We start from the raw sequence: 91,750 nt of genomic DNA on the forward strand, positions 1-91,750 counted from the left end.
GGCTCCACACCTACAATCACCACCGCGGACACACCGCGCTCGCAGGCAAACCACCCGCCAGCCGCGTCACCAACCTCACTGGGCAATACACCTAGAGCTCGACGACCTTGCCGGCCGAGACCTCCAGGCGGCGCGTCACCCGTACGGCGTCCAGCATGCGGCGGTCGTGCGTGACCAGCAGGAGCGTGCCTTCGTAGGACTCCAGGGCGGATTCCAACTGCTCGATCGCAGGGAGGTCGAGGTGGTTGGTGGGCTCGTCCAGGACCAGCAGGTTCACCCCGCGGCCCTGCAGCAGGGCCAGCGCCGCGCGGGTGCGCTCGCCGGGGGAGAGGGTGGCCGCCGGGCGCAGGACGTGGGCCGCCTTGAGCCCGAACTTGGCCAGCAGCGTACGGACTTCGGCGGGCTCGGTGTCCGGGACCGCCGCGCAGAAGGCCTCCAGCAGGGGCTCGTCGCCGAGGAACAGGCCGCGGGCCTGGTCAACTTCGCCGACGAGGACGCCGGAGCCCAGGACGGCGGAGCCGGAGTCCGGCGTCAGCCTGCCCAGGAGCAGGGCCAGGAGGGTGGACTTGCCGGCGCCGTTCGCGCCCGTGATCGCCACCCGGTCCGCCCAGTCGATCTGCAGGCTCGCCGGGCCGAACGCGAAGTCACCGCGCTTGACGGCCGCCTCGCGCAGGGTGGCCACCACCGAGCCGGAGCGCGGGGCCGCCGCGATCTCCATGCGCAGCTCCCACTCCTTGCGCGGCTCGTCCACGACCTCCAGCCGCTCGATCGCCCGCTGCGTCTGGCGGGCCTTCGCGGCCTGCTTCTCGCTGGACTCGCCGCGCAGGTTCTTGCCGATCTTGTCGTTGTCGCCCGCCTTGCGGCGGGCGTTGCGCACGCCCTTGTCCATCCAGTTGCGCTGCATCTGCGCGCGACCTTCGAGGGCGGCCTTCTTGTCCGCGTACTCCTCGTACTCCTCGCGGGCGTGGCTGCGGGCCCGGGCCCGCTCCTCCAGGTAGGAGTCGTACCCGCCGCCGTAGAGGTTGATCTGCTGCTGGGCCAGGTCCAGTTCGAGGACCTTGGTGACCGTCCGCGTCAGGAACTCGCGATCGTGGCTGATCACGACCGTGCCCGCGCGCAGCCCCTTGACGAACCGCTCCAGCCGCTCCAGACCGTCCAGGTCCAGGTCGTTGGTGGGCTCGTCCAGCAGGAAGACGTCGTAGCGCGAGAGCAGCAGCGAGGCGAGGCCCGCGCGGGCCGCCTGACCACCGGAGAGCGCCGTCATCGGCAGGTCCAGGCCCACCGTGAGGCCGAGGTCGTCAGCGACCTCCTCGGCCCGCTCGTCGAGGTCCGCGCCGCCCAGGTCCAGCCACCGGTCCAGCGCCGTCGCGTACGCGTCGTCCGCGCCCGGGGCCCCGTCCACCAGGCCCTGCGTCGCCGCGTCCAGCTCCGCCTGCGCGGCGGCCACGCCGGTGCGGCGGGCCAGGAACTCCCGTACGGACTCCTCCGGCCGGCGTTCCGGCTCCTGCGGGAGGTGGCCGACGGCGGCGGTGGGCGGGGAGAGCCGCAGCTCACCGGTCTCGGGGGTGTCCAGCCGGGCCAGCAGGCGCAGCAGCGTGGACTTCCCGGCGCCGTTGACGCCGACGAGACCGATGACGTCGCCGGGCGCGACGACGAGGTCGAGATCGGCGAAGAGGGTGCGCTCACCGTGCGCGGCGGTGAGCTTCTTGGCGACGAGGGTTGCAGTCATGATGCGCCGATCCTATCGGGCCGGACCCCGCGGCCCCGGCGGCCGATCAGCCGCGGGCCGGCCGGCGGTCACGTACCGATCACCCGCAGACCGGCCCACAGCGCGGTCACCGCGGCGGCCAGGCCGAGCGGAGTGGTCAGCAGGCCGAGGCGGGTGAATTCGGACACGGAGACGCGTACGGCGTGCGCCTGGAGCACGCGCCGCCACAGCAGGGTGGCCAGGGAGCCGGCGTAGGTCAGGTTCGGGCCGATGTTCACGCCGATCAGCACGGCCAGCACCTGTCCCGGCCCGCCGGGCACGGCCAGCGGGAGCAGGGCGAGCACCGCGGGCAGGTTGTTGATCAGGTTGGCCAGTACGGCGGCCACCGCGGCCGTCGCCAGCAGCGCGGGCAGCGAGTCCCCGGCCGGCAGCACCCGGGCCAGCCCGTCACCGAGCCCGTGGTCCACCACCGCGCCCACGACCACCCCGAGGGCCAGGACGAACAGGCAGAACGCGGGCGCCGTCGAGGCGGCGATCCGGCGCGGGGTGGTCTCCCGGCGCCGCAGGGCCCGAACGGCCAGCACGGCCGTGCCGGCCAGGGCCGCCCACGCGGGACTCGCCCCGGCGAAGGAGGCCAGGGCGAAGCCGGCCAGCGTCAGGAGGAGGACGGCGAGCGCGAAACGGGGCAGCGGCGGGTGCTCCCCGGCTACCGGCACGTGCTCGGGCGGGGCCGCCAGATCGGACCGGAACCAGCGGCGGAACACCGCGTACTCCACCCCGATCGCCACCAGCCACGGCAGGGCCATCAGCGCCGCGAACCGGGTGAAGGACAGGCCGCTCGCGGTGAAGGCGAGCAGATTGGTGAGGTTCGAGACGGGCAGGAGCAGCGAGGCCGAGTTCGCGAGGTGCGCGGTGGCGAGGACGTGCGGCCGGGGCCGGGCCCCGAGCCGGGCCGTCGTCGCCAGCACCACAGGGGTCAGCAGCACCACCGTCGCGTCCAGGCTCAGCGTGGCGGTGACCACCGAGGCCACCGCGAACACCCCGCCGAGCAGGGCCGTCGGGCCGCGGTCGGCGGCGCGCCGGGCGACCGCGGCGCCCGCGGCGCGGAACAGGCCCTCGTCGGCGCAGAGCCGGGCCAGGGCCAGGACGACCGCCAGGAACCCGACCACGGGCAGCAGGTCGCGCACCCGGTCCCAGGCGTCGGCGGGGGACACCACCCCGCAGGCGACGAGCAGCCCGGCAGCCGGGACGGCGGCCGCTGCCTCGGGCAGACCGCGCGGGCGGAACACGGCGAAGGCCAGCACCCCGAGGAGGAGGACGGCCGACAGGGATTCGGCGGCGACGGTGTTCAGGGGGGTACTCCGGAAGGGCGGCGCGGGGACCCCGACAGGATGACACCGGGGCGTCCGGGTCCCCGAGGCGGGTCCGGAGTGGGGTCCGGCATGGCGGGATAGGTGGGAAGCACGTCATTGCGGCCATCGCCGGCGTCGGCCCACCATGACGGCATGACGTTGTCGCCGCGAAACGACGTGCTCGTCGTCCTCTACGACGGGGTGCAGAGCCTGGACGTGACCGGGCCGGTGGAGGTGTTCGCCGCCGTCGCCCGCTTCCCGGGGCGGTCGGGGTACGCCATCCGGACGGTGTCGCCGGGAGGCGCGCCCGTGCGGACGAGCAGCGGCCTGACGCTGGTGCCCGACGGGGACCTGGAGAGCGCCCGGCCGGGCACCGGGACCACGCTGCTCGTGCCCGGGGGCCGCTACCGGGCCGACTTCGAGCCGCGGCTCACCGACTGGCTCCGCGCCCACGGGGGTGCCGCGGAGCGGCTCGTGTCGGTGTGCACCGGAGGGCTGCTGCTGGCGGAGGCGGGGCTGCTGGACGGGCGGCGGGCGACGACGCACTGGTACGTGTGCGAGCAGATGGCGCGGGACTACCCGGCCGTCGTGGTGGAGCCGGACCCCATCTACGTACGGGACGGACCGGTGGCCACCTCGGCCGGAGTCACGGCGGGGATCGACCTGGCGCTCGCGCTGGTCGAGGAGGACCACGGGCGGGACGTCGCGCTGGAGATCGCCCGGCACCTGGTGGTGTTCCTGCGCAGGCCCGGCAACCAGGCGCAGTTCAGCGCGCAGCTGGCGGCCCAGACCGCGCGGCGCGATCCCCTGCGGGACGTACAGCAGTGGATCACGGAGCACCCGGACGGCGACCTGAGCGTCGACGCGCTCGCCGCGCGGGCCCGCCTCTCGCCACGGCACTTCGCGCGCGCCTTCCAGGCGGAGACGGGGGTCACTCCGGGCCGGTTCGTGGAACGGGTCCGCGTGGAACACGCCCGCCGGCTGCTGGAGGAGGGGACGGAGGGGATCGCCGGGATCTCCCGCGCCTGCGGCTACGGCACGCCGGAGGCGCTGCGGCGCGCCTTCGTGAAAACCCTGGGCCAACCCCCGGCCGAATACCGCCGCCGCTTCGGCCCCACCGCCGGCCCCTGAGCCCCGCCACGCCCCGCCCCGACCACCCGGGCCCGCGCCCCGCACCCCGGGCCTGCGCCCGGACGAGGGATGGGATGGCCCGACCGGGGTGACCTGCCCGGCCCCGAATGCAGAGGTGCTGCCCCGGCTTGGGGCAGTGTCGTGATTCGTCTACCGCTCCGGAGGAGAAATGCAGATCGCCGTACTGCTCTACGACCGCTTCACCGCTCTCGACGCCATCGGGCCCTTCGACACCCTCGGGCGGCTTCCCGACGCCGAGGTCGTGTTCGTGTCCGAGCGGCCCGGACCCGTCCGGACCGACAACGGGGCACTCGCGCTCGTCGCGGACAAGGGGCTCGACGAGGTGACCCGGCCCGACGTCGTCATCGTGCCCGGGGGGCCGCACCCCGAGCTGGAGATGGAGAACCCCGCCGTGATGCAGTGGCTGCGCGCGGTCGACGCCACCACCACCTGGACCACCTCCGTGTGCACCGGGTCCCTGCTGCTGGCGGCCGCCGGACTGCTCGACGGGCGCCGGGCCACCAGCCACTGGCTGTACCTGGACCGGCTGTCGAAGTTCGGTGCCGAGGCCACCGGTGAGCGCGTGGTCACCGACGGGAAGTACGTCACCGCCGCCGGGGTGTCCTCCGGGATCGACATGGGGCTCACCCTGCTCGGCCGGATCGCCGGGGACGAGTACGCCCAGGCCGTCCAGCTGATGACGGAGTACGACCCACAGCCGCCCTACGACGCCGGCTCGCCGGACAAGGCCCCGGCCGAGCTCGTCGCACATCTGCGCGCGACCAATCCGCCGGCCTAGTGCTGTGACCGGAAAGGTTCACCGGGTCCCGGGTGGAAGCCCTCGTACCGGACGTACTCGGGTGCTCCGCCGGCGCGGGTGGGCCGGCGGGCCGGTCCGGGAGGGTTCGGCAGGGCACGGCGCCCGGTCGGGCCGCCGCGTACCGGCGCCTCGCGGCGCACCGCGCCGAACGGCGAACCCCCGGCCCAGGCCTCCGGCCGGGGTTCCCGCTCACGGCGCCCACGTGAACACCGGCGGCCGGCGTTCCAGGAAGGCGGCGACACCCTCCGCGGTGTCGTCGCTTCCGGCGGCCTGCTCCTCCCAGTGGTCCTCCCGGTCCGTCCGGCCGTCCGCGAACTCCTTCGCCGCCGCCTGCGTCAGCTGCGAGCGCGAGGCCAGGATCCGGGCGAACTCGGCGACCCGCTTGTTCAGTTGGCCGGCCGGCAGCAGCTCGTTCAGGAAACCGGCGCGCAGGGCCGCCTCCGCGCCGATCAACTCGGCGGAGAAGAGCAGGTACTTGGCCCAGGCCGGGCCGACCAGAGCCGCCAGCCGCCGGGTGGAGGAAGCCGGGTAGACGATGCCCAGCTTCGCCGGGGTCACCCCGAACGACGCGCCCTCCTCCGCGAAGCGCAGGTCGCAGGCCGCCGCCAGCTGGCTGCCGCCACCCACGCAGAACCCGCGGATCGCCGCCAGCGTCGGCTTGGGGAAGGCGGCCAGTGCCTCCTCCGCGGCCACGGCGAGGGCGCGCGGATCCTCGTCCCCGGTCAGCGAGGAGATGTCCGCGCCCGCGCAGAAGGTCGGTCCGGCCCCGGTCAGCACGAGCACCCGTACGGCGGGATCGTCCGCCAGGCCCGCCAGCAGCTCCGGGAGCGTCCGCCACATCGCCGCCGTCATGGCGTTGCGCTTGGCGGGATGCGAGATGACCACGCTTGCCACCCCGTCGGCACGCGTGTGGAGGAGTGCCGGCTCCCCGGCTGCTGCGTTCATGCGCCGGATGCTATCCCGGGGCAACGATCCCCGTGATCAGGGGAGTCCGTGATCCGGAGGTCCGGCCGGATCACGGCCGGATCCCATCTGTCCGGCCCGGCGGGAGATCAGGAACAGTCGAAATCCGACTCCGCCATGCGCCAGTGGTCAGAAAGTGTCCGATTGGCGCCGACTTCTGGTCAGCGGTTCGGTCCGGACCAGCCCGTTCCCCACTCTTGACGCGTGGAGACGATCGAGCGCGAAGACGGGGGACGGAAGATGGATGTCAGCGGGAGCGTCCCGCCAGCCAGGGAAGCGGAGCCGACTGCTCCAGCCGACCCCCTCGCGTACGAGGGGGTGTGGAGGTTCACCGCGCCCGCGGTAGAAGAATCCGTTCCGCAGGCCCGCCGCGCGGTCCGTGACCTGCTCGGGCGTCAGGGGGTGCCCGCCGATCAGGACGTCGTCCACTCCCTGCTGCTGATCGTCTCCGAACTGGTGACGAACTCGGTCCGGCACGCCGCCCTGCTCTCGCCGGAGGTCGCGGTCGAGGTGGCGATCGGCCGCTCGTGGGTACGGGTGGCCGTCGAGGACAACCACCCGTACCGCCCCAAGGCGCTGGAGGCCGATTTCGGCCAGACCGGCGGCCGGGGTCTGCTCCTGGTGCGCGAGGTCACGCTGGAGGCCGGCGGGGTCTGCGACGTCGAGCACACGTCGACCGGCGGCAAGGTCATCTGGGCGGCCCTGCCGCTCACCGCACCCGCCGCACCCGCCGCGCCGACCCCGGCCGGCTAGGGGAGCGTGGAGAGGGCTACCAGCCCGCCGCGTCACCCGTCAGCTCGCGGATCGCGGGCCGTGCCGCGTCCAGCACGGTCATGAACCAGGCAGAGAACGGCACTTCGGCGTGCCGCTTGGTCAACTCCTCGGCGGTGACGAACGCGGTGTCCGCGATCTCCTCCGGATCGGGGTGCACGGAGGCCTGCGCGAGTCCCACGAAAAGGTGGTTGAACTCCTGCTCCACCAGACCCGATGCGGGGTCCGGGTGGTTGTAGCGCACCGTGCCCGCCTCCGCGAGCAGCGAGGGCGAGAGCCCCAGCTCCTCGTGGGTCCGCCGGGCGGCCGCGGCGAACGGCGACTCCCCCGGATAGGGGTGACCGCAGCATGTGTTCGACCAGACGCCGGGGGAGTGGTACTTCCCGAGCGCCCGCTGCTGGAGCAGCAGCCGGCCCTGCTCGTCGAAGAGGAACACGGAGAAGGCCCGGTGCAACTGACCCGGCGCCTGGTGGGCGGAGAGCTTCTCCGCCGTGCCGATCGTGTTGCCGGACTCGTCGACCAGTTCGAGCATGATCGGTTCTTGGGTCACGGTGCCGTCGGTCGCGCTGTTGGCGGCGGTGGCTGGTGTGGTCGGCATACCCATCCTTCGCTTCGGACTTCGGCCTTCAGTCTGCCGTACAAAAGGGTCTTGTCCCCACTTCGAAGATCTGTCCGCGTCCGCTCCCCGCCGCGTGCTACGCGGCGGGGAGCGGAACATCAGACTCCGAACGGGGCCGGATAGCCGATCGTGCCCGCCGGAACCGGGACGGAATCGTCCAGTACGAGCGCCATCATGGCCTCGTCCGGAACCTCGAACGGCGCCCGGATCCCGAAGCGCGACGCCGGTAGGAAACCGAAGCGCGGGTAGTACTCCGCGTGCCCGAGCACGAGCACCAGCGACTCCCCGCGCTCCTTGGCGGCCGTGAGCAGCGCCCGGACGACCGAGCTGCCCGCGCCCGAGCGCTGGAGCGCGGGATCGACCGCGACCGGGGCGAGCGCGAGCGCCCGTGCCCCGTCCACCTCGCAGGCGGTGAGCAGGGCGTGCGCCACCACCGACCCGTCCGGGCCCTCGGCCACGTACGACAGCCCGGGCAGCCATGCCCGGTCCGTGCGCAGCGCGTCCACGAGGTCCGCCTCCAGCGGGGTCTCGAAGGCCGCCAGGTTGACGGCCCGTACGGCGGCCACGTCGGCCGCCGTCTCCGGGCGGGCCGGCCAGGCCCCGCCGTCGCCGGCGGACACCGGGCGCAGCACGTAGCCGGTGTACCCGTACTCGTCCCCGTGGCGGGCCCGAACGCCGAGCTCCTCGCGGGTGGCGGCCAGCGCGGCCTCCGTCGCGGCGGAGCCGTCGCCCGGGTGGGTGCGCACCCGCTCGGCGAGCGGGCCGTAGTACTCGTCCCAGTCGGAGTCGGGCAGGTGGTGCACGCCGAGCACCCGGTAGCCGGCGCTCTGGGCGGCGGCGAGGTTCCCGGCGGTGGAGCGCAGCGGGCACTGCGCGTCCCAGAAGGCGCGCGCCCCGGCGGACGGCTCGGCCACGGTCCACTGGCACTCGGTCAGCACGATCGCACCGCCCGGGGCGAGCAGCTGTCGCCAGCGCGCGAGCGCGGTGTCGAAGCCGATGGTGTGGGCGGAGCCCTCCGCCCACACGAGGTCGAAGGAGCCGTCGGGGACCTCCTCGGCGGGCAGCGCGCCCATGTCCGCCCGGACGGTACGGACCCGGTCGCCGAGCCCGCGGGCGTCGGCGGCGGTGCGCAGCTCTTCGAGGAAGGGGGCGTGCAGGTCGACGGCGGTCACCTCGGCGCCGTCCGCGCCCGCCTCGGCGGCCAGCAGCAGGGCGCTGCGGCCGGGGCCGCAGCCCAGGTCGAGGACGCGCGGCCGCTTCGGCAGCGGTCCGCACAGGGACAGCAGGTGACGGGTGCTCGCGTCGGAGCCGGGAGCCTGCCGGGGCAGGCCGTGGTGCAGGGCGAAGAAGGCCTCGGTGAAGGCGGACGTGCCAGTGGTGTTGTCGGTCAACGTGAACCCTTGGAACGGGGGCTCCGGCCGACCAGGGGGCCTGTCGGTGGTGTGATCAGGCCCGGCGGCCGGGTGCCCGGAAGCGGAATGTGTCGAAGACGTGGGGGACGCACCGGAGTTCGCTGCGCATGGCCGCGACCACTGCGACGGTCATCAACCCACCTCTTCCTCGCTCGTTCACCTACAGGGCGTGTCCACCGTAACATCCACGCCGTTTGTGGTAGGGCGCCATGATCGTCAATGATGGCCCGGGCCCGGCTCCGCCAGGGCTCGGCGGGGCCGGTTGCCCGGGAATATTCCGCTTATCGGGGCGTAAACGGGTGATGAACCCCTGCTTCCATTCATCCGATAGCCTCAGCCGACGTGCCGCGCCCCCGCGGGGGCGCCCGTCCGCAATCCGTCACAAGGAGTGAGTTCGTCTGCCGACCGTCATCCTCACCGGCCTGCCGGTCCCCGGATCACCGCTCGCCGGCGAGCTGCGCTCCCTCGGCTTCGACGTCCGCCCCGCCGCCGGTCCCAAGGAATCCGCCGCCGCACTCGCGGGCGTCCCCGCCGACCAGCGCGTGGCCGTCGTCGACAGTGCCTTCGTCGGGCACGTGCACGCCCTGCGCCTCGCGCTGACCGATCCGCGCTTCGACGCCTGCGCCGTCACCGGCGCGCTCTCCGTGCAGCCCGGTGCCCGCGCGGCCCTCGACGAGGCCGCCGCCAAGGCCGCCGCGCTCGGCCCCGACGGCTCCGGCCCCTACGCGGACCGGCTCGCCGACACCGTCGAGGCCGCCGGGACCACCGTGCAGCGCCCCGAGCTCGGCACCCTCGTCGCGTCCGTCCCCGCCACCGCGGCGGAGCGGGAGGCGGCGAGCGCCGCCGTCGCCGCCGTGGACGACGAGGCCGTCCGCCTGCGGACCGCCGTGAAGTCCCGCGACGGGTTCTTCACCACCTTCTTCATCAGCCCGTACTCGCGCTACATCGCCCGCTGGTGCGCGCGCCGCGGGCTGACCCCGAACCAGGTCACCACCGCCTCCCTGATCACCGCGCTGATCGCGGCGGGCTGCGCCGCCACCGGCGAGCGCTGGGGATACGTGGCGGCCGGCGTGCTGCTCCTCGTCTCCTTCGTGCTGGACTGCACCGACGGGCAGCTCGCCCGCTACTCGCTCCAGTACTCGACGATGGGCGCCTGGCTCGACGCCACCTTCGACCGCGCGAAGGAGTACTCCTTCTACGCGGGCCTGGCCCTCGGCGCCGCCCGGAACGGCGACGACGTGTGGGGCCTCGCCGTCGGCGCCATGGTCCTCATGACCTGCCGGCACGTCGTGGACTTCTCGTTCAACGAGGCCAACCACGACGCCACCGCGAACACGAGCCCCACGGCCGCCCTCTCCGACCGGCTCGACAGCGTCGGCTGGACGGTCTGGGTCCGCCGGATGATCATCCTCCCCATCGGTGAGCGCTGGGCCATGATCGCGGTGCTGACCGCCTTCACGACCCCCCGGATCGTCTTCTACGCCCTGATCGTCGGCTGCGCCTTCGGCGCGCTCTACACCACCGCGGGCCGGGTGCTGCGCTCCCTGACCCGCAAGGCGAAGCGCACGGACCGGGCCGCCCAGGCCCTCGTCGACCTCACCGACTCCGGTCCGCTCGCCGAGCTCCAGGCCCGGCTGCTGCGCGGCCGCGCCGGGACCTTCGGGTCGGTGTACGTCGCGGCCCTCGGCGCGCTGCTGATCATCGCGGCCGCCCTGTACCTGCCGTTCGGCGACCCGCGGCTGATCGCCGCGGCGGTGATCTACGCCATGACCGCCGGCCTCGCCGTCTCGGCCCCCCTCAAGGGCGCCCTGGACTGGCTGATCCCGCCCCTGTTCCGCGCCGGGGAGTACGTGACGGTCCTCGTGCTCGCCGCCAAGGCGGACGTCCCCGGGGCCCTGCCGGCGGCATTCGGCCTGATCGCGGCGGTCGCCTACCATCACTACGACACGGTGTACCGCATTCGCGGTGGCACCGGAGCGCCCCCGCACTGGCTGGTGCGGACGATCGGCGGCCACGAGGGCCGGGTCCTGCTGACCACGGTCCTCGCCGCCGTCCTCGCGGCGCGCGTATCGGACTTCCCCGTCGCGCTCACGGCCCTGGCCGTGTTCGTGGCAATCGTGGTGCTCGCGGAGAGCATCCGCTTCTGGGTCTCCTCCGGGGCACCCGCCGTACATGACGAAGGAGAACCAGCATGATCGGCCTTGTACTCGCTGCCGGTGCCGGGCGCCGCCTGCGTCCCTACACCGACACCCTGCCCAAGGCCCTCGTGCCCGTCGGCCCCGAGGGCGACGAGGAGAGCCTGACGGTTCTCGACCTGACCCTCGGCAACTTCGCCGCGGTCGGCCTCACCGAGGTCGCCATCGTCGTCGGCTACCGCAAGGAAGCCGTCTACGAGCGCCGGGAGGCCCTGGAGTCCAAGTACGGCGTCAAGATCACGCTGATCGACAACGACAAGGCCGAGGAGTGGAACAACGCCTACTCCCTGTGGTGCGCGCGTGACGTCCTGAAGCAGGGCGTGATCCTCGCCAACGGCGACACCGTCCACCCCGTCTCCGTCGAGCAGACCCTGCTCGCGGCCCGCGGCAACGGCCAGAAGATCATCCTCGCCCTCGACACGGTCAAGAACCTGGCCGACGAGGAGATGAAGGTCGTCGTCGCCGGCGACGGTGCTTCCCGGACCGGCGTGCAGAAGATCACCAAGCTGATGGAGCCGTCGGACGCCACCGGCGAGTACATCGGCGTCACGCTCATCGAGCCGGAGGCCGCCGAGGCCCTCGCCGAGGCCCTGAAGACCACCTTCGAGCGCGACCCCGACCTCTACTACGAGGACGGCTACCAGCAGCTCGTCAACGACGGCTTCACGATCGACGTGGCCCCCATCGGCGACGTCAAGTGGGTCGAGATCGACAACCACGACGACCTCGCCAAGGGCCGGACGATCGCATGCCAGTACTGACGAGGCTCATCCCCTCGCCCGTCGTCGTCGACATCAGCGGCGGCGCGATGGACAAGCTGGACGGCATCCTCGCCGACCAGCGGATCTCCGCCTCCGGCAAGCTGGCCATCGCGATCAGCGGGGGCTCCGGCGTGGCGCTGCGCGCCAGGCTGGAGCCCGTACTGCCGCACGCCGACTGGTACCCGGTCGTCGACGGCACCATCGACTCCGCCGTCAAGCTGGCCGACGACATAAAGGGCCGCCGCTACGACGCCGTCGTGGGCCTGGGCGGCGGCAAGATCATCGACGTGGCGAAGTACGCCGCGGCGCGGGTCGGCCTGCCCATGGTGGCCGTCGCCACCAACCTCTCGCACGACGGCATCTGCTCGCCGGTGTCCATCCTGGACAACGACAACGGCCGCGGTTCCTACGGCGTGCCCACCCCGATCGCCATGGTGATCGACCTCGACGTGATCAAGGAGGCGCCGGTCCGGTTCATCCGCGCCGGCATCGGCGACGCGATCTCCAACATCTCGTCCATCGCCGACTGGGAGCTCTCCCGGGAGATCACCGGCGAGCCCGTCGACGGTCTGGCCGCCGCCATGGCCCGTACCGCCGGCGAGGCCGTGCTGCGCCACCCCGGCGGCTGCGGCGACGACGAGTTCCTCACCGTGCTCTCCGAGTCGCTCGTCCTCACCGGCATCGCCATGTCGATCAGCGGGGACACCCGCCCCGCCTCGGGCGCCTGCCACGAGATCAGCCACGCCTTCGACCTGCTCTACCCCGGGCGCTCCGCGCTCCACGGCGAGCAGGTGGGCCTCGGCGCCGCCTTCGCGATGCACCTGCGGGGGGCCGCCGAGCAGTCCGGGCTCTTCGCGGAGGTGCTGCGCCGGCACGGTCTGCCGGTCGCCCCCGAGGAGATCGGCTTCAACGTCGACGAGTTCGTCGCGGCCGTCGAGTACGCCCCCCAGACCCGCCCGGGACGCTTCACGATCCTGGAACACCTCAACCTGTCCGCCGCCGAGATCAGGGACGCTTACGCCGACTATGCCAAGACCATCCGTAGCTGAACTCCGCCCCGTCGTTCACCCGGCGGGCGTCAAGGACCGGGTCAGTGGCGAGCACTGGGGCGGCCGCCTCTACATGCGTGAGATCTCCCTGCGCATCACCCGGATCCTGGTCACCACCAAGGTCACGCCGAACCAGCTGACCTACGTGATGACCCTCGCTGGCGTCCTCGCCCTCCCGGCCCTGCTGGTGCCGGGCATCTGGGGCGCCGTCCTCGGCGTCGTGGCCGTACAGCTCTACCTGCTGCTCGACTGCGTCGACGGCGAGGTCGCCCGCTGGAAGAAGCAGTTCTCGCTCTCCGGCGTGTACCTGGACCGGGTCGGCGCCTACCTGTGCGACGCGGCGGTCCTGGTCGGCTTCGGCCTGCGCGCCGCCGACCTGTGGGGCGGCGGCCGGATCGACTGGCTGTGGGCTTTCCTCGGCACCCTCGCGGCGCTCGGCGCGATCCTGATCAAGGCCGAGACGGACCTGGTCGGCGTCGCCCGCCACCAGGCCGGCAAGCCCGTGGTCAAGGACGCGGCGGCCGAGCCGCGCTCCTCCGGCATGGCGCTCGCCCGCCGGGCGGCCGCGGCGCTGAAGTTCCACCGCCTCGTCCTGGGCATCGAGGCCTCCCTGCTCATCCTGGTGCTGGCCGTCGCGGACCAGATCCGCGGCGACCTGTTCTGGTCCCGGGTCGGCGTCGCCGTCCTCGCCGCCATCGCGCTGCTCCAGACCGTGCTGCACCTGGTGTCGATCCTGGCCTCCAGCAGGCTCAAGTGAGTACGCCGATGCGGCTGGGCGCCGTGATCATCACCATGGGCAACCGCCCCGACGACCTGAAGGCCCTGCTCGACTCCGTGGCCCGCCAGGAGGGCGACCCGATCGAGGTCGTCGTCGTGGGCCAGGGCGTGAAGGTCACCGGCGTCACGGGTTTTCCGATGGTCGTCCGTACCGTCGACCTGCCCGAGAACCTGGGCATCCCCGGCGGACGCAACGTCGGCATCGAGGCCTTCGGTCCCGGCGGCTCCGACGTGGACGCCCTGCTCTTCCTGGACGACGACGGTCTGCTGGAGCGCACCGACACCGCGGAGCTGTGCCGGCAGGCATTCGCCGAGGACCCGGGCCTCGGCATCGTCAGCTTCCGGATCGCCGACCCTGAGACGGGCATCACTCAGCGCCGTCACGTGCCCCGGCTGCGCGCCTCGGACCCGATGCGCTCCTCCCGCGTGACCACCTTCCTCGGCGGTGCCAATGCCGTGCGCACGAAGGTGTTCGAGCAGGTCGGGGCCCTTCCGGCGGAGTTCTTCTACGCGCACGAGGAGACCGACCTCGCCTGGCGGGCCCTTGACGCCGGGTGGTCGATCGACTACCGAGCGGACATGGTGCTGCTGCACCCGACCACGGCCCCCTCCCGGCACGCCGTTTACCACCGTATGGTGGCCCGTAATCGGGTGTGGCTCGCCCGCCGCAACCTGCCCGCTCCACTGGTCCCGGTCTACCTGGGCGTCTGGCTCCTGCTGACGCTCCTGCGCAAGCCCTCCGGACCGGCGTTGAAGGCCTGGTTCGGCGGTTTCCGCGAGGGGTGGACGACTCCCTGCGGTCCTCGCCGCCCGATGAGATGGCGTACGGTCTGGCGGTTGACCCGTCTGGGCAGACCACCTGTCATCTGACCAGCACGCGTCTGCGAACATGACGCGATCATGGGCCTCGTGCCACCTGCCTGATGCCCGAGACCTGGCCGCATCTTGAAGACGAAAGTTTCAACTTGTGAGTGACACAACCCACGACGGCGCCCTCGCCACGAGCAAGCCGCCGTCCGCCGACGCGGGACTGAGCCCCGCGGAGCTCGCCAGGAAGTACGGCCTTTCGGTGAGCGGCGCCCGGCCCGGCCTGGGCGACTACATGCGCCAGATCTGGGGCCGGCGCCACTTCATCATGGAGTTCTCGCGGGCCAAGCTGGCCGCGCAGTACAGCCAGGCGAAGCTCGGTCAGGTCTGGCAGGTGGCGACCCCGCTGCTGAACGCGCTGGTCTACTACCTGATCTTCGCGCTGATCCTCAATGCGGACCGCGGCATGGCGAAGGGGGTCTACATCCCCTTCCTGGTGATCGGGATCTTCGTCTTCACCTTCACCCAGAGCTCGCTGATGGCGGGTGTCCGGGCGATCCCCGGGAACCTCGGACTGGTCCGCGCGCTGCACTTCCCGCGCGCCTCCCTGCCGATCTCGTTCTCGATGCAGCAGCTCGGGCAGCTGCTCTACTCGATGATCGTCGTGTTCATCACGGTCATGGCCTTCGGGAACTTCCCGCGGCTGTCCTGGCTGCTGGTCATCCCCACGCTGGTGCTGCAGTTCGCGTTCAACACCGGCCTCGCCATGATCTTCGCGCGGATGGGCTCCAAGACGCCGGACCTCGCGCAGCTGATGCCGTTCGTGACCCGTACGTGGATGTACGCCTCCGGTGTCATGTTCTCGATCAGCACGATGCTCCAGGGCAAGCCGGCGTGGATCAGCGACGTGCTCCAGTGGAACCCCGCCGCGATCTACATGGACCTGATCCGGTTCGCGCTGATCGACAACTACGGGGCGGAGAACCTGCCGCCCCACGTCTGGCTCTTCGCGGTCGGCTGGGCCGTCGTGATCGGCCTCGGCGGTTTCGTGTACTTCTGGAAGGCTGAGGAGCGTTACGGCCGTGGCTGAGAACAACCAGGGGCGCGTCCCCACCGTCATCGCCGACGACGTGCACATCGTCTACCGCGTGAACACCGGCAGCTCCGGCAAGGGCAGCGCCACCGCGGCGCTCAGCAAGATCATGCGCCGGGGCAAGGGCGACGCGCCGGGCGTCCGGCGGGTCCACGCCGTGCGCGGTGTCTCCTTCACGGCGTACCGCGGCGAGGCCATCGGCCTCATCGGGTCGAACGGCTCCGGAAAGTCGACCCTGCTGCGCGCCATCGCGGGTCTGCTGCCCTGCGAGGCCGGCAAGGTCTACACCGACGGCCAGCCCTCGCTGCTGGGTGTGAACGCGGCGCTGATGAACGACCTCACCGGTGAGCGCAACGTCGTCCTCGGCGGTCTCGCGATGGGAATGAGCCGCGAGCAGATCAAGGAGCGCTACCAGGACATCGTCGACTTCTCGGGCATCAACGAGAAGGGCGATTTCATCTCCCTGCCGATGCGCACCTACTCCTCCGGTATGGCGGCGCGTCTGCGTTTCTCCATCGCGGCGGCCAAGGACCACGACGTCCTGATGATCGACGAGGCGCTCGCCACCGGTGACCGCAGCTTCCAGGTGCGTTCCGAGAACCGTATCCGGGAACTGCGGGAGAAGGCCGGCACGGTCTTCCTGGTGAGCCACAACAACAAGTCCATCCGCGACACCTGCGACCGGGTGCTGTGGCTGGAGAAGGGCGAACTCCTGATGGACGGGCCCACGGAGGAAGTCGTCTCGGCCTACGAGAAGGCGTCCAACGGCTGACCGCGAGTCGGTTTCGCCCGGGCCCCCGCCGCTTCACGCGGTGGGGGCCTCGGCATGTTTCCGTATTCCGGGGCGACATTAAGCGGCGCGACGAATACCCGGGAGGCCGTCGCGGCGTTGTACAGCGTAAGCTGATGCGGTCCTGAATCAAGCCAAGAGGGGACGATTCCCCACAGGTGAGCGGCCTGTGGAGAGTTCCGGGCACAGCCCCCGGGATACCCCGGCGGCGTGTCCGAAATAGGATGTATTGGGTCGGCAGTGTAGAACGGGAGATGTGACGGCAATGGCTACGGGAATTCTCCGGCCCCCAGGCTCTACGGCCGTCCCCGCCCCGGGCGGCGGGCGGTGACCCCCGGGCTCGGCATCCGCTCCTCGTCCGACACCGTCCACGTGCGCGCCACCCTCGACAAAGCGGCCGCGGAGAACTTCCCCGTGGCCCCCGTCTTCCTTCCCCGCGCCTGGCGCGAGGGCCTGACGGCGGTCTACGGCTACGCCCGCCTCGTCGACGACATCGGGGACGGCGACCTCGCCCCCGGCGGACTCGACGCCGTGCTCCTCGGCCTCGACCCGGCCGCCGTCGACGACCGGCTCGCCATGCTCGACGCCTTCGAGGCCGACCTGCTGCGCGTCTTCGGCGGCACGGACGGCCCGCCCCGGCACCCGCTGCTGCTGAACCTCCAGCCCGTCGTCCGCGCCCACGGCCTGACCCCCGAGCCGTTCCTCGGGCTCATCGAGGCCAACCGCCAGGACCAGCACGTCGCGCGCTACGAGACGTACGCCGACCTGCTCGGCTACTGCGAGCTCTCCGCGAACCCGGTGGGCCGCCTCGTGCTCTCGATCACCGGCACCAGCACCCCCGAGCGGATCCGCCGCTCCGACGCCGTGTGCACCGCCCTGCAGATCGTCGAGCACGTCCAGGACGTCGCCGAGGACCTCGGCCGCGACCGGATCTACCTCCCCGCCGAGGACATGCGGCAGTTCCACGTCACCGAATCCGACCTGGCCGCCCCGTCCGCCGGCGCGGCCGTACGCTCCCTGATCGCCTACGAGGCCGAGCGCGCGCACGAGCTGCTGGACGAAGGCGTCCCGCTCGTGGGCAGCGTGCACGGCAGACTCCGCCTGCTCCTCGCGGGATTCGTGGGAGGGGGGCGCGCCGCACTGCGAGCCGTCACCGCCGCCGGCTTCGACGTACTCCCCGGACCGCCGGGGCCCACCAAGAGCGGCCTGCTCCGCGAGGTGGCCGCCGTCCTGCGCACCGCGCCGAGAAAGGGGTGAGCCCGACCGTGGAGGGAACCGCACACGTGTCCGCACCCGTCCAGGCGGCCTACGGCTACTGCGAGGCCGTCACCGGATCGCAGGCGCGCAACTTCGCGTACGGCATCCGGCTGCTGCCCACCGACAAGCGGCAGGCGATGTCCGCGCTGTACGCCTTCTCCCGGCGGGTCGACGACATCGGCGACGGCACGCTGACGCCGGAGGCGAAGCTGGTCCGGCTGGAGGAGACCCGTGCGCTGCTCGGGCGGATCCGGGCCGAGGAGGTCGAGGAGGACGACACCGACCCGGTCGCCGTCGCCCTCGCGCACGCCTCGCGCCGCTTCCCGATCCCGCTCGGCGGCCTCGACGAACTCATCGACGGGGTCCTGATGGACGTCCGCGGCGAGACCTACGAAACCTGGGACGACCTCAAGGTCTACTGCCGCTGCGTGGCCGGGGCCATCGGGCGGCTCTCGCTCGGCGTGTTCGGCACGACCCCGGGCGCGCCCGAGGCCGCCCGCGCCGGCGAGTACGCCGACACGCTCGGCCTCGCCCTGCAACTGACCAACATCCTGCGGGACGTCCGCGAGGACGCGTCCAACGGGCGCACCTACCTGCCCGCCGAGGACCTCGCCAAGTTCGGCTGCTCGGAAGGCTTCCACGGCGACCGGGCACCCGCCGGCTCCGACTTCGCCGGGCTCGTCCACCACGAAGTCCGGCGCGCCCGCGCCCTGTTCGTGGAGGGCTACCGGCTGCTGCCCATGCTCGACCGGCGCAGCGGCGCCTGCGTGGCCGCCATGGCCGGCATCTACCGGCGCCTCCTCGACCGCATCGAGCGCGAGCCGGAGGCGGTGCTGCGGGGCCGCGTCTCGCTCCCGCCGCACGAGAAGGCGTACGTGGCCGTGCGCGGCCTCTCGGGCCTGGACGCCCGCACCATCTCCCGCCGGTCCTCCCGGAGGCGGGTGTGATGCCCCTGCTGACGCGGTCCGCCGCGCCGCGGCCGCCCGCGGTTTCCGGTGCAGGCCGGGCAAACTCGGCCTCGCCGGCGTTTGAGGCGCGGGGTCTGGGGCGGAGCCCCAGGTCTTTCCAGCCCGTCCGGCGCTTGAGGACCGGGGCCCGGGGCGGAGCCCCGGTTTCGGGAAGGGGCGGGGTGGGGGACTGCTCCGCGCAGCGGCACCCCGGGGCGGCCCGCACGCGAGGGGCCGGGCGCGCGGCGGGGCGCCTCCTCGGGCGTCGAACGTTTCCAGGCGCCGGGAAGCGCAGCGGGGTTGCGTTCGACGCCCTGCGGGGGTGCCCCGCCGCACACCCGACCCCGGCGGCGCGGGGTGCCGCCCGGGCAACCGCCGTGACGGCGGACGCGTCTCTTCCGGTGGGCTCCGGCCGCGCCCGGCGGGACATGCGCGAGCAGCGCCGTACGACCGGCCCGGAGGGCCACCGGACCACCTTGGAGGGCGCATGAGCGGCAGCGACCAGCGTGCCGTCGTCGTCGGCGGCGGCCTCGCCGGCGTCACCGCCGCGCTCGAACTCGCCGACGCCGGGCTGAAGGTGACCCTCCTCGAAGGCCGCCCCCGGCTCGGCGGGCTCGCCTTCTCCTTCAAGCGCGGCGAACTCACCGTCGACAACGGCCAGCACGTCTACCTGCGCTGCTGCACCGCCTACCGCTGGTTCCTCGACCGCGTCGACGGCGCCGCCCTCGCGCCCCTGCAGGAGCGCCTCGACGTACCCGTCCTCGACGTGGCCCACCCGCGTGGCCCGCGCCTCGGCCGGCTGCGCCGCAGCGCCCTGCCCGTGCCCCTGCACCTGGCCGGGTCGCTGGCCCGCTACCCGCACCTCTCCCTCGCCGAGCGCGCGAGCGTCGGCCGCGCCGCCCTCGCGCTGCGCCGCCTCGACCCCGCCGACCCGGCCCTGGACGGAGTGGACTTCGCGACCTGGCTCGGCCGCTACGGCCAGTCCGCCCGTACCATCGAGGCCCTCTGGGACCTCGTCGGCATCGCCACGCTCAACGCCACCGCCCAGCACTCCTCACTCGGCCTGGCCGCCATGGTCTTCAAGACCGGCCTGCTCTCCGAGAACGGCGCCGCCGACATCGGCTGGGCCCGCGTACCCCTCGGGGACCTGCACGACACCCTCGCCCGCAAGCAGCTCGACGCGGCCGGCGTACGGACCGGGCTGCGCACCCGGGTCACGGGCATCTCCGCCACGCCGGGAGGGACCTGGCGGGTCGACACCGAGGGCGAATCCCTGGAGGCAGCGACGGTCGTACTCGCCGTCCCGCAGCGCGAGGCGCACGGGCTCCTGCCGGCCGGGGCGCTGCCCGACCCCGACAAGCTCCTCGACATCGGCACCGCGCCGATCCTCAACGTCCACGTGGTCTACGACCGCAAGGTCCTCAGGCAGCCCTTCTTCGCCGCGCTCGGCTCGCCGGTGCAGTGGGTCTTCGACCGCACCGACTCCTCCGGACTGCCCGACGGCGGCCAGTACCTGGCGCTGTCCCAGTCCGCCGCCCAGGACGACATCGACGAACCCGTCTCCGTCCTGCGCGCCAAGTACCTTCCGGAGCTGGAGCGGCTGCTGCCCGCCGCGCGGGGCGCCAAGGTACGGGACTTCTTCGTCACCCGGGAGCGGACGGCCACGTTCGCCCCCACCCCCGGCGTCGGCCGGCTGCGCCCCGGGGCGCGGACCGACACGCCGGGGCTCTACTTGGCCGGTGCGTGGACTGCCACCGGTTGGCCCGCGACCATGGAGAGCGCCGTCAGGAGCGGACTGGGCGCGGCACACGCCGCACTCGCCGCCCTCGGCCGCCACCGCGAAAACCCTCTGCAGGAGGCGGCATGACGACCATCAGCACGACCGCAGCACGTACAGGAACCAGAGGAGAGCCAGTGAACCCGGGGAATCCGGCTGTCGAGAACACGGGTGCCAGTGTGGGCACGGCCGGAGGGGGCGTCGAGACGGCCGACACGCTCGCCCTGCTGGAGCGCGGCCGCACCCTGTCGACCCCCGTGCTCCGTGCCGCCGTCGACCGGCTCGCGGCGCCCATGGACACCGTCGCCGCCTACCACTTCGGCTGGATCGACGCCCAGGGCAACCCGGCGGACGGCGACGGCGGCAAGGCCGTGCGGCCCGCGCTCGCACTGCTCTCCGCCGAGGCCGCCGGAGTGCCCGCCGAGGTCGGCATCCCGGGCGCCGTCGCGGTCGAGCTCGTGCACAACTTCTCGCTGCTGCACGACGACCTCATGGACGGCGACGAGCAGCGCCGCCACCGCGACACGGTGTGGAAGGTCCACGGACCGGCCCAGGCCATCCTCGTCGGCGACGCGCTGTTCGCCCTCGCCAACGAGGTCCTGCTGGAACTCGGCACGGTCGAGGCCGGGCGCGCGACGCGCCGGCTGACCACGGCCAGCCGCAAGCTCATCGACGGCCAGGCCCAGGACATCTCGTACGAGCACCGCGAGAGCGTCACCGTCGAGGAGTGCCTGGAGATGGAGGGCAACAAGACCGGCGCCCTCCTCGCCTGCGCGGTGTCCATCGGCGCGGTGCTCGGCGGCGCGGACGACCGCACGGCCGACAAGCTGGAGGAGTACGGCTACCACCTGGGCCTCGCCTTCCAGGCGGTGGACGACCTGCTCGGCATCTGGGGCGACCCGGACGCCACCGGCAAGCAGACGTGGAGCGACCTGCGCCAGCGCAAGAAGTCCCTGCCGGTCGTCGCCGCGCTGGCGGCGGGCGGCCCGGCCTCGGCCGAACTGGCCGAGCTGCTCGCGGCGGACGCGAAGAGCAGCGACTTCGAGAACTTCTCGGAGGAGGAGTTCGCGGCCCGCGCGGCGCTCATCGAGGCGGCGGGCGGCCGCCAGTGGACGGCGGACGAGGCACGCCGCCAGCACGCGATCGCGATCCGCGCGCTGGACGACGTGGACATGCCGCAGCGGGTGCGCGAGCAGCTGGTCGCACTCGCCGACTTCGTCGTCGTGCGCAAGAGGTGATCGCCACCCGACGGCGGATATGACTCGCGAGTCGCCGGCCGGCGCGGACGCGCCGGCCGACGGCAGACCCCAGCACAGCAGAGGACCGACTGCACGAAGGGGAAGCCATGACAGCGACGACCGACGGCAGCGCGGACAGCGCCGGCGCCGGCAGCGGATACGAACCCGGCCCGGCGGCGGCTGAAGGCGCCGGCGCGCCGGACACCGGCCGCCCGGCCCCCGCCGGGCAGGCCGAGCCCGGCCCCCCGGAGCCCGCCCCCGCCCGACCAGGTACCCCGCGCGCCGGCGCGGACGCCCTGCCCGGCCCGACACCGGACCGGGCGCGGCCGACGGCCCGGACATCCACGGACCCGACCGGGGCCGGTCCTCGGGCCGCGGAACCGCGCGAGCCGCAGGACGCGGGCACCATCGCCGCGCAGGAGGCCGCCGCCCGGGCGACGCGGCACCTGCTGGAGCGTCAGGACCCCGCCGGATGGTGGAAGGGCGACCTGGAGACCAACGTCACCATGGACGCCGAGGACCTCCTGCTGCGGCAGTTCCTCGGGATCCGCGACGAGGCCACCACGCACGCCGCCGCCCTCTTCATCCGGGGCGAGCAGAACGCGGACGGAACCTGGGCCACCTTCCACGGCGGGCCGCCCGAACTCTCCGCCACCATCGAGGCGTACGTCGCGCTGCGCCTGGCCGGGGACGCCCCCGACGCCCCGCACATGGTCCGGGCCTCCGCCTGGATCCGCGCCCGCGGCGGGATCGCCGCCGCCCGGGTCTTCACCCGGATCTGGCTCGCCCTCTTCGGCTGGTGGAGCTGGGACCACCTGCCCGAACTCCCGCCCGAGCTGGTGTTCCTGCCGTCCTGGGTGCCGCTGAACATCTACGACTTCGGCTGCTGGGCCCGCCAGACCATCGTCCCGCTCACCGTGGTCTCCGCGCTGCGCCCGGTCCGCCCGGCCCCCTTCGCGCTGGACGAACTGCACACCGACGCCCGCGCGCCCTACCCGGCCCGGCGGCTCGCGCCGGCCACGACCTGGGACGGCGCCTTCCAGCGGATGGACAAGGCCCTCCACGTCTACCGGCGCTTCGCCCCCCGCCGGCTGCGCAAGGCGGCCATGGCCGCCGCCGGCCGGTGGATCGTCGAACGCCAGGAGAACGACGGCTGCTGGGGCGGCATCCAGCCCCCCGCCGTGTACTCGGTCATCGCCCTGCACCTGCTCGGCTACGACCTCGGCCACCCCGTGATGCGCGCCGGGCTGGAATCCCTGGACCGCTTCGCGGTCTGGCGCGAGGACGGCGCCCGGATGATCGAGGCCTGCCAGTCCCCGGTCTGGGACACCTGCCTCGCCGCCATCGCGCTGGCCGACGCCGGGCTGCCCCCCGACCACCCCGCGCTGGTGAAGGCCGCCGACTGGATGCTCGGCGAGGAGATCGTCCGCACCGGCGACTGGGCGGTGCGCAGGCCCGGACTCGCCCCGGGAGGCTGGGCGTTCGAGTTCCACAACGACACCTACCCCGACATCGACGACACGGCCGAGGTGATCCTCGCGCTGCGCCGGATCGACCACCCGGACCCGGCCCGCGTCGAGGCCGCCATCGCCCGCGGTGTTTCCTGGACCCTCGGCATGCAGTCCGGGAACGGCGCCTGGGCCGCCTTCGACGCCGACAACACCAGCGTCCTCCCCAACCGGCTGCCCTTCTGCGACTTCGGCGAGGTCGTCGACCCGCCCTCCGCCGACGTCACCGCGCACGTCGTGGAGATGCTCGCCTTCGAGGGCAAGGCGGGCCTCGCCCGCACCCGGCGCGGCATCGCCTGGCTGCTCGCCGAACAGGAGCCGGAGGGCTGCTGGTTCGGCCGCTGGGGCACCAACTACGTCTACGGGACGGGATCGGTGGTCCCGGCCCTGACCGCCGCCGGCATCGCCCCGTCGCACACCGCGATCCGGCGGGCCGTGCGCTGGCTGGAATCCGTACAGAACGAGGACGGCGGTTGGGGCGAGGACCAGCGCTCCTACAAGGACCGGGCCTGGGCCGGGAAGGGCGACTCCACCGCCTCGCAGACCGCATGGGCGCTGATGGCCCTGATGGCGGCCGGCGAGCGGGAGGGCAAGGCCGTGGAGAGGGGCGTCGCCCACCTCGTACGGACGCAAGGCCAGGACGGCTCCTGGGACGAACCGCACTTCACCGGCACCGGCTTCCCCTGGGACTTCTCCATCAACTACCACCTGTACCGGCAGGTCTTCCCGCTGACCGCGCTCGGCCGCTACCTGCACGGCGAACCGTTCACCGCGGCCGGGGAGTCCTGATGCCCACCGCCGGAGCGGACCGGGCCGAGAACCCGGACCCGCTGCTCGTCGCCTGCGCCCTGCGCATCGAGCAGGCCGCACTGCGCAGCGCGGGCCGGGGCGCCCCGCAGGCGTACGAGCTCCTGCGCACCGGCATGGGCCCGCGCGCCGCCGAGCGGGCCGTCGGCCGGGCACTGGAGAGACCGGGGATGGACCGGGCGGCCGTCCTCGCGACCGGGTTCTGCGCCGGGCTCGTCCCCGGCATGCACCCCGGCGACCTGGTCGTGGCCGAGGAGACCCGGGACCCGCAGGGGACCGTCACCTGCACCGGCAGCGCCCTGCTCGCCGAGGCACTGGCCCGGGCCGCCCCCGGCCGGACCGTGCACACCGGCGCACTGACCGGATCGGACCACGTCGTCCGCGGCCAGGAGCGCGCGCAGCTGCGCGCGACCGGCGCGATCGCGGTCGACATGGAGTCGGCGTCCACCCTGTGGACCGCGACCCGCGGCCACCGCCCTCCGTCGGGTGGGGGACGTCCGGTTGCGGCCGTCCGGGTGATCGTGGACGCTCCGGAACATGAGCTCGTCCGTATCGGCACGGTTCGCGGTGGAATATCGGCCTTCCGTGTTCTCCGTGCCGTGCTGCCCGCGTTCTACGACTGGCACCGTTCTTTGCTGCTCCCCAGGAGGTGAGCCAGATGGCCATGCCGCTGCGACAGTCCATCAGGGTCGGGACCTATCTTCTCGAACAGAAGCTCCGCAGGCGTGAGAAGTTCCCGCTGATCGTCGAACTCGAACCGCTCTACGCCTGCAACCTCGCCTGCGAGGGCTGCGGGAAGATCCAGCACCCCGCGGGAGTGCTCAAGCAGCGCATGCCGGTCGCCCAGGCGGTCGGCGCCGTGCTGGAGTCCGGAGCGCCCATGGTGTCCATCGCGGGCGGCGAACCCTTGATGCACCCGCAGATCCACGAGATCGTCCGACAGTTGGTGGCGAAGCGGAAGTACGTCTTCCTCTGCACGAACGCGCTGCTGCTGCGCAAGAAGATCGAGAAGTTCACGCCTTCGCCCTATTTCGCCTTCGCCGTGCACATCGACGGCCTGCGCGAACGGCACGACGAGTCCGTGGCCAAGGAAGGCGTCTTCGACGAGGCGGTCGCGGCCATCAAGGAGGCGAAGAAGCGCGGGTTCCGGGTGACCACCAACTCCACCTTCTTCAACACCGACACCCCGCAGACGATCATCGAGGTCCTCAACTACCTCAATGACGACCTCCAGGTCGACGAAATGATGATCTCGCCCGCCTATGCCTACGAAAAGGCCCCCGACCAGGAGCACTTCCTGGGCGTCGAACAGACCCGCGAACTCTTCAAGAAGGCCTTCGCGGGCGGCAACCGCCGGCGGTGGCGGCTCAACCACTCTCCGCTCTTCCTCGACTTCCTCGAAGGAAAGGCCGATTTCCCCTGCACGGCCTGGGCCATTCCGAATTACTCCCTCTTCGGCTGGCAGCGCCCCTGCTATCTGATGAGCGACGGCTACGTTCCCACCTACCGGGAACTGATCGACGAGACGGACTGGAGCAAGTACGGCCGCGGCAAGGACCCGCGCTGCGCCAACTGCATGGCGCACTGCGGCTACGAACCCACCGCCGTCCTCGCCACCATGGGCTCGCTCAAGGAATCCCTCCGCGCGGCCCGCGAGACGATCGGCGGCAACCGGGACCAGTCGGCATGACAGCGGAGTCACGAGGGGGGAAGGGCTTCGACCTCGGCGCCCTGCTGGCGGCGCGCGGGGCGGAGCGGTACGAGTTGCACGCCAGGCACCTCAACCACCAACTGCCCCGGATGCTGCACACCATCGGCTTCGACAAGGTCTACGAGCGGGCCGAGGGCGCCCACTTCTGGGACGCCGAGGGCAACGACTACCTGGACATGCTGGCCGGCTTCGGGGTGATGGGCCTGGGCCGCCACCACCCCGTCGTACGGCAGGCCCTGCACGACGTCCTGGACGCCCAGCTCGCCGACCTCACCCGCTTCGACTGCCAGCCGCTGCCCGGGCTGCTGGCCGAGAAGCTGCTCTCCCACAGCCCGCACCTGGACCGGGTCTTCTTCGGCAACAGCGGGACCGAGGCCGTGGAGACGGCCCTGAAGTTCGCCCGGTACGCCACCGGGCGAACGAGGATCCTGTACTGCGACCACGCCTTCCACGGACTGACCACGGGCTCGCTCTCGGTCAACGGGGAGAGCGGCTTCCGCGACGGTTTCGCCCCGCTGCTCCCCGATACGAGGATCGCGCTCGGGGACCTGGCAGCCCTGGAGCGAGAGCTCCGCAAGGGAGACGTGGCCGGCCTCGTCGTCGAGCCGATCCAGGGCAAGGGGGTCCTCGCGGCCCCGCCCGGATTCCTGTCGGCCGCGCAGGAACTGCTGCACCGGCACAAGGCACTGCTGATCGCGGACGAGGTGCAGACCGGCCTGGGACGTACCGGCGATTTCTACGCCTACCAGCACGAGCCGGGCGTGGAGCCGGACCTGGTGTGCGTGGCCAAGGCGCTGTCGGGCGGCTACGTGCCGGTCGGCGCGACCCTCGGCAAGGACTGGATCTTCAAGAAGGTCTACTCCTCCATGGACCGGGTGCTCGTGCACTCCGCGAGCTTCGGCTCCAACGCGCAGGCGATGGCCGCCGGGCTCGCGGTGCTCTCGGTCATGGAGGACGAGGAGATCGTGGCGGGCGCCCGGGCGATGGGCGACCTGCTGCACGGGCGGCTGGCCGCGCTCGTGGACGAGTACGAACTGCTCCACGAGGTCCGCGGGCGCGGGCTGATGATCGGCATCGAGTTCGGCCGGCCGACCTCACTGGGGCTGCGCAGCCGCTGGACGATGCTCCAGGCGGCCCGCAAGGGGCTCTTCGCGCAGATGGTCGTGGTGCCCCTGCTCCAGAAGCACCGGATCCTCACCCAGGTCTCCGGGGACCATCTGGAGGTGATCAAGCTCATCCCGCCGCTGATCGTGGACGAGCGCGACGTCGACCGGTTCGTCGTGGCCTTCCGCGCGGTCATGGACGATGCGCACGGCGGCTCGGGGCTCATGTGGGACTTCGGCAGGACCCTGGTCAAGCAGGCGGTCGGCAACCGCTGAGCGGGGCGGAGGGGGCGGCGCCCGGTGTGCGCTCCCCCTCCGACCGGCACGTCAGTCGAGCAGCCGCTCGCGCAGCCGGCTCCGGGTCCCGGGCGTGAGCCCGAGGCCCTCCTCCAGGTAGCGGTCCACCCCGCCCCAGGTCTCCTCGATGGTGTCGAAGGCCGCGACCAGGTATTCGGCGCGGGCGTCGAAGAGCGGGGAGAGCAGCTCCATCACCTCGGGGGAGCGGGCCTCGGCGGACTCGTCGCTCCGGCGGACCCGGTAGCGGCGGTGCGGGGCGTTCGACTCCAGGTAGTCCGCGACGATCGCCTCGCGCTCGACGTCCAGCGCCAGCAGGGTGACGGCGATCGACAGGCCGGCCCGGTCCTTGCCGGCGGCGCAGTGCATGAGCGCCGGCACGCTGTCCTCGGCGAGGGCGTGCAGGACCCGGCTGTGCTCGGCGGTGCGGCTCTTGATCATCGCCCGGTACGAGTTCGTCATCCGGGCGGCGGCCTTCCCGTCGCCCAGGATCGTGCGGAGCTGTTCGAGATCGCCGTCGCGGACCATCTTCCAGAACTCGCGACCGTCGGCCGGGTCCGAGAGCGGGATGTTGACGTTCCGCACGCCGGGCAGTTCCACGTCCGGGCCCTCCAGCGCGTGGTCGGCGCCGTTGCGGAAGTCGAAGACGGTGTGGAGGCCGAGCGAACCGAGGAATTCTGTATCGGTTTCAGTGGCATGCGCCAGATGTCCGCTTCGGAACAGTCGTCCCGTCCTGACCCTTCGTCCATCAGAAGTCGGCAATCCGCCCACATCGCGGAAATTGCGCACTCCGGACAGTTCCGGCTCCTGTATCTGCTGGGTCAAGGGAACTCCTCCGCTTCGTGATGCTGCTTCTGGGTGCTCTGTCCGAATTACACTACTTGGCGACAACTTGCCATAAGCGGAGGCGAGATCGGGCGCGTCCCCGTGAGCCAGATCATACGGTGACCGTGAGTGCCTGATCGCGAAAGCCGAATGCCCGCGCCGGAGCGGTTGTTGGCGGACGGGAATGGACGGAGGGTGACCGGCATTCCCCCGGTTTCCCGTCCCTGTGATTCCGTCAGGAAATTCGCGGCTTGTTCGGCACGGCCTTTTGGGATTACGTTCGCGACCGATCCGGGTGGATCGCCGAATCCTGCCGCCGCCCGGAAACCGCACTCGACCATTCACGCGCGGCAGGAGCGGGGGAACCAGGTAAGCCGCTGTCCCGGAACTCAAGCCCGGGACGGCTAGGGGTGAAGCCGTACATGTTCCGTTCATGTGCGGCCGGACATCTCCAGTCCGAACCCGACAGCTCACCTCGCAGGCACCGGAGAGGAATGCGACATGCCTGCAAAGGGTAAGCACCGCCGCCCCAAGTCCCTTTCGATATCGCGCGGCTTCGCCGTCGCCGGTACCGGTGGCGCGGCCCTCGCGCTGCCGCTGATGGGCGCCGCCGGCGCCCACGCGGCCGGTGCCCCGGCGGCCGCCACGACGGCCCGGGCCGTCGAGGCACCCGTGGCGGCCCCGCAGGTCTCCGCCCCGCTCCGGGCAGAGGCCGCGCCGACGGCCTACACGGTCGTCCCGGGTGACTACCTCTCCAAGATCGCCGCCGAGCGCCACCTGTCCGGCGGCTGGCAGCAGCTCTACGCCGACAACCGCGAGGCGGTCGGCGCCAACCCCGATCTGATCCACCCCGGCCTGAAGCTGAACCTCGGCGGTGCGGCCGAGGCGGCCCCGGCTCAGGCTCCGGCTCCGGCGGAATCCGCCCCGAAGGCCGCTCCCAGGACCGCGCACAAGGCGGCCCCGAAGTCCGCTCCTCAGGCGGCCGAGCAGGCGCCCGAGCAGGCGGCCCCGGCGCAGCAGGAGTCCGCGGTCGAGGCCCCCGCGGCCAAGACGTCGGCCTCCGGCTTCGTGGCCCCGCTCGCCAGTACCGGCATCTCCACCCAGTACAAGGTCGCGGGCAGCATGTGGTCCTCCGGCTACCACACCGGTGTCGACTTCATCGCGAGCTCCGGCACCACGGTCCGGGCCGTCGGCGCGGGTACCGTCGTCTCGGCCGGCTGGGGCGGCGCGTACGGCAACGAGGTCGTCATCCGGCACGCGGACGGCAACTACTCGCAGTACGGCCACCTCTCCTCGCTGTCCGTCTCCGTCGGCCAGAGCGTCACCGCGGGCCAGACCATCGGCCTGTCCGGTTCCACCGGCAACTCCACCGGCCCCCACCTGCACTTCGAGATCCGCACGGGCCCGTCCTACGGCTCCGACATCGACCCGCTGAGCTACCTCCGCGCCAAGGGCGTCAGCATCTGACGGCGGCCGCCGCAGGAGCGCAGGCACACGTGAGGCCGGGACCCGAGGGGGGTCCCGGCCTCACGTGTACGTATTCCTTATCCCCCGGGTGGTAAAGATCACGGCCCGTCAACCCCTCATTACGTTGGCGTAGGTTGGTTACGAGAGTGAAGGATGTCGTCTCGTGGCAGCGACGACGACGAAACCCAAGACCATCGGCTCGTACGCGGCGATCGGGGACAGCTTCACCGAGGGCGTGGGGGACCCGGGACCCGGGGACACTTATCTCGGCTGGGCGGACCGGCTCGCCGTGCTCCTGGCCGACCGGCATCCAGAAGGCGAATTCCGGTACGCGAACCTGGCCGTGCGCGGCAAACTCCTCGACCAGATCGTGGCCGACCAGGTCCCGCGGGCCAAGGCGCTCGCGCCGGACCTCGTGACCTTCTGCGCGGGCGGCAACGACATCATCCGGCCCGGCACCGACCCCGACGACGTGGCGGAGCGCTTCGAGGCGGCCGTGGCCGACCTCGCCGGAGCCGTCGGCCGGGTCGTGATCACCACCGGCTTCGACACCCGGGGCGTACCGGTCCTCAAGCACCTGCGGGGCAAGGTGGCGACGTACAGCGTCCACGTCCGCGCCATCGCCGACCGGTACGACTGCCCGGTCCTCGACCTCTGGTCCCTGAAATCAGTACAGGACCGAAGGGCGTGGGACACCGACCGGCTGCACCTGTCGCCCGAGGGGCACACCCGGGTCGCGCTGCGCGCCGCCCAGGTGCTCGGACTGGACGTGCCGGCCGACCCCGACCAGCCGTGGCCGCCGGAGCGCCCGCGCGGATCGGTCGACGTGACCCGGGACAACATCCACTGGGCGCGAGAGCACCTGGTTCCCTGGATCGGCCGGCGGCTGCGCGGGGAGTCCTCCGGTGACCACGTCGAGGCGAAGCGGCCGGACCTGCTGCCGCTGTAGACGGGGGGAGCGGGGGAGGGGGAGACGACACGCGAGGGGAAGGCGGAATCCTCGGGGGCCGGTGTGCGTTGGGATGCTCGTAGACCGACGGACATCCCGACCGCGCCGTCATCCGACCGCACCGTCACTGGAGGCGCCTTGACCGGCTCTCGTCCCCTGCGTCCGCAGCTGCGTGCCCTGCGGCCCGAAGCCTTCGGCGCGGACCCCTCGGGCAAGCGGCTGGAGCGGATCCAGCGCTCGCCGAACTTCGCCGACGGCGTCTTCCAGAACCCCGTCGGTGCCCGGAGCAGGCCCTCCGGGTCGATGGCGGAGTTCGCCAAGATCTACTTCCACCGCGAGCAGCGGATCGGGCGGGCTCCCGCCGCACCGATCCCGGTCTACCCGACCACCCTCGCCGAGCTGGCGAAACCGCCGGTGAGCGGGGTGCGCCTGACCTGGATGGGGCACTCCAGCGTGCTCGCCGAGATCGACGGCCGCCGGGTGCTCTTCGACCCCGTGTGGGGCACGCGGTGCTCGCCCTTCCCCTTCGCCGGTCCCAAGCGGCTGCACCCCGTACCGGTCCCACTGGCCTCGCTGGGCGCGGTCGACGTCGTGGTCATCTCGCACGACCACTACGACCACCTGGACCTGCCGACGATCAAGGCGCTGGCCGGTACGGACACGGTCTTCGCGGTCCCGCTGGGCGTCGGTGCGCACCTGGAGCACTGGGGCGTCCCGGCCGACCGGCTGCGCGAGCTGGACTGGAACGAGAGCACCAAGATCGCGGGCCTCACTCTCACCGCGACCCCCGCCCGGCACTTCTGCGGCCGCGGCCTGCGCAACCAGCAGCACACCCTGTGGGCCTCCTGGGTCGTCGCGGGCGACGAGCACCGGATCTACCACAGCGGGGACACCGGCTACTTCCCCGGCTTCCGGGAGATCGGTGCCGAGCACGGCCCCTTCGACGCCACGATGATCCAGATCGGCGCGTACTCGGAGTACTGGCCCGACATCCACATGACCCCCGAGGAGGGTGTGCGCGCCCACCTCGACCTGCAGGGCGGTGCCCCGCACGGCGTGTTCCTCCCGATCCACTGGGGCACCTTCAACCTGGCCCTGCACCCGTGGGCCGAGCCGGGCGAGTGGACGGTCGACGCGGCTGAGGAGGCCGGCCAGCCGGTAGCCCTCCCGCGCCCCGGCGAGCCCTTCGAACCTGCCGGAACGCTGCCCGTGGATCCCTGGTGGCGTCCGATCGCGCACCCGATCGCCCACCCGTGGCGTCGCCCGAAGGCGATGGATCCGGTGTCGAGCGAGCCTCCGGTCGACGATCTGGACCTGGCGGGCGAGCGGTGACCCCGGAGGTGGACCTGACACGGGCCGCACGGCACCCGGTGTAGTCGTGCGCACACGGATCGTGCGGATTCCGGCGGTGGCGGGGAGCCGCCGAGGTGAGGGGCGAACCGCGTCGTGGCCCGTACGTGCGTCGGGCTGTTCGTCGAGGCCCGCGCGGACCCGGGAGACCTCGCTCTTGGATCTGCCGGTGTCCGACTGAGCCGAGCGAGTGCACCGGCAGTCGATGCACGCCAGGGCCCAGGGCCTGAATCCGTGACTTCTCGTCCACGCGGAACACCAATGCCCGCCCGGGCGGGTCCGGGTGGAGGCCGACACCATCGTGGACCCTGTCGACGAAGCGACCCCTGTGGCCATCTGTTGGTCGGTCACCGAGCTGGGGCTGCCGGAACGCGGCACGTCCCCAGGCCGGTGATCGGGTACTGCGTGAAGCGGCCCGCCGACGGCCGGCCGCCTGCGGCGTCGGACTAGTCGGCCACGGAGATACGGGTCTTGTGGTGCTTCGGGGTCTCGGCCTCGTCCAGGAGGGCGATCGCGAGGTCCGCGTAGGAGAGGTGGCTGGTGCCGTCCTCCTTGGTCAGGAGCTGGTCGCCGCCGACACGGTAGGTGCCGGTGCGCTCGGCCTCGTCGAGGAGCATCGGCGGGGTGACGACCAGCCAGTCCAGGTCCGTCGTGGCGGAGCGGAAGACCTCGAGCCCGGCCGCGTGGCCCTTCGAGAACTCCAGGAAGGCCTCCGGGAAGTCCGGGCCGTCCATGATGCGCTGGCCCGGGGCGAACTCCAGGTTGGAGACGAGGCCGATGATCAGGGCCCGGCGGACGCCGGCCTGCGGCAGGCCCTCCAGGAGCGCGTGGGCGGCGCCGACGAAGAACGGCTCCGGGGCGGAGGAGGCGTCGTAGACGGCGCTGATGGCAATGTCGTGGCCCTCGGCCGCGGCGGCGATGCTGTGGACGTTGGTCACGTCACCGGCGACGACCTGGACGCGGGCGGAGGCCAGGTCCTCGTACTTGGCGGGGTCGCGGACGACGGCGGTCACATCGTGGCCGCGGGACAGGGCCTCCGTCACCACGGCACGACCGGCCTTGCCACCGGCTCCGAAGACAACAACCTTGCTCATATTGGATGCCTTTCTCGCTTCTCAGGGCCACGGGGGAAGTTCACCGGCCCGAAAATGACGGTAGTCAAGGAGATCTGGGCGAGCAACGGGAGTTGACCCCAGAGTTCCTTAGGGGGTCGCGGGCGTCGTGGTGGTGCCTCCCGGAATTCCGTCAGGGGTGCCGTGGAGCATCCCGTCCTCCTCGCTCTCGACGAGCGGGACCAGGCCGTTGTGACGGATGAGGTATCCGGCCTGGAGGCGGGTGCGGGCTCCGATGCGCTGCATCACGTCCGAGATGCGGCGCTGGCAGGTCCGGGGGGAGATGCCCAGTTGGCGCGCGATCGACTTGTCGTCATGGCCGCTGACTAGCATCCGCAGCACCGCATCGTTCAGTGAATCCGAAATGGATCGGATCTCGCGAGGGTCGAATTCGGGATTGAACGGCTCGGAGATCGCCCAGGCGTATTCGAAGGACTGGACCACGAACTGGACGACGTTGGGGTCGCGGATGAGTGCGGCGCCCTTCGGATTGTCCGGGAGGGTGATGACGGCGATGGCCCGGTCGTACACGATGGCCCGTGTGAAGGCGCTTCCGCTGGTGCGCACTTCGGCGCCGTTGTCGATGATCCTGGTGACGTAGTCCCTGGTGGGTTGGTCGAACCGGGCGGTGTGCTGGTACAGGGTGCGCATGCGCACTCCGCGCTGCAGGATGAGGCTGTCCCGCCGGGCCGTCTCCTCCAGGATCTCGGGGCTCCGTGCACCGCCCGGCTGCGAGGTGATGAGCTCGGACTGGCATTCGTCCGCCAGTCGGCCCAGGACCCCGCGTACCGCGTCGAGGTCGTCGATGCGCTCGATGCCCGAGCTGCGGGAGCCGTCCGAGGTGCCGGCGCGGTAGAGCGGCAGCAGGCTGTGGATCTGCTGGCGCACTTGTTCCACCGCCAGCTGCCGGGCGCGCAGCTCCTCGTCGTAGGGGGAGAGGAGTTGGAGGGAGGCGGAGGCGGGGTCGACGACGACGAACTGTCCGCGCTCGCCCCCAGTGACCTGAAGAAGCCTCAATTTGACCAAATCGCCGATGGCTGAGTGGACTTGAAGCAGAGTGAGGTCGAGGTCGTCGGCGCAGGTGGACACGTCGATGGTCACGCGCTGGACCGCGTAGGAGTAGACCCGATGGGTGGCCGTGTCCGGCTGAGGGACGCTGGAGACGTCCGGTAGGTCCAGATTTGTCAAGGTTTGCAGCCTCTCCGATTTCCGCCAGTCGTCAACTGGATCCTACGCAGTCACGAGTCCGCCGCCTCTGACCTGGGATGATTGTCAACAGCGGGGGAAACGCCGCGGACCAGAGAGCGGTTTGCTGCTCCTGGATGTTTAGGCTCATTGCTCGGGGGAACTGATGACGCTCATACATGCAAATATTCGCACTTTTGTCACCCTTGTCCTTTTAAGCGCAGCTCTCGCTGGGCTCTTCGTCGCGAGTGTGGGCTCGGGACGTGCTGCGGACCGGATCGTCACCACCGTCGGCGTAGCGGCAGCCGTGCAGGTCGGCACGCACGCGGACGATCAGGGTTGGGGCTGAACCGACCATCCGTACGCGGGTTCCGCGACGGTGTGAAGGTCACTGGGGCGCAGCCCTGTGAAGCAGGCTAGGGGGATAAGGCTGATGGCTTCCATCCACAACGCATTCGGATGGAAAGTACTCCGCGACACGCTCGCCGACGCGATCGCGGGATACGGAAGAACGGCTCTGGTGACCGGTCCGGTCGCCTCGGGCAAGACGACGCTTTTGAGTTCATTCGCCGAATACGCCGCGCGGCGCGGTGTGCTCGTGCTCCGGGCCGACTGTTCGCGCTTCATGCCGAACGGCCCGCTGAGTTTGGCCCGTCGACTGACGGGTGCGCAGTCCGAGTCTCCGCATGACTCCGGTCTGCCCTCCGAAGAGGAGGAGTTGGAGGCTGACGAGGCCATCGCGCACATCGTCGAACTGTCGTACAGGAGCACCGTGCTCGTGTGCGTCGACGACCTGCGCCATGCGCACCCCGCCTCCGCCGCGTTCCTCGCACGGCTGGCCTCGGCCATCGGTGACCGTCCGGTTCTCGTCGTGGCCACCGACCGGATGGGGGCGCCGAACGGCTACCACTGGCTCGCCCAGGAGCTGACCGGCCGTTCGACGTTCCGGAAGATCTCGCTCACCTCGATCCCGCCCGAGCAGCTCGTCGCTCTGGCGGAGGCCGAGTTCAACCTCGTCCTCGATGCGGACACCGCGTCCAGGCTGCTGAGGCTCTCCAACGGCAACATGCTCGTCACCAGGGCCCTGCTCCGCGACCTCGTGGCGGACCGGGACCTGCGCCCGGCCCTCGGGGAGACCACCCAGGTCCCCATCGGGCCCGGGTACGCGCCGGCCGTCCTGGAGACACTGCACCGCCTCGACCCCGAGATACGGGAGATCGCGGAGGTGATCGCCGCCGCGGGGGAGCACGAGTCGGCACGCCTGATCGCCGAGATCTCGGGCAACGAGATCGCCGTCGTCGAGGAGGCCATGCGAGAACTCGTCGCGGCGGGCCTCCTCGCGGCCGGCGGCTTCCGCCACGAGGTGGCACGCGGCGCCATCCTCGGCGACATGCCCCGCCGCCGCCGGGTGGCCCTGGGCAAGCAGACCGCCATCGCGCTCAAGGACGCCGGGGCGTCGACGGAGGACGCCGCACAGTGGCTGGAGTCCTTCCAGAACGGCCCCGTGTCGCCGCGGCCGCCGCAGCGCAGCACCGGGGACGACTTCCGGATCTCCGGCCGCAGGCTCGAAACCCTCTGGGACGCCCGGGACATCCTGGGCACCATCGACCAGGGCATCCACGACCTCACGGCCCGTGAGGACCTGCGCCTGATGGACCTGGAGGGCGGGAAGCTCCTCGTCGCCGCCGAGTTCCCCGGGCTGCTGCGCCAGGCCGTCGAGGAGCGGTCGCTGCGCCGGCGGATCGACACCACCTCGGTCCAGGGGGCTCGGTATGCCGCCGCATGGTCCTTCGCCGGGACGCTGACCGGCCGTACCGACCCGGTGCGCGCCGGCCTGCTGGCGGACCAGGCGCTCGAACGCAGCATCTTCACGGACGAGATGGCGCCCGCCACGCTAGCCGCCCTCTGGGCGCACGTGTACGGGGGCCGGTCCGAGCGGGCCCGCTCCTGGTGCGACCGGTTCCTGGCGGACACCACGGACCACCAGGCCGTGGCATGGAGGGCCTCGCTCACCGCGCTGCGGGCCGAAGCGGCCCTGCGGACGGGCGACCACGCCGGGGCGGTCGCGGACGCGGCACGCGCCCTGCGGCTGCTGCCCGCGTCCCGGTGGGGCGTGCGGATCGGTGGACCGCTGGGCACGCTCCTGCACGCGCACACCCTCGCCGGCACGTCGGCGAAGGGAGCCGCCCTGCTGCGGCGCCGGCTGCCGGAGTCCATGTTCGAGACCCGGTACGGGCTCGGCTACCTGTACGCGCGCGGCCACCACTACCTGGCGACGGGGGAGCATCTCCTCGGCCTCGCGGACTTCCTTCGCTGCGGGCGGATCCTGGCCAACTGGAACCTCGATCAGGATTGGCGCGTTCCCTGGCGGCTGTCGGTGGCCGCGACCTACATGGCCATGGGGGACTACAGCAAGTCCGTCGAGTACATCGAGCAGGCACCGGACCAGCCCGGACCGCCCTCCCTCGGCCTGGGCGCGGAAGAGAGCCACTTCAACGCCCGCGAAGCGATCTTCGAGCAGCTGCGGGAGGCCATCGGCACCCCGGGGCTGGCTACGGTCGCCGCCGGACTGCAGAGCGGCGGACTGCTCGCCGGGATGGAGGCCGACGTACCGCGGTACAAGATCTTCGACCGCAACACGGTGTGCCTCCAGCAGCTCAGCCCTTCCGAACGGCGGGTGGCCGTGCTGGCCGCCAAGGGAGTGTCCAACCAGAAGATCGCACATGAGCTGTCGGTGACGGTGAGCACGGTCGAGCAGCACCTGACCCGCACCTACCGCAAACTCCAGCTCGCCGACCGCCAGGAGCTCCGCTCCCGGCTGGGCTGAACCCGGGCGTGAGCCGCCGCGACGTTCGCGGCGGCTCACGCATGCCCCGATTCAAGGAACAAACAGAGGAAAAATCATGGATTTCGGACTCAAGAACAAGGTCGTCGTCGTCACCGGAGCCAGCGGTGGGATCGGCCGGGCCGCGGCCGTTGCCTTCGCCGCCGAGGGTGCCCGTGTCGTCGCGACCTACCACAGCAACCCCGGCGGGGCCCGGGAGACCGTACGCCGTGCCGAGTCCGCGGGCGGCGAGGTCGTCGCCGAGCAGCTCGACCAGGGCGACCAGGCTTCCATCACGCGGTTCCTGACCACCGTCGGCAACCGGTGGGGCGGCGTCGACGTGCTCGTCAACAACGCCGTGGCCATGCCCGGGTTCCCCGGACACGGCGAACTCTTCGAAACCGAGCCCGCCGAGCGTTTCGCCGCCTCCCTCCAGGCCAACCTGCTCGGCCCGTACCTCCTGAGCCGGGCCGTGGTGGGTGGCATGCGGCGCAACAAGTGGGGGCGCATCGTGCACATCTCCTCCACCTTCGCCGAAGACGGCTACCCGGGCCGTGCCTCCTACGCCGCCGCCAAGGCCGGACTGCACGGCCTGACGCGGGTCATGTCCCGCGAGCTCGGGCGCGCGGGAATCCTCACCAACGCCGTCCTGCCGGGCTTCACCCCGGGTGACAAGCCCATGTCGCCGGGCCTGCTCAACTTCGCGGCCGAAGCCGCCGCCACCAAGCGGGTCACCTCTCCCGAGGACGTCGCCAACACCGTCGTCTTCCTCGGCTCGGCGGCCAACAGCAACGTCACTGGCGAACTCGTGCGCGTCGACGGCCACTTCCTGACCCCGGCTCCCTGAGCGGCGAGCCCCGACCCGACCCGACACGCCAGACTGGAGACACTCCCCGATGACCGAGACGCTCGCGTCCGAGGTGGCGGAAGCGCTGCCCGAGCTGCCGATGACCCGCAAGTGCCCGTACCACCCGCCGGCCGAGTACGAGGATCTGCGGGCCATCGGGCCGGTGACCCGTGTGCGCCAGTGGGACGGCCGCCCCCTGTGGGCCGTGACCGGACACGCCGAGACCCGCGAACTCATGTCGCACCCGGCCATGTCGGTCAACCGGTTCCACCCCAACTTCCCCATGCCGATCCCGGCGCTCACCCAGCTCCAGACCCCGCGCTCGGCGGCCATCGGCGCCCTCATCAGGACGGACCCGCCCGAGCACACCAAGCAGCGGCGCGACGTCCTGCCCAGCTTCACCCTCAAGAAGATCGCCGGCATCAAGCCCGAGATCGAGCGGACCGCGGCCTTCCTCGCCGACGAGATGGTCGCCTCCGGCAATTCGGCAGACCTCCTCGAGGTCTACGTCAAGCCGCTCATCGCCACGGTGCTCTCGCAGCTCCTCGGCATCCCGTACGAGGACCGCAACTACTTCGAAGACCTCACCTACCGCCGATTCGACCCCGAGCAGGTCGTCGACGCGATGAGCGACCTCGCCGACTACCTCGGCAAGCTCCTGATCGCCAAGGAGACCACCCCCGGCGTGGGCCTCCTCGACGACCTCGTGACCCAGGTCGTCGAAGGCACCCTGGAGCGCGACGAACTCGTCCGCTACGCCCTGGTGCTGGTCATCGCCGGCCAGGAGACCACCGCCAACACCGTCGCCCTCGGCGTCCTCACCCTCCTCGAACACCCCGAGCAGCTCGCCGAGCTCAAGGCCGACGGCGACCTGTGGCGCAACGCCGTCGAGGAACTGCTGCGCTTCCTGTCCCTCACCGGCGGACTGTCCCGCGTCTCCACCGCCGACATCGAGATCGCCGGAGTCACCATCCGAGAGGGCGACGGCATCCTCTTCCTCAACCCGGCCGCCAACCGCGACGAGGCACAGTTCGAGCGCCCCAATGAGCTCGACATCCACCGAAACGTCCGCAACCACCTCAGCTTCGGCTTCGGCATCCACCAGTGCATCGGCCAGAACCTGGCCCGCGTCGAGCTCGAGGTGGCCCTGCGCGTGCTGTTCGACCGCGTCCCCACCCTGCGTCTCGCCTCGCCCGTGGAGGAGATCGAGGTCAAGCAGGGCCTGGTCTTCGGCCTGGCCGAGCTGCCGGTGGCCTGGTAGCGGAGCAACGGAGTAACGGAGTAACGGAGCCCGTCATGACCCTTCGCATCACTGCCAACACTTCCGTGTGCATCGGCGCCGGCCAGTGCGTCACGACCGCGCCCGACCTCTTCGACCAGGAGGAGCACGGCACCGTCATCGTCCTGGAGGACGAGGTCCCCACGGACCAGCGCGCACTCGTCCGCGAGGCGTCCTACCTGTGCCCCTCGCGGGCCATCACCTACACCGAGACGAGCGAGACGTGACCGACACCCTGGCCGGCACCCCGGATGCCAAGACAGGCGCGCGCGACACCCGCTGGTGGGGCCTGGTGATCATCTCGCTCGCCCAGCTCATGGTCTGGCTGGACGCCACGATCGTCGCCGTCGCGCTGCCCTCCGCCCAGGAGGCCGTCGGCCTCACCGACGCGTCCCGCCAGTGGACGGTGACGGCCTACGCCCTCACCTTCGGCGGTCTGCTGCTCCTCGGCGGCCGCGTCGGCGACGTCCTCGGCCTCAAGCGCTCCCTCATGATCGGCGTCATCGGCTTCTCGCTGGCCTCGGCCGTCGGCGGCGCCGCGACCACGCCGGAGATGCTCGTCGGCGCGCGTGCCGCGCAGGGCGTGTTCGCCGCCCTGATCGCGCCGTCCACCCTCTCCCTGATCAGCAGCACCTTCACCGTCCCCGCCGAACGCGCGAAGGCCTTCGGCATCTTCACCGCCATCTCGATGTCCGGCGGCGCCACCGGCCTCATCCTGGGCGGAGCGCTGACCGACTACCTCGACTGGCGCTGGTGCTTCTACATCAACATCTTCTTCGCCGCCGCCATCCTGATCGGCGGCTACCTCGCCCTGGTGAACCCCGAGCGCAACCCGGACACCAAGCTCGATGTCCCGGGTGCGATCCTCGCCACGGCGGGCATGCTGGCGCTCATCTACGGCCTCGGCGAGGGCGGTTCGGAGGGCTGGGGCTCTCCCGTCATCCTCGGGGCGCTCGGCGCCGCCGTCGTGCTGCTGGGCGCCTTCGTCCTCGTCCAGCACAAGTCCGAACGGCCGCTGCTGCCCCTGCGGGTGCTCACCAACCGCAACAGCGGTGGTGCGTTCCTCGCCATGAGCATCTCGGCCTTCTGCATGCTGGGCATGTTCCTGGGGATGACGTACCAGCTCCAGTCCGTCATGGGGTATTCACCGTTCAAGACCGGTCTGGCCTTCCTGGCCTACATCGTCACCGCGGCCGTCTACTCCACCAAGGTGGCCAGCAAGCTGCTGATGCACCTGCGGCCGAAGGTCATGATCGCGGCCGGACTGGTCATCTCGGCCGCCGGGCTGCTCGTCCTGACCCGGCTCACCCCGGACAGCGGGTACCTCACAGGTGTCTTTCCCGCCCTGATCCTCTTCGGCCTGGGCGTCGGAAACCTCGCCGTGCCCGTCTTCCAGACGGCGATGGCCGCGGCCGAACCGCGGGACGCGGGCATCGTCTCGGCGGTCGTCAACACCTCCCAGCAGGTGGGCGGTTCGATCGGCGCGGCCCTGCTCAACACCGTCTCGACGAGCGCCGCCGCGGCGTACCTCGCCTCCCACACGGGGGCGGGCGCGGAGCAGGCGGCGGCGGTCCACGGTCTCGCCCTGGCCTGTGCGGTCGCCGCGGGCGTCGCCCTCGTCGGCGCCGTGGTCGCGGGCACGCTCATCAACGTGCGGCCGCCGCGGCCCGAGGCGGCCGCACGGAAGTAGACGGAAGCAGTACGACGCCTTTGTCGGCGACCGTGACCGGGTGAAAGTCCGCGGTGGTCTGCCGGCGGCGGTTGGGGTTTCTTAGGGGAGTTCTTTTCGGGTGATGGCCGATAACCTCCCCTAGGAAATCACTCCAACCTTCCCGCATTCCATGCATCAAGGGGACTTTGCTGTGTCCGTTTACGCCAGACGAAGTGTGATAGTGGGGGCCGGAGCCGTGGCCGCCGGCCTCGCCGTGCCGCAGGTGGCCCAGGCCGTCGACCCGGGTTCTCCGCCGCCTTCGGGAAAGGTCGAGAACAGCCCTTCGGTTGTGGTCCCGTCGTCGGATCCGCGCTATGCGGAACTTCAGCTTCGTAACTGGAACAAGCTGTACAAGGCCAATCCCGAATACTTTCGGATCGTCCGTACGCCGTACCAGGTGAACCGAGCCGTCGCCGACGCCTACGCCGCCGGAAAGCGGATCGCGGTCCGCTCCGGCGGCCACGGTCTCGCCGGTCTCGTCGAGGACCCGGCCAACCAGGTCGTCATCGACTTCTCCGAGATGCGCTCGGTGACGTACGACGACACCATGGAGGCCTTCTGCATAGAGCCCGGTGCCACCCTCGGCCAGATCTACCGCAACCTCGACTACGGCTGGGGCGTCACCCTCCCCGCCGGAACCTGCCCCGCCGTCGGCGCGGGCGGCCACATCATCGGCGGCGGCGTGGGTGCCCTCTCCCGCCAGCACGGCCTGGTCTCCGACCACCTCTACGCCGTCGAGGTCAACCACGTGAACGCGGCCGGGGAGGTCAAGACGGTCGTCGCCACCCGCGACGCCGCCGACGCGAACCGCGACCTGTGGTGGGCCTTCGCCGGCGGTGGCGGCGGCAACTTCGGCGTCGTCAGCCGCTTCTGGCTGCGCTCGCCCAACGTCACCTCCGTCAAGCCGCAGGACCAGCTGCCCAAGCGGCCCCAGGCCATCATGACCGGGCGCGCCATCTGGAACTGGGCCGACATGGACCAGGTGTCCTTCATCCAGTTGCTGAAGAACTTCGGCACCTGGCACGAGCAGTACAGCGCCCCCGGCCAGCGAGGCAACCAGCTGTACGCCTCGCTGATCGCCCCCCGCAAGGAAGCGGGCAAGATCTTCGTCTCCGCCCAGGTCGACCCGGCCGACCCGGCCAACGAGACCCTGCTCAACGACTTCATGACGGCGCTCACGGCCAACGTCACGCCGCGCGCCACCCTGATCAACACCGGCCGCCAGCCGTGGCAGTACACCACCGTGAACGCCGCCGACACGGCCGTCGCCATGGGCGTCACGGGCCCGCCGCGCTCCCGCACCAAGGGCGCGCTGCTGCGCAAGCGGTACACCGACGAGCAGGCGGCGCTCATCTACTCGAAGCTGACATCGACCACGTACTCCCACACGGCGTCCAGCTTCAGCCTCGGCTCCTTCGGCGGGCAGATCAACGCCACCGCCGAGAACGCCAGCGCCTCCGTGCACCGCACGGCGATCATGCTCGCCTCGGTCTTCAGCTGCTGGGACGTGCCCGCGGACGACGCCAAGCACCAGACCTGGAACCGCGAGTTCTACCGCGACCTGTACGCCGACACGGGCGGCGTCCCCGTCCCGAGCGACCGCTACGACGGCTGCTTCGTCAACTGGCCCGACCCGGACCTGGCCGACCCGGCCTGGAACACCTCCGGCGTCCCGTGGACGACCCTGTACTACAAGGGCAACTACGCCAAGCTCCAGCAGGTCAAGGCCAAGTACGACCCGAAGGACATCTTCCGCCACAAGCTGTCCGTGCAGCTCCCGGCCTGATGGTGGAGCAGCCAATGGCGCAGTCATCGAACACCGCCGAGAAGCCCGTCGTACTCGTCACCGGCGGGGCCGGCGGCATCGGTGCCGCGGCCGTCCGCCGATTCACCCGGAACGGCAGTTCCGTGGTGATCGCGGACCTGGACGCCGGGCGGGGCGCGGCGCTCGCCGCCGAGACCGGCGCGCACTTCGTCCGTACCGACGTCCGTGAGCTCGCGGACAACGAGGCCGCGGTGGCCGCCGCCGTCGAGCGGTTCGGCCGGCTGGACATCGTCCACCTCAACGCCGGCACCATCAGCAGCACCTCCATCGGCGAGGGCTTCGACCCCGAGGGGTACCGGCGGCTGATGGGAATCAACCTCGACTCCGTCGTCTATGGGATCCAGGCGGCGCACGCCCCCCTCAGGGCAAGCGGCGGCAGGATCGTCGTCACCGCCAGCGCCACCGGGATGCGGCCCTCCTACGAGGTCTTCTACTCGGCCAGCAAGCATGCCGTCGTCGGCCTCGTCCGCTCCCTCGGCCCGGTCCTCGCGGCCGAAGGGATCTCCATCAACGCCCTGTGTCCCGGCCTCGTCGACACCCCGATGATCTCGGATCGCATGGCCGAACTGACCCGAGCGGGGATGGCGGTCTCCAGCGTCGAAAGCGTCGTGGACGCCCTGGACACGGTCCTCGCGGACCCGCGCACCGGACTGGCGTGGCTGGTCATGGCGGACCGCGCGCTCGCACCGTTCGAGTTCGCGGACCTGCCCGTCCCGCAGGAGCGGAATCTCGCCTTCGAGAACGGTGGCGTGCGGGCCCTGCGTACGGGCTGACCGGCACTGCCCCGCTCCATCCACCTCGGAGACACGCCTCCCGCCCGGGGCCCGCAGTCATGGGCCCCGGGCGGACTCCGTGGGCGCACCGACGCACCACACACACCCATCCAGCGAGAACGAAGAAGGGAACCACCGCATGACCGTTACCAAGGCGGCGATAGTCAGGGAGAAGGGCGGGCCGTTCCGGATCGAGGAGATCCACGTGGAGGAACCCCGCCTCGACGAGGTCGCCGTACGCATCGCCGGCACCGGCGTCTGCCACACCGACCTGCTCGCCCGCGACCAGAGGCTGCCGCCCGGGGCCCCCGCCGTCCTGGGCCACGAGGGCAGCGGCGTGGTGACGGCCGTCGGCGCCGCCGTCACCTCCGTGGCGGTCGGCGACCGCGTCATCCTCGCCCCCATGAGCTGCGGCCACTGCCGCGGCTGCCGCACCGGGCATCCGATGCACTGCTCCTCCTTCCTCGGCGTCAACCTGATGGGCGGACGCCGGGACGGCAGCACCGCCTACCGGGACGCCACCGGAGGGGAACTGCGCGGGCACTTCTTCGGCCAGTCCTCCTTCAGTACCGAGGCCGTCGTCCACGAGCGGAGCGTCGTACGGATCCCCGAGGACTGCGCCGACGTACCGCTGGAACTCCTGGGGCCGATGGGGTGCGGCCTGCAGACCGGAGCGGGGACCGTACTCAACTCCCTCAAGCCCTCCGCCGGCAGCAGCATCGTCGTCATCGGCGCGGGTGCGGTCGGCATGGCCGCCATCATGGCCGCCGGAGTCGTCAGTGCCGGCCTGATCGTCGCCGTCGACCTGAACGACAACCGGCTCGAACTGGCCCGGGAACTCGGCGCCACCCACGCCTTCCGCGCCGACTCCGCTTCCCTGGTCGAGGACGTGATCGCACTCACGGGCCGCGGAGTCGACTTCTCCGTCGACGCCGTCGGCCGCCCGGAGACCGTCCGCACGGCTGTCGCGGTCCTCGGCATCGGCGGCACGGCGGCCCTCGTCGGCTCCGCGGGCGCCGGTCAGGAGACCTCACTCGGGATCTCGCAGCTCTTCGGGCGCACGGTCAAGGGAGTCGTCGAAGGCGACTGCGTGCCGGCCCTGCTCATCCCGGAGCTCATAAGGCTCCACCGCGCGGGCCGGTTCCCCTTCGACAAGCTCATCCGGACCTACGGCTTCGAGGACATCGAGCAGGCCGTCGAGGACGCCGAACAGGGCCGCACGGTGAAGCCGGTACTTGTGGTCTGAATGTTTCCACGGCATTTCCCCCGGGGAGCGGGACCGTAACACCGGTTCCGCTCCCCCTCCTTTTGACGTCTCCCGAGCCCGACCGATGAACGGTTAGGGGAGACTTAGGGGCTCTCAAGTCGGATGTTGATCGTTAGGGTCAAACCTGAGAGCAGGCAATCTGGCCGATCTCGATAATGCCGTCGATTTGGCTAGTGGTGAGGTTGAGGGATGATGGACACTGCATCCGTCGTAAATGGCGACTCGGTCGATCAGAATGACGAGATCGCAGTGGTCGGCATTGCCTGCAGATTCCCGCAGGCGCCGACTCCGGGGTCTTTCTGGGAACTGCTGAACTCGGGCAGGCACGCCGTCACCGGAATCCCGGCGGACCGCTGGGTCGGCGAAGGCCACGGAGCGTTCCTGGACCGGATCGACGAGTTCGACCCCGCGTTCTTCGGCATCTCGCCCCGCGAGGCGGTCTACATGGACCCCCAGCAGCGCCTGATGCTCGAACTGGCCTGGGAGGTCCTGGAAGACGCGGGCGTCATCCCCGCGGACGTCAAGGGCAGCCGGCTCGGCGTCTTCGTCGGCACCATCTGGGACGACTACGCCAAGCTCATCTACCGCGACGGCATCGACAGCGCCACCCAGCACACCACCACGGGCATCCACCGCAGCATCATCGCCAACCGGATCTCGTACTTCCTCGGCACCAGCGGTCCCAGCCTGATCGTGGACTCGGGCCAGTCCTCCTCGCTGGTCGCCGTCCACCTCGCCTGCGAGAGCCTGCGCAACGGCGAGTCCGAGACCGCCATCGTGGGCGGCGTCAACCTCAGCATCCTGGCCGAGACCACCGAACTCTCCGCGCGCTGGGGCGGCCTGTCCCCGGACGGGCGCTGCCACACCTTCGACAGCCGAGCGAACGGTTACGTGCGGGGCGAGGGCGGCGGAGCCGTCCTGCTGAAGCCGCTGGCCCGTGCACTGGCCGACGGTGATGACATCTACTGCGTCATCAAGGGCAGCGCCGTCAACAACGGCAGCGACGACTCCCTCACCACCCCGAGCCGCACGGCGCAGGAAGACGTGCTGCGGCGCGCCTACGACCACGCGGGCATCGAGCCCGGGCAGGTCCAGTACGTCGAACTGCACGGCACCGGTACCCCGGTCGGCGACCCGATCGAGGCCGCGGCCCTCGGAGCCGTCCTCGGCGGCGCCCGTGACGCGGACCAGCCGCTGCACGTCGGTTCCGTGAAGACCAACCTGGGCCACCTCGAAGGCGCCGCCGGCATCGCGGGCCTGATCAAGACCGCCCTCGCCGTGAAGCACCGCGCAATCCCGGCCAGCCTCAACCACGAGACCCCGAACCCCGAGATCCCGCTCGCCGAGCTGAACCTGCACGTCCAGACCGAGGCCGGCGCATGGCCGCGGGCGGACCGGCCGCTCGTGGCGGGCGTCAGCTCCTTCGGCATGGGCGGGACGAACGCGCACGTGGTGCTGGAGCAGGCTCCGGTCGTCGTGCCTGCGCCCGTTGCCGAGGGTGTCGCTCCGGCTGTGGTCCCGTTCGTGGTGAGCGGCCGTACGGCTGGTGCGCTGGGCGCGCAGGTGGAGCGGCTGCGGGAGTTCGTGGCGGGTTCGGATGCCCGTCCGGTGGACATCGGCTCCTCGCTGGTCGCCTCGCGTTCGCTGTTCGAGCACCGGGCCGTGATCGTCGGTGACGAGGTCGTCGAGGGTGTGGCGGCTTCGGGCCGTGTGGGTGTGTTGTTCACGGGTCAGGGTGCTCAGCGGGCCGGGATGGGCCGTGAGCTGTACGAGGCGTTCCCCGCGTTCGCGGCCGCGTTCGACGAGGTCCTCGCGCACCTGGATGGCTCGCTCCGTGAGGTGGTCTTCTCGGGTGAGGGTCTGGACGAGACGGGCAACACGCAGCCGGCTCTGTTCGCCCTTGAGGTTGCTCTTTACCGTCTGGTCGAGTCGTGGGGTGTGAAGCCGGAGGTTCTGGCCGGTCACTCCGTCGGTGAGATCGCCGCCGCGCACGTCTCCGGTGTGCTGTCGCTGGAGGACGCTGCGGCTCTGGTGTCGGCGCGTGGTCGTCTGATGCAGGCGCTGCCCGCCGGTGGAGCGATGGTCGCTGTCCAGGCGTCGGAGGCACAGGCCCTTCCCCTCCTCGCCGGCCGTGAGGAGACCGTCGGTATCGCCGCGGTCAACGGTCCGACATCCGTGGTGTTGGCGGGTGTTGAGGCCGACGTTCTGGAGATCGCCGGTTCGCTGGGCGTGAAGTTCAAGCAGCTGGCCGTCAGTCACGCGTTCCACTCGCCGCTGATGGACCCGATGCTGGACGACTTCCGCCAGGTCGTTGCCGGGCTCACGTTCAACGCCCCGCGCATTCCCATCGTTTCCACGGTCACCGGTCAGGCGGCCACGGCGGAGGAACTGACCTCCGTGGACTACTGGGTCAACCACGTCCGCCGCCCCGTCCGCTTCGCCGACGCCGTCAGCGCCATCGAGGCCCAGGGCGTCGAGTCCCTCCTCGAACTCGGCCCCGACGCGGTCCTGTCCGCCCTGGCGCCCGCTGTCCCCGCCCTGCGCAAGGGTCGTCCCGAGCCGGAGCAGCTCGTCACCGCCCTCGGCCGGCTGTTCGTCGCCGGTGTCCCGGTCGACTGGGCCTCGTACTACGAAGGCTCCGGCGCCCGGCGCGTCGACCTGCCCACCTACGCCTTCCAGCGCGAGCGCTACTGGCCCGACACCGTCCTGTCCGACGCGCAGGCGCCCGCTGTGATCGCCGGCCGGCTCGCGCAGCAGCTCCAGGGCCTCGACGCCGACGGGCGCACCAAGGCCGTCACCGAACTCGTGGTCGCCCATGTCGGCGCCGTCCTGGGTGACGTGGCCGCCGTGGAGATGGGCCGCGCGTTCAAGGAGCTGGGCTTCGACTCGTACATGACGGTCGAGCTCCGCAACAGCCTCGCCGTGGCGACCGGCCTGCGGCTGACGTCCAGCCTGCTGTTCGATCACCCGACCCCGAGGGCCCTCACCGAGTACATCCTCGCGGAGACGGCGGAGATCGACGCCGACGCCACGGGCGCCGAGGCACTGCCCTCCACGTTCGCCGCCGACGAGCCGATCGCGATCGTCGGCATCGGTGTCCGCCTCCCGGGTGGAGTCGGATCGCCGGAGGACCTGTGGCGGCTCGTCGCGGACGGCACCGACGTCATCTCCGGCTTCCCGACCGACCGCGGCTGGGACATCGACGGCCTGTACGACGCAGACCCGGAGCGCTCCGGTACGACGTACTCCGTCGAAGGCGGCTTCCTCCACGACGCCGGGCAGTTCGACGCCGGGTTCTTCGGCATCTCCCCGCGCGAGGCCCTGGCCATGGACCCCCAGCAGCGCCTGCTGCTGGAGACCGCCTGGGAGACCTTCGAGCGGGCGGGCATCGACCCCGAGTCGGTGCGCGGCACCCAGACCGGCGTGTTCGTCGGCGCCACGGTCCAGGACTACGGGCCGCGGATGCACGAGGCTCCCGAGAGCGTCGAGGGCCACCTGCTCACCGGCAGCACGCCGAGCATCATGTCCGGCCGTCTGGCCTACTCCTTCGGCTTCCTCGGCCCGGCGATGACGATCGACACCGCGTGCTCGTCCTCGCTGGTCGCCCTGCACCTCGCCGCGCAGGCCCTGCGTTCCGGCGAGTGCTCCATGGCGCTCGCCGGCGGTGCGGCCGTGATGTCGACCCCCGGCATGTTCATGGAGTTCAGCCGTCAGCGCGGTCTCGCCGCCGACGGCCGTTGCAAGTCCTTCTCGGCCGACGCCGACGGCACCGGCTGGGCAGAGGGCGTCGGGCTCCTGCTCGTCGAGCGCCTCTCGGACGCGCAGCGCAAGGGCCACAAGGTGCTGGCCGTGCTCCGGGGCACCGCTGTCAACCAGGACGGCGCGTCCAACGGCCTGACCGCCCCCAACGGGCTCTCCCAGCAGCGGGTCATCCGTCAGGCGCTGCTCAACAGCCGTCTGACGGCGGCGGACGTCGATGTGGTGGAGGCGCACGGTACGGGCACCCGCCTGGGCGACCCCATCGAGGCCGAGGCGCTGCTCGCGACCTACGGCCAGGAGCACTCGGCCGAGCAGCCGCTGTGGCTGGGCTCGCTGAAGTCCAACATCGGCCACGCGCAGGCCGCCGCCGGTGTGGCGGGCGTGATCAAGATGATCATGGCCATGCGCGAGGGCGTCGTACCGAAGACGCTGCACCTGGGCGAGCCGACGCCGATGGTCGACTGGTCGGCCGGCGCGGTCGAGCCGGCGCGTGAGCAGCGGGAGTGGCCGGAGACCGGCCGTCCGCGTCGCTCGGCGGTGTCCTCGTTCGGCGTCAGCGGGACGAACGCGCACGTGGTGCTGGAACAGGCTCCGGAGGTCGAGGAGGCTGTTGCCGAGGGCGTCGCCCCGGCTGTTGCTCCCTTCGTCGTCAGCGCTCGGTCCGCCGAAGCACTGAAGGGGCAGGTGGAGCGGCTGCGGGAGTTCGCGGCGGGCTCCGACGCCCGTCCGGTGGACATCGGCTCCTCGCTGGTCGCCTCGCGTTCGCTGTTCGAGCACCGGGCCGTGATCGTCGGTGACGAGGTCGTCGAGGGTGTGGCGGGTTCTGGCCGTGTGGGTGTGTTGTTCACGGGTCAGGGTGCTCAGCGGGCCGGTATGGGCCGTGAGCTGTACGAGGCGTTCCCGGCTTTCGCGGTCGCGTTCGACGAGGTCCTGTCTCACCTGGATGGCTCGCTCCGTGAGGTGGTCTTCTCGGGTGAGGGTCTGGACGAGACGGGCAACACGCAGCCCGCGCTGTTCGCCCTTGAGGTCGCTCTCTACCGTCTGGTCGAGTCGTGGGGTGTGAAGCCGGAGGTCCTGGCCGGTCACTCCATCGGTGAGATCGCGGCCGCGCACATCTCCGGGATCCTGTCCCTGGAGGATGCTGCGGCTCTGGTGTCGGCGCGTGGTCGTCTGATGCAGGCGCTGCCCGCGGGCGGTGCGATGGTCGCGGTCCAGGCGTCGGAGGCACAGGTTCTCCCGCTCCTCGCCGGCCGTCAGGCTTCTGTCGGTATTGCCGCGGTCAATGGTCTGATGTCCGTGGTGTTGGCTGGTGTTGAGGCCGACGTTCTGGAGATCGCCGGTTCGCTGGGTGTGAAGTTCAAGCAGCTGAGCGTGAGTCATGCCTTCCATTCGCCGCTGATGGACCCGATGCTGGAGGACTTCCGCGAGGTCGTTGCCGGGCTCACGTTCAACGCTCCGCGCATTCCCATCGTTTCCACTGTGACCGGCGAGCCGGCGACGGTGGATGAGCTGACCTCCGTGGACTATTGGGTCAACCACGTCCGCCGCCCCGTCCGCTTCGCCGACGCGGTCACCGCCATCGAGGCGCAGGGCGTCGAGTCGCTCCTCGAACTCGGCCCGGACGGTGTCCTGTCCGCCATGGCCGCCGAACTCACCGAGACGGCCGTCACGGTTCCCGCACTGCGCAAGGGTCGTCCCGAGCCGGAGCAGTTGGTCACCGCCCTCGGCCGGCTGTTCGTCGCCGGTGTCCCCGTCGACTGGACCTCGTACTACGAAGGCTCCGGCGCGCAGCGCGTCGACCTGCCCACCTACGCCTTCCAGCGCGAGCACTTCTGGCTCCCGACCGGCTCCGCCTCCGGCGATGTGTCCTCGGCGGGTCTGTCGTCCACCGGGCACCCGCTGCTCGGTGCCGCCGTCGAACTCGCCGACGGCGAGGGCCTGATCCTCACCGGACGCCTCTCCCTCCAGACGCACGGCTGGCTCGCCGACCACACGGTCTTCGACACGGTCCTGCTGCCCGGTACGGCCTTCGTCGAGCTGGCCACCCAGGCCGGCGACCGCGTCGGCTGCGACACCATCGAGGAACTCACCCTCGCCGCCCCGCTGATCCTCCCCGAGCGCGGTGCGGTCCAGGTGCAGCTGACCGTCGGCGAGCCCGACGCCTCCGGCCGCCGCGAGCTGGGCATCTACTCCCGCCCCGACGGTGACGGCGACAGCCGGCCGTGGACCCGCCACGCCGGTGCCGTCCTCGCCGCCGCCGACGGCGCCGCCCCGCAGGCCGAGCTGCTCGTGTGGCCGCCGGCCGGCGCGACCGAGATCGCCGTCGACGGTGCCTACGAGGGCCTGGAGGCCGAGGGGTACGCCTACGGTCCCGCCTTCCAGGGCCTGCGCCGCGCCTGGCAGTCGCCGGACGGCGCCCTCTTCGCCGAGATCGCGCTGCCCGAGGAGCAGCGCACCGAGGCCGGGAAGTTCGCCCTGCACCCCGCGCTCCTCGACGCCACCCTCCACCCGCTCCTGCGCGGGGTCGTCGACGCGGACCGGCCGAGCGCCCTCCCGTTCGCCTGGTCCGGTGTCACCGTGCACACCGCCGGGGCCGCCGACCTGCGCGTCCGCCTGACCTGGACCGGTCCGGAGACCGTGGCCATCGCGGTCGCCGACGGCACGGGCACCCCCGTCGCCACCGTGCGCGAGCTGCTGTGGCGCCAGGCGTCCGCCGCCTCGCTGCGCGGCGCCCGCGCCGATCAGGGGGCCGCGCTGTACCGCCTCGCCTGGACCCCGGTCGCCGCCCCCGCGGCCGTCGAACAGGCCTCCGGCTGGGCCCTGATCGGCACCGGGACCGGTACGGTCCCCGGTCTGCCCGAGGGCATCCCCGCCCACGCCGATCCGGCCGCCCTCGCCGAGGCCGGCACCGTGCCGTCCGTCGTCCTCCTGCCGGTGGACGCCCTCGCCGCCGGTACGGCCGACCTGCCCGCCGCCGCCGGGGCCGTGACCCTGAGCGTGCTGGAACTCGTACAGCAGTGGCTGGCGGACGAGCGGTTCGCGGAGACGACGCTCGCCGTCCTCACCCGGGACGCGGTGGCCGCCGCCGGCGAGGCCGGGAACCTGACACAGGCCGCCGTGTGGGGCCTGCTCCGCTCGGCGCAGACCGAGGCACCCGGGCGGTTCGTACTCGTCGACCTCGACGGGACCGAGGAGTCCGGCCGGGCCCTGCCCACCCTGCTCGCGAGCGGGGAGCCGCAGCTGGCCGTACGGGCAGGCGCCGCCTTCGCCCCACGTCTGGCGCGGACCGAGGCCGACGAACCGGTCCGGGCGGCCGACGGGCAGCGGCCCGTCTTCACCACCGACGGCACCGTGCTCATCACCGGCGGTACGGGTGGCCTCGGCGCGCTCCTCGCCCGCCACCTGGTCACCGAGCACGGCGTACGAGACCTCCTGCTGGTCAGCCGGCGCGGCACCGCCGCCCCGGGGGCCGAGGACGTGGCCGCCGAGCTGACCGGGCTCGGCGCCCGGGTCACCGTGGCCGCGGCCGACGTCGCCGACCGCGGGGCGCTGGCCGGCGTGCTGGCCGCGGTCCCGGCGGACCGCCCGCTGACCGCCGTGGTGCACACGGCCGGTGTCCTGGACGACGGTGTCGTCCAGGGGCTGACCGCCGACCGGCTGGAGCGCGTCCTGCGGCCCAAGGTCGACGCGGCCTGGCACCTGCACGAGTTGACCGCCGGCCTGGAGCTGGACGCCTTCGTCCTCTTCTCCTCGATCTCCGGCCTGATCGGTGCGGCGGGCCAGGGCAACTACGCCGCCGCCAACACCTTCCAGGACGCCCTCGCCCACCACCGCCGGGCCGCCGGACTGCCCGCGACCGCCCTCGCCTGGGGTCTGTGGGAGCAGGGCGGCGGCATGGCCGACAGCCTCGACGGCACCGGCATCGCCCGCATGGCGCGGGCCGGGGTCGCCCCGCTCGCGCAGAGCGACGGACTGGCGCTGTTCGACGACGCCGTCCGCCCCGGCCGCGAGCAGGCGCTGCTCGTCCCGATGCACCTGGACGCCGCCCAGCTGCGCGCCCAGGCCGAGCGCGGCGACGTCCACACGCTGCTGAAGGACCTCGCCCCGCGGCCGGCCCGCCGCGCGCGGGCCGCCGCCCGCGACGCGGCAGCCGCGCCCCTGCGGCAGCGCCTCGCCCCGCTGACCCCCGCCGAGCGGCTGCGGGTGCTCACCGACCTGGTCGGCGCCCAGGTGGCCGCCGTACTCGGCCACGGTGACGCGGCCGCCGTCGGACAGGAGCGGGCCTTCAAGGAGCTGGGCTTCGACTCGCTCACCTCCGTCGAGCTCCGCAACCGTCTCAACTCGGCCACCGGACTGCGCCTTTCGAGCGCTCTGGTCTTCGACTACCCGACGCCCAAGGCGCTCGTCGAGCACCTGGTCGCCGAACTGTCCGACGACGCGGGCGCCACGGCCGGCACGGTGCGCGCCGTCACGGCCGCGACCGGCGACGAGCCGATCGCCATCGTCGGCATGGCCTGCCGCTACCCCGGCGGTGTCGCCTCGCCCGAGGACCTGTGGCGGCTCGTCGCCTCCGGCACGGACGCCATCTCCGGCCTGCCGGAGAACCGCGGCTGGGACGAGGACGTGTACGACCCGGACCCGGAGCGGGCCGGCAAGACGTACGTGCGCCACGGCGGCTTCCTGCACGACGCCGGCGAGTTCGACCCCGGCTTCTTCGGGATCTCGCCGCGCGAGGCCCTCGGCATGGACCCGCAGCAGCGCCTGCTGCTGGAGACGGCCTGGGAGACCTTCGAGCGGTCCGGGATCGACCCGGCCGACCTCAAGGGCAGCCAGACCGGTGTCTTCACGGGTGTCATGTACCACGACTACGCGCCCAAGGTCGGGCAGATGCCGGAGGAGCTGGAGGGCATCCTGCTCACCGGCAACACCGGAAGCGTCATCTCCGGCCGCCTCTCCTACACCTTCGGGCTGACCGGTCCGTCCATCACCGTGGACACCGCCTGCTCCTCCTCGCTGGTGGCCCTGCACCTCGCCGCGCAGGCCCTGCGGGCGGGCGAGTGCGACATGGCGCTCGCCGGCGGTGTGACCGTCATGTCCACCCCGGGCACCTTCGTCGAATTCAGCCGCCAGCGGGGCCTCGCCCCGGACGGCCGCTCGAAGTCCTTCTCGGCGGGCGCCGACGGCACCGGCTGGGCCGAGGGCGTCGGTCTGCTCCTGGTGGAGCGGCTCTCCGACGCGCAGCGCAACGGCCACAACATCCTCGCCGTCGTCCGCGGTACGGCCGTCAACCAGGACGGCGCCTCCAACGGCCTGACCGCCCCCAACGGCCCGTCCCAGCAGCGCGTCATCCGCCAGGCCCTGGCCAACGCCCGCCTCACCCCCGCCGACGTGGACGCGGTCGAGGCCCACGGCACCGGCACCCCGCTCGGCGACCCCATCGAGGCCGAAGCGCTGCTCGCCACCTACGGTCAGGAGCGGGCCGGCGACGAGCCGCTGTGGCTCGGCTCCCTCAAGTCCAACATCGGCCACACCCAGGCGGCCGCCGGTGTCGGCGGTGTCATCAAGATGGTGATGGCGATGCGCGAGGGCGTCCTGCCCAGGACGCTGCACGTCAGCGAGCCCTCCCCGGTGATCGACTGGGAGTCGGGCGAGGTCGCGCTGCTCACCGAGGAGCGCGCGTGGCCCGACACGGAGCGGGCCCGCCGGGCCGCCGTCTCCTCCTTCGGCATCAGCGGCACCAACGCCCACGTCATCCTCGAACACGCCCCGCGGGAGGCGCCGGAGACCACCGGCACGGCGCCCGCCGTCACCCCGTGGATCCTGTCCGGCCGCGGAGCCGACGCCCTGCGCGGCCAGGCCGAGGCCCTGCGCGCCTTCGCCGCGGCCGACGAGGCCCCGCGCACCCGGGACATCGGCCTCTCGCTGGCCGGCACCCGCGCCCTGCACGAGAACCGCGCCGTCGTCCTGGGCACCGACCGCGACAGCCTGCTGGCCGCCCTCGACGCCCTCGCGGCCGGCGGAGGCGACAGCGCGGTCGTCACCGGCAGCGCGACCGCCACCCGCGACAAGACGGTGTTCGTCTTCCCGGGCCAGGGATCCCAGTGGATCGGCATGGCCACCGAACTCCTCGACGCCTCCCCGGTGTTCGCGGAGTCCATCCAGGCCTCCGCCGCCGCCCTCGCCCCGTACACCGACTGGTCCCTGCTCGACGTCCTGCGCGAGGACCCGACCGACCCGGGCTCCTCCTCCTTCGAGCGCGTGGACGTCGTCCAGCCCACGCTGTTCGCCGTCATGGTGGCCCTGGCCGCCGTCTGGCGCTCGTACGGGGTCGAACCGGCGGCCGTCGTCGGCCACTCGCAGGGCGAGATCGCCGCGGCCTGCGTCGCCGGGGCCCTCTCCCTCGACGACGCGGCCCGGATCGTGGCCCTGCGCAGCCGGGCCCTCAAGGCCCTCGCGGGCCTCGGCGGGATGATGTCCGTACCGCTGCCGCGGGAGCGGACCGTCGCCGAGCTGGCCCCGTGGGGCGAGCGGATCTCCGTGGCGGCCGTCAACGGGCCCTCCTCGACCGTCGTCTCCGGCGACTCGGCCGCCCTCGACGAGCTCCACGAGACCCTCGTGGCCGCCCAGGTGGACGCCCGCCGGATCCCCGTGGACTACGCCTCCCACTCGGCGCACGTCGAGCGGATCGAGGAGGAGCTCGCCGAGCTCCTCGCCCCGGTCCGCCCCCGCCGCGCCGAGGTGCCCTTCTTCTCCACCGTCACCGCCGACTGGGCCGACGGCACGGAGATGGACGGCGGCTACTGGTACCGCAACCTGCGCCAGACCGTACTGTTCGAGGACGTCACCCAGGCCCTCCTCGCCCAGCGGCACGACGTATTCCTCGAGATGAGCCCGCACCCGGTGCTCGCCGTCGGTCTCGCCGAGACCATCGAGGCGGCCGGCGCGGACGGCCTCGTCATCGGATCGCTGCGGCGCCAGCGCGGCGGCCTCGACCAGCTCCTCACCTCGGTCGCCACCGCCTTCACGAACGGCGTCCCGGTCGACTGGTCCGCGTACTACGAGGGCTCCGGCGCCCGGCGCGTCGACCTGCCCACCTACGCCTTCCAGCACGAGCACTTCTGGCTGACGGCGGAGGCCGCCACCGGGGACGTCACCTCGGCCGGTCTCGACGCGGCGGGCCACCCGCTGCTCGGCGCCGCCCTGGCGCTCGCCGACGGCGAGGGCCTCATCCTCACCGGACGGCTGTCCCTCCGGACGCACGGCTGGCTGAAGGACCACACCGTCTTCGACACGGTCCTGCTGCCCGGCACGGCCTTCGTGGAGCTCGCCACCCAGGCAGGCGACCGCGTCGGCTGCGACACCATCGAGGAACTCACGCTCTCCGCCCCGCTGATCCTGCCCGAGCGCGGCGGCGTCCAGCTCCAGCTGACCGTCGGCGAACCCGACGCCGCGGGCCGCCGAGAGCTGGGCATCCACTCCCGCCCCGACGGCGAGGAGCAGCCCTGGACCCGCAACGCCACCGCCACCCTCGGCACGGCCGCCCGGACCGCGGCGGCCGGACTCACCGCCTGGCCGCCGGCCGGGGCCACCGAGGTCGACCTCGACGGCGTCTACGACCGCCTCGCCGGCCAGGGCTTCGGCTACGGGCCGCTCTTCCAGGGCCTGCGCCGCCTGTGGCAGCAGGGCGACGACGTCTTCGCCGAGGTCACCCTCGCCGAGGAACTCGCCGCCGACGCAGGGCAGTTCGCCCTCCACCCGGCCCTCCTCGACACCGCGTTGCACCTGCTGCTCCCCGGAGTCGCCGGCAGCGAGCGCCAGGCCGGACTGCCGTTCGCCTGGTCCGGAGTGACCGTCCACGCCACCGGAGCCTCCGTCCTGCGCGTGCAAGCCACCTTCTCCGGAACCGACTCGGCGTCCTTCCTCATCGCCGACGGCGCGGGCGCCCCCGTGGCCACCGTCGAGGAACTCTCCCTGCGGCCCATCTCCCGCGAAGCCCTCCAGGGCGCGGGCGCCGCACAGAACGACGCGCTCTTCCGTCTCGACTGGGCGGCCCTCGCCCCCCAGGAGACCGGAGCGCCGGCGTACGACACCACCGGCTGGGCCCTCATCGGCTCCGCCGGCCACAAGCTCACCGGCGCGGCCGGTGCCACAGTCCACCAGGACCTGGCGGCACTGACCGGCTCGGTGACCAAGGGCGCCCCGGCTCCCGCGGTCGTCCTGCTGCCCATCCCCCGAGGCAGCAGCGTCGATGCCCACACCGCGGGAGCCGCGGCGCACCGGATCCTGGAGACCGTGCGCACCTGGCTCGCCGACGACCGGTTCGCCCAGACCCGGCTCGTCCTCCTGGCCCACGACGCCCAGTCCGTCCTCTCCGGCGAACCGGTGAACGACCTGGCCGCAGCCACCGTATGGGGCCTGCTGCGCTCCGCGCAGACCGAGAACCCGGACCGCTTCGTCCTGCTCGACACGGACAGCCTCCGCATCCCGGCCGCGGCGCTCGACGCGGCCATCGAGGCGGGCGAGGTCCAGCTGGCGCTGCGTGCCGGCGAACTGTTCGCCGCCCGCGTCGCCCGGCCCTCCGGCAGCCTGAGCACGCCGGACGTACCCGAATGGCGTGTGGTCGCCCCCGTCAAGGGCACCCTGGCCAACCTGTCGATCGCCCCGTGCCCCGAGGTCGCCGCCCCGCTGCGCGACGGTGAGGTCAGGGTCGCGCTGCGCGCGGCCGGCCTGAACTTCCGCGACGTCCTCGTCGCGCTCGGCCTCGTACCCGAGAACGGCGCCCAGATGGGCCGCGAGGGCGCCGGCGTGATCACCGAGGTCGGGCCCGGCGTCACGGACCTGCGCGTCGGTGACCGGGTGATGGGCCTCTTCGACGGCGCGTTCGCCTCCGTCGCCATCGGGGACCGCCGCCTGATCGCGCGGATGCCCGACGGCTGGAGCTTCGCCCAGGCCGCGTCCGTCCCCGTGGTCTTCCTGACCGCCTACTACGGCCTCGTCGACCTCGGCCAGGTCCGCGAGGGCGAATCGGTCCTGGTCCACGCGGCCGCCGGCGGCGTCGGCATCGCCGCCGTCCAGCTCGCCCAGTACCTCGGGGCGGAGGTCTACGGCACCGCCAGCCCGGGCAAGTGGGACACCCTGCGCGCCCTGGGCCTGGACGACGACCACATCGCCAACTCCCGCACGCTGGACTTCGAGGAGCAGTTCCGCAAGATGAGCGACGGGCGGGGCGTGGACGTCGTCCTCAACTCCCTCGCCGCCGAGTTCATCGACGCGTCGCTGCGGCTCATGCCGGGCGGCGGCCGGTTCCTGGAGATGGGCAAGACCGACATCCGCGACGCGGACCGGCTCGCCGCCGACCACCCGGGCGTCGACTACCAGGTCTACGACCTCACGGTCCTCGCCCGCACCGAGCCCGACGCCGTCGGCGGGGTCCCGGACCGGGTCCAGGAGATGCTCGTCGAGATCCTGGCGCTGTTCGAGAAGGGCGTGTTCAAGCCCCTCCCCGTCACCGCCTGGGACGTCCGCCGCGCACCGGAGGCCTTCCGGTTCCTCCAGCAGGGCCGCAACGTCGGCAAGGTCGTCCTGACCGTCCCCGCCGCGCCGCACCCCGAGGGCACCGTGCTCATCACGGGCGCCACCGGCGGACTCGGCACCCTCGCCGCCCGCCACCTCGTCACCGAGTACGGCGTACGCAACCTGCTGCTCACCAGCCGGCGCGGACTGGCGGCACCGGGAGCGGAGGACCTCAAGGCCGAGCTCACCGCGCTCGGCGCGCAGGTCACCTACGCGGCGTGCGACGTGGCCGACCGCGAGGCACTGGCCGCACTGCTGGCCGACGTACCGGCCGAGCACCCGCTCACCGGCGTCGTCCACACCGCCGGTGTCCTGGACGACGGCGTCATCGCGGACATGACCCCCGAGCAGTTCGACCGCGTCATGCTGCCCAAGGCAGACGCGGCCTGGCACCTGCACGAGCTCACCGAGAACCTGGACCTGTCCTTCTTCCTCCTGTACTCGTCCGTCGGCGGGCTCATGGGCGCCGGCGGCCAGGGCAACTACGCCGCCGCCAACGCCTACCTCGACGCCCTCGCCCAGCACCGGAGCCACCGCGGCCTGCCCGCCGTCTCCCTGGCGTGGGGCCTGTGGACCGAAGCCAGCGGCATGACCGGCCACCTCGACGAGACCGACCTGAAGCGCATGGCCCGTGGCGGACTGATCGCCCTGTCCTCCACCGTGGGCATGGAGCTCTTCGACGCGGCCCAGCTCCTCGGCGACCCCGTCGTCGCGGCCACCAAGCTCGACACGGCAGCCCTGGCCCGCCAGGGCGACGGACTCCTGCCGCTCTTCCGCGGCCTGGTCCGCAGCGCCCCGCGCCGAGCCGTGGCGGGCGGCGCCGTCGAGAGCGGCGTCTCCCTCGAACAGCGCCTGGCGGCGCTCCCGGAGGCCGAGCGCGGCACCCTGCTCATCGACCTCGTGCGCACACAGGTCGCGACCGTACTCGGTCACGCCAACCCCGACAGCGTCGACCAGGACCGGGCGTTCAAGGCCCTCGGCTTCGACTCGCTCACCTCCGTGGAGCTCCGCAACCGGCTCAACGCCGCGACCGGACTGCGCCTGCCCACCGCCCTCGTCTTCGACTACCCGACGCCCGTGGAGGTCGCCGGCTTCCTCAGGGAGCAGTTCGACCTCGGGGACGCGGCACCTGCCGACGGGACGGCCGCGACGGCAGCCCCCGTACTCGCCGAACTCGACCGGATCAAGGCCGGGCTCGTGCAGCTCCTCGCCGACGAGGCCGCCCGCGACGAGATCGGCGACCGCCTCGCCGAACTGCTCGCCCTGTGCGGGCGCGAGGCCGCCGCCAAGCCCGACGGCACGGACGGCCTCGACGACGCGACGGACGACGAGCTGTTCGCCCTCGTCGACGGAGGCCTGGAATGAAGCCGTCCGCACACCACCGAACCCCCGGCACGACCCTGCGACTTCCCGAGAGGCTGAACCCGCGTGGCTGAGGAACAGAAACTCCGCGATTACCTCAAGCGAGCCATCAACGACGCCCAGACCGCGCACCGCAAGCTCCGCGAGGCCGAGGACAAGGAGCACGAGCCGATCGCGATCGTCGGCATGGGCTGCCGCTTCCCCGGCGGAGTCGGCTCGTCCGAAGACCTGTGGCGCCTCGTGGCGGCGGAGACCGACGCGGTCGGCCCCTTCCCCGAAGGCCGCGGCTGGCCCGAGGACCTCTACGACGCCGACCCGGAGGCCTCCGGCCACAGCTACACCAGGGAAGGCGGGTTCCTCCACGACGCCGGGCTGTTCGACGCCGGCTTCTTCGAGATCTCGCCGCGTGAGGCCCTCGCCATGGACCCCCAGCAGCGCCTGCTGCTGGAGGTCGCCTGGGAGACCGTCGAGCAGGCCGGGATCGCACCGGCCTCCCTGCGCGGCAGCAGCACCGGCGTCTACGTCGGCGCCACCGGCCAGGACTACGGCCCGCGCATGCAGGACGCCCCGCCCAGCGTGGAGGGGCTGGTCCTCACCGGGAGCACCTCCAGCATCATGTCCGGCCGCGTCGCCTACCACCTCGGCCTGACGGGCCCGGCGGTCACCCTCGACACGGCCTGCTCCTCCTCGCTCGTCGCCCTGCACCTCGCGGCGCGGGCGCTGCGTGCGGGGGAGTGCGACATGGCACTGGCCGGCGGCATCATGATCATGGCGACGCCCGGCACCTTCGTGGAGTTCAGCCGCCAACGGGGCCTCTCGGCCGACGGCCGCTGCAAGTCCTTCTCGGCCGATGCGGACGGCACCGGCTGGGGCGAGGGCGTCGGCATGCTGCTCGTCGAGCGTCTGTCGGACGCGCAGCGCAAGGGCCACAAGGTGCTGGCCGTCATCCGCGGTACGGCGGTCAACCAGGACGGCGCGTCCAACGGCCTGACCGCCCCCAACGGCCGAGCCCAGCAGCGCGTCATCCGCGACGCCCTGGCAAACGCCCGCCTGACCCCGGCCGACGTGGACGTGGTCGAGGCGCACGGCACGGGCACCCGCCTGGGCGACCCCATCGAGGCGGAGGCACTGCTCACCGCCTACGGCAAGACGCGCCCGGAGGGCCGGCCGCTGCTGCTGGGCTCCGTGAAGTCGAACATCGGTCACACGCAGCACGCGGCGGGCGCGGCCGGAATCATCAAGATGGTCCTGGCCATGCGGCACGGTGTGGTGCCCAAGACCCTCCACGCCGACGAGCCGACGCCCATGGTCGACTGGTCGGCCGGAGCGGTCGAGCTGGCGAGCGAGACGCGGGACTGGCCCGAGACGGGCCGCCCGCGGCGCGCCGCGGTGTCCTCCTTCGGCGTGAGCGGCACCAACGCCCACGTGGTGCTGGAACAGGCTCCGGCGGATGAGGAGGCTGTTGCCGAGGGGGTTGCCCCGGCTGTGGTCCCGTTCGTGGTGAGCGGCCGTACGGCCGGTGCGCTGGGCGCGCAGGTGGAGCGGCTGCGGGAGTTCGTGACGGGTTCGGATGCCCGTCCGGTGGACATCGGCTCCTCGCTGGTGGCCTCGCGGTCCCTGTTCGATCACCGGGCTGTCGTCGTCGGTGACGATGTTGTCGAGGGTGTGGCCGGGTCGGGCCGTGTGGGTGTGTTGTTCACGGGTCAGGGTGCTCAGCGGGCCGGTATGGGCCGTGAGCTGTACGAGGCCTTCCCTTCGTTCGCGGCCGCGTTCGACGAGGTTCTGTCCCACCTGGATGGCTCGCTCCGTGAGGTGGTCTTCTCGGGTGAGGGTCTGGATGAGACGGGCAACACGCAGCCGGCTCTGTTCGCCCTTGAGGTCGCCCTCTACCGCTTGGTCGAGTCGTGGGGTGTGAAGCCGGAGGTCCTGGCCGGTCACTCCATCGGTGAGATCGCCGCCGCGCACATCTCCGGTGTGCTGTCGCTGGAGGACGCTGCGGCTCTGGTGTCGGCGCGTGGTCGTCTGATGCAGGCGCTGCCCGCCGGTGGAGCGATGGTCGCGGTCCAGGCGTCGGAGGAGCAGGTCCTTCCGCTGCTTGCCAGCCGCGAGGCTTCCGTCGGTATCGCCGCGGTCAATGGTCCGACGTCCGTGGTGTTGGCTGGTGTTGAGGCCGAGGTCCTGGAGATCGCCGGTTCGCTGGGCGTGAAGTTCAAGCAGCTGGCCGTCAGCCACGCGTTCCACTCGCCGCTGATGGACCCGATGCTGGACGACTTCCGCCAGGTCGTTGCCGGGCTGACCTTCAACGCCCCGCAGATCCCGATCGTCTCCACGGTCACCGGCCAGTCGGCGACGGCGGATGAGCTGACCTCGGTCGACTACTGGGTCGACCACGTCCGCCGCCCGGTCCGCTTCGCCGCCGCGATCGCCGCCATCGAGGCCCAGGGCGTTGAGTCCCTGCTCGAACTCGGCCCGGACGGTGTCCTGTCCGCCCTGGCCGCCGAAGTCGTCGAGATCCCGGCGGTCCCGGCCCTGCGCAAGGGCCGTCCCGAGGCCGAGCAGCTCGTCACCGCCCTCGGCCGGCTGTTCACCCAGGGCGTCCCGGTCGACTGGACCTCGTACTACGAAGGCTCGGGCGGCCGGCGCGTCGACCTGCCCACCTACGCCTTCCAGCACGAGCACTACTGGCTGGTGCCCGCCGCCGGTGACGCGACCCAGTACTCCGCCCCCGTCGTGGTCGAGCACCGGACCCCCCGCCTGGGCGGCGGAGCGGCCGAGCTGATCGAGGAGCTCACCGCCCTCGGCGACGCCGAACAGAACGAGCTCCTGCTACAGCTCGTGCGCGAGCAGCTCGCCGTGGTCCTCGGCTACGCCGATCCCGGCTCCGTGGGCGCACAGCAGAACTTCACCGAGCTCGGCTTGACCTCCATGACCGCCGTGGATCTGCGCGACCGGCTGAACGCGGTGACCGGCCTGCGGATTCCGGCCACGGTCAGCTTCGACCACCCCACCCCGCAGGCGGTCGTCACCTACCTCCGGGACGAATTGCTCGGCTCCGACGGCACCGTACGGACCTTCACCGCCGGCCGCGCGAGCGACGAGCCGATCGCCATCGTCGGCATGGCCTGCCGCTACCCGGGCGGCGTGAGCTCGCCCGAGGAGCTGTGGCGGCTGGTGTCCGACGGCGTCGACGCCATCGGCCCGCTGCCCGCCGGACGTGGTTGGGACGAGGACCTGTACGACCCGGACCCCGACCGCTCGGGCAAGAGCTACACCCGTGAAGGCGGCTTCCTCTACAACGCCGACCAGTTCGACGCCGGCTTCTTCGGGATCTCCCCGCGCGAGGCCCTGGGCATGGACCCCCAGCAGCGGCTGCTGTTGGAGACCGCCTGGGAGGCGTTCGAGCGGGCGGGCATCGACCCCGACTCGGTGCGCGGCAGCCAGACGGGCGTCTTCGCCGGAGGCAACGGCGCGGACTACGCCACGATGATGACCCGAGCCCCCGAAGGGGTCGACGGCTACCTGATGACCGGCAACGCGGCCAGTGTCGTCGCGGGCCGCATCTCGTACGCCTTCGGCCTCGAAGGCCCGGCCATGACGATCGACACGGCCTGTTCCTCCTCGCTGGTCGCCCTGCACCTCGCGGCGCAGGCCCTGCGCGCGGGCGAGTGCGAGATGGCCCTCGTCGGCGGCGTGACCGTCATGTCCACCCCGGGCACGTTCATCGAATTCAGCCGCCAGCGTGGCCTGGCCGCCGACGGCCGTTGCAAGGCCTTCTCGGCCGGTGCGGACGGTACCGGCTGGGCCGAGGGCGTCGGCATGCTGCTCGTCGAGCGGCTGTCGGACGCGCAGCGCAAGGGCCACAACGTGCTCGCCGTCGTCCGCGGTACGGCCGTCAACCAGGACGGCGCGTCCAACGGCCTGACCGCCCCCAACGGCCCCTCCCAGCAGCGGGTCATCCGCCAGGCCCTCGCCAACGCCCGCCTGACGGCGGCGGACGTGGACGTGGTGGAGGCGCACGGTACGGGTACCCGTCTGGGCGACCCGATCGAGGCCGAGGCGCTGCTCGCGACCTACGGCCAGGAGCACTCGGCCGAGCAGCCGCTGTGGCTGGGCTCCCTGAAGTCCAACATCGGCCACGCCCAGGCCGCGGCGGGTGTCGGCGGTGTCATCAAGATGGTCGAGGCGATGCGGCACGGTGTCCTGCCGAAGACGCTCCATGCCGACCAGCCCTCCCCGCTCATCGACTGGGCTTCCGGCGGCGTCGAGTTGCTCACCGAGGCCGGGGATTGGCCGGAGACCGGTCGCCCGCGCCGCGCAGCCGTGTCCTCCTTCGGCGCCAGTGGCACGAACGCGCACGTTGTTCTCGAACAAGCCGCCGACGCGGAGAAGCCGGCAGAGGCCGCGGGCACGGCTCCGGCGGTGTCGCCGTGGCCGGTGTCCGGCCGCACGGCCGGCGCGCTGCGCGAGCAGACCGAGCGGCTGCGGGAGTTCGCCGCCGCCTCGGGCGCCCGGCCGAGCGACATCGGCTGGTCGCTGGCCACGCACCGTTCGGTGTTCGATCACCGGGCCGTGGTGGTCGGTGACGAGGTCGTCGAGGGTATCGCCGGGTCGGGTCGGCTCGGTGTGTTGTTCACGGGTCAGGGTGCTCAGCGGGCCGGTATGGGCCGTGAGCTGTACGAGGCCTTCCCGGCGTTCGCGGTCGCGTTCGACGAGGTTCTCGCGCACCTGGATGGTGGGCTGCGGGATGTGGTCTTCTCGGGTGAGGGTCTGGATGAGACGGGCAACACGCAGCCGGCTCTGTTCGCCCTTGAGGTTGCTCTTTACCGTCTGGTCGAGTCGTGGGGTGTGAAGCCGGAGGTTCTGGCCGGTCACTCCATCGGTGAGGTCGCCGCCGCGCACGTCTCTGGTGTGCTGTCGCTGGAGGATGCTGCGGCTTTGGTGTCGGCGCGTGGTCAGCTGATGCAGGCGCTGCCCGCGGGCGGTGCGATGGTGGCGGTCCAGGCGTCGGAGGAGCAGGTTCTCCCGCTGCTCGCCGGCCGCGAGGCTTCCGTCGGCATCGCAGCCGTCAACGGTCCGATGTCCGTGGTGTTGGCGGGTGTTGAGGCCGAGGTTCTGGAGATCGCCGGTTCGCTGGGTGTGAAGTTCAAGCAGCTCACGGTCAGTCATGCGTTCCATTCGCCGCTGATGGACCCGATGCTGGACGACTTCCGCGAGGTCGTTGCCGGGCTGACGTTCAACGCCCCGCAGATCCCGATCGTTTCCACGGTCACCGGCCGGCCGGCGACGGCGGAGGAACTGACCTCCGTCGACTACTGGGTCGACCACGTCCGCCGCCCCGTCCGCTTCGCCGACGCGGTCACCGCCATCGAGGCGCAAGGCGTCGAGTCGCTCCTCGAACTCGGCCCGGACGGTGTTCTGTCCGCCATGGCCGCCGAAGGCACCGAGACGGCCGTCACGGTTCCCGCACTGCGCAAGGGTCGTCCCGAGCCGGAGCAGCTGGTCACCGCCCTCGGCGCGCTGTTCACCAGGGGCGTTCCGGTCGACTGGACCTCGTACTACGCGGGCTCCGGCGGCCGGCGCGTCGACCTGCCGACGTACGCCTTCCAGCGCGAGTCGTACTGGCTCGTGCCCGTGGCCGACACCGTCGACGTGAACTCGGCCGGCCTCACCTCCGCCGACCACCCGCTGCTCGGTGCCGCCGTCGAACTCGCCGACGGCGAGGGCCTGATCCTCACCGGACGCCTCTCCCTCCAGACGCACGGCTGGCTCGCCGACCACGCGGTCGCGGAAACGGTCCTGCTGCCCGGTACCGCCTTCGTGGAGATGGCCACCCAGGCCGGCGACCGCGTCGGCTGCGGCACCATCGAGGAACTCACCCTCGCCGCACCGCTGATCCTGCCCGAGCGCGGCGGCATCCAGGTGCAGCTCACGGTCGGTGCGCCCGACGACTCCGGTCGCCGGGTCCTGGCCGTGCACGCCCGGCCCGAAGGACAGGACGGGGACGCCGAGGCGTGGATCCAGCACGCCTCCGGTGTGCTCGCGCCGACCGCCGCGCGGATCCCCGGCGACCTGGTGGAGTGGCCGCCGGCCGGGGCCGCCGAGGTCGATGTCGAGGGCGCGTACGAGCGGCTCGCCGACCAGGGCTACGGCTACGGCCCCGCCTTCCAGGGGCTGCGCCGCGCCTGGCGGCGTGACGACGAGGTCTACGCCGAGGTCGAACTGCCCGACACGCAGCGGACCGACGCCGGGCTGTTCACCCTGCACCCGGCGCTGCTCGACGCCACGCTCCACGCCATGATGCTCAAGGCGCTGGAAGACGCGTCGGAGCCCGCGCTGCCGTTCTCGTGGGGTGGTGTCACCGTGCACGCCGCCGGGGCCGCCGACCTGCGCGTGCGCTTCGTGTCCACCGGCACCGACACCGTTTCCCTGCTCATCGCGGACGGCGCCGGCAAGCCCGTCGCCGAAGCGGACTCGCTGCTGTGGCGGACCGTCTCCGTGGACGCACTGGGCAGTGCTCGGACCACCTACCACGAGGCCCTCTTCCAGGTGGAGCGGACCAAGGTGGCCGGAGCGCCGACCGCGCCCGCCGAGGGCTGGGCCCTGCTCGGCGGCGGCGAACTCGGCCTGGTCCAGGGCCCGTTCCCGGGCCTGCGCAAGTACGAGGACATCTCCGCCCTGCTGGGCGCGATGGACGCGGGCGATCCGGTCCCGCCGGTGACCCTGCTGCCGCTCGCGGCCGCCACCGGGGCCGGCACGGTGCCGGACGCGGTGCGCGAGGTCACCTACCGCGCCCTGCGCCTGGCCCAGGAATGGCTCTCGGACGAGCGCCTGGAACAGTCCACGCTGCTGGTTGTGGCGAGCGGAGCAGAAGGCGGGGACCTCGCCGTGACCTCCGCGTGGAGCCTCCTGCGCTCGGCGCAGACGGAGAACCCCGGCCGGATCGTCCTCCTCGACCTGGCCGAGCGGTCCGAGCCCGGCCCGGCGACCTGGCAGGCGCTGATCGCCGCCCCCGCCACCGGTGAGCCGCAGCTCGCGATCCGGGGCGGCGAGCTGTACGCGCCGCGGCTGGCGCGCATGGCCGTCGAACCCGAGGCCGCGGAGCAGCGGTCGCCGTTCGACCCGGAGGGCACGGTGCTCGTGACCGGCGCCACCGGTGTGCTCGGCGCCATGCTGGCCCGCCGGCTGGTCACCGCGTACGGAGCACGCCGCCTGCTGCTCACCAGCAGGCGGGGCCCGGCCGCCGACGGAGCCGACGCCCTGCGCGACGAACTGTCCGCGCTCGGCGCCGAAGTGCGGATCGCCGCGTGCGACGCCGCCGACAGGGAAGCGCTCGCGCAGCTGCTCGCCTCGATCCCGGCGGAGCACCCGCTGACCGCGGTGGTCCACACGGCCGGTGTCGCCGACGACGGCGTCATCGCCTCGCTCACCCCCGAGCGGGTGGACGGCGTACTGCGCCCCAAGGTCGACGGCGCGTGGCACCTGCACGAGCTGACCGAGGACCTGCCGCTGTCGGCGTTCGTGCTCTTCTCCTCGGCCGCCGCGGTCTTCGGCGCCCCGGGCCAGGGCAACTACGCGGCCGCGAACGGGTTCCTGGACGCACTCGCCGAGTACCGGCGCGCCGCGGGCCTGCCCGCGACCTCACTGTCCTGGGGCCTGTGGGCCGAGGCCAGCGGGATCACCGGCCACCTCGGTGAGGCCGACCTCCAGCGCATGATCCGCGCCGGTCTGCTGCCGCTGACCGCCGACGACGGCCTGGAGCTCTTCGGGACCGCTCTCGGCCGAGACCGTGCCTGGGTCCTCCCGATGCGCCTGGACACCAAGGCGCTGCGCGCCCAGGGCGACGCGCTCCCCGCGATCCTGCGCGGCCTGGTCCGCCAGGCCCCGCGGCGGGCCGCCGCCGGTGCCGCCTCGGGTACCGGGGCCGGCGGATCGGGCCTCACCCAGCGCCTGGCGGCGCTGCCGCAGTCCGAACAGGACGCGGTGCTGCGCGAGTTGGTGTGCGCGCAGGTCGCGACCGTACTGGGCCACGCGGGACAGGACACGGTCGACCCGGAGCGGGCGTTCAAGGAGCTCGGCTTCGACTCCCTCACCGCCGTCGACCTGCGCAACCGCCTCAACGGAGAGACCGGACTGCGCCTGCCCGCCACCCTCATCTTCGACTACCCGACCCCGCAGGCGCTCGCCACGCACCTGCGCGAGGAGCTCGTCGATGCCGGGGTGTCGCCCGAACGGCTGGTGCTGGAGCGCATCGAGGCGCTGGAAGCAGCCCTGACGAGCCTGGAACTGGACGAGATGGCGGCGGCCCAGACCCGGGTCCGGCTGGCCGCACTGATGTCCGCGTGGGACGGCAGCCGGGGCCACGGGGCCGCGGCGGAGGGCACCGACGTGGCCGAGGACCTGGAATCGGCCTCCGTCGAGGAAATGTATGAATTCGTCGGCAAGGAATTCGGAATCACCTTCGACTGACGCGCCAGAAGGAAATCGAATTCCGAACTTTGTCGAAATGAATGGTAGGGAACGCAGAAATGTCGAACGACGAAAAGCTCCTCGGTGTCTTCAAGAAGGTGACCGCCGACCTGGTCCAGACGCGCAACCGTCTGCAGGAGCTCGAGGAGAAGAACCAGGAACCGATCGCCATCGTGGGCATGGCCTGCCGCTACCCCGGTGACGTCGAGTCGCCGGAGGACCTGTGGCGGCTGGTCGCCGACGGCACCGACGCGATCTCGCCGTTCCCGAGCCGGCGCGGCTGGCCCGAGGACCTGTACGACGCCGACCCCGAGGCGAAGGGCAAGAGCTACACCCGCGAGGGCGGCTTCCTGCACGACGCCGACAAGTTCGACCCCGACTTCTTCGGCATGAGCCCGCGCGAGGCCCTCGGCGTCGACGCCCAGCAGCGGCTGCTGCTGGAGACCGCCTGGGAGACCTTCGAGCGCGCCGGCATCGACCCGACCACCGTCAAGGAATCCGCCGTCGGCGTGTTCACCGGTGTCATGTACGGGGACTACGGCCTGCGGCTGCGGGACATCCCCGAGGGCCACGAGGGGCACATCCTCACCGGCAGCGCGGGCAGCGTCGCCTCCGGCCGCGTGGCCTACAACCTGGGCCTGACCGGCCCGGCCGTCACCGTCGACACGGCGTGCTCCTCCTCGCTGGTGGCCCTGCACCTCGCGGCGCAGGCCCTGCGCGCGGGCGAGTGCGAGATGGCCCTCGCGGGCGGCGTGACGGTCATGTCGACGCCGGGCACGTTCGTGGAGTTCAGCCGTCAGCGCGGTCTCGCCGCCGACGGCCGCTCGAAGTCCTTCTCGGCGGACGCGGACGGCGTCGGCTGGGGCGAGGGCGTCGGCATGCTGCTCGTCGAGCGCCTCTCCGACGCCAAGCGCAACGGCCACAAGGTGCTGGCGGTCGTACGGGGTTCGGCGATCAACCAGGACGGCGCGTCCAACGGCCTCACCGCCCCGAACGGCCCCTCGCAGCGCCGCGTCATCCGCCACGCGCTGATCAATGCCCGCCTGACCCCGGCCGACGTCGACGTCGTCGAGGCGCACGGTACGGGTACCCGGCTGGGCGACCCGATCGAGGCGGAGGCGCTGCTCGCGACCTACGGGCAGGAGCGCCAGGACGGCCGGCCACTGCTGCTGGGTTCGGTCAAGTCGAACATCGGGCACACGCAGGCGGCCGCCGGTGTCGCGGGCATCATCAAGATGGTCGAGGCCATGCGCCACGGCGTCCTCCCGAAGACCCTGCACGTGGGCGAACCCTCGACCGAGGTCGAGTGGTCGGCGGGCGAGGTGGAACTGCTGACCGAGGCGCGGGACTGGCCGGAGACGGGCCGTCCGCGCAGGGCCGCGGTGTCCTCGTTCGGGATCAGCGGGACGAACGCGCACGTGGTGCTGGAGCAGGCTCCGGTGGTCGAGGAGGCTGTTGCCGAGGGCACCGCTCCGGCTGTGGTCCCGTTCGTGGTGAGCGGCCGTACGGCCGGTGCGCTGAAGGGGCAGGTGGAGCGGCTGCGGGAGTTCGTGGCTGGTACGGACGCTCGCCCGGTGGACATCGGCTCCTCGTTGGTCGCCTCGCGTTCGCTGTTCGAGCACCGGGCCGTGATGGTCGGTGACGATGTTGTCGAGGGTGTGGCGGGTTCTGGCCGTGTGGGTGTGTTGTTCACGGGTCAGGGTGCTCAGCGGGCCGGTATGGGTCGTGAGCTGTACGAGGCGTTCCCGGCTTTCGCGGCCGCGTTCGACGAGGTTCTGTCTCACCTGGATGGCTCGCTCCGTGAGGTGGTCTTCTCGGGTGAGGGTCTGGACGAGACGGGCAACACGCAGCCGGCTCTGTTCGCCCTTGAGGTTGCTCTCTACCGTCTGGTCGAGTCGTGGGGTGTGAAGCCGGAGGTCCTGGCCGGTCACTCCATCGGTGAGATCGCGGCCGCGCACATCTCCGGGATCCTGTCCCTGGAGGATGCTGCGGCTCTGGTATCGGCGCGTGGTCGTCTGATGCAGGCGCTGCCCGCGGGCGGTGCGATGGTCGCGGTCCAGGCGTCGGAGGAGCAGGTTCTCCCGCTGCTCGCCGGCCGTCAGGCTTCTGTCGGTATTGCCGCGGTCAATGGTCCGATGTCCGTGGTGTTGGCGGGTGTTGAGGCCGACGTTCTGGAGATCGCCGGTTCGCTGGGTGTGAAGTTCAAGCAGCTGAGCGTGAGTCATGCGTTCCATTCGCCGCTGATGGACCCGATGCTGGAGGAGTTCCGCAAGGTCGTTGCCGGGCTGACGTTCAACGCCCCGCAGATCCCGGTCGTCTCCACGGTCACCGGTCAGGCGGCGACGGCGGAGGAACTGACCTCCGTCGACTACTGGGTCGACCACGTCCGCCGCCCCGTCCGCTTCGCCGACGCCGTCAGCGCCATCGAGGCGCAGGGTGTCGAGTCGCTCCTCGAACTCGGCCCGGACGGTGTTCTGTCCGCCATGGCCGCCGAGGTCACCGAGACGGCCGTCACGGTTCCCGCACTGCGCAAGGGTCGTCCCGAGCCGGAGCAGCTGGTCACCGCCCTCGGCGGGCTGTTCACCAGGGGTGTCCCGGTCGACTGGGCCTCGTACTACGCGGGCTCCGGCGGCCGGCGCGTCGATCTGCCCACCTACGCCTTCCAGCACGAGCGCTACTGGCTCATGCCGACCACCGGCACGGGCGACGTCTCCTCGGCCGGTCTGACCGCCGCGGGCCACCCGCTGCTCGGTGCCGCCGTCGAACTCGCCGACGGCGAGGGCCTGATCCTCACCGGACGCCTCTCCCTCCAGACCCACCCCTGGCTCGCCGACCACGCCATCCTCGACACGGTGCTGCTGCCCGGCACCGCGTTCGTCGAGCTGGCCACCCAGGCCGGCGACCGCGTCGGCTGCGACACCATCGAGGAACTCACCCTCGCCGCACCGCTGATCCTCCCCGAGCGCGGCGGCATCCAGCTCCAGCTGACCGTCGGCGGACCGGACGCGTCCGGCCGGCGCGCGATCGCCGTCCACTCCCGCCCCGACGGCGAGGACCAGCCCTGGACCCAGCACGCCACCGGCAGCCTGGTGGCCGGCGGTGCACCCGCCCCCGCAGGCCTGCTCGTGTGGCCGCCGGCCGGCGCGACCGAGGTCGACGTCGAGGGCGCCTACGAGCGGCTCACCGAGCAGGGGCACGGCTACGGTCCCTCTTTCCGGGGACTGCGCCGCGCCTGGCGCTCGCCCGACGGCGAGATCTACGCCGAGGTCGCCCTGCCCGATGAGCAGCGCACCGACGCCGCCCGGTTCGCCCTGCACCCGGCGCTCCTCGACGCCGCCCTCCACCCGCTCCTGCGCGGTGTGGTCGACGACGACCGCCAGGGCGGCCTGCCGTTCTCCTGGTCCGGCCTCACCGTTCACGGCGCCGGCGCCTCCGTGCTGCGGGTGCAGCTCACCCTGACCGGAGCGGACACGCTGCGGCTGGTCGCCTCGGACGGTACGGGCGCCCCCGTCGTCACCGTCGAGTCCCTGCTGTCCCGGGCCATCTCGGCCGAGGCGCTGCGCAACGCCGGTAACACCGGAAACGACGCCCTCTTCCACCTCGAATGGACCCGTGTGCCCACTGCCGCGGCCGTGCCGGCGACCGACACGTGGTCGGTGCTCGGCGAGGCCGGGGCCGGGTTCCCGGGCCTCGCCGGACTGGGCGAGCCCTTCGGATGGGCCACGTTCGAGGACGAGACGGCCGAGGTCCCCGCCGTCCTCCTCGCGCCCTTCACCCGGCCCGAGCCGTCCGACCCGGTGGCCGCCCTGCGCGCCGCGACGCTGGGCGCCCTGGATCTCGTACAGAAGTGGCTGGCCGACGAGCGGTACGAGGACTCCCGGCTCGTCGTGCTGACCGAGGGCGCAGTATCGCCCGACTCCGACCAGCCGGGCGATGTGGCCCTGGCCGGCGTACGGGGTCTCCTGCGGACCGCCCAGAACGAGAACCCCGGCCGCTTCGTCCTCCTCGACCTCGACCCGGCGGGCCACGCGGACTCCCTGGCCGAGACGATCGCCGCCGCCCTCGCCACCGGCGAGCCCGAGCTCGCCCTGCGCGACGGCGCCGCGTTCGCCCCGCGCCTCGCCCGCCTGGCCGTCCCGGCCCCGGTCGGCGACGACTCGGCGCGGCCCGCCTTCGGCCCCGAAGGCACCGTGCTGATCACCGGCGCCACCGGCGACCTGGGCACCCTGCTCTCCCGCCACCTCGTCACCGAGCACGGCGTCCGGAACCTCCTGCTCATCAGCCGGCGCGGCGCCCAGGCCCCGGGCGTCGCCGAACTGGAAACCGAACTGATCGGGCTCGGCGCGCACGTCACCTTCGCCGCCTGCGACGTCGCGGACCGCGACGCGCTCGCCGCGCTATTCGCGGGCATCCCCGCGGACCGGCCGCTGAAGGGCGTCGTCCACACGGCGGGCGTGCTCGACGACGGCATCGCCGCGACCCTGACCGCCCAGCAGCTCGACCGCGTGCTCCGGCCCAAGGTGGACGCCGCGTGGAACCTCCACGAGCTCACCAAGGACCTGGACCTCACGGCCTTCGTCCTCTACTCCTCCTCGGCCGCGACCTTCGGCGGCCCCGGCCAGGCCAACTACTCGGCCGCCAACGCCTTCCTGGACGAGCTTGCCCGCCACCGCCGTGCCATCGGCCTCCCCGCGACCGCCCTCGCCTGGGGCCTGTGGGCACAGACCGGCGGCATCACCGACAGCCTGTCGCAGAACGACGTCGACCGGATCGCCCGCGCCGGCATGCTGCCGCTGGCCGAGACCGACGGCATGGAGCTCTTCGACACGGTCGTAGGCTCCGGGCTCGCCTGGGCCCTGCCCACCCGCTTGGACCTGTCCGTCCTGCGGTCCCTGGGTGACGGACTGCCCGCGCTGCTGCGCGGTCTCGTACGGGTCGCCCCCCGGCGCAGGGCCGCCACGGCGGGCACCGACGGCACCGCCGCCAACGCGCTGGTCCAGCAGCTCGCCGGGCTCACCGGAGCCGAGAGCGAGCGGGTCCTCGTGGACTTCGTACGCGGCCACGTGGCAGCCGTCCTCGGCCACAGCGACCACGCCTCCATCGGCCAGGACCGCGCTTTCAAGGAGCTCGGCTTCGACTCCCTCACGGCGGTCGAACTGCGCAACGAGCTGAACGGCGCGACCGGTCTGCGCCTCCCCGCGGCCCTGATCTTCGACTACCCGACCCCGGCGGACATCGCCCGCTTCCTGCACGGCGAACTCGCCGGCACCGCGGCCACTCCCGCGGTCGCCCCGCGGGCGACGAAGGCCGTGGACGACGACCCGATCGCCATCGTCGGCATGGCCTGCCGACTGCCCGGCGGCGTCACCTCGCCCGAGGACCTGTGGCGCGTCGTCACGGAGGAGATCGACGCCATCGGCGGCTTCCCGACGGACCGCGGCTGGGACATCGACGGCATCTACGACCCCGACCCGGAGGCGAAGGGCAAGAGCTACGCCCGCGAGGGCGGCTTCGTCGACGGCGTCGACCGCTTCGACCCCGCCCTGTTCGGCATCTCGCCGCGCGAGGCGCTGGGCATGGACCCGCAGCAGCGGATGCTCCTGGAGACCGTCTGGGAGAGCATCGAGCGCGCCGGCATCGACCCGGTGTCGCTGCGCGGCAGCCAGACCGGCGTGTTCGTCGGCGTCAGCGGCCAGGACCACGGCAGCCTCCTCGCCCAGGTCCCCTCCTTCGAGGGCCAGCTGCTGACCGGCAGCGCCAACAGCATCGCCTCCGGCCGCATCTCCTACCACCTGGGCCTGACCGGCCCGGCGATCACCCTGGACACCGCCTGCTCCTCCTCCTTGGTCTCGCTGCACCTCGCGGCGCAGGCCCTGCGCTCGGGCGAATGCGACCTGGCGCTGGCGGGCGGCGCGCTCCTCATGTCCACCCCCACGCTGTTCGTGGAGTTCAGCCGCCAGCGCGGACTGGCCCCCGACGGCCGTTGCAAGGCCTTCTCGGCCGGTGCGGACGGCACCGGCTGGGCCGAGGGCGTCGGCGTGCTCCTGGTCGAGCGTCTGTCGGACGCGCGGCGCAACGGGCACCAGGTGCTGGCCGTCGTCCGCGGTACGGCGGTCAACCAGGACGGCGCGTCCAACGGCCTCATGGCCCCCAACGGCCCCTCCCAGCAGCGGGTCATCCGTCAGGCCCTGGCCGGAGCCGGTCTTTCGGCGGCGGACGTCGATGTGGTGGAGGCGCACGGTACGGGTACCCGGCTGGGCGACCCGATCGAGGCGGAGGCGCTGCTGGCGACCTACGGGCAGGAGCGCCCGGAGGGCCGGCCGCTGCTGCTGGGCTCCGTGAAGTCGAACATCGGTCACACGCAGCACGCGGCCGGTGCGGCCGGAATCATCAAGATGGTCCTGGCCATGCAGCACGGTGTGGTGCCGAAGACCCTGCACGTGGGCGAGCCCTCCCCGATGATCGACTGGTCCGCGGGCGAGGTGGAGCTCGTCACGGAGGCCCGGGAGTGGCCGGAGACCGGCCGTCCGCGTCGCTCGGCGGTCTCGTCGTTCGGCGTCAGCGGGACGAACGCGCACGTGGTGCTGGAACAGGCTCCCGCGGTCGAGGAGCCGGTGGCCGAGGGCACCGCTCCGGCTGTGGTCCCGTTCGTGGTGAGCGGCCGTACGGCCGGTGCGCTGAAGGGGCAGGTGGAGCGGCTGCGGGAGTTCGTGGCGGGTTCGGATGCCCATCCGGTGGACATCGGCTCCTCGTTGGTCGCCTCGCGTTCGCTGTTCGAGCACCGGGCCGTGATGGTCGGCGGCGAGGTCGTCGAGGGTGTGGCGGGTTCGGGTCGGCTCGGTGTCGTGTTCACGGGTCAGGGTGCTCAGCGGGCCGGTATGGGCCGTGAGTTGTACGAGGCGTTCCCGGCGTTCGCCACCGCCTTTGACGAGGTCCTCGCGCACCTGGATGGTGGGCTGCGGGATGTGGTCTTCTCGGGTGAGGGTTTGGATGAGACGGGCAACACCCAGCCGGCTCTCTTTGCCCTTGAGGTTGCTCTCTACCGGCTGGTCGAGTCGTGGGGTGTGAAACCGGAGGTTCTGGCCGGTCACTCGATCGGTGAGGTCGCCGCCGCGCACGTCTCCGGTGTGCTGTCTCTTGAGGATGCTGCGGCTCTGGTGTCGGCGCGTGGTCGTCTGATGCAGGCGCTGCCCGCGGGCGGTGCGATGGTGGCGGTCCAGGCGTCGGAGGCACAGGTCCTTCCCCTCCTCGCCGGCCGTGAGGAGACCGTCGGTATCGCCGCGGTCAACGGTCCGACATCCGTGGTCTTGGCGGGTGTTGAGGCCGAGGTCCTGGAGATCGCCGGTTCGCTGGGCGTGAAGTTCAAGCAGCTCACGGTCAGTCATGCGTTCCACTCGCCGCTGATGGACCCGATGCTGGACGACTTCCGCGAGGTCGTTGCCGGGCTGACCTTCAACGCTCCGCAGATCCCGGTCGTCTCCACGGTCACCGGTCAGGCGGCCACGGCGGAGGAACTGACCTCCGTGGACTACTGGGTCGACCACGTCCGCCGCCCCGTCCGCTTCGCCGATGCCGTCAGCGCCATCGAGGCCCAGGGCGTCGAGTCCCTGCTCGAACTCGGCCCCGACGCGGTCCTGACCGCCATGGCGGCCAACGTCACGGAGTCGGTCACCACGGTTCCGGCTCTCCGCAAGGGCCGGCCGGAGCCGGAGCAGCTCGTGGCCTCCCTCGGCGGGCTGTTCACCAGGGGCGTCCCGGTCGACTGGACCTCGTACTACGCGGGCTCCGGCGCCCGGCACGTCGACCTCCCGACCTACGCCTTCCACCACGACTCCTACTGGCTGCTCCCCCCGGCCGCCACGGGTGACGTCACCTCCGCCGGGCTCGACGAGGCCGGGCACCCGCTGCTCGGGGCCGCCGTCGAACTCGCCCACGGCGAAGGTGCGGTGCTCATCGGCCGGCTGTCGCTCCAGTCGCACCCGTGGCTGGCCGACCACGCGGTCTTCGGGACCGTCCTGCTCCCCGGCACCGCCTTCGTGGAGCTGGCCGTCCGTGCCGGCGACCAGGTCGGCTGTGACGCCGTGGAGGAACTCACCCTCGCCGCACCGCTGGTGCTGCCCGAGCGCGGCGGCGTACAGCTGCAGATCACCGTGGCCGGGGAGGACGCTTCCGGCCGCCGCGAGCTGGGCATCTTCTCCCGGCCCGACGGCGAGGACCAGCCCTGGACCCAGCACGCCAACGGCATCCTCGCCGCCGGCACGGTTTCCGTGCCCACCGCCCCCCTCTCCGCCGCCTGGCCGCCCGCCGGCGCGCAGGAGATCGACCTGGCCGACGTGTACGGCCGGCTGGTCGACCAGGGCTACGGCTACGGGCCCGCCTTCCAGGGCCTGGGCCGCGCCTGGCGGTCCTCCGACGGCGAACTGTTCGCCGAGATCGCGCTGCCGGACGCGCAGCGCGAGGACGCCGGCCGGTTCACCCTGCACCCCGCCCTCCTCGACGCCTCACTGCACGTCCTGCTTCCGGGCGTCGCGGACGCCGACGGGAAGCCCGGCCTGCCGTTCTCCTGGTCAGGCGTCGCCGTCCACACCACGGGCGCCACCGCGCTGCGGGTGCGGCTGACCCGTACGACCGCGGAGACCGGGCTGGACGAGGTGTCCCTCGCGATCACCGACCCGGTGGGCACGCCCGTCGCCACGGTCGGGGCGCTGCTCTCCCGCGAGGTCTCCGCCGACATGCTGCGCAGCGCCGGTGTCACGCACCACGAGTCGCTGTTCCAGGTCGAGTGGAAGGCCCCCGCCGGAGCCGCCGCCACGGAGACCGACCTGACCGCCTGGGCGGTGCTCGGCACCGACACCCTGGGCCTCGGCGCGGGCGTGGACCCCGCCGGTGCCCTGCGCGGTTACGCCGACCTGCCCGCCCTGCGGGCCGCCGTGGACGCGGGGGAGCAGGCCCCCGCCGTCGTCCTCCTCCCGCTGTCCGCAGCGGCGGACGGCATCGACGCCGCCGACCTCGGCGGGATCGCCCGTTCCACCACCCACCGGGCGCTGGAACTGGCCCAGGCGTGGATCGCGGACCGACGTTTCGAGTCCTCCCGGCTGGTCCTGGTCACCAGCGACGCCGTCGCCGCCGACGCCGCGACGGGCCTGGAGTCCCTCGAACTCTCTGGTGCCTGGGGGCTGTTCCGCTCGGCGAACACCGAGAACCCCGACCGGTTCGCCCAGATCGACCTGGACGGCACCGACGGGTCCCGCCGGCTCATCCCGGCCGCCCTCGCGACCGGCGAGCGCGAGCTCGTGATCCGCGACGGGGAGGCCCGCGCCCCGCGGCTCGCCAAGGTGGAGATCGCCCCCGCCACGCAGCCCGCCCCCTGGGACTCCGAGGGCACGGTGCTCGTCACGGGCGCCACCGGCGGACTCGGCGTACTGCTCGCCCGCCACCTGGTGGCCGAGCAGGGCGTCCGGCACCTGCTGCTGGTGAGCCGGCGCGGCGCACAGGCGCCCGGCGCGGACGAGCTCAAGGCCGAACTGACCGGCCTCGGCGCGCACGTCACCTTCGCGGCCTGCGATGTGGTCGACCGGGCCGCGGTGGCGGAGCTGCTGGCCGCAGTGCCGGCCGAGCACCCGCTGACCGCGGTGGTGCACACCGCCGGTGTCCTGGACGACAGCATCGTCGTGTCGATGACGGCCGACCAGCTGGACGCGGTCCTCCAGCCCAAGATCGACGCAGCGTGGAACCTCCACGAGCTGACGGCCGACCTGGACCTGAGCGCCTTCATCCTCTACTCCTCCGTCTCGGGCATCCTCGGCCCGCCCGGACAGGCCAACTACGCGGCCGGCAACGCCTTCCTCAACGCGCTCGCCCAGCGACGCCGTTCGGCAGGGCTGCCCGCCACCTCACTCGCCTGGGGCCTGTGGGACCACGGGATGATCGGCCACCTCGACGAGGCCGACCGCAAGCGCGTCGCCAAGGGCGGGGTGACCCCCATGTCCGAGGCCGAAGGCATGGCACTGTTCGACACGGCCGTCGCGGAGGACCGCAACCTGCTGGCCCCGGTCCGCTTCGACACCGCCGCCCTGCGGGCCCTCGGCGAGAACCTGCCGCCGCTGCTGCGCGGTCTCGTACGGGTGGCACCGCGCCGGGCCGTCGCAGCGGCCCCGGGCGCCGCGGGTACGGAGGGACCGGCCCCGCTCGCCCAGCGGCTCGGCGCCCTCACCGGCGCCGAACGCGAGCAGGCGCTGGTGGACCTCGTACGGGCCGAGGTCGCGGCCGTCCTCGGACACTCCGGTCACGAGGCGGTCGACCAGACCCGCGCCTTCAACGAGCTCGGCTTCGACTCCCTGTCGGCCGTCGAACTCCGCAACCGGCTGGGCGCCGTCAGCGGCCTTCGACTGCCCGCCACGCTCGTCTTCGACTACCCGACGCCGTCGGCCGTCGCCGGCTACCTCCTCGAGGAGATCCCGGTCGCCGGGGCCGCCCCGGTGGGCTCGCTCGCCGAGGAGATCGACCGTCTGGAGGCCAGCATGTCGGTCGCCACGGGCGACGCCACCGAGTACGAGGCCGCCGCGGAGCGACTGGAGAAGCTCCTGCTCCGCCTCCGCGAATCCTCGGGTGCCGGCCCCAGGACCGGCGCGTTCTCCGAGGACGACATTCACGGCGCGTCCGTGGACGAGCTGCTCGACCTGATCGACGAAGAATTCGACCTCGCGTGAGGTCACGGAACATTCGGAACCTTCGATTCATCCGCCCTCACGGCAGGAAGTGACACGGTGCAGACCGAAAAGAACCAGCAGGAAAAAGTAGTCGACTACCTGAAGAAGGTCACCGCCGACCTCCGGCGGGCCCGCCAGCGGGTCCAGGAACTGGAGACCCGAGGCGAAGAACCCCTCGCCATCGTCGGCATGGCCTGCCGCTACCCGGGCGGCGTGAGCTCGCCCGCGGACCTGTGGCGGCTCGTCGCCGACGGCACGGACGCCATCAGCACCTTCCCCACCGGCCGAGGCTGGGACGAGGACCTGTACGACCCGGACCCCGACCGCATCGGCAAGAGCTACACCCGCGAGGGCGGCTTCCTGCACGATGCCGACAAGTTCGACGCGGGCTTCTTCGGGATCTCCCCGCGCGAAGCACTCGGCATGGACCCGCAGCAGCGGCTGCTGCTCGAAACCACCTGGGAGACGTTCGAGCAGGCCGGCATCGACCCGGCGTCGGTCCGCGGCACGGACATCGGCGTCTACGCCGGAGTCATGTACTACGACTACGCCCCGCCGGTCCGCGACATCCCGCAGGACCTCGAAGGCATCCTGATGACGGGCAACGCCGGCAGCGTCATCTCCGGCCGCCTCGCCTACTCCTTCGGCCTGACCGGCCCGACGGTCACGGTCGACACGGCCTGCTCCTCCTCGCTGGTCGCCCTGCACCTCGCCGGACAGGCCCTGCGCAACCGGGAGTGCTCGATGGCCCTCGCCGGCGGTGTGGCCGTCATGCACACCCCCAGCACCTTCGTGGAGTTCAGCCGCCAGCGCGGTCTCGCCGCCGACGGCCGCTCGAAGTCCTTCTCGGCGGACGCGGACGGCGTCGGCTGGGGCGAGGGCGTCGGCATGCTGCTGATCGAGCGCCTCTCCGACGCGCAGCGCAACGGGCACCAGGTGCTGGCGGTCGTACGCGGTACGGCGGTCAACCAGGACGGCGCCTCGAACGGCCTGACGGCCCCCAACGGGCCCTCGCAGCGCCGCGTCATCCGCCAGGCCCTGGAGAACGCCCGCCTGACGCCCGCCGACGTGGACGTGGTCGAGGCGCACGGCACGGGCACCCGGCTGGGCGACCCGATCGAGGCGGACGCGCTGCTGGCCACCTACGGCCGCCGGCGGCACGACCAGGAGCCGCTGTGGCTCGGCTCGCTGAAGTCGAACATCGGGCACACGCAGGCCGCGGCCGGCGTCGGCGGCGTCATCAAGATGGTCGAGGCCATGCGCCACGGTGTCCTCCCGAAGTCCCTGCACGCGGGGGAGGCCTCGCCGGAGGTCGACTGGTCGGCGGGTCAGGTGGAACTGCTGGCCGAAGCGCGGGCGTGGCCCGAGACCGGCCGTCCGCGTCGCTCGGCGGTGTCCTCGTTCGGCGTGAGCGGCACGAACGCGCACGTGGTGCTGGAGCAGGCTCCGGTGGTCGAGGAGGCTGTTGCCGAGGGGGTTGCCCCGGCTGTGGTCCCGTTCGTGGTGAGCGGCCGTACGGCAGGTGCGCTGAAGGGGCAGGTCGAGCGGCTGCGGGAGTTCGCGGCGGGCTCCGACGCCCGTCCGTTGGACATCGGCTGGTCGCTGGCCGCCGGACGCGCGGTGTTCGACCACCGGGCGGTCCTCGTGGGCGGCGAGGTCGTCGAGGGTCTGGCGGGTTCGGGTCGGCTCGGTGTGTTGTTCACGGGTCAGGGTGCTCAGCGGGCCGGGATGGGCCGTGAGCTGTACGAGGCGTTCCCGGCTTTCGCGGCCGCGTTCGACGAGGTCCTGTCGCACCTGGATGGCTCGCTCCGTGAGGTGGTCTTCTCGGGTGAGGGTCTGGACGAGACGGGCAACACGCAGCCGGCTCTGTTCGCCCTTGAGGTCGCTCTTTACCGGCTGGTCGAGTCGTGGGGTGTGAAGCCGGAGGTTCTGGCCGGTCACTCGATCGGTGAGGTCGCCGCCGCGCACGTCTCTGGTGTGCTGTCGCTGGAGGATGCTGCGGCTTTGGTGTCGGCGCGTGGTCGTCTGATGCAGGCGCTGCCCGCGGGCGGTGCGATGGTCGCGGTCCAGGCGTCGGAGGAGCAGGTTCTCCCGCTCCTCGCCGGCCGCGAGGAGACCGTCGGCATAGCCGCGGTCAACGGTCCGACGTCCGTGGTGTTGGCGGGTGTTGAGGCCGACGTTCTGGAGATCGCCGGTTCGCTGGGCGTGAAGTTCAAGCAGCTCACGGTCAGCCACGCGTTCCACTCGCCGCTGATGGACCCGATGCTGGACGACTTCCGCCAGGTCGTTGCCGGGCTCACGTTCAACGCCCCGCAGATCCCGATCGTCTCCACGGTCACCGGCCAGTCGGCGACGGCGGATGAGCTGACCTCGGTCGACTACTGGGTCGACCACGTCCGCCGCCCCGTCCGCTTCGCCGACGCCGTCAGCGCCATCGAGGCGCGCGGTGTCGAGTCCCTCCTCGAACTCGGCCCGGACGCTGTCCTGTCCGCCATGGCCGCGGAGGTCGAAGGCCTCACGGCCTCGCCGGCCCTGCGCAAGGGCCGCCCGGAGCCCGAGCAGCTCATCGCCTCCCTCAGCCGGCTGTTCGTCGCCGGCGTCCCGGTCGACTGGACCTCGTACTACGAAGGCTCGGGCGGCCGGCGCGTCGACCTGCCCACGTACGCCTTCCAGCACGAGCGCTACTGGCTCATCACCGAGCCCGGCGCGGCCCAGGCCCCCGCCTTCGGCCACCCGCTGCTCCGCTCGGCCGTCCAACTCGCCGACGGGGAGGGCCTGGTCCTCACCGGCCGGGTCTCCCGCACCGCCCACGACTGGCTCGCCGACCACACGGTGCTCGGCACCGCGACCCTGTCCGGCGCGGCCTTCGCCGAGCTCGCCGTCCAGGCCGGTGACGGAGTCGGCTGCGGCACCGTCGAACAGCTCTCCCTGTCCGCGCCACTGGTCCTCCCCGAGCAGGGTGGCGTCCAGCTCCAGATGATCGTCGCCGCCCCGGACGCCTCCGGCCGCCGCGAGCTGGGGATCTTCTCCCGGCCCGACGCCGAGGACCAGCCCTGGACCCGGCACGCCGAAGGCCTCCTCTCCGCGACCGGCGGCTCCTCTCCGGAGGCCGTCACCACCTGGCCGCCGGCCGGCGCGACGGAGGTCGACGTGGAGGGGGCCTACGGGCGGCTCGCCGCGCGCGGGCACGGCTACGGACCCGCCTTCCAGGGCCTGCGCCGCGCATGGACCGCGGCCGGCGAGCTCTACGCCGAGGTCGACCTCGCCGACGAGCAGCACGCGGAGGCGGCGGAGTTCGCCCTGCACCCCGCCCTGCTCGACGCGGCCCTGCACGCCGCCGTCCTCACCGGGACCGCCGTCCCGCAGGGCGGCGACGCCGACGCGGCGATCACTCCCCTCACTTGGTCCGGGATCAGCGTCCAGGCCACCGGCGCGACCTCGCTCCGGGTCCGCATCACCCCACAGGGCGACGGCCTGACCCTCGCGGCGGCCGACGCGGAAGGCGCCCCCGTCGCCTCCGTCAAGGCCCTGACCTGGCAGTCCGTACGGCCCGAGGAGCTGCGCCGCGCCACCGCCACCGTCGGCGGCCCGGACGGGCTCTTCCAGCTGGACTGGCTGCCGGTCGCCGACGCCCGCTCGGCCGATCCGGTCGAGGCCCCGGTGCTGTGCTCCGCCCGGGACCTGGCGGACCTCGACACCGTTCCCGCCGTGGTGGTGGCCGCCCTGGAGGCGACCGAAGACGTCCGCACGGCCGCGCGCTGCGCGCTGGAGCTGATCCAGGGCTGGCTGGCCGACGAGCGGTTCGCCGGCTCCCGGCTCGTCGTCGTGACCGGCGGCGCGGTCGCCACCGACGACCGTTCCCGGCCCGCCGACCCGGCCGCCGCCGCCGTCTGGGGTCTGCTCCGGTCGGCGCAGAGCGAGAACCCGGGACGCCTCACGCTCGTGGACACCGACGCGCCCGGAACCCCGGCAGCGGCCGCGTCCGCCGTCGGTGTCGCCGTCGCCACGGACGAGCCCCAGCTCGCGATCCGCGCGGGCATCGCCCACGCCCCGCGCCTGGTCCGGACCCGGACCGAAGCCGTCGAGAACCCCGCCGGAGCCTTCGGCAGCCCCGAGGGCACCGTCCTCATCACAGGCGGAACCGGTGCCCTCGGCGGCCTGCTCGCCCGCCACCTGGTGACCACGTACGACGTCCGGCACCTGCTGCTGACCAGCCGCCGCGGCCACGCCGCGCCCGGCGCCCAGGAGCTGGCCGCCGAACTGGCCGGCCTCGGCGCGGAGGTGACCTTCGCCGCCTGCGACGCCGCTGACCGCGAGGCTCTCGCCTCCCTGCTGGCCGGCGTACCGGACGAGCACCCGCTGACGGCGGTCGTCCACACCGCGGGCGTCACCGACGACGGCGTCGTGGGGTCCCTCGACGCCGAGCGGTTCGACCGGGTCCTGCGTCCCAAGGCAGACGCGGCCCGCAACCTCGACGAGCTGACGCGCGGCCTCGACCTGTCGGCGTTCGTCCTGTACTCCTCCGTCTCCGGCGTGCTCGGGGGCGCGGGCCAGGCCAACTACGCCGCCGCCAACGCCTACCTCGACGCCCTCGCCGCACAGCGCCGGGCGGCGGGACTGCCCGCGCTCTCCCTCGCGTGGGGCGCGTGGGGCGGCGGTGGCATGGCCGGCGAGCTGAGCGAGGCGGACCTGATCCGACTGCGCCGCACCGGCATCGTGCCCCTCACCGCCGAGCACGGTCTGTCCCTCCTGGACGCCGCCGTGCAGCACGGCAACCGCACCGGTCGAGCGGTCCTCGTACCGGCACCGCTCGACACCGCGGTCCTCGGCCGCCAGACGGACACCCTGCACCCCGTCCTGCGGGCCCTCGTACCGGCCGCGAACCGGCGCAGCGCGACGAACGGCGCCGGGGAGCAGGGGCAGTCCCTCTCCCAGCGCCTGGCCGCACTGCCCGCCGAGGCCCAGATCGGCGAGCTCACCGCACTGGTCCGGACCGAGGTCGCCCGCGTACTGGGCCACAGCGGCCCGGAGAGCATCGACCCGGAGCGCGCCTTCAAGGAGCTCGGCTTCGACTCGCTGACCTCCATCGACCTCCGCAACCGGCTGGGCGGAGCGACCGGCCTGCGCCTGCCGGCGGCCCTCGTCTTCGACCACCCGACGCCGGGAGCGGTCGCCGGATTCCTCCGCGCCGAACTGCTCCCGCAGCTCGGCGGCGCGGCCGACGACACCGAGGACCCGCAGGAGCGGGAGCTGCGCGAGCTGCTCACCACCATCCCGATCGACCGCGTCCGCCGGGCGGGACTCCTCGACCTGCTGCTCGGTCTCGCGGACTCCGACACAGAGGCGACGGCCGGCCAGGGTCCCGCGGTGGCGGAGGGCGCGGCGGGCACGGGCGACGCCATCGACGCCATCGACGACATGGACGCGGAAAGCCTGCTGCTGCTGGCGGGTGGCGGCCCGGCCGCCTGATGACAACCCGCCCCTACGCGCCAGAGAGAGCGTCATGACCAACCTGAACGAACAGCTCGTCACCGCGCTGCGGTCCTCACTCAAGGACGTGGAGCGACTCAAGCAGCAGAACCAGCAGCTGATGGCGGCCGGCCGTGAACCCATCGCCATCGTCGGCATGGCCTGCCGTTTCCCCGGCGGCGTCGGCTCGCCCGAGGACCTCTGGCGCCTCGTGTCCGACGGCGTCGACGCGGTCGGCCCCTTCCCGGACGGCCGCGGCTGGCCCGAGGACCTGTACGACCCGGACCCGGCCAACTCCGGTACCACGTACGCCAATGAGGGCGGCTTCCTCTACGACGCCGACCGGTTCGACCCGGGCTTCTTCCGGATCTCCCCGCGGGAGGCGCTCGCCATGGACCCCCAGCAGCGGCTGCTGCTGGAGGTCGCCTGGGAGACCATCGAACGGGCCGGCATCGCCCCCGAGAGCCTGCGCGGCAGCAGGACCGGAGTGTTCGTCGGCGGCAACGGCCAGGACTACCCGCTGCTCCTGACCGACCCGCCGAAGGAGATCGAGGGCCTGCTCATCACCGGCAACGCGGCCAGCGTCGCCTCCGGCCGGATCTCGTACACGCTGGGCCTGACCGGCCCGGCGGTCACCCTCGACACGGCGTGCTCCTCCTCGCTCGTGGCCCTGCACCTGGCCGTGCAGGCGCTCCGTGCCGGCGACTGCTCCATGGCACTCGCCGCCGGTGTCACGATCATGTCCACCCCCTCCGGCTACATCGAGTTCAGCCGCCAGCGCGGACTGGCCCCGGACAGCCGCTCCAAGGCGTTCTCGGCGGACGCGGACGGCGTCGCCTGGGGCGAGGGCGTCGGCATGCTGCTCGTCGAGCGCCTCTCCGACGCGCAGCGCAACGGGCACCAGGTGCTGGCGGTCGTCCGCGGTACGGCGGTCAACCAGGACGGCGCCTCGAACGGCCTGACGGCCCCCAACGGGCCCTCGCAGCGCCGCGTCATCCGCCAGGCCCTGGAGAACGCCCGCCTGACGCCCGCCGACGTGGACGCGGTGGAGGCGCACGGCACGGGTACCCCGCTGGGCGACCCCATCGAGGCGGACGCGCTCCTCGCCACCTACGGCCAGGAGCGCCCGGAGGGCCGGCCGCTGTGGCTGGGTTCGGTCAAGTCGAACATCGGGCACACGCAGGCGGCCGCCGGTGTCGCGGGCATCATCAAGATGGTCGAGGCCATGCGCCACGGGTCCCTGCCCCGGACCCTCCACGTCACGGAGCCGACGCCGGAGGTGGACTGGTCGGCCGGCGGTGTGGAACTGCTGACCGAGGCCCGGGACTGGCCGGAGACGGGCCGCCTCCGGCGGGCCGGAATCTCAGCCTTCGGTATCAGCGGGACGAACGCGCACGTGGTGCTGGAGCAGGCTCCGGCGGTCGAGGAACCGGTGGCCGAGGGCGTCGCCCCGGCTGTGGTCCCGTTCGTGGTGAGCGGCCGTACGGCTCGTGCGCTGAAGGACCAGATCGCCCGGCTGCGGGAGTTCCTGGCCGGCACGGACGCTCGCCCGGTGGACATCGGCTCCTCGCTGGTGGCCTCCCGGTCCCTGTTCGATCACCGGGCCGTGATGGTCGGCGACGAGGTCGTCGAGGGTTTCGCCGGGTCGGGTCGGCTCGGTGTGTTGTTCACGGGTCAGGGTGCTCAGCGGGCCGGGATGGGCCGTGAGCTGTATGAGGCGTTCCCGGCTTTCGCGGCCGCGTTCGACGAGGTTCTGTCTCACCTGGATGGCTCGCTCCGTGAGGTGGTCTTCTCGGGTGAGGGTCTGGATGAGACGAGTAACACGCAGCCGGCTCTGTTCGCCCTTGAGGTCGCCCTCTACCGTCTGGTCGAGTCGTGGGGTGTGAAGCCGGAGGTCCTGGCCGGTCACTCGATCGGTGAGGTCGCCGCCGCGCACGTCTCCGGTGTGCTGTCTCTTGAGGATGCTGCGGCTCTGGTGTCGGCGCGTGGTCGTCTGATGCAGGCGCTGCCCGCCGGTGGAGCGATGGTCGCGGTCCAGGCGTCGGAGGAGCAGGTCCTTCCGCTGCTTGCCGGCCGGGAGGCTTCTGTCGGCATCGCAGCCGTCAACGGTCCGACGTCCGTGGTGTTGGCGGGTGTTGAGGCCGAGGTCCTGGAGATCGCCGGTTCGCTGGGTGTGAAGTTCAAGCAGCTCACGGTCAGTCACGCGTTCCACTCGCCGCTGATGGACCCGATGCTGGACGACTTCCGCCAGGTCGTTGCCGGGCTCACGTTCAACGCCCCGCGCATTCCCATCGTTTCCACGGTCACCGGCCAGGCAGCCACGGCGGAGGAACTGACCTCCGTGGACTACTGGGTCAACCACGTCCGTCGCCCCGTCCGTTTCGCCGATGCCGTCAGCGCCATCGAGGCCCAGGGCGTCGAGTCACTCCTCGAACTCGGCCCGGACGGCGTCCTGTCCGCCCTGGCCGCCGACCTCACGGAGACCCCGGCGGTCGCCGCCCTCCGCAAGGGCCGCCCCGAGCCGGAGCAGCTCGTCGCCGCCCTCGGCCGGCTGTTCACCCAGGGCGTCCCGGTCGACTGGACCTCGTACTACGAAGGCTCGGGCGGCCGGCGCGTCGACCTGCCCACCTACGCCTTCCAGCGCGAGCGCTACTGGCCCGACGGCGCCTCCCTCTCCCGGTCCGCCGAGGCGCGCGCCGACCACGCGACGGTGGCGGTCGAGCCCGCAGTCCTCGAAGGCCCGCTCGACATGGCGGAGTTGGTGCGCACCCAGGTGGCCGCCGTGCTCGGGCACTCCGACCGGGACGCGATCGACGACCGGCAGTCGTTCACCGACATGGGGATCAACTCCATCGCCGTCGTCGAGCTGCGCTCCCGGATCCGGGCCGCCTCCGGTATCGCGATGAGCGCCGCCGACGCCTTCGACCACCCCTCGGTCGCGGCGCTCGCCGAGCACCTCGGTGCCCGCCTCCCCGCCGCAGCTCCCGCGACCCCCGCCGTTCCGGCGGACGGGCTGGTGGAGCGTTTCCGCCAGGCATGCCTGGCGGGCCGCGGGCCGGACGGCATCCGGTTCCTCGCCGCCGCCTCCCGGCTGGCCGCCGAGGAGCCCGCGGGCGGCGCCGTGCGCCGGCCGGTCCGCTTCTCCCCGGCCGACAACGGCCAGGCGGGCGGAGCCGGCGCGGAGGGCGGCCCCGTACTGGTCTGCCTGCCGTCCTTCGTGGCCCCGGCCAGCCCGCTCCAGTACACGCGCCTGGCCGCCGCCCTCGGCGACGGCTACACGGTCCGCGCGCTGTCCCTGCCCGGCTACGAACACGGCGAGCGGCTGCCCGACACCCTTGAGGAGGCGGTCCGCGAGCAGGTGGCGGCCGTACGGGAAGCCGCCGGCGGCCGGCCGTTCGTCCTCGTCGGCTACTCCTCCGGCGGCTGGATCGCACACGCGGTGTCGGAGGCCCTGGACAGCGACGGCGGGCCGCGGGCCGAGGGCATCGTCCTGCTCGACACCTATCTGCCGGGCGACGCCGAGACGGCGGAGCTCCAGACCTCGCTGTTCCAGCAGCTGGCCGCCCGGCCCGAGCTGGTCGCGATGGTGGACGACACGAAGCTGATGGCGATGGGCCGCTACCTGTCACTGTTCGAACACTGGGCGCCCGCCGTGGCGGCCACCGCGGCGACGCTGGTCGTGCGCGCCGCCGACTTCCTGCTGGAGCCCGGCGCCACCCCCCTCGGCAGTGCGCGCGCCGGATGGCCGCTGCCGCACACCGAGGTGGCCACGGCCGGCGACCACCTCACCGTCATTGAGGAATTCGCGGAACCGACGGCGAAGGCCGTCGACCACTGGCTGGCCGGGCTCGTATGAGCACGGCACTCGGAAAGGACCTTCCCGTGTCCATCGGAACGACCATCGAAGCAGGCGGGGTCGACCTGCTCAGCTGGAGCTTCGTGCAGGACCCCTACGCCACGTACGAGAAGCTCCGGGAGGAGGGCGCCGTACGCCGCCACGTGGTCAAGACCCTCGCCACCGAACTCCACGCCTGGGTCGTGACCGACTACGAGAACGGCCGTGCGCTGCTCGCCGATCCGCGCCTGTCCAAGGACGCGGTGAACCTGCCCGCCGTGGTGACGGCCCAGTCGGTGGACCCGGACTTCCAGGCCACCGAGCAGCCCCGGAGCATGCTGTTCAGCGACCCGCCCGAGCACACCCGCCTGCGCAAGCTGATCGGCAAGGCGTTCACCATGCGGCGCGTCCAGAAGATGCGGTCGTGGATCGAGCAGACCACCGACGCGCTGCTGGAACGGATCGTCCCCGGTGAGGAGTTCGACCTCGTCGACGACATCGCCCTCGCGCTGCCGATCTACGTCATCGGCAACCTGCTCGGCGTTCCCGAGGAGCGGTTCGAGGACTTCAAGACGTGGAGCGGCGCCCTCGCGAGCGTCGACATCTCCGCGGAGGAGAAGCAGAAGGCACTCGGCCAGGCCTTCGCCTACCTGGGGCAGCTCGTCGCCGAGAAGCGGGCCGCCCCGGGCGAGGACATGGTCTCCGCGCTGATCGAGGCCGACGACGACGGCGTGAAGCTCACCGACACCGAGCTGATGTCGACGATCTTCCTGGTGATGAACGCCGGTTACGAGACCACCGCCAACATGATCGGCAGCGGGGTCCTCGCCCTCCTCGAACACCCCGAGCAGCAGGCGCTCCTGCGCGCCGACCCGTCCCTGGTCCCGGGCGCCGTCGAGGAGTTCCTGCGCTACGAGAGCCCCCTGAACCTCTCGACGATCCGCTACACCACGAGCCCCGTCGAGGTCGGCGACGTCACCATCCCCGAGGGCGAGATCGTCTTCATCGCGCTGATGTCGGCCAACCGCGATCCCGAGAAGTACGCGGACCCGAACCGACTCGACGTGACCAGGCCGTCGGCCCACTCCCACCTGTCCTTCGGGCACGGCGTGCACCACTGCCTCGGCGCCCCGCTCGCCCGCCTCGAAGGCGAAATCATCTTCACCAAGCTTCTGGAGCGTTTCCCGGACTGGCGGCTGACCGTCGAACCGGCCGCTCTCGAATGGCGTTACACGGCGCAGTTCCGCGGCCTGGAGAACCTCCCGGTCCGCATGGCCTGACCCGCCGGAAACCGCGCATCCATCACAGAAACGAAAGGCATCACCGTTATGGGAATCGGCAAGGACATCGTCAACCGCTTCTTCGAGGCCGGCCTGCGGGACGACATCGAGGCCGCCGCGGCCTGCTTCACGGAGGACGGCCGCTGGATCATGGCAGAGGGTGCCGAACCCGGCACCACGTACACCCGTGAGCAGATCCCCGCCTTCCTCGACAAGATCATCGGCCTGCGCAAGGAATACGAGGCCAAGGGGATCACGCTGGAATACGGCGAACTCCTCGAGGTCGAGGACCGCGTCATCCTCGAATTCACCGTCAACTCCCCGGACGGCACGGTCCTCGACCGGGCCGTCGACCTCTTCACCATCCGCGACGGAAAGATCGCCGTGAAGGACGTCTTCCGCAAGGCGTAGCGGAACCAGCACAGGAACACCCGGGCAGACGCAGGAGAAGAAACACTCATGACCGACGATCTCTGGATACGGAACTTCCACCCGGCCCCCGAGGCCCCGACGCGCCTCGTGTGCCTCCCGCACGCCGGCGGTTCGGCCAGCTTCTACTTCCCGGTGTCCCGGGCCCTCACGCCGGACATCGAGGTGCTGGCCGTCCAGTACCCCGGCCGCCAGGACCGTCGGTCCGAGCCGGTCATCACCGAGGTCGGCGTCCTCGCCGACCACATCGTGGAACAGCTGGTCGCCACCGGGGACGACCGCCCACTGGCCCTGTTCGGGCACAGCATGGGCGCGTTGGTGGCCTTCGAGACGGCGCGCAGGCTCCAGGCCCGTGGGACCTCCCCGTCGGCGCTCGTCGTCTCCGGCCGCCGCGCCCCTCACCTCCAGCGCGAGGCCGGCATCCACAAGCGGTCGGACGACGGCCTGGTGGCCGAGCTGAAGGCGCTCAGCGGGACCGACGCCGACCTGCTGGGCGACGAGGAGATCCTGCGGATGATCCTCCCGGCCATCCGCGGGGACTACCAGGCGGTCGAGACCTATCGCATGGCCCCCGGGCCCGCATTGACCTGCCCGGTCCTGGCCCTCGTCGGGGATTCCGACCCCCGGGTGGACGTCGAAGGCGTCCACGGTTGGGCGGAGCACACCGACGCCGAATTCGCGCTGGAGGTGCTGCCGGGAGGGCACTTCTACCTCGTACACGAGCAGGAGGCCGTGCTCTCCGCGATCCGCACGCGCCTCACCACACGCCCGGCCGCGATCTGATGGGCTTCCGACATGCCTGACAGCACACGGAGTCGGGGCGGTTCACTCCTCGCCATCAGCGATCTGCACATCCACTACGAAGAGAACCGGAAGATCCTCGACGGGCTCCGGCCCGAGACGGACGAGGACTGGCTCCTCGTCGCCGGCGACGTCGGCGAGATCGCCTCCGAGATCGAGCAGGCACTGCGCCTGCTCGCCGGCCGGTTCGCGAAGGTCGTGTGGGCGCCCGGCAACCACGAACTGTGGACACCGCGCGCGGACCCCCTCCAGCTCCGGGGCGAGCAGCGATACCGGCACCTCGTGGAGATGTGCCGCTCGCTGGGCGTCGTGACGCCCGAGGACCCGTATCCGGTGTGGGAGGGCGAGGGCGGCCCGGTCACGGTCGCCCCGCTCTTCCTCCTGTACGACTACACGTTCCGCCCGCCGGGAGTGGCCTCCAAGGAGGCCGCGCTCCGGCTGGCGGAGGAGGCCGGTGTGGTCTGCACCGACGAGTTCCTGCTCCACCCCGACCCCTACCCGAGCCGGGAAGCCTGGTGCCGGGACCGGCTCGCCGCCACGGAGGCCAGGCTCGCCGCCCTCCCCGCCGGCACCCGGACCGTACTGGTCAATCACTACCCGCTGGTGCGCGACCCCACCGAAGTGCTCTGGCATCCCGAATTCGCGCTCTGGTGCGGCACGGAGGCGACCGCCGACTGGCACCGCCGGTTCCGCGCCGCGGCGATGGTCTACGGCCACCTGCACATCCGTCGGACCATCCACCGCGACGGGGTCCCCTTCGAGGAGGTCTCGCTGGGCTACCCGCGCGAGTGGAGCCGGCGCCCCGGCGGGCCGGGCGGTCTCGTCCGCATCCTGCCCGCCCGGGCGGGGACGGACACGGGCCGTCGGAACGTCCGAGGGGGACAGGGGGACTGACCGTGATCGAGGAACTGCTGCCCACGACGGCTGCCGTCGCGGAAACGTTCGGAGACTTACCGCAATCCGTGCTGTACCCGCAGGAGAAGGCCCTGGTGGCCCACAGCACCGATGAACGCAGAAGGGAGTTCGCGACGGTACGGGGCAACGCCCGTAAGGCGCTGGCCCGGCTCGGGGTCCCCCCGGCCCCCATCCTTCCCGGCACCCGCGGCGCGCCCGGCTGGCCCGAAGGGATCGTCGGGAGCATGACGCACTGCATCGGCTACCGCGCCGCGGCGGTGGCACGCGCCGGCCAACTGGCGGCGATCAGCGTGGACGCCGAACCCAACCAGCCGATCTCCAACGCGGGGATGCGCGCGCTGATCACCATCCCCGAGGAACGCCTCTGGCTGAACCAACTGGCCGTGCGGCGCCCCGATGTGCACTGGGACCGGCTCGTCTTCAGCGCCAAGGAGAGCGTCTACAAGGCCTGGTACCCGATCACCGGTCGATTTCTCGACTTCGACGAGGTGATGGTCACCGTCGACGAGGACGCCGGTACCTTCCACGCCCGCCTGCTGGTACCGGGCCCGACGGTGGACGGCATCCGCGTCACGGCCTTCAGCGGCAAGTGGCTGGCCCGCCGCGGGCTGCTGATCACCGCGATCGCCGTGCCGCGCCGCACCGCCGCACGAACGCCGGCCTTCGACGTGTCCCCACACACCGCACAGCGCACCATGTACAAGGAGCAATTGTCATGACCACCATCGAGCCGGTCGCCCATCCGGTGGACAGCCGCGGGCGCGTGGCCGAGCTGCACTCGCTGCGTGAGCAGGCGCGGCGCGGCCCGAGTGACCGCGCGACCGAGACCCAGCACGCCAAGGGCAAGC

Annotated in this window: 47 protein-coding genes, 2 pseudogenes and 1 riboswitch; of the genes and pseudogenes, 39 read left to right on the plus strand and 10 right to left on the minus strand. The window is 72.1% G+C overall.

What is annotated here, in order from left to right:
• Window positions 1-91: 91 nt before the first annotated feature.
• Window positions 92-1,729 (minus strand): ABC-F family ATP-binding cassette domain-containing protein, encoded by a 1,638-nt coding sequence (locus tag ACIQ5Y_RS32640; RefSeq protein ID WP_403888693.1) that lies wholly within the window; start codon window positions 1,727-1,729, stop codon window positions 92-94.
• A 68-nt stretch (window positions 1,730-1,797) separates the two neighbouring features.
• On the minus strand, window positions 1,798-3,060 hold the full coding sequence (locus ACIQ5Y_RS32645; protein ID WP_403888820.1) for an SLC13 family permease: 1,263 nt from the start codon (window positions 3,058-3,060) through the stop codon (window positions 1,798-1,800).
• A 153-nt stretch (window positions 3,061-3,213) separates the two neighbouring features.
• On the opposite strand from ACIQ5Y_RS32645, the gene ACIQ5Y_RS32650 reads away from it, so the two are divergent.
• Together ACIQ5Y_RS32650 and ACIQ5Y_RS32655 are read left to right on the plus strand one after the other, a co-directional pair.
• Complete coding sequence (locus ACIQ5Y_RS32650; protein WP_403888696.1) at window positions 3,214-4,191, plus strand: GlxA family transcriptional regulator; 978 nt, start codon at window positions 3,214-3,216, stop codon at window positions 4,189-4,191.
• A gap of 169 nt (window positions 4,192-4,360) precedes the next feature.
• Complete coding sequence (locus ACIQ5Y_RS32655) at window positions 4,361-4,990, plus strand: DJ-1/PfpI family protein (RefSeq protein WP_403888699.1); 630 nt, start codon at window positions 4,361-4,363, stop codon at window positions 4,988-4,990.
• Between the two features lie 210 nt (window positions 4,991-5,200).
• On the opposite strand, the gene ACIQ5Y_RS32660 is transcribed toward ACIQ5Y_RS32655, so the two are convergent.
• Window positions 5,201-5,956 carry an enoyl-CoA hydratase/isomerase family protein gene (locus tag ACIQ5Y_RS32660; RefSeq protein WP_403888702.1) on the minus strand — a complete coding sequence of 252 codons (756 nt, stop codon included), beginning with the start codon at window positions 5,954-5,956 and terminating at the stop codon, window positions 5,201-5,203.
• 258 nt (window positions 5,957-6,214) lie between these two features.
• On the opposite strand from ACIQ5Y_RS32660, the gene ACIQ5Y_RS32665 reads away from it, so the two are divergent.
• Window positions 6,215-6,727: an ATP-binding protein gene (locus ACIQ5Y_RS32665; RefSeq protein WP_403888823.1), complete on the plus strand. Its 513-nt coding sequence runs from the start codon at window positions 6,215-6,217 to the stop codon at window positions 6,725-6,727.
• A gap of 16 nt (window positions 6,728-6,743) precedes the next feature.
• Here ACIQ5Y_RS32665 and idi read toward each other — a convergent pair whose 3' ends face one another.
• The 3 genes from idi to ACIQ5Y_RS32680 all read right to left on the minus strand — a co-directional run bounded on the left by idi (window position 6,744) and on the right by ACIQ5Y_RS32680 (window position 9,357).
• Window positions 6,744-7,343 carry an isopentenyl-diphosphate Delta-isomerase gene (idi, locus tag ACIQ5Y_RS32670; protein WP_403888705.1) on the minus strand — a complete coding sequence of 200 codons (600 nt, stop codon included), beginning with the start codon at window positions 7,341-7,343 and terminating at the stop codon, window positions 6,744-6,746.
• A 119-nt stretch (window positions 7,344-7,462) separates the two neighbouring features.
• Window positions 7,463-8,755 (minus strand): GNAT family N-acetyltransferase, encoded by a 1,293-nt coding sequence (locus ACIQ5Y_RS32675; protein ID WP_403888708.1) that lies wholly within the window; start codon window positions 8,753-8,755, stop codon window positions 7,463-7,465.
• A 458-nt stretch (window positions 8,756-9,213) separates the two neighbouring features.
• The gene (locus tag ACIQ5Y_RS32680; RefSeq protein ID WP_403888711.1) at window positions 9,214-9,357 is read right to left on the minus strand and encodes a hypothetical protein; all 144 of its coding nucleotides are present in this window, start codon (window positions 9,355-9,357) and stop codon (window positions 9,214-9,216) included.
• Here ACIQ5Y_RS32680 and ACIQ5Y_RS32685 point away from each other — a divergent pair.
• The 15 genes from ACIQ5Y_RS32685 to ACIQ5Y_RS32755 all read left to right on the plus strand — a co-directional run bounded on the left by ACIQ5Y_RS32685 (window position 9,352) and on the right by ACIQ5Y_RS32755 (window position 26,872).
• The gene (locus ACIQ5Y_RS32685; protein WP_403888714.1) at window positions 9,352-10,971 is read left to right on the plus strand and encodes a DUF5941 domain-containing protein; all 1,620 of its coding nucleotides are present in this window, start codon (window positions 9,352-9,354) and stop codon (window positions 10,969-10,971) included. The two genes, ACIQ5Y_RS32680 and ACIQ5Y_RS32685, sit on opposite strands and share 6 nt — an antisense overlap.
• Window positions 10,968-11,732 (plus strand): sugar phosphate nucleotidyltransferase, encoded by a 765-nt coding sequence (locus ACIQ5Y_RS32690; protein WP_403888717.1) that lies wholly within the window; start codon window positions 10,968-10,970, stop codon window positions 11,730-11,732. Before ACIQ5Y_RS32685 ends, ACIQ5Y_RS32690 begins: the two co-directional genes overlap by 4 nt.
• The gene (locus ACIQ5Y_RS32695; protein ID WP_403888720.1) at window positions 11,720-12,781 is read left to right on the plus strand and encodes an iron-containing alcohol dehydrogenase family protein; all 1,062 of its coding nucleotides are present in this window, start codon (window positions 11,720-11,722) and stop codon (window positions 12,779-12,781) included. Before ACIQ5Y_RS32690 ends, ACIQ5Y_RS32695 begins: the two co-directional genes overlap by 13 nt.
• Complete coding sequence (locus ACIQ5Y_RS32700) at window positions 12,759-13,538, plus strand: CDP-alcohol phosphatidyltransferase family protein (protein WP_403888723.1); 780 nt, start codon at window positions 12,759-12,761, stop codon at window positions 13,536-13,538. Before ACIQ5Y_RS32695 ends, ACIQ5Y_RS32700 begins: the two co-directional genes overlap by 23 nt.
• An 8-nt stretch (window positions 13,539-13,546) precedes the next feature.
• A complete protein-coding gene (locus ACIQ5Y_RS32705) occupies window positions 13,547-14,428 on the plus strand; it encodes a glycosyltransferase family 2 protein (RefSeq protein WP_403888826.1) in 882 nt (293 codons plus the stop codon).
• Between the two features lie 97 nt (window positions 14,429-14,525).
• Window positions 14,526-15,455: an ABC transporter permease gene (locus ACIQ5Y_RS32710; RefSeq protein WP_403888726.1), complete on the plus strand. Its 930-nt coding sequence runs from the start codon at window positions 14,526-14,528 to the stop codon at window positions 15,453-15,455.
• Window positions 15,448-16,230, plus strand: coding sequence for an ABC transporter ATP-binding protein (locus tag ACIQ5Y_RS32715; RefSeq protein WP_403888728.1), 783 nt, complete (start codon window positions 15,448-15,450; stop codon window positions 16,228-16,230). The genes ACIQ5Y_RS32710 and ACIQ5Y_RS32715 overlap by 8 nt, the downstream gene beginning before the upstream one ends.
• Window positions 16,231-16,575: 345 nt before the next feature.
• Complete coding sequence (gene hpnC, locus ACIQ5Y_RS32720; protein ID WP_403888731.1) at window positions 16,576-17,505, plus strand: squalene synthase HpnC; 930 nt, start codon at window positions 16,576-16,578, stop codon at window positions 17,503-17,505.
• On the plus strand, window positions 17,502-18,452 hold the full coding sequence (hpnD, locus tag ACIQ5Y_RS32725; protein WP_403888734.1) for a presqualene diphosphate synthase HpnD: 951 nt from the start codon (window positions 17,502-17,504) through the stop codon (window positions 18,450-18,452). The genes hpnC and hpnD overlap by 4 nt, the downstream gene beginning before the upstream one ends.
• Before the next feature lie 487 nt (window positions 18,453-18,939).
• On the plus strand, window positions 18,940-20,319 hold the full coding sequence (gene hpnE, locus ACIQ5Y_RS32730; RefSeq protein WP_403888737.1) for a hydroxysqualene dehydroxylase HpnE: 1,380 nt from the start codon (window positions 18,940-18,942) through the stop codon (window positions 20,317-20,319).
• A 47-nt stretch (window positions 20,320-20,366) separates the two neighbouring features.
• A complete protein-coding gene (locus tag ACIQ5Y_RS32735; protein WP_403888740.1) occupies window positions 20,367-21,467 on the plus strand; it encodes a polyprenyl synthetase family protein in 1,101 nt (366 codons plus the stop codon).
• Between the two features lie 107 nt (window positions 21,468-21,574).
• Window positions 21,575-23,764 (plus strand): squalene--hopene cyclase, encoded by a 2,190-nt coding sequence (shc, locus tag ACIQ5Y_RS32740; RefSeq protein ID WP_403888743.1) that lies wholly within the window; start codon window positions 21,575-21,577, stop codon window positions 23,762-23,764.
• Window positions 23,764-24,435: a 1-hydroxy-2-methyl-2-butenyl 4-diphosphate reductase gene (locus ACIQ5Y_RS32745; protein WP_403888746.1), complete on the plus strand. Its 672-nt coding sequence runs from the start codon at window positions 23,764-23,766 to the stop codon at window positions 24,433-24,435. Before shc ends, ACIQ5Y_RS32745 begins: the two co-directional genes overlap by 1 nt.
• A gap of 5 nt (window positions 24,436-24,440) precedes the next feature.
• Window positions 24,441-25,472, plus strand: coding sequence for an adenosyl-hopene transferase HpnH (gene hpnH / locus ACIQ5Y_RS32750; protein WP_403888749.1), 1,032 nt, complete (start codon window positions 24,441-24,443; stop codon window positions 25,470-25,472).
• Entirely contained in the window at window positions 25,469-26,872 is a 1,404-nt protein-coding gene (locus tag ACIQ5Y_RS32755) for an aspartate aminotransferase family protein (RefSeq protein WP_403888751.1), read from the plus strand. The genes hpnH and ACIQ5Y_RS32755 overlap by 4 nt, the downstream gene beginning before the upstream one ends.
• Window positions 26,873-26,923: 51 nt before the next feature.
• Here ACIQ5Y_RS32755 and ACIQ5Y_RS32760 read toward each other — a convergent pair whose 3' ends face one another.
• Window positions 26,924-27,715, minus strand: coding sequence for a tyrosine-protein phosphatase (locus tag ACIQ5Y_RS32760; protein ID WP_403888754.1), 792 nt, complete (start codon window positions 27,713-27,715; stop codon window positions 26,924-26,926).
• Between the two features lie 291 nt (window positions 27,716-28,006).
• A riboswitch (cyclic di-AMP (ydaO/yuaA leader) is annotated at window positions 28,007-28,212 on the plus strand.
• A gap of 4 nt (window positions 28,213-28,216) precedes the next feature.
• Between ACIQ5Y_RS32760 and ACIQ5Y_RS32765 the strand changes: the two genes are divergently transcribed.
• The 3 genes from ACIQ5Y_RS32765 to ACIQ5Y_RS32775 all read left to right on the plus strand — a co-directional run bounded on the left by ACIQ5Y_RS32765 (window position 28,217) and on the right by ACIQ5Y_RS32775 (window position 31,463).
• Window positions 28,217-29,182: a peptidoglycan DD-metalloendopeptidase family protein gene (locus tag ACIQ5Y_RS32765; protein WP_403888757.1), complete on the plus strand. Its 966-nt coding sequence runs from the start codon at window positions 28,217-28,219 to the stop codon at window positions 29,180-29,182.
• A gap of 163 nt (window positions 29,183-29,345) precedes the next feature.
• Complete coding sequence (locus ACIQ5Y_RS32770; protein ID WP_403888760.1) at window positions 29,346-30,131, plus strand: SGNH/GDSL hydrolase family protein; 786 nt, start codon at window positions 29,346-29,348, stop codon at window positions 30,129-30,131.
• Between the two features lie 138 nt (window positions 30,132-30,269).
• The gene (locus ACIQ5Y_RS32775; RefSeq protein WP_403888763.1) at window positions 30,270-31,463 is read left to right on the plus strand and encodes an MBL fold metallo-hydrolase; all 1,194 of its coding nucleotides are present in this window, start codon (window positions 30,270-30,272) and stop codon (window positions 31,461-31,463) included.
• A 214-nt stretch (window positions 31,464-31,677) separates the two neighbouring features.
• Here the strand turns inward: ACIQ5Y_RS32775 and ACIQ5Y_RS32780 are convergent.
• The 3 genes and pseudogenes from ACIQ5Y_RS32780 to ACIQ5Y_RS32790 form a co-directional block, all read right to left on the minus strand.
• Window positions 31,678-31,800, minus strand: a pseudogene (locus tag ACIQ5Y_RS32780) (IS630 family transposase); the annotation flags it as partial.
• A gap of 127 nt (window positions 31,801-31,927) precedes the next feature.
• On the minus strand, window positions 31,928-32,575 hold the full coding sequence (locus ACIQ5Y_RS32785) for an NAD(P)-dependent oxidoreductase (RefSeq protein ID WP_403888766.1): 648 nt from the start codon (window positions 32,573-32,575) through the stop codon (window positions 31,928-31,930).
• Between the two features lie 108 nt (window positions 32,576-32,683).
• Window positions 32,684-33,781 carry a LuxR C-terminal-related transcriptional regulator gene (locus tag ACIQ5Y_RS32790; RefSeq protein ID WP_403888769.1) on the minus strand — a complete coding sequence of 366 codons (1,098 nt, stop codon included), beginning with the start codon at window positions 33,779-33,781 and terminating at the stop codon, window positions 32,684-32,686.
• Between the two features lie 430 nt (window positions 33,782-34,211).
• On the opposite strand from ACIQ5Y_RS32790, the gene ACIQ5Y_RS32795 reads away from it, so the two are divergent.
• From ACIQ5Y_RS32795 to ACIQ5Y_RS32880, 18 genes and pseudogenes are all read left to right on the plus strand, one after another.
• The gene (locus ACIQ5Y_RS32795) at window positions 34,212-36,605 is read left to right on the plus strand and encodes an AAA family ATPase (protein ID WP_403888772.1); all 2,394 of its coding nucleotides are present in this window, start codon (window positions 34,212-34,214) and stop codon (window positions 36,603-36,605) included.
• A gap of 76 nt (window positions 36,606-36,681) precedes the next feature.
• Window positions 36,682-37,449: an SDR family NAD(P)-dependent oxidoreductase gene (locus ACIQ5Y_RS32800; RefSeq protein ID WP_403888775.1), complete on the plus strand. Its 768-nt coding sequence runs from the start codon at window positions 36,682-36,684 to the stop codon at window positions 37,447-37,449.
• Window positions 37,450-37,498: 49 nt separating this feature from the next.
• A complete protein-coding gene (locus tag ACIQ5Y_RS32805; RefSeq protein WP_403888778.1) occupies window positions 37,499-38,710 on the plus strand; it encodes a cytochrome P450 in 1,212 nt (403 codons plus the stop codon).
• Between the two features lie 35 nt (window positions 38,711-38,745).
• A complete protein-coding gene (locus ACIQ5Y_RS32810) occupies window positions 38,746-38,955 on the plus strand; it encodes a ferredoxin (RefSeq protein WP_403888781.1) in 210 nt (69 codons plus the stop codon).
• Window positions 38,952-40,418 (plus strand): MFS transporter, encoded by a 1,467-nt coding sequence (locus ACIQ5Y_RS32815; protein ID WP_403888784.1) that lies wholly within the window; start codon window positions 38,952-38,954, stop codon window positions 40,416-40,418. Before ACIQ5Y_RS32810 ends, ACIQ5Y_RS32815 begins: the two co-directional genes overlap by 4 nt.
• A gap of 151 nt (window positions 40,419-40,569) precedes the next feature.
• Complete coding sequence (locus ACIQ5Y_RS32820; RefSeq protein ID WP_403888787.1) at window positions 40,570-42,225, plus strand: FAD-dependent oxidoreductase; 1,656 nt, start codon at window positions 40,570-40,572, stop codon at window positions 42,223-42,225.
• 14 nt (window positions 42,226-42,239) lie between these two features.
• On the plus strand, window positions 42,240-43,037 hold the full coding sequence (locus ACIQ5Y_RS32825) for an SDR family NAD(P)-dependent oxidoreductase (RefSeq protein ID WP_403888790.1): 798 nt from the start codon (window positions 42,240-42,242) through the stop codon (window positions 43,035-43,037).
• A gap of 139 nt (window positions 43,038-43,176) precedes the next feature.
• The gene (locus ACIQ5Y_RS32830; protein ID WP_403888793.1) at window positions 43,177-44,283 is read left to right on the plus strand and encodes an NAD(P)-dependent alcohol dehydrogenase; all 1,107 of its coding nucleotides are present in this window, start codon (window positions 43,177-43,179) and stop codon (window positions 44,281-44,283) included.
• Window positions 44,284-44,493: 210 nt separating this feature from the next.
• Complete coding sequence (locus ACIQ5Y_RS32835) at window positions 44,494-59,001, plus strand: SDR family NAD(P)-dependent oxidoreductase (protein WP_403888796.1); 14,508 nt, start codon at window positions 44,494-44,496, stop codon at window positions 58,999-59,001.
• A gap of 63 nt (window positions 59,002-59,064) precedes the next feature.
• Window positions 59,065-67,464 carry a type I polyketide synthase gene (locus ACIQ5Y_RS32840; protein WP_403888799.1) on the plus strand — a complete coding sequence of 2,800 codons (8,400 nt, stop codon included), beginning with the start codon at window positions 59,065-59,067 and terminating at the stop codon, window positions 67,462-67,464.
• 98 nt (window positions 67,465-67,562) lie between these two features.
• Window positions 67,563-78,173: a type I polyketide synthase gene (locus ACIQ5Y_RS32845; protein ID WP_403888829.1), complete on the plus strand. Its 10,611-nt coding sequence runs from the start codon at window positions 67,563-67,565 to the stop codon at window positions 78,171-78,173.
• Window positions 78,174-78,284: 111 nt separating this feature from the next.
• Window positions 78,285-83,642 (plus strand): annotated as a pseudogene (locus ACIQ5Y_RS32850) (type I polyketide synthase); the annotation flags it as partial.
• A 34-nt stretch (window positions 83,643-83,676) separates the two neighbouring features.
• Window positions 83,677-87,498: a type I polyketide synthase gene (locus ACIQ5Y_RS32855; RefSeq protein WP_403888802.1), complete on the plus strand. Its 3,822-nt coding sequence runs from the start codon at window positions 83,677-83,679 to the stop codon at window positions 87,496-87,498.
• A gap of 26 nt (window positions 87,499-87,524) precedes the next feature.
• Entirely contained in the window at window positions 87,525-88,757 is a 1,233-nt protein-coding gene (locus ACIQ5Y_RS32860) for a cytochrome P450 (RefSeq protein ID WP_403888805.1), read from the plus strand.
• A 48-nt stretch (window positions 88,758-88,805) separates the two neighbouring features.
• The gene (locus ACIQ5Y_RS32865; RefSeq protein ID WP_403888808.1) at window positions 88,806-89,168 is read left to right on the plus strand and encodes a nuclear transport factor 2 family protein; all 363 of its coding nucleotides are present in this window, start codon (window positions 88,806-88,808) and stop codon (window positions 89,166-89,168) included.
• A 48-nt stretch (window positions 89,169-89,216) separates the two neighbouring features.
• Window positions 89,217-89,969, plus strand: a complete 753-nt coding sequence (locus ACIQ5Y_RS32870; RefSeq protein WP_403888811.1) for a thioesterase II family protein — start codon at window positions 89,217-89,219, stop codon at window positions 89,967-89,969.
• A gap of 12 nt (window positions 89,970-89,981) precedes the next feature.
• Window positions 89,982-90,881, plus strand: coding sequence for a metallophosphoesterase family protein (locus ACIQ5Y_RS32875; protein WP_403888814.1), 900 nt, complete (start codon window positions 89,982-89,984; stop codon window positions 90,879-90,881).
• Between the two features lie 2 nt (window positions 90,882-90,883).
• On the plus strand, window positions 90,884-91,621 hold the full coding sequence (locus tag ACIQ5Y_RS32880; RefSeq protein ID WP_403888817.1) for a 4'-phosphopantetheinyl transferase: 738 nt from the start codon (window positions 90,884-90,886) through the stop codon (window positions 91,619-91,621).
• Window positions 91,622-91,750: the final 129 nt, after the last annotated feature.

The sequence above is a fragment of the Streptomyces sp. NPDC096339 genome (assembly GCF_044762985.1).
Taxonomy (GTDB): domain Bacteria; phylum Actinomycetota; class Actinomycetes; order Streptomycetales; family Streptomycetaceae; genus Streptomyces.

Excerpts from the sequence above, each read along its gene's own strand:
- ACIQ5Y_RS32640 (WP_403888693.1), bottom strand. The coding sequence starts at position 1,729 with ATGACTGCAACCCTCGTCGCCAAGAAGCTCACCGCCGCGCACGGTGAG.
- ACIQ5Y_RS32650 (WP_403888696.1), top strand. The coding sequence starts at position 3,214 with ATGACGTTGTCGCCGCGAAACGACGTGCTCGTCGTCCTCTACGACGGG.
- ACIQ5Y_RS32655 (WP_403888699.1), top strand. The coding sequence starts at position 4,361 with ATGCAGATCGCCGTACTGCTCTACGACCGCTTCACCGCTCTCGACGCC.
- ACIQ5Y_RS32660 (WP_403888702.1), bottom strand. The coding sequence starts at position 5,956 with ATGAACGCAGCAGCCGGGGAGCCGGCACTCCTCCACACGCGTGCCGAC.
- ACIQ5Y_RS32665 (WP_403888823.1), top strand. The coding sequence starts at position 6,215 with ATGGATGTCAGCGGGAGCGTCCCGCCAGCCAGGGAAGCGGAGCCGACT.
- idi (WP_403888705.1), bottom strand. The coding sequence starts at position 7,343 with ATGCCGACCACACCAGCCACCGCCGCCAACAGCGCGACCGACGGCACC.
- ACIQ5Y_RS32690 (WP_403888717.1), top strand. The coding sequence starts at position 10,968 with ATGATCGGCCTTGTACTCGCTGCCGGTGCCGGGCGCCGCCTGCGTCCC.
- ACIQ5Y_RS32695 (WP_403888720.1), top strand. The coding sequence starts at position 11,720 with ATGCCAGTACTGACGAGGCTCATCCCCTCGCCCGTCGTCGTCGACATC.
- ACIQ5Y_RS32700 (WP_403888723.1), top strand. The coding sequence starts at position 12,759 with ATGCCAAGACCATCCGTAGCTGAACTCCGCCCCGTCGTTCACCCGGCG.
- ACIQ5Y_RS32705 (WP_403888826.1), top strand. The coding sequence starts at position 13,547 with ATGCGGCTGGGCGCCGTGATCATCACCATGGGCAACCGCCCCGACGAC.
- hpnE (WP_403888737.1), top strand. The coding sequence starts at position 18,940 with ATGAGCGGCAGCGACCAGCGTGCCGTCGTCGTCGGCGGCGGCCTCGCC.
- shc (WP_403888743.1), top strand. The coding sequence starts at position 21,575 with ATGACAGCGACGACCGACGGCAGCGCGGACAGCGCCGGCGCCGGCAGC.
- ACIQ5Y_RS32745 (WP_403888746.1), top strand. The coding sequence starts at position 23,764 with ATGCCCACCGCCGGAGCGGACCGGGCCGAGAACCCGGACCCGCTGCTC.
- hpnH (WP_403888749.1), top strand. The coding sequence starts at position 24,441 with ATGGCCATGCCGCTGCGACAGTCCATCAGGGTCGGGACCTATCTTCTC.
- ACIQ5Y_RS32755 (WP_403888751.1), top strand. The coding sequence starts at position 25,469 with ATGACAGCGGAGTCACGAGGGGGGAAGGGCTTCGACCTCGGCGCCCTG.
- ACIQ5Y_RS32765 (WP_403888757.1), top strand. The coding sequence starts at position 28,217 with ATGCCTGCAAAGGGTAAGCACCGCCGCCCCAAGTCCCTTTCGATATCG.
- ACIQ5Y_RS32785 (WP_403888766.1), bottom strand. The coding sequence starts at position 32,575 with ATGAGCAAGGTTGTTGTCTTCGGAGCCGGTGGCAAGGCCGGTCGTGCC.
- ACIQ5Y_RS32795 (WP_403888772.1), top strand. The coding sequence starts at position 34,212 with ATGGCTTCCATCCACAACGCATTCGGATGGAAAGTACTCCGCGACACG.
- ACIQ5Y_RS32800 (WP_403888775.1), top strand. The coding sequence starts at position 36,682 with ATGGATTTCGGACTCAAGAACAAGGTCGTCGTCGTCACCGGAGCCAGC.
- ACIQ5Y_RS32805 (WP_403888778.1), top strand. The coding sequence starts at position 37,499 with ATGACCGAGACGCTCGCGTCCGAGGTGGCGGAAGCGCTGCCCGAGCTG.
- ACIQ5Y_RS32810 (WP_403888781.1), top strand. The coding sequence starts at position 38,746 with ATGACCCTTCGCATCACTGCCAACACTTCCGTGTGCATCGGCGCCGGC.
- ACIQ5Y_RS32820 (WP_403888787.1), top strand. The coding sequence starts at position 40,570 with ATGCATCAAGGGGACTTTGCTGTGTCCGTTTACGCCAGACGAAGTGTG.
- ACIQ5Y_RS32825 (WP_403888790.1), top strand. The coding sequence starts at position 42,240 with ATGGCGCAGTCATCGAACACCGCCGAGAAGCCCGTCGTACTCGTCACC.
- ACIQ5Y_RS32830 (WP_403888793.1), top strand. The coding sequence starts at position 43,177 with ATGACCGTTACCAAGGCGGCGATAGTCAGGGAGAAGGGCGGGCCGTTC.
- ACIQ5Y_RS32835 (WP_403888796.1), top strand. The coding sequence starts at position 44,494 with ATGATGGACACTGCATCCGTCGTAAATGGCGACTCGGTCGATCAGAAT.
- ACIQ5Y_RS32855 (WP_403888802.1), top strand. The coding sequence starts at position 83,677 with ATGACCAACCTGAACGAACAGCTCGTCACCGCGCTGCGGTCCTCACTC.
- ACIQ5Y_RS32865 (WP_403888808.1), top strand. The coding sequence starts at position 88,806 with ATGGGAATCGGCAAGGACATCGTCAACCGCTTCTTCGAGGCCGGCCTG.
- ACIQ5Y_RS32870 (WP_403888811.1), top strand. The coding sequence starts at position 89,217 with ATGACCGACGATCTCTGGATACGGAACTTCCACCCGGCCCCCGAGGCC.
- ACIQ5Y_RS32875 (WP_403888814.1), top strand. The coding sequence starts at position 89,982 with ATGCCTGACAGCACACGGAGTCGGGGCGGTTCACTCCTCGCCATCAGC.